This is a genomic window from Micromonospora sp. NPDC048986 (assembly GCF_040649335.1).
Classification (GTDB): domain Bacteria; phylum Actinomycetota; class Actinomycetes; order Mycobacteriales; family Micromonosporaceae; genus Micromonospora; species Micromonospora alfalfae.
Window position 1 is genome coordinate 1 of record NZ_JBEZFJ010000003.1, and the last position, 115,343, is coordinate 115,343.

102 protein-coding genes, 3 tRNA genes and 1 pseudogene (1 of these 106 running past the window's edge) are annotated in these 115,343 nt (G+C 71.6%); 44 read left to right on the top strand and 62 right to left on the bottom strand.

Annotation, left to right across the window (positions count from 1 at the left end; all coding sequences use genetic code 11):
- Positions 1–90: 90 nt before the first annotated feature.
- From AB0B94_RS07835 to ftsY, 10 genes are all read right to left on the bottom strand, one after another.
- Entirely contained in the window at positions 91–1,170 is a 1,080-nt protein-coding gene (locus AB0B94_RS07835; RefSeq protein ID WP_357269936.1) for an amidohydrolase family protein, read from the bottom strand.
- Positions 1,171–1,188: 18 nt separating this feature from the next.
- The gene (locus AB0B94_RS07840) at positions 1,189–1,782 is read right to left on the bottom strand and encodes a Uma2 family endonuclease (protein ID WP_357270997.1); all 594 of its coding nucleotides are present in this window, start codon (positions 1,780–1,782) and stop codon (positions 1,189–1,191) included.
- Between the two features lie 54 nt (positions 1,783–1,836).
- Positions 1,837–3,396, bottom strand: a complete 1,560-nt coding sequence (ffh, locus tag AB0B94_RS07845; RefSeq protein ID WP_357269939.1) for a signal recognition particle protein — start codon at positions 3,394–3,396, stop codon at positions 1,837–1,839.
- Positions 3,397–3,510: 114 nt separating this feature from the next.
- A complete protein-coding gene (locus AB0B94_RS07850; protein ID WP_238671566.1) occupies positions 3,511–4,167 on the bottom strand; it encodes a response regulator transcription factor in 657 nt (218 codons plus the stop codon).
- Positions 4,164–5,327, bottom strand: coding sequence for a sensor histidine kinase (locus AB0B94_RS07855; RefSeq protein ID WP_357269943.1), 1,164 nt, complete (start codon positions 5,325–5,327; stop codon positions 4,164–4,166). The genes AB0B94_RS07850 and AB0B94_RS07855 overlap by 4 nt, the downstream gene beginning before the upstream one ends.
- A gap of 193 nt (positions 5,328–5,520) precedes the next feature.
- Positions 5,521–7,851: a [protein-PII] uridylyltransferase gene (locus tag AB0B94_RS07860; RefSeq protein WP_357269945.1), complete on the bottom strand. Its 2,331-nt coding sequence runs from the start codon at positions 7,849–7,851 to the stop codon at positions 5,521–5,523.
- 16 nt (positions 7,852–7,867) lie between these two features.
- Positions 7,868–8,206, bottom strand: a complete 339-nt coding sequence (locus AB0B94_RS07865) for a P-II family nitrogen regulator (protein WP_172862163.1) — start codon at positions 8,204–8,206, stop codon at positions 7,868–7,870.
- Between the two features lie 25 nt (positions 8,207–8,231).
- On the bottom strand, positions 8,232–9,644 hold the full coding sequence (locus tag AB0B94_RS07870) for an ammonium transporter (protein ID WP_357269947.1): 1,413 nt from the start codon (positions 9,642–9,644) through the stop codon (positions 8,232–8,234).
- A 275-nt stretch (positions 9,645–9,919) separates the two neighbouring features.
- A complete protein-coding gene (locus AB0B94_RS07875) occupies positions 9,920–10,783 on the bottom strand; it encodes an aminoglycoside phosphotransferase family protein (protein ID WP_181518597.1) in 864 nt (287 codons plus the stop codon).
- A gap of 6 nt (positions 10,784–10,789) precedes the next feature.
- Complete coding sequence (ftsY, locus tag AB0B94_RS07880; RefSeq protein ID WP_112603473.1) at positions 10,790–11,971, bottom strand: signal recognition particle-docking protein FtsY; 1,182 nt, start codon at positions 11,969–11,971, stop codon at positions 10,790–10,792.
- Between the two features lie 116 nt (positions 11,972–12,087).
- Here ftsY and AB0B94_RS07885 point away from each other — a divergent pair, with 116 nt between their 5' ends.
- From AB0B94_RS07885 to AB0B94_RS07905, 5 genes are all read left to right on the top strand, one after another.
- Positions 12,088–13,815, top strand: coding sequence for an alkaline phosphatase D family protein (locus AB0B94_RS07885; protein WP_357269950.1), 1,728 nt, complete (start codon positions 12,088–12,090; stop codon positions 13,813–13,815).
- Between the two features lie 10 nt (positions 13,816–13,825).
- A complete protein-coding gene (locus tag AB0B94_RS07890) occupies positions 13,826–14,266 on the top strand; it encodes a MarR family transcriptional regulator (RefSeq protein ID WP_238671571.1) in 441 nt (146 codons plus the stop codon).
- Between the two features lie 176 nt (positions 14,267–14,442).
- The gene (locus AB0B94_RS07895) at positions 14,443–16,062 is read left to right on the top strand and encodes an MDR family MFS transporter (RefSeq protein WP_357269953.1); all 1,620 of its coding nucleotides are present in this window, start codon (positions 14,443–14,445) and stop codon (positions 16,060–16,062) included.
- Positions 16,063–16,071: 9 nt separating this feature from the next.
- Positions 16,072–16,566, top strand: coding sequence for a universal stress protein (locus tag AB0B94_RS07900; protein WP_167493090.1), 495 nt, complete (start codon positions 16,072–16,074; stop codon positions 16,564–16,566).
- Positions 16,567–16,610: 44 nt separating this feature from the next.
- Entirely contained in the window at positions 16,611–17,132 is a 522-nt protein-coding gene (locus tag AB0B94_RS07905; protein WP_357269957.1) for a DinB family protein, read from the top strand.
- A gap of 7 nt (positions 17,133–17,139) precedes the next feature.
- On the opposite strand, the gene AB0B94_RS07910 is transcribed toward AB0B94_RS07905, so the two are convergent.
- The 3 genes from AB0B94_RS07910 to AB0B94_RS07920 form a co-directional block, all read right to left on the bottom strand.
- A complete protein-coding gene (locus AB0B94_RS07910; RefSeq protein ID WP_357269960.1) occupies positions 17,140–17,760 on the bottom strand; it encodes an HAD-IA family hydrolase in 621 nt (206 codons plus the stop codon).
- On the bottom strand, positions 17,760–21,374 hold the full coding sequence (gene smc, locus AB0B94_RS07915; RefSeq protein ID WP_357269963.1) for a chromosome segregation protein SMC: 3,615 nt from the start codon (positions 21,372–21,374) through the stop codon (positions 17,760–17,762). Before smc ends, AB0B94_RS07910 begins: the two co-directional genes overlap by 1 nt.
- A gap of 348 nt (positions 21,375–21,722) precedes the next feature.
- Positions 21,723–21,917, bottom strand: a complete 195-nt coding sequence (locus AB0B94_RS07920; RefSeq protein ID WP_007456482.1) for a hypothetical protein — start codon at positions 21,915–21,917, stop codon at positions 21,723–21,725.
- Between the two features lie 372 nt (positions 21,918–22,289).
- Here AB0B94_RS07920 and AB0B94_RS07925 point away from each other — a divergent pair, with 372 nt between their 5' ends.
- Entirely contained in the window at positions 22,290–23,465 is a 1,176-nt protein-coding gene (locus AB0B94_RS07925) for a CAP domain-containing protein (RefSeq protein ID WP_357269966.1), read from the top strand.
- Positions 23,466–23,581: 116 nt separating this feature from the next.
- Positions 23,582–24,424 (top strand): endo alpha-1,4 polygalactosaminidase, encoded by an 843-nt coding sequence (locus AB0B94_RS07930; RefSeq protein ID WP_357269969.1) that lies wholly within the window; start codon positions 23,582–23,584, stop codon positions 24,422–24,424.
- A gap of 201 nt (positions 24,425–24,625) precedes the next feature.
- Here the strand turns inward: AB0B94_RS07930 and AB0B94_RS07935 are convergent, their stop codons facing one another.
- The 9 genes from AB0B94_RS07935 to rsmD all read right to left on the bottom strand — a co-directional run bounded on the left by AB0B94_RS07935 (position 24,626) and on the right by rsmD (position 32,664).
- The gene (locus AB0B94_RS07935; RefSeq protein WP_357269972.1) at positions 24,626–26,845 is read right to left on the bottom strand and encodes an MMPL family transporter; all 2,220 of its coding nucleotides are present in this window, start codon (positions 26,843–26,845) and stop codon (positions 24,626–24,628) included.
- 220 nt (positions 26,846–27,065) lie between these two features.
- Positions 27,066–27,923, bottom strand: coding sequence for a bifunctional DNA-formamidopyrimidine glycosylase/DNA-(apurinic or apyrimidinic site) lyase (gene mutM, locus AB0B94_RS07940; protein ID WP_357269975.1), 858 nt, complete (start codon positions 27,921–27,923; stop codon positions 27,066–27,068).
- Positions 27,916–28,839, bottom strand: coding sequence for a ribonuclease III (gene rnc, locus AB0B94_RS07945; RefSeq protein ID WP_357269978.1), 924 nt, complete (start codon positions 28,837–28,839; stop codon positions 27,916–27,918). Before rnc ends, mutM begins: the two co-directional genes overlap by 8 nt.
- A complete protein-coding gene (locus tag AB0B94_RS07950) occupies positions 28,836–29,819 on the bottom strand; it encodes a phosphate acyltransferase PlsX (RefSeq protein ID WP_357269981.1) in 984 nt (327 codons plus the stop codon). Before AB0B94_RS07950 ends, rnc begins: the two co-directional genes overlap by 4 nt.
- A 114-nt stretch (positions 29,820–29,933) precedes the next feature.
- A complete protein-coding gene (gene rpmF, locus AB0B94_RS07955; protein ID WP_030335284.1) occupies positions 29,934–30,107 on the bottom strand; it encodes a 50S ribosomal protein L32 in 174 nt (57 codons plus the stop codon).
- Between the two features lie 5 nt (positions 30,108–30,112).
- Positions 30,113–30,676, bottom strand: a complete 564-nt coding sequence (locus tag AB0B94_RS07960) for a YceD family protein (RefSeq protein ID WP_091393061.1) — start codon at positions 30,674–30,676, stop codon at positions 30,113–30,115.
- Between the two features lie 109 nt (positions 30,677–30,785).
- Complete coding sequence (locus AB0B94_RS07965; protein ID WP_196921503.1) at positions 30,786–31,283, bottom strand: hypothetical protein; 498 nt, start codon at positions 31,281–31,283, stop codon at positions 30,786–30,788.
- 338 nt (positions 31,284–31,621) lie between these two features.
- Positions 31,622–32,104, bottom strand: a complete 483-nt coding sequence (gene coaD, locus AB0B94_RS07970; RefSeq protein WP_091393067.1) for a pantetheine-phosphate adenylyltransferase — start codon at positions 32,102–32,104, stop codon at positions 31,622–31,624.
- Positions 32,101–32,664, bottom strand: coding sequence for a 16S rRNA (guanine(966)-N(2))-methyltransferase RsmD (gene rsmD, locus AB0B94_RS07975; protein ID WP_238671074.1), 564 nt, complete (start codon positions 32,662–32,664; stop codon positions 32,101–32,103). The genes coaD and rsmD overlap by 4 nt, the downstream gene beginning before the upstream one ends.
- Positions 32,665–33,050: 386 nt before the next feature.
- Here rsmD and AB0B94_RS07980 point away from each other — a divergent pair, with 386 nt between their 5' ends.
- Positions 33,051–34,193: an LPXTG cell wall anchor domain-containing protein gene (locus tag AB0B94_RS07980; protein WP_357269987.1), complete on the top strand. Its 1,143-nt coding sequence runs from the start codon at positions 33,051–33,053 to the stop codon at positions 34,191–34,193.
- 181 nt (positions 34,194–34,374) lie between these two features.
- Here AB0B94_RS07980 and recG read toward each other — a convergent pair whose 3' ends face one another.
- Complete coding sequence (gene recG, locus AB0B94_RS07985; RefSeq protein ID WP_357269991.1) at positions 34,375–36,573, bottom strand: ATP-dependent DNA helicase RecG; 2,199 nt, start codon at positions 36,571–36,573, stop codon at positions 34,375–34,377.
- Entirely contained in the window at positions 36,570–38,186 is a 1,617-nt protein-coding gene (locus AB0B94_RS07990) for a DAK2 domain-containing protein (RefSeq protein ID WP_357269994.1), read from the bottom strand. Before AB0B94_RS07990 ends, recG begins: the two co-directional genes overlap by 4 nt.
- Positions 38,187–38,473: 287 nt before the next feature.
- Here AB0B94_RS07990 and rpmB point away from each other — a divergent pair, with 287 nt between their 5' ends.
- Positions 38,474–38,665: a 50S ribosomal protein L28 gene (gene rpmB / locus AB0B94_RS07995; protein WP_011905179.1), complete on the top strand. Its 192-nt coding sequence runs from the start codon at positions 38,474–38,476 to the stop codon at positions 38,663–38,665.
- A gap of 180 nt (positions 38,666–38,845) precedes the next feature.
- Here rpmB and AB0B94_RS08000 read toward each other — a convergent pair whose 3' ends face one another.
- Positions 38,846–39,307, bottom strand: coding sequence for a GNAT family N-acetyltransferase (locus AB0B94_RS08000; RefSeq protein WP_357269997.1), 462 nt, complete (start codon positions 39,305–39,307; stop codon positions 38,846–38,848).
- A gap of 29 nt (positions 39,308–39,336) precedes the next feature.
- Entirely contained in the window at positions 39,337–40,269 is a 933-nt protein-coding gene (locus AB0B94_RS08005) for a thiamine-phosphate kinase (protein WP_357271000.1), read from the bottom strand.
- A 153-nt stretch (positions 40,270–40,422) separates the two neighbouring features.
- Here AB0B94_RS08005 and AB0B94_RS08010 point away from each other — a divergent pair, with 153 nt between their 5' ends.
- Both AB0B94_RS08010 and AB0B94_RS08015 read left to right on the top strand, forming a co-directional pair.
- Positions 40,423–40,656: an Lrp/AsnC ligand binding domain-containing protein gene (locus tag AB0B94_RS08010; protein ID WP_030335303.1), complete on the top strand. Its 234-nt coding sequence runs from the start codon at positions 40,423–40,425 to the stop codon at positions 40,654–40,656.
- Positions 40,657–41,349, top strand: a complete 693-nt coding sequence (locus AB0B94_RS08015; RefSeq protein WP_357270000.1) for a DUF3515 family protein — start codon at positions 40,657–40,659, stop codon at positions 41,347–41,349. It abuts the gene before it with no gap.
- 55 nt (positions 41,350–41,404) lie between these two features.
- Here the strand turns inward: AB0B94_RS08015 and AB0B94_RS08020 are convergent, their stop codons facing one another.
- Both AB0B94_RS08020 and AB0B94_RS08025 read right to left on the bottom strand, forming a co-directional pair.
- Positions 41,405–42,505, bottom strand: a complete 1,101-nt coding sequence (locus tag AB0B94_RS08020; protein WP_091393084.1) for a D-alanine--D-alanine ligase family protein — start codon at positions 42,503–42,505, stop codon at positions 41,405–41,407.
- Between the two features lie 195 nt (positions 42,506–42,700).
- A complete protein-coding gene (locus AB0B94_RS08025; RefSeq protein WP_030335309.1) occupies positions 42,701–42,919 on the bottom strand; it encodes a hypothetical protein in 219 nt (72 codons plus the stop codon).
- 278 nt (positions 42,920–43,197) lie between these two features.
- On the opposite strand from AB0B94_RS08025, the gene AB0B94_RS08030 reads away from it, so the two are divergent.
- Together AB0B94_RS08030 and AB0B94_RS08035 are read left to right on the top strand one after the other, a co-directional pair.
- Entirely contained in the window at positions 43,198–44,043 is an 846-nt protein-coding gene (locus AB0B94_RS08030; RefSeq protein WP_091393087.1) for a helix-turn-helix transcriptional regulator, read from the top strand.
- A gap of 5 nt (positions 44,044–44,048) precedes the next feature.
- A complete protein-coding gene (locus AB0B94_RS08035; RefSeq protein ID WP_112582016.1) occupies positions 44,049–44,249 on the top strand; it encodes a DUF397 domain-containing protein in 201 nt (66 codons plus the stop codon).
- A 123-nt stretch (positions 44,250–44,372) separates the two neighbouring features.
- On the opposite strand, the gene AB0B94_RS08040 is transcribed toward AB0B94_RS08035, so the two are convergent.
- The 5 genes from AB0B94_RS08040 to AB0B94_RS08060 all read right to left on the bottom strand — a co-directional run bounded on the left by AB0B94_RS08040 (position 44,373) and on the right by AB0B94_RS08060 (position 49,277).
- The gene (locus tag AB0B94_RS08040; protein WP_357270004.1) at positions 44,373–45,422 is read right to left on the bottom strand and encodes an ROK family protein; all 1,050 of its coding nucleotides are present in this window, start codon (positions 45,420–45,422) and stop codon (positions 44,373–44,375) included.
- A gap of 193 nt (positions 45,423–45,615) precedes the next feature.
- The gene (locus AB0B94_RS08045) at positions 45,616–46,401 is read right to left on the bottom strand and encodes a putative protein N(5)-glutamine methyltransferase (protein ID WP_357270007.1); all 786 of its coding nucleotides are present in this window, start codon (positions 46,399–46,401) and stop codon (positions 45,616–45,618) included.
- An 8-nt stretch (positions 46,402–46,409) separates the two neighbouring features.
- Positions 46,410–47,528 carry a cystathionine gamma-lyase gene (locus tag AB0B94_RS08050; protein WP_357270010.1) on the bottom strand — a complete coding sequence of 373 codons (1,119 nt, stop codon included), beginning with the start codon at positions 47,526–47,528 and terminating at the stop codon, positions 46,410–46,412.
- A 7-nt stretch (positions 47,529–47,535) separates the two neighbouring features.
- A complete protein-coding gene (locus tag AB0B94_RS08055; protein WP_210786417.1) occupies positions 47,536–48,543 on the bottom strand; it encodes an NAD(P)H-dependent glycerol-3-phosphate dehydrogenase in 1,008 nt (335 codons plus the stop codon).
- Positions 48,540–49,277, bottom strand: a complete 738-nt coding sequence (locus AB0B94_RS08060; protein WP_357270013.1) for a lysophospholipid acyltransferase family protein — start codon at positions 49,275–49,277, stop codon at positions 48,540–48,542. Before AB0B94_RS08060 ends, AB0B94_RS08055 begins: the two co-directional genes overlap by 4 nt.
- A 128-nt stretch (positions 49,278–49,405) precedes the next feature.
- Here AB0B94_RS08060 and cofC point away from each other — a divergent pair, with 128 nt between their 5' ends.
- The 5 genes and pseudogenes from cofC (at position 49,406) to AB0B94_RS08085 (ending at position 55,138) form a co-directional block, all read left to right on the top strand.
- Positions 49,406–50,053, top strand: coding sequence for a 2-phospho-L-lactate guanylyltransferase (cofC, locus tag AB0B94_RS08065; RefSeq protein WP_357270016.1), 648 nt, complete (start codon positions 49,406–49,408; stop codon positions 50,051–50,053).
- Between the two features lie 58 nt (positions 50,054–50,111).
- Positions 50,112–50,309, top strand: a complete 198-nt coding sequence (locus AB0B94_RS08070; protein WP_357270019.1) for a cold-shock protein — start codon at positions 50,112–50,114, stop codon at positions 50,307–50,309.
- 105 nt (positions 50,310–50,414) lie between these two features.
- Positions 50,415–52,727: pseudogene (locus AB0B94_RS08075) on the top strand (RNA degradosome polyphosphate kinase); the annotation flags it as partial.
- Positions 52,728–52,751: 24 nt separating this feature from the next.
- Entirely contained in the window at positions 52,752–54,272 is a 1,521-nt protein-coding gene (locus tag AB0B94_RS08080; protein ID WP_357270021.1) for a CYTH and CHAD domain-containing protein, read from the top strand.
- Positions 54,260–55,138: an NUDIX hydrolase gene (locus AB0B94_RS08085; RefSeq protein WP_357270024.1), complete on the top strand. Its 879-nt coding sequence runs from the start codon at positions 54,260–54,262 to the stop codon at positions 55,136–55,138. Before AB0B94_RS08080 ends, AB0B94_RS08085 begins: the two co-directional genes overlap by 13 nt.
- 28 nt (positions 55,139–55,166) lie before the next feature.
- On the opposite strand, the gene AB0B94_RS08090 is transcribed toward AB0B94_RS08085, so the two are convergent.
- From AB0B94_RS08090 to leuC, 4 genes are all read right to left on the bottom strand, one after another.
- Positions 55,167–57,131, bottom strand: a complete 1,965-nt coding sequence (locus AB0B94_RS08090) for an endonuclease/exonuclease/phosphatase family protein (protein ID WP_357270027.1) — start codon at positions 57,129–57,131, stop codon at positions 55,167–55,169.
- 163 nt (positions 57,132–57,294) lie between these two features.
- A complete protein-coding gene (locus tag AB0B94_RS08095; protein WP_357270030.1) occupies positions 57,295–57,978 on the bottom strand; it encodes an HU family DNA-binding protein in 684 nt (227 codons plus the stop codon).
- A gap of 172 nt (positions 57,979–58,150) precedes the next feature.
- The gene (gene leuD / locus AB0B94_RS08100) at positions 58,151–58,738 is read right to left on the bottom strand and encodes a 3-isopropylmalate dehydratase small subunit (protein WP_238671054.1); all 588 of its coding nucleotides are present in this window, start codon (positions 58,736–58,738) and stop codon (positions 58,151–58,153) included.
- A 14-nt stretch (positions 58,739–58,752) separates the two neighbouring features.
- The gene (leuC, locus tag AB0B94_RS08105; RefSeq protein ID WP_279516866.1) at positions 58,753–60,198 is read right to left on the bottom strand and encodes a 3-isopropylmalate dehydratase large subunit; all 1,446 of its coding nucleotides are present in this window, start codon (positions 60,196–60,198) and stop codon (positions 58,753–58,755) included.
- Positions 60,199–60,247: 49 nt separating this feature from the next.
- On the opposite strand from leuC, the gene AB0B94_RS08110 reads away from it, so the two are divergent.
- A complete protein-coding gene (locus tag AB0B94_RS08110; RefSeq protein WP_007456408.1) occupies positions 60,248–60,934 on the top strand; it encodes an IclR family transcriptional regulator in 687 nt (228 codons plus the stop codon).
- A 176-nt stretch (positions 60,935–61,110) separates the two neighbouring features.
- On the opposite strand, the gene AB0B94_RS08115 is transcribed toward AB0B94_RS08110, so the two are convergent.
- From AB0B94_RS08115 to AB0B94_RS08130, 4 genes are all read right to left on the bottom strand, one after another.
- A tRNA-Glu gene (locus AB0B94_RS08115) sits at positions 61,111–61,183 on the bottom strand.
- A gap of 172 nt (positions 61,184–61,355) precedes the next feature.
- A tRNA-Glu gene (locus AB0B94_RS08120) sits at positions 61,356–61,428 on the bottom strand.
- A 134-nt stretch (positions 61,429–61,562) separates the two neighbouring features.
- A tRNA-Gln gene (locus tag AB0B94_RS08125) sits at positions 61,563–61,634 on the bottom strand.
- A 108-nt stretch (positions 61,635–61,742) separates the two neighbouring features.
- Positions 61,743–62,546, bottom strand: a complete 804-nt coding sequence (locus AB0B94_RS08130) for a fumarylacetoacetate hydrolase family protein (RefSeq protein ID WP_357270035.1) — start codon at positions 62,544–62,546, stop codon at positions 61,743–61,745.
- A gap of 456 nt (positions 62,547–63,002) precedes the next feature.
- Between AB0B94_RS08130 and AB0B94_RS08135 the strand changes: the two genes are divergently transcribed.
- Together AB0B94_RS08135 and AB0B94_RS08140 are read left to right on the top strand one after the other, a co-directional pair.
- The gene (locus AB0B94_RS08135; RefSeq protein WP_357271003.1) at positions 63,003–64,217 is read left to right on the top strand and encodes a hypothetical protein; all 1,215 of its coding nucleotides are present in this window, start codon (positions 63,003–63,005) and stop codon (positions 64,215–64,217) included.
- A gap of 34 nt (positions 64,218–64,251) precedes the next feature.
- On the top strand, positions 64,252–65,118 hold the full coding sequence (locus tag AB0B94_RS08140) for a 3-methyladenine DNA glycosylase (protein WP_357270038.1): 867 nt from the start codon (positions 64,252–64,254) through the stop codon (positions 65,116–65,118).
- A 21-nt stretch (positions 65,119–65,139) separates the two neighbouring features.
- On the opposite strand, the gene arfB is transcribed toward AB0B94_RS08140, so the two are convergent.
- The 7 genes from arfB to AB0B94_RS08175 all read right to left on the bottom strand — a co-directional run bounded on the left by arfB (position 65,140) and on the right by AB0B94_RS08175 (position 70,718).
- The gene (gene arfB, locus AB0B94_RS08145) at positions 65,140–65,565 is read right to left on the bottom strand and encodes an alternative ribosome rescue aminoacyl-tRNA hydrolase ArfB (protein ID WP_210786405.1); all 426 of its coding nucleotides are present in this window, start codon (positions 65,563–65,565) and stop codon (positions 65,140–65,142) included.
- A gap of 34 nt (positions 65,566–65,599) precedes the next feature.
- Positions 65,600–65,896: a hypothetical protein gene (locus AB0B94_RS08150; protein WP_210786404.1), complete on the bottom strand. Its 297-nt coding sequence runs from the start codon at positions 65,894–65,896 to the stop codon at positions 65,600–65,602.
- Positions 65,897–65,994: 98 nt separating this feature from the next.
- Positions 65,995–66,849 (bottom strand): trypsin-like peptidase domain-containing protein, encoded by an 855-nt coding sequence (locus AB0B94_RS08155; protein WP_357270042.1) that lies wholly within the window; start codon positions 66,847–66,849, stop codon positions 65,995–65,997.
- A 38-nt stretch (positions 66,850–66,887) separates the two neighbouring features.
- The gene (locus AB0B94_RS08160; protein ID WP_357270045.1) at positions 66,888–67,847 is read right to left on the bottom strand and encodes a VWA domain-containing protein; all 960 of its coding nucleotides are present in this window, start codon (positions 67,845–67,847) and stop codon (positions 66,888–66,890) included.
- On the bottom strand, positions 67,844–68,857 hold the full coding sequence (locus AB0B94_RS08165) for a DUF58 domain-containing protein (protein ID WP_357270048.1): 1,014 nt from the start codon (positions 68,855–68,857) through the stop codon (positions 67,844–67,846). Before AB0B94_RS08165 ends, AB0B94_RS08160 begins: the two co-directional genes overlap by 4 nt.
- On the bottom strand, positions 68,854–69,903 hold the full coding sequence (locus AB0B94_RS08170) for a MoxR family ATPase (protein WP_238671041.1): 1,050 nt from the start codon (positions 69,901–69,903) through the stop codon (positions 68,854–68,856). Before AB0B94_RS08170 ends, AB0B94_RS08165 begins: the two co-directional genes overlap by 4 nt.
- Positions 69,904–70,211: 308 nt before the next feature.
- Positions 70,212–70,718, bottom strand: coding sequence for a hypothetical protein (locus tag AB0B94_RS08175; protein ID WP_357270052.1), 507 nt, complete (start codon positions 70,716–70,718; stop codon positions 70,212–70,214).
- A gap of 341 nt (positions 70,719–71,059) precedes the next feature.
- Here AB0B94_RS08175 and AB0B94_RS08180 point away from each other — a divergent pair, with 341 nt between their 5' ends.
- Positions 71,060–72,037, top strand: a complete 978-nt coding sequence (locus AB0B94_RS08180) for an endonuclease/exonuclease/phosphatase family protein (protein ID WP_357271006.1) — start codon at positions 71,060–71,062, stop codon at positions 72,035–72,037.
- A 121-nt stretch (positions 72,038–72,158) separates the two neighbouring features.
- Here AB0B94_RS08180 and cimA read toward each other — a convergent pair whose 3' ends face one another.
- Positions 72,159–73,742, bottom strand: a complete 1,584-nt coding sequence (gene cimA / locus AB0B94_RS08185) for a citramalate synthase (protein ID WP_357270056.1) — start codon at positions 73,740–73,742, stop codon at positions 72,159–72,161.
- A gap of 315 nt (positions 73,743–74,057) precedes the next feature.
- On the opposite strand from cimA, the gene AB0B94_RS08190 reads away from it, so the two are divergent.
- From AB0B94_RS08190 to AB0B94_RS08205, 4 genes are all read left to right on the top strand, one after another.
- Positions 74,058–74,252 carry a hypothetical protein gene (locus tag AB0B94_RS08190; protein ID WP_357270059.1) on the top strand — a complete coding sequence of 65 codons (195 nt, stop codon included), beginning with the start codon at positions 74,058–74,060 and terminating at the stop codon, positions 74,250–74,252.
- Between the two features lie 2 nt (positions 74,253–74,254).
- Positions 74,255–74,785 carry a carboxymuconolactone decarboxylase family protein gene (locus tag AB0B94_RS08195; RefSeq protein WP_357270062.1) on the top strand — a complete coding sequence of 177 codons (531 nt, stop codon included), beginning with the start codon at positions 74,255–74,257 and terminating at the stop codon, positions 74,783–74,785.
- A gap of 157 nt (positions 74,786–74,942) precedes the next feature.
- Entirely contained in the window at positions 74,943–75,401 is a 459-nt protein-coding gene (locus AB0B94_RS08200) for a PRC-barrel domain containing protein (RefSeq protein ID WP_357270065.1), read from the top strand.
- Positions 75,402–75,456: 55 nt separating this feature from the next.
- Positions 75,457–76,227, top strand: a complete 771-nt coding sequence (locus tag AB0B94_RS08205; RefSeq protein WP_357270068.1) for a tyrosine-protein phosphatase — start codon at positions 75,457–75,459, stop codon at positions 76,225–76,227.
- Between the two features lie 51 nt (positions 76,228–76,278).
- Here AB0B94_RS08205 and AB0B94_RS08210 read toward each other — a convergent pair whose 3' ends face one another.
- Together AB0B94_RS08210 and AB0B94_RS08215 are read right to left on the bottom strand one after the other, a co-directional pair.
- Positions 76,279–77,376, bottom strand: a complete 1,098-nt coding sequence (locus tag AB0B94_RS08210; protein ID WP_238671032.1) for a branched-chain amino acid aminotransferase — start codon at positions 77,374–77,376, stop codon at positions 76,279–76,281.
- A 154-nt stretch (positions 77,377–77,530) separates the two neighbouring features.
- Positions 77,531–78,562, bottom strand: coding sequence for a 3-isopropylmalate dehydrogenase (locus AB0B94_RS08215; RefSeq protein WP_357270071.1), 1,032 nt, complete (start codon positions 78,560–78,562; stop codon positions 77,531–77,533).
- 226 nt (positions 78,563–78,788) lie between these two features.
- On the opposite strand from AB0B94_RS08215, the gene AB0B94_RS08220 reads away from it, so the two are divergent.
- Positions 78,789–79,631, top strand: a complete 843-nt coding sequence (locus tag AB0B94_RS08220; RefSeq protein ID WP_357270074.1) for an FAD:protein FMN transferase — start codon at positions 78,789–78,791, stop codon at positions 79,629–79,631.
- Between the two features lie 309 nt (positions 79,632–79,940).
- The gene (locus tag AB0B94_RS08225) at positions 79,941–80,297 is read left to right on the top strand and encodes a hypothetical protein (RefSeq protein ID WP_357270078.1); all 357 of its coding nucleotides are present in this window, start codon (positions 79,941–79,943) and stop codon (positions 80,295–80,297) included.
- A 76-nt stretch (positions 80,298–80,373) separates the two neighbouring features.
- On the opposite strand, the gene serA is transcribed toward AB0B94_RS08225, so the two are convergent.
- The 5 genes from serA to AB0B94_RS08250 form a co-directional block, all read right to left on the bottom strand.
- Positions 80,374–81,972, bottom strand: a complete 1,599-nt coding sequence (gene serA / locus AB0B94_RS08230) for a phosphoglycerate dehydrogenase (protein WP_357270081.1) — start codon at positions 81,970–81,972, stop codon at positions 80,374–80,376.
- Between the two features lie 392 nt (positions 81,973–82,364).
- Complete coding sequence (ilvC, locus tag AB0B94_RS08235; RefSeq protein ID WP_355418356.1) at positions 82,365–83,378, bottom strand: ketol-acid reductoisomerase; 1,014 nt, start codon at positions 83,376–83,378, stop codon at positions 82,365–82,367.
- A 91-nt stretch (positions 83,379–83,469) separates the two neighbouring features.
- Complete coding sequence (ilvN, locus tag AB0B94_RS08240; protein ID WP_088946549.1) at positions 83,470–83,985, bottom strand: acetolactate synthase small subunit; 516 nt, start codon at positions 83,983–83,985, stop codon at positions 83,470–83,472.
- A gap of 81 nt (positions 83,986–84,066) precedes the next feature.
- Positions 84,067–85,947 (bottom strand): acetolactate synthase large subunit, encoded by a 1,881-nt coding sequence (locus AB0B94_RS08245; protein WP_357270085.1) that lies wholly within the window; start codon positions 85,945–85,947, stop codon positions 84,067–84,069.
- A 188-nt stretch (positions 85,948–86,135) separates the two neighbouring features.
- Positions 86,136–88,508, bottom strand: coding sequence for a bifunctional diguanylate cyclase/phosphodiesterase (locus tag AB0B94_RS08250; protein ID WP_357270088.1), 2,373 nt, complete (start codon positions 88,506–88,508; stop codon positions 86,136–86,138).
- A 111-nt stretch (positions 88,509–88,619) separates the two neighbouring features.
- Between AB0B94_RS08250 and ilvD the strand changes: the two genes are divergently transcribed.
- The 6 genes from ilvD (at position 88,620) to AB0B94_RS08280 (ending at position 96,603) form a co-directional block, all read left to right on the top strand.
- Positions 88,620–90,467, top strand: coding sequence for a dihydroxy-acid dehydratase (gene ilvD / locus AB0B94_RS08255; protein ID WP_357270091.1), 1,848 nt, complete (start codon positions 88,620–88,622; stop codon positions 90,465–90,467).
- 100 nt (positions 90,468–90,567) lie between these two features.
- Entirely contained in the window at positions 90,568–91,434 is an 867-nt protein-coding gene (locus tag AB0B94_RS08260) for a hypothetical protein (protein ID WP_357270094.1), read from the top strand.
- A 551-nt stretch (positions 91,435–91,985) separates the two neighbouring features.
- Complete coding sequence (locus AB0B94_RS08265; protein ID WP_357270097.1) at positions 91,986–93,302, top strand: S1 family peptidase; 1,317 nt, start codon at positions 91,986–91,988, stop codon at positions 93,300–93,302.
- Positions 93,303–93,751: 449 nt separating this feature from the next.
- The gene (locus AB0B94_RS08270; protein ID WP_357270099.1) at positions 93,752–95,083 is read left to right on the top strand and encodes an AAA family ATPase; all 1,332 of its coding nucleotides are present in this window, start codon (positions 93,752–93,754) and stop codon (positions 95,081–95,083) included.
- Complete coding sequence (locus AB0B94_RS08275; protein ID WP_357270102.1) at positions 95,064–95,669, top strand: RloB family protein; 606 nt, start codon at positions 95,064–95,066, stop codon at positions 95,667–95,669. The genes AB0B94_RS08270 and AB0B94_RS08275 overlap by 20 nt, the downstream gene beginning before the upstream one ends.
- Before the next feature lie 109 nt (positions 95,670–95,778).
- On the top strand, positions 95,779–96,603 hold the full coding sequence (locus AB0B94_RS08280; protein WP_357270105.1) for a hypothetical protein: 825 nt from the start codon (positions 95,779–95,781) through the stop codon (positions 96,601–96,603).
- Between the two features lie 204 nt (positions 96,604–96,807).
- Here the strand turns inward: AB0B94_RS08280 and AB0B94_RS08285 are convergent, their stop codons facing one another.
- From AB0B94_RS08285 to AB0B94_RS08295, 3 genes are all read right to left on the bottom strand, one after another.
- A complete protein-coding gene (locus AB0B94_RS08285) occupies positions 96,808–97,422 on the bottom strand; it encodes a hypothetical protein (protein WP_357270108.1) in 615 nt (204 codons plus the stop codon).
- A 222-nt stretch (positions 97,423–97,644) separates the two neighbouring features.
- Complete coding sequence (locus AB0B94_RS08290; protein WP_357270111.1) at positions 97,645–98,472, bottom strand: DUF3152 domain-containing protein; 828 nt, start codon at positions 98,470–98,472, stop codon at positions 97,645–97,647.
- Between the two features lie 154 nt (positions 98,473–98,626).
- Positions 98,627–99,805 carry an ROK family transcriptional regulator gene (locus AB0B94_RS08295; protein WP_357270114.1) on the bottom strand — a complete coding sequence of 393 codons (1,179 nt, stop codon included), beginning with the start codon at positions 99,803–99,805 and terminating at the stop codon, positions 98,627–98,629.
- A gap of 163 nt (positions 99,806–99,968) precedes the next feature.
- Between AB0B94_RS08295 and AB0B94_RS08300 the strand changes: the two genes are divergently transcribed.
- Genes AB0B94_RS08300 through AB0B94_RS08325 form a run of 6 tightly spaced genes read left to right on the top strand, consistent with a single transcriptional unit; the run spans position 99,969 to position 104,986 of the window.
- A complete protein-coding gene (locus tag AB0B94_RS08300) occupies positions 99,969–100,697 on the top strand; it encodes an amino acid ABC transporter ATP-binding protein (protein WP_210781094.1) in 729 nt (242 codons plus the stop codon).
- Between the two features lie 19 nt (positions 100,698–100,716).
- Complete coding sequence (locus tag AB0B94_RS08305) at positions 100,717–101,685, top strand: glutamate ABC transporter substrate-binding protein (protein WP_357270117.1); 969 nt, start codon at positions 100,717–100,719, stop codon at positions 101,683–101,685.
- 16 nt (positions 101,686–101,701) lie between these two features.
- Positions 101,702–102,346 (top strand): amino acid ABC transporter permease, encoded by a 645-nt coding sequence (locus tag AB0B94_RS08310; RefSeq protein WP_112582064.1) that lies wholly within the window; start codon positions 101,702–101,704, stop codon positions 102,344–102,346.
- Positions 102,343–103,230: an amino acid ABC transporter permease gene (locus tag AB0B94_RS08315; protein WP_357270120.1), complete on the top strand. Its 888-nt coding sequence runs from the start codon at positions 102,343–102,345 to the stop codon at positions 103,228–103,230. The genes AB0B94_RS08310 and AB0B94_RS08315 overlap by 4 nt, the downstream gene beginning before the upstream one ends.
- A complete protein-coding gene (locus AB0B94_RS08320; RefSeq protein ID WP_357270123.1) occupies positions 103,227–104,246 on the top strand; it encodes an asparaginase in 1,020 nt (339 codons plus the stop codon). Before AB0B94_RS08315 ends, AB0B94_RS08320 begins: the two co-directional genes overlap by 4 nt.
- Entirely contained in the window at positions 104,243–104,986 is a 744-nt protein-coding gene (locus AB0B94_RS08325) for a copper homeostasis protein CutC (protein WP_357270126.1), read from the top strand. Before AB0B94_RS08320 ends, AB0B94_RS08325 begins: the two co-directional genes overlap by 4 nt.
- 152 nt (positions 104,987–105,138) lie before the next feature.
- Here the strand turns inward: AB0B94_RS08325 and AB0B94_RS08330 are convergent, their stop codons facing one another.
- On the bottom strand, positions 105,139–107,589 hold the full coding sequence (locus AB0B94_RS08330) for a glycoside hydrolase family 2 protein (RefSeq protein WP_357270129.1): 2,451 nt from the start codon (positions 107,587–107,589) through the stop codon (positions 105,139–105,141).
- Positions 107,590–107,703: 114 nt separating this feature from the next.
- Here AB0B94_RS08330 and AB0B94_RS08335 point away from each other — a divergent pair, with 114 nt between their 5' ends.
- Positions 107,704–108,723 (top strand): LacI family DNA-binding transcriptional regulator, encoded by a 1,020-nt coding sequence (locus AB0B94_RS08335; protein WP_357270132.1) that lies wholly within the window; start codon positions 107,704–107,706, stop codon positions 108,721–108,723.
- Between the two features lie 6 nt (positions 108,724–108,729).
- Here AB0B94_RS08335 and AB0B94_RS08340 read toward each other — a convergent pair whose 3' ends face one another.
- Complete coding sequence (locus tag AB0B94_RS08340; protein WP_357270136.1) at positions 108,730–111,096, bottom strand: GGDEF domain-containing phosphodiesterase; 2,367 nt, start codon at positions 111,094–111,096, stop codon at positions 108,730–108,732.
- Positions 111,097–111,313: 217 nt separating this feature from the next.
- Here AB0B94_RS08340 and AB0B94_RS08345 point away from each other — a divergent pair, with 217 nt between their 5' ends.
- The gene (locus tag AB0B94_RS08345) at positions 111,314–111,706 is read left to right on the top strand and encodes a PH domain-containing protein (protein WP_357270139.1); all 393 of its coding nucleotides are present in this window, start codon (positions 111,314–111,316) and stop codon (positions 111,704–111,706) included.
- Here AB0B94_RS08345 and AB0B94_RS08350 read toward each other — a convergent pair.
- The gene (locus AB0B94_RS08350) at positions 111,700–112,626 is read right to left on the bottom strand and encodes a 2-hydroxyacid dehydrogenase (protein WP_357270142.1); all 927 of its coding nucleotides are present in this window, start codon (positions 112,624–112,626) and stop codon (positions 111,700–111,702) included. The genes AB0B94_RS08345 and AB0B94_RS08350 overlap by 7 nt on opposite strands.
- A gap of 184 nt (positions 112,627–112,810) precedes the next feature.
- On the opposite strand from AB0B94_RS08350, the gene AB0B94_RS08355 reads away from it, so the two are divergent.
- Positions 112,811–114,628, top strand: a complete 1,818-nt coding sequence (locus AB0B94_RS08355; RefSeq protein ID WP_357270145.1) for a SpoIIE family protein phosphatase — start codon at positions 112,811–112,813, stop codon at positions 114,626–114,628.
- Positions 114,629–114,720: 92 nt separating this feature from the next.
- Positions 114,721–115,343, top strand: partial view of a PQQ-dependent sugar dehydrogenase gene (locus AB0B94_RS08360; RefSeq protein WP_357270148.1) — the 5' portion only. It continues 550 nt past the right edge of the window; only the first 623 of its 1,173 coding nucleotides appear in the window; it begins with the start codon at positions 114,721–114,723; its stop codon lies off the right edge, out of view.

The window sequence follows — 115,343 nt, forward strand, 5'->3', positions numbered from 1 at the left end:
CGCGGCGCGGGGCGCGGCGCGGCGCGCGGGGCACGGGGCACGGGGCGCGGGGCGGCGCGGCGCACGGGGCGGGGCTGGGGCCTGGGGAGGTCAGCGGATGACGCGGCCGCGCAGGATCGTGCGGGACGGGGCACGGACGACGCGCAGGTCACTACGGGGGTCTTCGGGGTAGACGGTCAGGTCGGCGAGGCCGCCTTCGACCAGGCCGGCGAAGCCGAGCCACGCTCGGGCGCCCCAGGAGGCGGCGGCGAGTACGTCGATGGGTGCCATGCCGGCCCGTTCGTGCAGCAGGAGCATCTCCTCGGCGGCCAGCCCGTGGTCGATGCCGCCACCGGCGTCGGTGCCCACGTAGATGGGCACCCCAGCCTCGTACGCGGCGCGCACCACCTCGGGGAAGCCGTCGCGCAGCGCGAGCATGTGGTCGGCGTACCCGGGGAACTTGCCCCGCGCCTGCTCGGCGATGCCCCCGAAGGTGGCGATGTTGATCATCGTGGGGACCAGTGCGGTGCCCTGGCGGGCCATCTCGTCGATCAGGTCGAGGCTGAGCCCGGTGCCGTGTTCCACCGAGTCGACCCCGGCCCGCACCATGATCTCGACGGCCGACTCGGAGAAGGTGTGCACCGCGGCGCGTACCCCGGCGTCGTGCGCGGCCCGCACGGCGGCGGTGAGGGTGTCCGCGTCCCAGGCCGGCGCCAGGTCACCGACGCCCCTGTCGATCCAGTCGCCGACCAGCTTGACCCAGCCGTTGCCGGCCCGCGCCTGCGCGGCCACAGTGGCGGCCACCTCGGTCGCGTCGACCTCCACGCCGATGTCGCGCAGGTAGCGCTTCGGCGGGGCGACATGCTGGCCCGCGCGGGCGAGTCGCGGCAGGTCCGGCTCGTCGTCGAGTTCGGGGTACGGGTACGGCGAGCCGGCGTCCCGGATCGCCAGTACCCCGGCGTCCCGGTCGACGTGGGCCAGCGCGCGGGCCTGGTCGAGTGAGGTGATCGGGGCGCCACCTCGGGCGATGCCGATGTGGCAGTGCGCGTCGACCAGCCCCGGCAGTACGAAGCCGCCGTCGACCACGGTCTCCGCGCCGGGCACCGGGGTGAAGGTCACCCGGTCGCCGACCAGCCAGAGATCCCGCACCTCGTCGTCGGGGAGCAGCACGCCGCGCACATGAAGAGCCATGCGCACAGTCCTACCCGATCACTCCCCGTCGGGGGCGAGCAGGTGGTTCTTCCGGGTGGTCAGCGCCGGCAGGTCCATGGAGACCTTCCACGGCTGCTCGGTGACGAACAGGTCCTCGGTGTGGGCGACCTGCTCGTACTCGCGGTTGACGCCGAGCGCGTACTCGGTGAGTGTGGCGCGTTCCTGGACTGGGTCCACCACCCAGTAGGACCGGATCCCGGCGTGCGCGTAGACCTTCGCCTTGTCGTGCAGGTCGCGGAAGGTGGAGGTCGGGGAGACGACCTCCACGGCGAGCAGGGCGTCCTCGACCGGGACCGGCGACCGGCCGGCGTGCTGGCGGCGGACGACCACCACGTCGGGGCGAGGCTCGTTGCGCCGGTCGACCCGCATGGACAGGTCGATGCTGACCAGATGTTCCGGCGGGCAGTTGACGCGGAGCACGAGCAGCAGCTCGACGCACAACTCTTGGTGTACGGCAGTGGGCGACGGCACGATCAACATTCCGTTGATCAGTTCGTACGGAAGGCCCTTCGGCAGGTCACCGAGGTCGTCGACCGTCCACTCGTGCCGTTCGGAAAGAATCGGCGCTGCGGTCAGAACATCTCCTTGCAGGGAGGCGACCTGACCCTAAACGCCGAATCAGTCACCCACCGTCACCGACACGCGTCAGCGCGGGCCCTTGTCGCCGCCCTTGCCGAGCTTGTTGAAGTCGATCTTCGGGAGCTTGAAGCCGGGCGGAAGGCCCTGGCCGCCGGCGAGGTCGTTCGGGTCCATCCCCGGCGGGAGCTGCGGCATGCCACCCGGGAAGCCGGCGGGCATCCCGGCGCCCGCGCCGGTACGCGGACGACCGCCACCCTTGGTGCCCTTGCGCTTGTTCTTCGGCGACTTGGTCGCCTTGCGGCGGCCACCGCCGGGCAGGCCCATCATGCCGCCCATTTGCTTCATCATCTTCTGCGCGTCGGCGAAGCGGTTGAGTAGCTGGTTGACGTCCATCACGGTGACCCCGGAGCCGTTGGCGATGCGCGCCCGGCGGGAACCGTTGATGATCTTCGGGTTGGTCCGCTCACCCGGGGTCATCGACCGGATGATCGCGGTGACCCGGTCGAAGTGGCTGTCGTCCAGCTCGGCGAGCTGGTCCTTCATCTGCCCCATGCCGGGCATCATGGCCAGCACGTTGGCGATCGGGCCCATCCGCCGCACCGCGATGAGCTGGTCGAGGAAGTCGTCAAGGGTGAACTGCTCACCGCCCATCAGCTTGGCGGTCATCTTCTCCTTCTGATCGGAGTCGAAGGCCTGCTCGGCCTGCTCGATCAGAGTGAGGACGTCGCCCATGCCGAGGATCCGGCTGGCCATCCGGTCGGGGTGGAAGACATCGAAGTCCTCCAGCTTCTCACCGGTGGAGGCGAACAGGATCGGCTGCCCGGTGACCTCGCGGACCGACAGCGCGGCACCACCGCGGGCGTCGCCGTCGAGCTTGGAGAGCACCACACCGGTGATGCCGACGCCGTCGCGGAACGCCTCGGCGGTGCGGACGGCGTCCTGACCGACCATCGCGTCGATGACGAAGATGACCTCGTCCGGCGAGACGGCGTCGCGGATGTCGGCGGCCTGCTGCATCATCTCGGCGTCGATACCGAGCCGGCCGGCGGTGTCGACGATGACGATGTCGCGGGCGGCGCGCTTCGCGTGCTCGATCGACGCGCGGGCCACCTGCACCGGGTCACCGGTGCCGTTGCCGGGCTCCGGGGCGTACACCTCGACACCGGCCCGACCACCGAGCACCTGGAGCTGCCCGACGGCGTTGGGGCGCTGGAGGTCGGCGGCGACCAGCAGCGGCTGGTGCCCCTGGCCCTTGAGCCAGCGGGCCAGCTTGCCGGCGAGCGTCGTCTTACCGGAACCCTGGAGGCCGGCCAGCATGATCACCGTCGGCGGCTGCTTGGCGAACTGGAGCCGTCGGCCCTCGCCGCCGAGCACATTGATCAGCTCTTCGTTGACGATCTTGATGATCTGCTGGGCCGGGTTCAGCGCCTGGGAGACCTCGGAACTGCGAGCCCGCTCCTTGACGGCCGCGATGAAGCCCTTGACCACCGGCAGCGCAACGTCCGCCTCCAGCAGCGCGAGGCGGATCTCGCGCGCGGTGGCGTCGATGTCGGCGTCGGTGAGCCGCCCCTTGCCGCGGAGCTTGGTGAAGATCCCGGACAGGCGGTCACTCAAGGTGTCAAACACGCGAACATCCCGTTTGTCAGTGTTCCGGCGGGCACAACGCGGCCGGCACTGCGGAGTCCGGCCACCGCTAGGGTAACCGCCCGGCCGTAGGGCCGCTGTCGCCCGGCCCGGGCCTCACCCCGACACCAACCCCGACTGGTACGCGAACACGACGAGCTGGGCCCGATCCCGGGCTCCCAGCTTGCCCATCGCCCGGCTGACGTGGGTCCGCGCGGTCGCCGGGCTGACCACGAGCTGCGCGGCGATCTCCTCGTTGTTCAGGCCCTCACCGACCAGACCGACGACCTGACGCTCGCGATCGGTCAGCGCCTCCAGTCGGGGGTGCGGACGAAGCACCCGGGACGGCCGGGTGGCGAACTCCCGCACCACGCGGCGGGTCACCGACGGCGACAGCAGCGCCTCCCCCTCGGCGACGAGCCGGATCGCGCGCAACAGCTCAGCCGGTCTGGTGTCCTTGGTGAGGAACCCGCTCGCACCGTGCCGCAGCGCGTCGAAGACGTACTCGTCCAGCTCGAAGGTGGTGAGCACCACCACCCGCGTGCCGGTCAGATCGGGGTCGGCGACGATACGGCGGGTCGCCTCGATGCCGTCTATGCCGGGCATCCGGATGTCCATCAGCACCACGTCCGGCCGAACCCGGCGGGCCAACTCGACAGCCCGCAGCCCGTCGGACGCCTCTCCGGCCAGCGCCAGGTCGTCCTCGCTCTCCACCAGCGCGCGCAGCCCGAGCCGGACCAGGTCCTGGTCGTCGGCGATCAGCACCCGGATCACGTCGTCGGCTCCACTGGCAGCCCGGCGTACACCCGGAACCCGCCCCCGGCGCGCGGCCCGGTGCTCAACCGCCCGCCGAGCGCCGCGACCCGCTCGCGCATCCCGGCCAGACCGTGGCCGCCCTCGTCGTCGGCCGGAGCCGTCCCGGCGCGGTCCGCACCCACCCCCCGGTCGGTGACCTCGACGGTCACCTCGTCGACGCGGTAGTCCACCGTCACCTCCGCGCTGGCCACTCCCGCGTGCCGCAGCACGTTGGTCAACGCCTCCTGCACCACCCGGTACGCGGCCAGGTCGACAGCGGCCGGCACCTCCCGGGGGTGCCCGAGCACGCGCACCTCGACGGCGAGCCCCGCCCCGGCGAGCCGGTCGCGCAGCGCGGGGAGCCGGGCCAGGCCGGGTACCGGCTCGCGCTCGGCGCCCCGCCGCACCGCGCCCAGGGTGACCCGCAGCTCGTCCAACGCCTCGCGGCTGGTCCGGCTGATCGCGGTCAGGGCCACCTCTGCCTGCTCCGGCCGCTTCGGCAGCAGGTGCAGGGCGATCTCCGCCTGCATGCTGATCGCGGCCAACCCGTGCCCCACCACGTCGTGCACCTCCTGCGCGATGCGCAGCCGCTCCTCGTCGGCCTGCCGTCGCGCCTGCTCAACCCGGCTGCGGGCCGCTTCGGCACGGGTACGCGCGGTCGCCTCACGGCTCACCCGCACCACCACCGCCACCGCGAACGGTACGACCACCCAGGCCGACGCGGGCAGCACTCCCGTCCAACCCGGCGCGGGCCCCCGCCCGAAGAAGACGTGCGCCAACAACAGGACGAACGCGCCACCGGTGGCGAGCGCCGCCTGTCGCACCGGCAGCCACACGGCCACTGTGTAGACCGCGACCAGGAACGTGACCAGAATCGGCCCGTACGGGTAGCCGATCAGCAGGTACGTCGAGATGGCCACGGTGACCACGGCGAGGGTGGCGATCGGAGCTCGCCGCCGGACCAGCAGGGCGAGCGCGGCGACGACGATCAGCACCCGACTGGCGGCGTCCACCGGCCTCGACCCCGGCTGGTTGTCCCCGGCCAGACCCGTGGCGAGCAATCCGAACCCGAGCAGCACCAGGGCGAGCGCGGCATCCGCCGCCACCTCCGGCCACCGCCACTGTCCGTCTCGTCGCATGGCCGTCATTCTGCCCGCGCGGGTGCCGCTCGACGTGCGTCCACGAGCGGCACCGCCACTACGCCCCCAGACGTACCCCACCCCACCCTCACCCCCGCGATCGTGCACTTTGGGTTGCCACTGTGCGGCTTTTGCCCGGTATACGGGGACATCAAGTGCAAGATCGACGCGGGAGGGCGGGGGGGCGGGGTGGTTAGACGGCGGCGAGGACGGCGGCCTCTAGGCGGGCCCGGGTGGCGTCGTCCGGCCAACCGCCCACCAGATAGAAGGCGTCGACCACGTCGGCGCCGAGGGTGGAGATGCGGGCCGCGCGAACCAGCGCGCCGGCCTCGTCGAGCGCGCAGGCGACCCGGTAGAGCAGCCCGGCGGCGTCGGCGGCGCGCAGTTCCAGCAGTACGGCGTCGGTGGCCGCCTCGCGGTGCCAGACCACTCGTGGCGCCGCGCCTGCGCCACGGCTGGCGAGCGCACGGCCGCGCAGCCGTTGGGTGACCGACACGTCGCCGGCGACCGCCCGGCGCAGGTCGGCGCGGAGGGGGACCGGGTCCGGCGGAAGGCCGTAGCGGGGCTGCACCCGGCACTCGACCAGGGCCCGGCCGTCGACGGCGGAGGCGTCCGCGGAGATCACCTCCAGCCGGTGCAGCGCCAGGCAGCCGGCCACCGTGGCGAGCAGACCTCGCCGGTCCGCCGCCGCGACCGACACCCGGTCGCCGGTCAGGTGGACGACCGGCAGTGGCCCGGCCAGCAACTCCGGGTCCGGGGCGGGCGGCTCGGGAAGTACGCCGGTGTCCAGCGCGGTGCGAACCCGGGCGACCAGTTCGGCGACGAGTCGGCCCTTCCAGTCGGACCAGGCCGCCGGGCCGGTCGCCGCCGCGTCGGCGCGGACCAACGCGTGCAGCACGTCGAGGGTGCCGGTATCGCCGACCGCCTCGGCCACCGAGGCGATGGTGACCGGGTCGCTCAGGTCCCGGCGGGTGGCCACGTCGGGCAGCAGCAGGTGCAGCCGGACCAGCTTGCCGATCAGCTCGACCTCCGCCGTGGGCAGACCGATCCTGGTGGCCACCGCCTGGGCAACCGGCACACCGACGGTGCTGTGGTCACCAGGGAGGCCCTTGCCGATGTCGTGCAGGAGAGCGCCGAGGAGCAGCAGGTCGGGGCGCTCCACCTCGCGGGCGTGCCGGCTGGCCTCGTGCGCGGTCTGCACGAGGTGCCGGTCGAGGGTGAAGCGGTGCACAGGGTTGTGCTGGGGCAGGCTGCGCAGCCGGGTCCACTCGGGCAGCCAGCCGTCGACCAGCCCGTACCGGTCGCAGGTCTCCCAGGCCGGCACCAGGCCGGGACCGGCGCCCAGCAGGGTGATCAGCGCGGCCCGGGCCTCGGCCGGCCAGGGAGCCGGCAGGGGCGGGCAGTACGCCGCCAGCCACTCGCAGGTGGCCCGCGCGATGGGGATTCGGGTAGTGGCCGACGCCGCGGCCACCCGCAGCGAGAGGCTCGGGTCGGGGCGCGCCCCGATCGCCGTGCGGGCGAGCACCAACTCGCCGTCGTGTTCGACCACGTCGCGGGCGACCGGGCGGCGGGCCGGGCGGCCGGTGCCGCCGCGGGAGCGGCCGGAGCGCAGCCGGTCGGCGGCCCGGAAGGCGTCGTCCAGGGCGTGGCTGACCGTGCGGGCGTCACCGGCAACCCGACGCAGCAGCGCGTCGCCGTCTTCGACGACGGCTCCCGGCCGCCGCGCGGCGTCAGACGCGCCGGACTGGGGTTGTCGCAGGCCGAGCAGGTTGGCCACTCCGTCGCGCTCCTGGGCGACCAGCCGGTCGACCCGTCGGCCGACCTGCTGGTGCAGCGCGTCGCGGGTGTCCAACAAACGCAGGTGAGCGGCGCGTACGGCAGGGCGCAGCGCGTCGGTGATGCCGGCGGCGGAGATCGCCCGCAGCAGCCCCACGTCGCGCAGACCACCGGCGGCCTCCTTGAGGTCGCCCTCCAACAGGAACGCCAGTTCACCGTGGGCCTGCCAACGGGCTTCGGTGACCTCGCGCAGGCCGGGCAGGTGCCGGACGGCGGTACGCCGCCAGTGATCTGCGGCGGTGCGGATCAGCGCGTCGGCCAGCGCCTGGTCCCCCACGACCAACCGGGCGTCGAGCAGCCCGAGGGCGACCTTGACGTCGTCCTGGGCCACCGAGAGCGCCTCGGCGACGGTGCGTACGGAATGGTCGAGCCGCAGGCCCGCGTCCCAGATCGGGTACCAGACCGAGGCGGCCAACTCGTCGGTGCCGGGCACCCCGGCGTGCAGCAGCACCAGGTCGAGGTCGCTGTACGGAGCACACTGCCGCCGCCCCAGCCCCCCGACGGCCAGCAGTGCCACCCCGTCCCGCGCCGGCAGCAACCCACGCAGGAACGAGTCGTAGGCCGCGGCCCGTCCCCGCCGGGCCGCCTCCCCGATCCCCCCGGGAACACCGACGACCTCGTTGATCAAGAGGGTCGGGTCGCCGTCATCGGCGGATCCTGACGCGTTCTTCTTGATCAACGAGGTCATGTCGGTGACGGCCGCGTCAGAGTGCGTCGAGGCCGCGTTCGCCGGTACGTACCCGGACGACCTCTTCGACACCGGTGACCCAGACCTTGCCGTCACCGATCTTGCCCGTGCGGGCCGCTCCGACGATGGCGTCCACCACCTTGTCGACGTCGATCTCGTCGGTGAGCACCTCAACCCGGATCTTGGGCAGGAACTCGACCGTGTACTCGGCACCCCGGTAGACCTCGGTGTGCCCCTTCTGCCGCCCGTACCCCTGAACCTCGCTGACGGTCAGCCCGGCCACCCCGAGGGCGTGCAGGGCCTCCTTCACCGCGTCCAGTTGGTACGGCTTGATGACTGCGGTCACCAGCTTCATGTCCAACCCCTCCATCCCAGGAACGTTAACCGGCGACCTTTTCGCTGACCGGCTCGGCGGGCTCTGCCTCCGGCTTGGCACCACTCGTCGTGCCGCCACCGGAGGTGCCGATGCCGGCCATCGCGAACGCGCTGCCCGTGCCGCCGCCGGCCGGGGACAGGTCGTAGCTGCTCTCGGCGTGCTCGGCGATGTCGATACCCTCGACCTCCGCCTCGCCAGTGACGCGGAAGCCGATCGTCTTCTCGATGACGAAGGCGAGCACCCAGGCGATGCCGAACGACCAGGCGGTGACGATCAGGCCGGCGAGGGCCTGCCGCCCGAGCTGGGTCGCGCCGCCGCCGTAGAAGAGGCCGTCGGAGGCGCCCACCACGTCGGTGATCGCGGCGTTCACCGAATTGGTGGCGAAGAGGCCGAGCCAGAGCGACCCGATCCAACCACCGACGAAGTGCACGCCGACCACGTCGAGCGAGTCGTCGTAGCCGAGCTTGTACTTGAGGCTGACGGCCAGCGCGCACACCGCGCCGGCGACGATGCCGAGCAGCACTGACGCCCACGGTGCGATGAAGCCACAGGCCGGGGTGATGGCGACCAGGCCGGCGACGGCGCCGGACGAGGCACCGACCATCGTCGGCTTGCGGGTCTTGACCCACTCGACAGCGATCCAGCCGAGCACCGCCGCCGCCGTGGCGAGCTGGGTGTTGATGAAGGCGAGTCCGGCGACCGAGTCGACTGTCAGCTCCGAGCCGGCGTTGAACCCGAACCAGCCGAACCACAGCAGACCAGCACCGAGCGCGACGAGCGGGATGTTGTGCGGCTTCATGCCCTCACGCGGCCAACCGAGCCGCTTTCCGAGGACCAGGACCACGGCCAGGGCCGCCGCACCGGCGTTGATGTGCACAGCGGTGCCACCGGCGAAGTCCAGTGCGTGGATGTCACCGCCGATGATGCCGCCGCCCCACACCCAGTGGGCGACCGGGAAGTAGACCAGGGTGGCCCAGCCGAAGGCGAACAGCAGCCAGCCGGCGAACTTGGCCCGGTCGGCGATGGCACCGCTGATCAGCGCGACGGTGATCACCGCGAAGACCATCTGGAAGGCCATGAACACGTAGAGCGGGACGCCGATGCCGCTGGGGTTCTCCGCGGTGGCACCCCACAGGTCGGTTTCGGCGAGGAAGGTCTTGGTGCCGAGGTACGCGCCCGGGTCGCCCCAGAAGCCGTTCACGTCGGTCCCGAAGGCGACGCTGAATCCGTAGAACCACCACAGAATAGAGATGAGCCCGATGGCCGAGAAGCTCATCATCATCATGTTGAGTACGCCCTTGGCCCGGTTGAGGCCGCCGTAGAACAGCGCCAGTCCGGGGGTCATGAGCAGCACGAGCGCGGTCGAAACCAGCAGCCACGTGGTATTGGCGCCGTCGATCGTCGGTGCTTCAGGCACGCTGGCCTCCTAAAGGTGAAGTCCTCCTTCGCGGCTTTCCGGGGCAGCGTCGCCCGTAGGCCGGTTGCGCGGAAGCTTCGCGGCCGGCTGTTTCACTTTGGGTCCCGTGCGGGTTTCCGTTTCGTGACGGGTTGTTTCGGACGTGTCACGAACTCCGCACGGTCATCAGCATGGACGATTGTGGATCGACCGGACGGCGATCGTCGATGGCTGACCGGTCAACGGCATCGACCGGTGCGCTCGACCGGCCCGGCCGAGCATCGCCCGATCGGCGCTCAGCGGAGGGCGTTCTCCAGGGTGTGCCGCTCGTAGTCGAGCAGCCGCAGATCGCGCATCGGTCGACGCAGGTGGCCCTTGTGCACGATCCGGACGAACGCCGGCTCGCCGGCGGCGGCCATCCGCCGGATCCCCTCGACGTGGTCCACGATCCGTTTACGGATGGTCCGGATCAGCCGGTGCCGGTCCCGGGGGATCAGCCCGTACGCGTCGGCGAAGAGCCGGAGGCGGCGCGGCCGGTCCGGGTGCTTCCAGCCCAGCGTGATCGAGTCGCGGTCCGCGAAGATCGGCACCCAGGTCCAGGCCGCGTACGCCACGTCGTAGATCCGCGCTCCGGGCGAGGCGAGGTCGAAGTCGATCAGCCCGAGAGTGCCGTCCGGACGCCAGATCACGTTGTGCGGCGCGGCGTCGTGGTGACAGATCACCTCGGTGTCCGGTGGAGGGGGCCCGAACGAGCGCCAGACCGCTGCCTGCGGAGGAGTGAAGCCGTACTGGGCGTCGTGGAACATCCGCAGCATGGTGGCGACGGTGACCAGGGCCTCGTCGGTCACCCAGTGTGGGGCGAGCGGATATTCTCCGCACTCCCCCTCCAGGTACGACAGCACCTCACGGTTGCGCTCGTCCATCCCGAGCGCCCGGGGGGCTCCGGTGAACCCCACGTACTCAAGGTGGCGCAGCAGCGCGTGCACGGACGGGGTCCACGGTCCGGCGTTGCGCCGGACCGTGTCACCCACGCGGACAACGGTGCTCACGTTGCCGCCGTGCAGCGGGATCTCCTGCGAAGTCACGTACGGTCTCCCGAGGCGCTGCGAAGGATGGCCAGGGTCACGCCAGCCCGCGTACGCGCGATCGTCAGTGGTCACCCGAGACTACGCGTCCCGGCCGGTGGCCTCGGTCCCCAGCAACGCGTCGACGAACTGCGCCGGGTCGAACGGGGCCAGGTCGTCCTTGCCTTCGCCGAGGCCGACCAGCTTCACGGGGATGCCGAGCTTGCGCTGCACGGCGATCACGATGCCGCCCTTGGCGGTGCCGTCGAGCTTGGTCAGCACCACCCCTGTCACGTTCACCACCTCGGTGAAGACCCGGGCCTGCTCCAGGCCGTTCTGCCCGGTGGTGGCGTCCAGGATGAGCAGTGTCTCGTCGATCGGGCCCTGCTTCTCCACCACGCGCTTGACCTTGCCCAGCTCGTCCATCAGGCCGACCTTGTTCTGCAGGCGGCCGGCGGTGTCGATGAGCACGGTGTCCACGCCGGTGTCGATGCCGCGCTTGACGGCGTCGAACGCGACGCTGGCCGGGTCGGCGGCCTCGGGCCCCCGGACGGTCTCCGCTCCGACGCGCGAGCCCCAGGTCTCCAGTTGGTCGGCCGCGGCGGCTCGGAAGGTGTCCGCCGCGCCGAGCAGCACGCTGCGACCGTCGGCCACCAGCACCCGGGCGATCTTGCCGCAGGTGGTGGTCTTGCCGGCGCCGTTGACGCCGACGACCAGGACCACCGCCGGCACGCCGTCCTTGGGTGCGGTCCGCAACGAGCGGTCCAGGCTCGGGTCGAGCGCGTTGACAAGCTCGGCGGCGAGCAGCGCCCGCAGCTCGGAGGCCGAGCGGGTGCCGAGCACCCGGGTGCGCTCGCGGAGCCGGTCGACGATGTCGCGGGTGGCGTCGACGCCGACGTCGGCGGTGATCAGGCTGTCCTCGATCTCCTCCCAGACGTCCTCGTCGAGGTGGTCACGGGCGAGCAGGCCGAGCAGGCTCTTGCCGAACACGTTCTGTGAGCGGGACAGCCGGGAGCGGAGCCGGACCAGCCGCCCGGCGGTCGGCTCGGGGACCTCGACCTGCGGTTCGAGCACCGGCGGCGGCTCGACCAGGACACCGGTGGACAGGTCGGACTCCGGTGCCTCGACCGGCGGGCCGGCGAGATCCTCCTCAGCCCTGGTGTCGACCTCGGTGCGTGGCAGCGGGGGCTCAGGCCGCCGCCGCAATCGCGGCACGACCAGCCCGACTGTGCCGGCGATCAGCACACCGAGCAGGACCAGAGCGAGGACGAGATATTCGGCCATGCCGGAATCCTGTCAGATGCCGGCGGCGGCGTCCCAGCCACCGCACCCCGAGCCGTGCCCGGAGTCTCAGCCACCGCACCCGGTCGGCGCCGGGGACCGGCGGTAGGCTCGGCCGCATGCCCGCCGCACACCTCCTCATCGGCCCACTTCTGCGGCGAGTGGTGGACACCCGGGCGACGATCTGGGTGGAGACGGCGGCGCCCGCCGTGGTCACCGTCCGTACCGCCAGCGGCGCCACCGGCACCGCGCCCACCTTCTCGGCGTACGACCACCACTACGCCCTCGTGGTGGTGGAGGGCCTTGCCCCGGACAGCGAGACCACCTACGAGGTGCTGGTCGACGACGAGATCGTCTGGCCGGTGCCGAGCAGCGGGTTCCCGCCGAGCGTGATCCGCACCCGGGCCGCCGACGATCGGGACCAGCCGGTAAATCTGATCTTCGGCTCGTGTCGTGAGACCACCCAGCACGCCACCACCCGCAAGCTGCCACCGGACGCCCTGGACGCGTACGCCCGGAGGTTGATGGCCGACCCGGAGTCGAACCCGTTGCCGGACCTGCTGGTGCTGCTCGGAGACCAGGTCTACGCCGATGTCACCTCACCGACAGTGCGCCGGCTGCTGCGTCGACGGCGGCGGCGGCCGAAGGGCGCCCCGGCCGACCAGGTGGTGAGCTTCGACGAGTACACCAAGCTCTACCTGGAGTCCTGGCGCGATCCGGAGATCCGCTGGCTGCTCTCCACAGTCCCCAGCGTGATGATCTTCGACGACCACGAGATCATCGACGACTGGAACACCTCGGCGGCATGGCGAGCCGAGGTGCGCGAGCAGCCGTGGTGGCAGGAGCGGATCGGCAGTGGGCTCGCCTCCTACTGGGTCTACCAGCACCTGGGCAATCTCTCCCCCGACGAGATCGTCGCCGATCCGGTCTTCGCGAAGGTCGCCGCCGCCGAGGACGCCACCAGCGTGCTGCGCGAGTTCGGCCACCGGGTAGACCAGGAGTCCGACCTGGCGCACGACACCGAGCGTTGGCGCGCGGTGCAGTATCAGTGGAGCTACGCACTGGACCTGGGCCGGACCCGGCTGGTCATGCTGGACAACCGGTGCAGCCGGGTGCTCGAGTCCAACAGCCGGGCGATGCTGCCGCCCGGTGAGTGGGCCTGGTTCCTCGACCAGGCGCACGGGGTCTACGACCACCTGGTGGTGGGCGCCTCGCTGCCCTGGCTGCTGCCGCAGGGCATCCACCACATCGAGGCATGGAACGAGAAACTGGCGGACTCACGCCGACCGTGGGTGGCGCGCGGGGCGGAGAAGCTGCGCCGCGCCCTTGACCTGGAGCACTGGGCGGCGTTCCGCCGGTCCTTCGAGGCGCTCGCGGAGACGTTCGCCCGCATCGGCACCGGCACGCCGCGGCAGTCCGGCGCGCGGATCGGGGCCGGCCCAGCGTACGCCCCACCGGCGTCGATCAGCGTGCTCTCCGGTGACGTGCACCACTCGTACGTCGCGCAGGCCCGGTTCCCCGATCCGGCGGTTGTCACTCCGGTGCACCAGCTCACCTGTTCGCCGATCCACAACCAGGTGCCGGCGGGCATCCGTCCGTTGATGCGGCTGGGCTGGTCGCCCGGTCCGGCTGGGGCCACCCGGGCGCTGGCCCGTTCGGCGGGCGTACCTCGTCCGGGGGTGCGCTGGCGCAAGCTGGCCGGCCCGTACTTCGGTAACGCCGTCGCCACACTGACCCATCACGGACGCGGGGCCGACGTGGTCATCGAGGGCACCACCAAGGATGGGCACCTACGCCCGGTGATGCGGCGTCGACTCTCCGGCGACGGCGAGTCGGCCGCGCCGTAGTCTCTACGCCGTGGACGAGCACCTGCCGGAGCCGATCCGGGCGGTTGAGCACGAGTTGACCGCTCTGCTGCGCCGTGGCCGGGCGGTCTCCTGGGAGATCGCCCGGGAGGTGCACCCGAACCTGGAGCCGAACACCTACGGGTTGCTGCTCTGGTTGCGGCGTAGCGGGTCGATCCGGTTGACCGAGTTGGCGGCGCGGCTGGGCGTGGGCAAGGGGACGCTGAGTCGTCAGATCAACGCGCTGGAGGTCCTGGGTCTGGTGCACCGCGACCCCGATCCGAGTGACCGGCGCGCCGCGCAGATAGGCCTCACCGACGAGGGGCAGCGCCGGTTCGACGTGGCCCGCGCGGCCCGGCTGGGCGAGTTCCTGCGCGCTCTGGACGGCTGGCCGGAGCGCGACGTCGAGGAGTTCGCCCGGCTGCTCGGCCGGTTCAACGACTCCTGGCAGTAGCCGCCCACTCCGGGCGGCCCCTGGCAGTAGCCGCACAGCGCCGGGGAATAGGGCGCCGGCCCATCAAGTTGTTGCTTCAGGCAACCAAGACATACGGTTGCCTCAGGTAACTCCCAGGCGGCCCGTGCGTACCAGCCCCGCCGTTCCACCTCGACTCCGCTCGGAGGCAACAAACGATGAGCCAGGCGACAGCGCCTCCCCAGGCGACCGCCGTGACCATGACCCACCGGCAGATCCTGGAAGCACTCTCCGGCCTGCTGCTGGGCCTGTTCGTCGCGATCCTCTCCTCCACGGTCATCTCGAACGCGCTGCCGCGGATCATCACCGAACTGCACGGCGGCCAGTCCGCGTACACCTGGGTGGTGACCTCGGCCCTGCTCGCGACCACAGCGACCACCCCCATCTGGGGCAAGATGGCCGACCTGACCAGCAAGAAGACCCTGGTCCAGCTCGCCCTGGGGATCTACGTGCTGGGCTCGGTGCTGGCCGGTCTCGCCCAGGGCACCGGTGAACTGATCGCCTGCCGGGTGCTGCAGGGCATCGGCGCCGGCGGTCTCACCGCGCTGGCCCAGGTGATCATGGCCACGATGATCGCGCCCCGCGAACGAGGCCGCTACAGCGGCTACCTCGGCGCCGTCATGGCCGTCGGCACCATCGGCGGTCCGCTGATCGGCGGCGTGATCGTGGACACCTCCTGGCTCGGCTGGCGCTGGTGCTTCTACGTCGGCGTGCCGTTCGCCATCCTCGCGCTGATCGTGCTCCAGAAGACCCTGCACCTACCGGTGGTCAAGCGGAAGGCCGAGATCGACTGGTGGGGAGCCACCCTGATCACCGCGGCCGTATCGGTGCTGCTGATCTGGGTCTCGCTCGCCGGCGACCAGTTCGCCTGGGCCTCCTGGCAGACCGCCGTCATGGTCGTCGGCGCGTTGGTCCTCGGCGCGCTGGCGATCCGGGTCGAGACCCGGGCCGCCGAGCCGATGATCCCGCCGCGGCTGTTCCGCAACCGCACCATCACTCTCGCCGTCGTCGCGAGCATCGCTGTCGGCGTGGGCATGTTCGGCGCGTCGATCTTCCTGGGCCAGTACTTCCAGATCAGCCGCGGTCAGAGCCCCACCATGTCCGGCCTGATGACCCTGCCGATGATCCTCGGCCTTCTGGTCGCGTCCACCGTCATCGGGCGGGTCATCAGCAAGACCGGCCGCTGGAAGCGGTACCTGGTCATCGGCTCGGCGCTGCTCACCATCGGCTTCGCACTGATGGGCACCCTCCGCGCCGACACCAGCTTCACACTGCTCAGCGCCTACATGCTGCTGATCGGCGTCGGCCTGGGCATGACCATGCAGAACCTGGTCCTCGCCGTGCAGAACACCGTCGGCCCGCACGAACTCGGCGCGGCCAGCTCGGTGGTGGCGTTCTTCCGCAGCCTGGGTGGCGCGATCGGCGTCTCCGCCCTCGGAGCGGTGCTCGCCCACAAGGTCAAGGACTACACCGCCGACGGGCTGGCCCAACTCGGTATCCCCGCCTCCAGCTCCGGCAGCGGCGGTGCCCTGCCCGACGTGCACACCCTGCCCGGCCCGCTGCGGGCGGTGGTGGAGAGCGCCTACGGCCACGGCGCCGGTGACATCTTCCTGGCCGCCGCCCCGTTCGCGCTGATCGCGCTGATCGCGGTGGCCTTCATCAAGGAGGTGCCGCTGCGCCAGCACAACGGCAACCCGGTTTCCGACCAGGTCGAGCGGGAATCGACTCTCGCTGCCGGCGCTGGCGCACCCGTGATCCGTACCGGCGAGCAGAGGTGAGGTAGAACAATGGGCGTGGGAGCACCGGACCGCGAGGAGTACGGTCCCCGGACCCGACCGCTGCCCTTCGAGCGCGGCACGGACGGCCCTCGGGTGATCATGGTGGGTGTCGACGGCACCCGCACCTCCGAGCGGGCCGGCTCCTACGCCGCCGGCCTGGCCCGTCGGCAGAGCGCCGCGCTGGTGGTGGTCTTCGTCAGCTCACCGAGCGGGCTGACCGCCCTGGTGCCCGGCATGGACGCCGGCGCGGTCCAGCGCACCCACGACGAGTTGGCCGACGAACTGCGCCGGGAATGCCGGCGTGGGGCCGAGCAGTGGGGCATTCCGGTGACCCTGCTGGTGCGGCGCGGCGACGCGTACGGCGAGCTGTGCGCGGCGGCCGACGAGTTCCAGGCCGACATGGTGGTGGTCGGCGCCTCCGAGCAGGCCGGACACCGGCTGGTCGGCTCGGTCGCCACCCGGCTGGTCCGCGCCGGCCGCTGGCCGGTCGTCGTGGTGCCCTGATAACCCGTCGCGCCGTGTCCGAGGCGCCGGGCAGGATGCGCGGCATGACCTGGATCGCGCCGGAGATAACCCGGACCCCCGAACCGTACGTCGGCGACGAGCGCACCATGCTCGACGGCTGGCTCGACTACCACCGACAGACACTCCTGCTCAAGTGCGCCGGCCTGACCGGGGAGCAGTTGCGGACGCCGAGCGTGGAACCGTCCGGGCTGACCCTGCTCGGCCTGGTCCGGCACCTGGCCGAGGTGGAGGCCTGGTGGTTCCGGGAGAACTTCGCCGGCGAGCCAGTCGACTACCCGTACTTCATCCCGGAAAACCCGGACGCCGACCACGACGTCAGCGCCGCCGACGCCGAGACCGACTTCGCCATCTTCCACCGCGAGGTGGCGCTGGCCCGTGAGGCCGCCGCCGGTCACTCGCTCGACGAGACGTTCACCGAGGTGGGCCCGAAGAAGCGCACCTTCAACCTGCGCTGGGTGTACGTGCACATGATCGAGGAGTACGCCCGGCACAACGGCCACGCCGACCTGATCCGGGAACGCATCGACGGCGTCACCGGCGAGTGACAAGCGCTCAGTAGTCCAGGGCCGCTCGCAGGTAACGCAGGTCGGCGTGGCCGCCCCAGCGGTGTGCCGACAACCCTGCGGCCCTGGCACCCCGCACCGCCCAGTCCTCGTCGTCGACGCAGAGGACCCGGGCCGGCGGGGTGGCCAGGGCCACGCAGGCGGCCTTGAAGTATTCCGGGGCGGGCTTGTGCACGCCGATCACCGAGGAGTTGACCACCACGTCCAGCTCGCCGACCAGGCCGAGCGCGGCCAGGTCGGCGTCGAGCAGGTCGGTGGCGTTGGTGCCCAGCCCGACCCGGACGCCCGCCGCGCGGACCTCCCGGACGAACGCCAGCACCTCCTGGTCGACCTCGCCCCGATAGCCCTGCCACTGCTCCACCGCGGCGCGGGCCCGTTCCGGGCTGCCCACCGATTCGGTCAGGGCGTCCGCCACGCTGTTCATCCACTCGACGTGGTTGACCTGGCCGGTGAGCACCGGCTGGAGCCGCCCCCACTGCATGGCGATCTCACCGAGCACACCCTCGGAGAGGCCGTACTCCCGCTCGACAACGGCTGCCACCGCCGGGTCCCACCGGCGCAGTACGCCGTCGAAATCCAGCAGGAGCGCCGTCGCGCGTTCCCGAGCCACTACCCGTTCTCCTCGCCGCGGCCGTGCCGCTGGTCGTCCTCGTCGGCCCGGTTGAGCCGTTGGCTGATCACCTGGGTGACCCCGCTGCGCATTGTCACGCCGTAGAGCGCGTCGGCGATCTCCATCGTCCGCTTCTGGTGCGTGATGACGATCAGCTGACTCTTCTCGCGCAACTGTGCCAGCAACGTGATCAGCCGGCCCAGGTTGACGTCGTCCAGGGCCGCCTCCACCTCGTCCATGATGTAGAACGGGCTGGGCCGGGCGCGGAAGATCGCCACCAACATGGCCACCGCGGTCAGCGACCGCTCGCCACCGGAGAGCAGCGACAGCCGCTTGATCTTCTTGCCGGGTGGGCGGGCCTCCACCTCGACGCCGGTGGTGAGCAGGTCATCCGGTTCGGTGAGGATCAGCCGTCCCTCGCCACCGGGGAAGAGCACTGTGAACACCTGCTCGAACTCCCGGGCGGTGTCCTCGAAGGCGCTGGCGAAGACCTCCAGGATCCGCTCGTCAACGTCCTTGACCACCGTGAGCAGGTCCCGACGGGTGGCCTTGAGGTCCTCCAACTGCTCGGAGAGGAACTTGAAACGCTCCTCCAGCGCGGCGAACTCCTCCAACGCGAGTGGGTTGACCTTGCCGAGCAGGGCGAGTTCGCGTTCCGCCTTCGCGGCCCGCTTCTCCTGCACCGGCCGCTCGTAGCGCACCGGCTCGGGCACCGGCAGACCGTCACGTTCGGCCGCCGCGACGTCCACCTGGGTCGGCGGAACGGGCTGAGTCGGACCGTACTCGGCGACCAGCGTCTCCACGTCCAGCCCGAAGTCCTCGGCGGCCTTCGCCTCCAACTGCTCGATGCGCAGTCGCTGCTCCGCCCGGGCCACCTCGTCGCGGTGCACCTGGCTGGTCAGCCGCTCCAACTCCGCGCCGAGCCGCTTGGCGGCACCGCGTACCTCCTGAAGCTCTGCCTCCCGCGCGGCGCGCTCCAGGGCGACAGCGTCGCGGTGCTCCTCCGCGGTTGCGATCGAGGTGGTCAGCCGGGTCAGCGCCTCCCGGGCGCCACCGGCGACGGACCGGGCGATGCCCGCGCCTCGGGCGCGGGCGGCCCGCCGGGCCGCCGCGCGTTCCCGGGCGGCCCGCTCCGCGGTGGCCTGCCGCGCGAGCGAGTCGGCCCGGCCGGCGATCGAGGAGACCCGCTCCTCGGCGGTACGCACTGCGAGCCGGACCTCCATCTCGTTCTGCCGGGCCTGCGGCACCATGGCCGCCAGTTGATCCCGTTCGTCGGTGGAGGGCTCGGCGTCGACAGGGGTCTCCTCGGCCAGCCGGAGCCGCTCCTCCAGCTCGGCGAGCGCGGCGAGGTCCCGTTGTCGGGCGGCCTCGGCCCGGGAGCGGGAGTCGCCGAGGCGATCGGTCTCGGCCTTCGCGGAGCGGGCCGCCGCGCCCAGCTCGGCCAGCCGGCGGGCCGCGGCGTTGCGGTGGCTCTCCGCCTCGCGTTTCTCGGCGGCGGCGTGCTGCACGACCTCCTTGGCGGCCGCCACCTCGGCGCGCGCCTCCACCAACTGATCACGCAGCTCCAGGCCAGCGCGTTCGGCGGTGACCCGGTTGGCGCGGGCCTCCTCGACGGCGGCCTGCACCTCGATGTAGCTGGGGGCCTTGGCCGACCCGCCCGCCGCCGCGTACGCCCCGATGACGTCACCGTCCGGGGTGACCGCCCGCAGCTCGGGGTTGCTGGCGACCAGTTCGGCGGCGGCGGCGAGATCGTCGACGAGTGCCACGTCCCGCAGGGCCCGGTGCACCGCTGGACGCAGCTCGGCGCCGCACTCCACAAGGTCGGGCGCCCACCGGGCGTCGTCCGGCAGCTTCGGGCGCAGCGCGTCGGCGGAGCCGGTCATGCCGGGCCCCGCCGGGCTGCCGACCAGCAGGCCGGCCCGGCCGGCGTCGGAGATCTTCAACAGCCGCATCGCCTCGACGGCCTCGTCCACCCCGCTGACGGCGACGGCGTCGGCGAGGCCGCCGAGCGCAGCGGCCAGCGCGGCCTCGTGACCGGGTGCGACGGTGAGCAGCCCGGCGAGGCTGCCGAGCAGGCCCGGCACGTCTCCGGCGCGGGAGAGCAGCGCCCCGGCGCCGTCCTTGCGCCGCAGCCCCAGGGCGAGTGCCTCCTCGCGGGCCTTCCAGGTGGCGGCGTCCTTCTCCGCCGCCCGCTCGGCGTCGGACAGCGATCGGACGGTGGCCTGGGCCCGTTCCTGCACGGCGACCGCCTCGGCGTGCCGGGCGTCCAGGTCCGCGTTGTCCCGGTCGGCCTCGGTGGACTGGGCGGCGACCGCGTCCAGGTCGGCCTGCGCCTGCTCGGCGCGGCCCAACGCGTCGGCGTGCGCTGTCGCGAGGCGTTCGATCTCCTCGCCGGCGCTGGTGGTCCGGGCCCGGGCGGAGTTGACCTGGCCGGTGAGTCGGGCCATTCCCTCGCGCCGGTCGGCGATGGCCTTGGCCGCGGCGACCAGCTCGCGCTCGGCGGCGGCCAACTGCCGCTCCAACTCCTGGCGGTGCTCAACCGCCTCGGCCAGTCGGATCTGGTCGTCGGTGAGCGCGCCGCGCAGCTCCTCCTCCTGCTCGCGGACGCGTTCCGCCTCGGCCTCCAGCTGCTCCGGGTCGCGGCCGGGCCGCTCGTCGTCGCCGGTGGCGCTGAGGTGCCGCAGCCGCTCCCGGGCCAACTGCTCGATCGAGCGGAAGCGTTCCTGGAGGGCGGAGAGCTTGTACCAGGTGTCCTGGGCGGCGGCGAGCAGCGGAGCGTCCTCCGCGAGGGCGGCCTCCAACTCGCCGAGCCGGCCCTGCACCTCGGTGTGCTCACCCTCGATCTGCTCGCGCCGTTCACGCAGCGCGGTCTCGTCGGCGATCTCCCGGTCGAGGGTGGTCCGCAGGGTGGCCAGGTCGTCGGCGAGCAGCCGCAACCGGGCGTCGCGCAGGTTGGCCTGGATGGCGGCGGCGCGCCGGGCCACCTCGGCCTGCCGTCCCAACGGCTTGAGCTGACGACGCAGCTCGGCCGTGAGGTCGGTCAAGCGATTGAGATTCACCTGCATCGCGTCGAGCTTGCGCAGCGCCTTTTCCTTGCGCTTGCGGTGCTTGAGGACGCCGGCCGCCTCCTCGATGAACGCCCGGCGGTCCTCCGGCTTGGCGTGCAGCATGCCGTCGAGGCGGCCCTGCCCGACGATGATGTGCATCTCCCGGCCGATGCCGGAGTCGGAGAGCAGCTCCTGGATGTCGAGCAGCCGGCAGGAGTTGCCGTTGATCTCGTACTCGCTCTCGCCGGAGCGGAACATCCGGCGGGTGATGGAGACCTCGGTGTACTCGATCGGCAGCGCGCCGTCGGTGTTGTCGATGGTGAGGGTGACCTCGGCGCGACCCAGCGGCGCCCGGCCGGCGGTGCCGGCGAAGATGACGTCCTCCATCTTGCCGCCACGCAGCGCCTTGGCGCCCTGCTCGCCGAGGACCCAGGCGATGGCGTCGACGACGTTGGACTTGCCCGAGCCGTTCGGGCCCACCACACAGGTGATCCCGGGCTCCAGCTTCAACGTCGTCGCGGAGGCGAAGGACTTGAACCCCTTCACCGTCAGGCTCTTGAGATACACCTACTCGATCCTCGTCCGGTGGCCGCCGTACCGTCGCCGGCTGCGGGGACCTGGGTGAACTCGCAGACTAACCCGGCGGTGGGAGTGGCCCGGCACGCGACCCGCCCCGCGTCGCGTCGACAGTGGGCGCGCTGTTGTTCGGGAGACCGCGAGAAAGGCAAGCGCCTTTCATGATCGGCTTATCCGCCGACGCGCTTTTCGGTAACTGCGCAGCGCCCTTCCCGCACGATCAGCCACAAGATCATGAATGGTCGGCGTCGAAAAGGTCCCGGACAGTGTTGCGCGCCGGCACAGAGGTGTCGGCGCGCATTTTTGCGATGGTGCGATTCAGTTTTTACGACCTGAAGATCAGGTCAGCGCCGGCTCGGCCAGACGGAGCAGATCGTCCGCCTCCGCCGCAGCCGCCGCGAGCCGATCATTGTCGGCACGCAGACGCGTGATCTCGAACTCCAGTGCCTGAACCCTGGCACGCAGTCGGGTGACCTCGTCGAGCAGACGCCGGTCGGGCGCTGCACCTACGTGGCCGTAGAGGGCCTTCGCCATGCTGACTCCTTGATATGCGCTGCCGGAAAGGCCGGCCAACGCGCGCCCATTTGTACGCGGCTGTCATTCCAGGCTGTATCTGGGCATGACCGGGCGCGACTGGCGACACCTATATATTGAGCCGCAAACCCCTCCTTCGTCAAGTTCTCGCAGGCCGTAGATCATCTCCACGTCGACCTGTCCACTTGTCGGGGGGGCTGCCGCAAGGCACGGACACTCTCTGTCCGGACGCCTTTACTGTACGCCCGGATCTGCGGAAGTCCGCACCCTGGTGCCCGACTTCCCCTTAACTCTTTCTTAGCCACGTTGCCGCAGGTCGTAGGCGCGCCGTAGCGTCACCCCGGCCCGCAACCGACCCCTGGAGGCATAGGCGTGTACGGCTGGACCGATCCGATGGACCCGAACGGTGCCCCCCGGCGCGCCGGAGGGCCGACCGACGAGCCGGCCTGGCTGCACGACCGCCCGGAGCCCCGCTCGGCCTACCTCTTCGGCGACGAACCCGCTCAGCCGGGCGACGAGTGGCACCGGGAGCAGCCCACCGACGGCCGGCGGCCGGACCCGGCGATCCCCGCCGAGGTGGCCGACGCCCGCACCGCCGCCTGGGCGGCCTACCAGCCGGAGGGCGAGACCGACGGCTGGGACGACAGCCGCCCGGCTCAGGACAGTGGCCGGCGCGCCGAGGCGCCCGGCGGTTGGCACACCGACACCGACCCGGAGACCACCGACGGCTGGCGCGGCGCCGCCGAGAGCGGCCGGCCCGGCGAGGGACGACACCGCTCACCACGCCGCTGGCGCCGGCCGCTGATGATCGGGGGTGCCGCCGCGGCCGCCACCCTCGTGGTGAGCTTCGGCGTCGGCGCACTCACCCTGCCCGGCGGTGACGACGGGGCCGCCCAGCCGACGGCCGTCGACGACACCTACGCCACGTCGGCCGCGCCGAGCGGAGAACCGGCGCTGGACACCCTCGCCGCACCCTCCCCGTCGACCATCCCCAGCCCGGTGTCCCCCAGCCCATCGCCGACCAAGGTCGTCAAGCCCACGCCGGCGACGTCGCGGACCACCGCCGCGTCGCGCCGCAGCGTCGAGCGCAGCACCGCGCCGAGCAACACCGGCAACTCCACCGCCTCCAGCGGCTCCAACGGCTCCAGCGGCTCCAGCGGCTCCGGCAGCGCTCAGGCCCGCGAGGTGGTGGACCTGGTCAACGCCGAGCGCGCCAAGGCCGGCTGCAAGGCGCTGAGCATCGACGACAAACTGATGACGGCCGCCCAACGGCACAGCCAGGACCAGGCCGACCACCAGAACATGTCGCACACCGGCAGCGACGGCAGCAACGCCGGCACCCGGCTGGACCGGGTCGGCTACACCTGGCGCACGTACGGCGAGAACGTGGCCTGGAACCAGAAGACCCCGGCTGCGGTGATGGACGCCTGGATGAACAGCTCCGGCCACCGGGCCAACATCCTGAACTGCGCGTTCACCGAGATCGGCGTCGGCATCGCCAACAGCAACGGACCGTACTGGACGCAGGTCTTCGCGGCGCCGCGCTGACCGCGCGTCGTTCCCGCCCCCGCGCTCGTTGACCCGATGAGGTACGTCGGGCCGCAGCGTGGGGGCCGCGTACCGGTGCGGGCGGCGACCGGCCGTCCGGAACCCGGGAGCTGCCGATGCGGATCCGGCCGCGGCGACGCGTCGCCGTACGCCCACTGCGCCGCGTCCTGTCCGCCAGCGTCGCACTCGTGCTGGTGGTGCCGGCGTACGGCTGCCGGCCCGCGCTGACCCCGCCCGGCGCGCCCACCGCGTGGCCGGCGGCGCAGGCCCGGCACTGGCAGTGGCAGTGGCAGCTCAGCGGCCCGCTCGACCCGACGGTGGACGCCCACGTCTTCCTCCTCGACCCGGTGGCCACCACCGCCGCGCAGACCGCCGAACTGCGCTCCCGGGACCGCCGGTTGATCTGCCAGGTCAACGTGGGATCGGTCCGCTCCGACGACCCGGACGCCAGCCGGTTTCCGGAGGTCGTCCGGGGTGCGGCCGGGCATCGACCCGACAGCCGGTGGCTGGACGTCCGGAGTTGGGACGCGCTCCGGCCGGTTCTGGCCGACCGGTTCCGGCTCTGCCGGGGCAAGGGCTTCGGCGCGGTCGCGCTCTTCGACGCCGACGGGTACGCGGCGCGCACCGGGTTTGCGCTCGACTTCGACGACCAACTGCTGTTCAACCGCCGGCTGGCCGAGCTGGCCCGCTCGCTGAGCCTCTCCCCAGGGCTGGTCAACGACGTGGCACAGCTCGCCGCGCTGGCCCCGGACTTCGACTTCGCGGTCAACGAGGAGTGTGTCCGGCTGGCCCAGTGCGCCAAGCTGCTGCCGTTCAGCGACGCCGGCAAGCCGGTCTTCCACGTCGAGTACACCGGCTCGACCGACGACTTCTGTGTCACCACCGTCGGCTACGGCTTCGCGTCGATCCGCAAGGACCGCACCCTGGACGCCTCCCGCGAACCCTGCCCCCTCCCCTAACCCAGTCCCCCTCCCCACCCCGCCCTTACCCCGCCCCGCGATCTTGCACTTTCGGTCGCCGGTTTGCCGGTTTGGCCCGGGTTTGTCGCGACAGAAACTGCAAGATCGGCGAGGCTGGGCGGGGCGAGGGCGGGCAGGGCTGGGCGGGGTGAGGGCAGGGCTGGGCGGGGCGGGGCGGGGCCGGGTGAGGGCTGGGCGGGGTTACGGGACTGGGACCAGCTCCGGGGCGGGAGCGGGCGGGTCGGTGGGCGCGGGTGCCGGGCGGGGGCGCAGGAACCGCGGGGCCCACCAGTTGGCGTCGCCGAGCATCGTCATCAACGCCGGCAGCACCACTCCCCGGATGATTGTGGCGTCCAGGAGGATCGCCGCCGCCAGACCGATGCCGAGCTGCTTCATGTCGATCGTGCTCAGCGTGGCGAAGATCGAGAAGACCCCGACCATCACTATCGCCGCGCTGGTCACCACCCCGGCCGACGAGGTGATTCCGTACGACACGGCGTCGCGGTTAGGCAGGCCGGACCGGACGCCCTCGCGGATCCGACTGACCACGAAGACGTGGTAGTCCATCGAGAGGCCGAAGAGCACCACGAACAGGAACAGCGGCAGCCAGGACACGATCGCGCCCATCGACGTGAAGCCGAGCAGTCCCTGCGCCCACTCGCCCTGGAAGATCAGTACCAGCAGGCCGTACGCGGCGCCGGCGGAGAGCAGGTTCAGCGCGATCGAGCTTGCCGCGATCACCACCGACCGGAAGGTGAACGTCATGACCAGGAAGGTCAGCACCAGCACGAAGCCCATGACCAGCGGCAGCTTGTCCCGGACGTGCTGGGCGTAGTCCTCACTGTCGGCGACGCTCCCGCCCACCGCGTACTCGATGCCGGGGATGCCCCGCAGCTCGGCCGGGACCAGGTCCCCGCGCAGCTTCTCCAACGACTGCACCGACCGGTCGTCCCGACTGGCGTACGGGGTGGGGACGTCCAGCACCGAGACCCGCCGGTCGGCCGACACCTCGATCTTCGGGCCGTCCGCCTCGGCGGGGGCGAACAGCGGGTCGCCGGCCGCCCGGGAGGACAGGCCGGTGAGGGCGGCGCGTACCTGGTCGGCCTGGTCGGCGGGAGCCCGGACGGCCACCACATGATTGGTGCCGGCGCTCGGGAAGGCGGCGGTGAGCCTGTCGTACGCCTGCATCGCCGGAGTCGTGCGAGGCAGGTCCTCCATGCCGGGGAACTTCAGCTTCATGCCGAGCGCCGGCGCGGCGAGCGCGAGCAGCAGCCCGACCGAGATGACAAGCGTCGCCACCGGCGCGCGCAGCGCGGGCCGGAGCACCGCCGGCCACAGCCGGGGCGTGCGGGGCTCGCCGTGCCGGCCGGTACGCGGCGCGGTCAGTCGCCAGAGCAGCGGCACCCGGGGCCGGTCCACCCAACGGCCGAGCCGGGCCAGCAGGGCGGGAAGGACGGTCAGTGAACCGGTCACCGCGACGGCCACCACGAGGATCGAGCCGATGGCGAGGGACGAGAAGACCACGTCGCCGGCGAGCAGCAGCCCGGCCATCGAGATGATCACCGCGAAGCCGGAGACCACCACCGCGTGCCCGGAGGTTTCCGCGGCGATCTCCACCGCGTCCAGACCGGACCGGCCCTTGGCGCGTTCCTCCCGCTCCCGACGGATGTAGAACAGCGAGTAGTCCACGCCGACCGCCATGCCGATCAGCAGGATCACCGGTGCCGTGGTGTCGGTGGCCGGCACCAGGTGCGAGGCGAGAGTGGACAGGCCCATCGCGGCGGCCACCGACGAGAGTGCCAGCAGCACCGGCACGCTTGCCGCGATCAGCGCGCCGAACGCGATGATCAGGATCGCCAGGGTGACCGGCAGACTGAGCAGCTCGGCCCGCTTGAAGTCCTTACCCAGGGTGTCGTCGAGAGCCTGGCCGATCGACGGCCCGCCGACCTGCTCGACCCGCAGCCCGGGATACGCGTCCTGCACGGTGGCGGTGGCGTCGCGCAACGGCTGCACCCGATCCGAGGCCGTCTCCGGGTCACCCGACATGGTGATCGGCAGCAGCAGCGCCGAGCCGTCCCGGGCGGTGACCGGCTGGCCCACCCCGGCCACCCCGGCGACCGTACGCAGCCGGGCAGCCGCGTCGTCGGCCGCCGACTTCGCCGCCGCCTGGTCCAACGCGCCACCCCGGGAGGTGATGAGGATGTTGTCCACGGCCGGGTCGTCGAAGTCACCGGCGTCCACGATGAGGCTGGCCCGCCCCGCCTCGCCGATCGCCTGGTCACCGCTGGTGGCCTCGTTGAGTCCGGCGGCGTTGCCGCCCACGAAGCACACCGCAACGAACACGGCCCACAGTGCGATCGCCCGCCACGGATGCTCGGCGCTCCACCGCGCCAGCCGCACCGTCACCGGTCTTCTCCCCATCTCGGGTCCCCCTGTCACGTCAGCCCCCTGTCAACTGTGCTGACGTTAGGTGCGTGACGAGGTGGTCACATCGGGGATCGACCCGGGCCCACCCTGGAACCAGCGGACCGGGCACGAGGGTGCGTTCGCCGGGGGTCGGACTCCAATCCGGACGTACACCGGGGTCCATCCCGCAGCGACGGGCCGCGACCCGCCGGTATCGCCCCGAGCCGACTCCGGGTCATCCCCGAAGGGAACCCCGGGGTCGTGGCTGACAGTGCGGACAGCTGTACGAGGAGCGGTTCATGAACGCCTCGCGGCGGATCGGCGCGCCACACCGCCGGCACGGCTCGCCCTCGCGGCCGTAGGCGTTGAGCGCCCGGTCGAAGTAGCCACTCTCGCCGTTGACGTTCACGTAGAGGGCGTCGAAGCTGGTGCCGCCCTCGCTGATCGCCTCGGCCAGCACGTCACGGACGTGGCTGAGCAGGCGCTGCGCGGCCGGGCCGGTCAACGCGTCGGTGGGTCGGCCGCCATGCAGCTTGGCCCGCCAGAGCGCCTCGTCGGCGTAGATGTTGCCCACTCCGGAGATCAGGGTCTGGTCGAGCAGCGCCCGCTTCACCTCGGTGTGCCGGCGGCGCAGCGCCGCGACGAACGCCTCGTCGGAGAACTCCGGGTCCATCGGATCGCGGGCGATGTGCGCGATCTCGTCGGGCAACTCGGCGCCGCCCTCGCTCACCGAGAGGCCGCCGAACGTGCGCTGGTCGACGAAGCGCAGCTCCGGGCCGTCGTCGCTGAACCGGAACCGGACCCGAAGGTGGGTCTCGTCAGTCGTTCCGGGTGGCTGGAGCAGCAGCTGACCCGACATGCCAAGGTGCCCGACGATCGCGTCACCGCTGTCCAGCGGCAGCCACAGGTACTTGCCACGACGGCGGGCGTCCAGCACCGTCCGACCGGCGAGCACGTCGGCGAAGTGCACGTCGCCGGGCGCGTGCCGGCGGACCGCACGCGGATGACGAACCTCGACCGAGGAGATCCGACGGCCGACGACCCACTGGGCCACCCCCTGCCGGACCGTCTCCACCTCGGGCAGCTCAGGCACGCGGCCCGCCCGTCTCGTGACCGTCGGCGCCCCCGGCCGGCAGCGCCTGCGCCAGGTGGTCGGTCTGCTCGGCCTCAGCCGCCCGCTCGGCGCGCTCCAGCGGCCCGAACGCCTCGTCCCGATCGGCTGAGTCGTCCCGACCAATGGTCTGGTCCTGGCGATCGTCGCCGGCCCGACCATCCTGGCCGTCGTCGCCGTTCTGACCGTTCTGCTCGGCGAGCGTCCGCCAGGCGGCCTCGGCGGCCCGCTGCTCGGCCTCCTTCTTGCTGCGCCCCTCGGCGCCGCCGTACCGGATGCCAGCCACCACCACCCAGGCGGTGAACGTCTTGAGGTGATCCGGGCCGGTGCCCTCGATCCGGTACTCCGGGACACCGAGACCGAGCGCCGCCGTCAGCTCCTGGAGGCTGGTCTTCCAGTCCAGTGCGGCCCCGCGACCGGCCGACTCGGCCATCAGCGGGTCGAAGAGCCGGTGGATGACGATCCCCGTGGTGTCCAGGCCGTACTGGAGGTAGATCGCGCCGAGCAGCGCCTCCAGCGTGTCGGCGAGGATGCTCGCCTTGTCCCGGCCGCCGGTCGTCTCCTCACCCTTGCCGAGCAGCAGGTACGCGCCGAGCCCGTCCGGGCCCAGACCGCGGGCCACGTCGGCGAGCGCCCGCATGTTGACCACGCTGGCCCGCAGCTTGGCCAACTGCCCCTCGGGCAGATCCGGGTGGTTGTGGAACAGCGCCGTGGTGATCACCACGCCGAGCACCGAGTCGCCGAGGAACTCCAGCCGCTCGTTGGTCGGCAGCCCGCCGTTCTCGTACGCGTACGACCGGTGGGTCAACGCGCGCTGGAGCAGCTCGGGTTCCAGGCTAACTCCGAAGGCGGTTTCCAGGTGACCGACGGACGCCCGCCGCCGCTTGTCGTTGCTCATGTGCGTACCTCGGTGTCGGTGGAGCGGTCGGTGCGACCCGTCGCGGCGTCGCGGTCGAGCAACGCGGAGACGAGATCGGTGGCGCGCCGCCGCCACAGGTGGGCGGCGAGAGCTATGCCGGAGGCGACGTCGTCGGCGCGGGCGGACCCGTGACAGACGACCACCGTCCCCGCGACGCCCAGCAGGGCCGCCGCGCGGGGCGCGCCGCCCTGGGCAGGTGGGCCGCCGGCCATCGCGTACGCGCCCTCAATGGCCTTGAGCAGCACGTTACCGGTGAAGCCGTCGGTGACGACCACATCGGCGCGCGCGCCGAGGGCCACGTCGTACCCCTCGACCAGGCCGACGTAGCGCGCCCCGCCGGGCAGCGGTTCGACGGCGAGCAGGGGGTCGGTGGCGCGGCGGACCCGGTCGCCCTTGCCGGCCTCGGTGCCGACCGAGAGCAGCCCGACCCGGGGCGCGGCGATCGAGTGGGCCACCGCCGCGTACGCGGCGCCGAGCACCGCGTGGCGGGCGAGGGTGGCCGGGCGGGGTTCCAGGGAGCCGCCGACGTCGAGCAACACGACAGGCCCCGCCACGGCGGGCAGGGTGGCAGCCAGCGCGGGTTGACGGATCTCCGGCGAACGGCCGAGGCCGAGTACGGCAGCGGTGACTGTGGCACCGGTGGCGCCGGCGGAGACCAGGGCGTCGGCGGTCCCGTCCCGGACGGCGGTGACCGCGGCGCGGACGGTGCTCTCGGAGCGGGCGGCGCTGGGATGGTCGGCCATGCCGACGACATCGCGAACGGGCCGCACCGTGATCCGGGCGCGTTGCGCCGGATCGAGGGCAGCAATCAACTCGTCGGCGACCTCGGTCGGACCGACGAGAAGCAGATGCAGGTCAGGGTCGGCGCGCATGGCCCGCAGAGCGCCGTCAACCACGACGGCGGGAGCGTCGTCCCCGCCGAGGAGGTCAACGGCGATCCGCGCGACGCCCGGCTCCACCGGAACGCCGGCCGGACTGGGCCGGCCGGCGTCGGAGGGAGCCGGAGCGCCGGGCGAATGCCAGGATGCGCGCGCCGCCCGACCTGGGGTCGGGGGCGTCACTCGGCGTCCAGGTCAGACCTCGAGAACCTGGCGGCCGTTGTAGGTGCCGCAGACGGAGCAGGCGGCGTGCGGCAGCTTCGGGGACTTGCACTGCGGGCACGCAACGGTCGCGACCACCGTCGCCTTCCAGTTCGCCCGGCGGGACCGGGTGTTGCTGCGCGACATCTTGCGCTTCGGGACGGCCACGGTTCTTACTCCTCTGTAACGGTCAGTTGCGACAGGCCCGCCCAACGCGGGTCGATCTGCTGGTGACTGTGGTCGGCCGGCAGATCGTCCCAGTGCGCCCCGCATTCGGGGCACAGTCCTGGGCAGTCCTCCCGGCAGAGCGGGTTGGTCGGTAGCGTGAGCACCAACGCGTCCCGCAGCGCCGGCTCCAGGTCGATCAGATCGCCCTGCATCCGGCCCACCTCGTCCTCGTCGGTCGTGGCGTCCGTGGTGCTGTCCTCGTACGCGTACAGCTCCTGGATCGTCACGCCCATCGAGTCGTTGATCTCGCGCAGGCAACGGCCGCACTCGCCCCGGACGGGACCGGTGATGGTCCCGGAGACGAGCACGCCCTCGGACACCGACTGCAACCTCAGATCGAGGTCGAGGTCAGCACCCTCCGGCACGCCGATCAACTCCACACCGAGGTCCGCCGGTGCCGGCACGACCCGCCGGACCTCACGCAACGCGCCAGGGCGACGCGGGAGGTCCCTCGTGTCGAGGACCAACGGCGACCTGGGGTTGAGTGTCGATGGCGAGTGCTTGGGCATAGTTAGACTCCGGCCGGTGAGAGGCCGACAAAAAAGGTTACCTGGACGACCGCCGGACCGTCGAACCGGGGGCGACGCCCGCCTGAGAAGTCGGCTGGTGAGGTGCCGCTCAGAAGGGTAGCGGGCGTTCCGCCTCATCCCCAGCGAAGGTGCCGATCTCCCGCAGCGCGTGCATCTTGTCCCGGCCGCGCTCTATCGAGGCCAGCGCCCGGGTGAGGAACTGCTCGAAGTTCGCCAGCGCGGTGTCGACGTAGTCGTCGACCTCCTCACGCAGGCGCTGCGCCTCGGCGCGGGCCTCGCCGATGATCCGGGCGCCCTCGTGCTCGGCCGACACGGTGATCTCGTTCACCGAGACCAGGCGGGCGTGTTCTGCCTCACCCTCACTGATGATCCGGTCCGCCTCACGCTTGCCGGCGTCCATGATCTTGTCACGCTCCTCCAGGAGGGCGGCGGCGCGACGCAGGTCGGCGGGGAGATCGGCACGCATCTCATCGAGGGCAGCGATCATCTCACCCCGGTCGACCATGCAGTTGTTGCGCGACATCGGGACGGAGCGGGCCTGCTCCAGGATGGCGATCAGTTCGTCGATGCGATCGAGCGGGTCCACCGGCTACCTCACTCCTGTCGTTCGTCGGCCGACCTCCATGATGCGGGCTACGGCCGTTCCCCGCGCCACCAATCATGTCGTGCCTGCCCCATCGCCGCCCCACTCACCCCAACCCGGCGAGTCGCGACATAGTCACCCGCGCTCCCCCCGCGCTCCCCCCGCGCTCCCCCGCGCCTCTCCCCGCGCCGATCTTGCACTTTCGGTCGCGCCAAACCAGGCCGAAAGGGGCGATCCGGGAACCACAAGTGCAAGATCGCGGGGTGGGGGCGCGGGGTGGGGCGCGGGGTGGGGGCGCGGGGTGGGGGCGCGGGGTGGGGGGAGGCGGGAGGCGGGGTCTGTCAGGGGCGGGGGCCCAGGCGGGCCTGGAGGGCTTCGCGGACCGGGTCGGGGACGTGGGCGGAGATGTCGCCACCCCACTTGGCCACGTCCTTGACCAGGCTGGACGAGAGGAACGAGTAGAGCGGGTTGGTCGGCATGAAGAGCGTCTCGACGCCGGCCAGACCGATGTTCATCTGGGCCATCTGCAACTCGTAGTCGAAGTCGCTGACCGCCCGCAGGCCCTTGATCAGCACACTGGCCTGCTGTGCCCGGCAGAAGTCCACCAGCAGCCCTCGGAACGACTCGACCCGCACGTTGCCGTACGACGAGGTCACCTCGCGGAGCATCTCGATGCGCTCCTCGACGGTGAACAGGCCACTCTTCGACTGATTCACCAGCACACCGACGATCACCTCATCGAAGAGCCGACTGGCCCGCCCGATGATGTCGAGGTGTCCGTTGGTGACCGGGTCGAACGAACCGGGGCACACCGCACGTCTCATGATCGGCGACCGTACCAAAGGGTGGTCTCGCCGTAACGGCGACTGCGTTCGGCGGTGATCCCCTCCACCCAGTCGAACTCCCTGGTGCGCCGGGACCGCTCCACCACCACCAACGCGTCGGGTGCCAGCCAGCCGCCGTCGACCAGCGCCGCCAACAGCGCGGTGATCTCCTCGTCCGGCACCGCGTACGGCGGGTCGGCGAAGACCACGTCGTACGGCTCGCCGTCCGGGCCGGCGGCCAACACCGTCGCCACCTTGCCGGTGACCAGACGGGCCGCCGGACCAGCACGGAGGACCGCGACGTTCTCCCGGATCACCCGGGCCGCCCGCGGGTCGGACTCGACCAGCAACACGTGCCGGGCGCCTCTGGAGAGCGCCTCCAGGCCGACCGCGCCGGAGCCGGCGTACAGGTCGGCGAAGCGGGCGCCATCGAGATCGACAGCGGCCTGGACGGCACTGAACAGCGCCTCCCGAACCCGGTCCGAGGTCGGTCGGGTGCCGGCGCCGGGCGGCGCGGCGATCCGCCGGCCACCGAGCGTCCCGGCCACGATCCGGGTCACCGTTTCCTCCTGCTCATGCCCGCGACGCTACGCGATGCGGCGCGGACCCGGTCAGCACGACGCGGATCGCGGAGCCGGCCAGCGCGGCGCACCTGAGCAGCCATGTCGGCGTGACATCCACCGTGGAGCCGTGGCGGGTGAACCGTCCCCAGTGACCGGACCGACACCTTCGGTTCATCAAAGATCACGAATCGACTACATTGCCGGATGGCAATGATCTGAACTCCCCTCATTAACCACCCATCAGTACAGTCTCCCCCTGTCCCCGCTTTCGACGCGGGGACACCACCGCGTCGCGCGACGCCCCGGTGAGCAGGTGACTCCCCGGTCACGATGTCTCCCGGCCTCCCGCCACGCGATCCGTACCCCCCTCACCAGGAGCAGGCGTGAACCCTCCCAAGTCTCCGTTCCGGCGCGTCGCGGCCATCGCCGCAGGCGCGTTGATCGGCCTCGCCGGCGTCGTGACGTTCGCCGCACCCGCCAGCGCCCACCACAGCGAGATCCAGGTCAAGGCCGACTGTGACACCGCCACCGGCGAGTGGGTGGCCACCTGGACCGTCAAGAGCTACGCCCCGGGCAACGTCAAGAACTACAAGTTCAGCGAGGTCTCGGCGAAGACCTACGTCGGCGACACCGCCAGCGACGCCACCATCGACGGCATCGCCGTCACCGAGGGCGAGGTCTACCCGCACGCCGTCAGCGACGCGGTGGTCGCCACCCAGCGCCTGGACGCGAAGACCACCAAGGCCACCCTGTCGGTGCGGGCCATGTGGGACAACGAGTTCGAGGACGACAAGCTGCGCTCGCAGTCGATCGAGTTCAGCGAGTCCTGCGCCAAGGAGCAGCCCCCGGTTCCGGCCACCCCCAAGCCGACCGCCAACGTGGCCGCCGACTGTGACGGCGACGTCGTCGTCAAGCTCGGCAACGCTGAGGACGCCACCGCTGCGGCGAAGTTCACCATCGCCGGTGCCGGCGACTTCACCAAGAACGTCACCGTTGCGGCCGGCGAGAGCAAGTCGGTGAAGGTGCCCGCCAAGAACGCCACCGGCATCAAGGTGGTCGCCGACGGGCAGGACAAGCCGCTCTTCGAGGGCACGCCCGCCGCCGCCGAGAACTGCGTCGAGCCCGGCGAGCCGGCCGGCAGCTACAAGTCGACCTGCACCGAGCTGATCTTCGACATCGCCAACCCGGCCGACGGTAAGACGATCACCATCACCTTCACCCCGAACAAGGGCAAGGCCCAGACGCTGACCGTCGAGCCGGGCAAGAGCGGCACCGTCACCTTCCCGGCTGAGGAGGGTCTGACCGTGACCCCGGCCGCCGAGGGCCTCGACGACGCCAGCCCGATCGCCTGGGAGAAGCCGGCCGACTGCACCCCGGGTCAGGGTGGCGGCGACAAGGACGAGCCGGCCCTGCCGCTGACCGGTGCTGCCACCGGCGGCATCATCGCCGGCGCGGCGGTCCTGCTGGCCGCCGGTGTGGCGCTGTTCATGGTGGCGCGTCGTCGTCGGGTTCGCTTCACCGCCTGAGACAACACGCTCTGACACCTGAGGGCGCGTCGACCACCCGGTCGGCGCGCCCTCAGCCACGTACTGGCCTGCGTGATGGACTCGACGTCACGGAAACCGGGGTATCCGCGTCGGCGGGACGCCCCAGGTTCACGAAAGCCGAGTGGATCAACGGCGAGACGGCCGACGGCCGGGCGTTCGGTCAGCCCTTTTCCAGGTACTCCGCGCGGTCCTCGTCCACCAGTGCGGCCACCGAGGCGGCCAGTGCCGGGCTTCGGGCCAGCTCCGGGTCGTCCTCGATCAGGGTGATCGCCTCGGCGCGGGCGTCGCGGATCAGGTCGGCGTCGCGTCGCAGGGACAGCAACCGCAGGTGCGAGCGGCGCCCGGACTGGGTGGCACCCAGCACGTCGCCCTCGCGGCGTTGCTCCAGATCCAGTTCGGCGAGCTTGAAACCGTCGCCCGTGGACGCCACCGCGTCCAACCGTTCCCGCGCCGACGAACCCTCGGCCGCCTCGCTGACCAACAGGCAGAGCCCGGCGGCGGCACCCCGACCGACCCGACCCCGCAACTGGTGCAGCTGGGAGACGCCGAACCGGTCGGCGTCCAGCACGATCATCACTGTGGCGTTCGGTACGTCCACGCCAACCTCGACCACTGTCGTCGCCACCAGCACGTCCAGGTCACCGGCCGCGAAGGAACGCATCACCGCGTCCTTCTCGTCGGCCGGCAGGCGACCGTGCAGCACCCCGATCCGCAGGCCGTGCAGCGGGCCCTCGGCCAGCAGCGGGGCCACCTCGGTCACCGCCAGCGGTGGCCGACGGCCGTTGTCGTCCTCTGGTGGCGGCTCCTCGTCGCTGGTCGGCCCGTCACCGATTCGCGGGCACACCACGTACGCCTGGTGGCCGGCCGCCACCTCCTCGCGCAGCCGACGCCAGGCCCGATCCAGGTAGGCGGGCTTCTCGGCGGCCGGCACCACGTGCGAGGCGATCGGCGACCGCCCCCGGGGCAGCTGGGAGAGCGTGGAGACCTCCAGGTCGCCGTAGACGGTCATCGCCACGGTGCGCGGGATCGGGGTGGCCGTCATCACCAGCACGTGCGGTGGCTGATCGGCCTTGGCGCGCAGGGCGTCGCGCTGCTCCACGCCGAAGCGGTGCTGCTCGTCGACCACCACCAGGCCGAGATCGGCGAAGTCGACCCCCTCGTAGAGCAGGGCATGGGTGCCGAGCACGATGCCGGCGGCACCGCTGGCCACCTCACCGAGCGCCCGCCGGCGGGCCGCCGCGCCCAGCGAGCCGGTGACCAGCTCGACCCGGGTGGCGTGCTCCACGGAGCCCAGCTCACCGGCCCGCCCGAGCGGGCCGAGCAGGTCGAGCATGCCGCGGTGGTGCTGGGCGGCCAGCACCTCGGTGGGCGCCAGCAGCGCGGCCTGCCCGCCCGCGTCGACCACCTGGAGCATCGCCCGCAGCGCCACCACCGTCTTGCCCGAGCCCACCTCGCCCTGCAGCAAACGGTGCATGGGATGCGGAGCGGCCAGGTCCGCCGCAATCTCCACACCCACCTCACGTTGACCGGCAGTCAGCTCGTACGGGAGTCGGGCGTCGAAGGCCTCCAACAGCCCGCCCGGGCGCGCCGGCCGGGGCCGGGCCGGCCAGTCGGCCGCCCGGTGCTTGCGCTGCACCAGGGTCACCTGGACGGCGAATGCCTCGTCCCACTTGAGGCGCCGCCGCGCCTGGTGCAGCGCCTCCTTGCTGGACGGCCGGTGGATCTCGGTCAGCGCGACGCCCAGCCCGACCAGCTTGCGGCTGGCCCGCACGGCGCTCGGCAGTGGATCGTCCGGCGGGGTGAACGTGTCCAGTACGACGCGCACGCAGCGCGCGATCACCCAGGTCGGCACGGCCGCCGCCGCCGGGTAGACGGGGATCAGCGCCCCGGCGAACTCCTCGATGTCGTCGCTGACCGCCGCCTCGCCGTCGCCACCATCGCCGAGCAGGACGTACTCCGGGCCGTTGAGCTGCCGTTTGCCCCGGAACTCGGTGACCTTGCCGGCGAACAGACCCCACCGGCCCGGGCGCAGCTCGCGCTCGCGCCACGCCTGGTTGCCGAAGAAGGTCAACGTCAGCACCCCGCCGGAGCCGTCGCCGACTGTCACCTCCAGCAGGTTGCCCCGCCGCTGGCGCATCGGGCGCACCGCGGTGCGCTGCACCTGGGCCAACACCGTGACCTGCTCACCGACGTCCAGTGAGCGGATGTCGGTGTGTTCGCCACGTTCGTCGTAGCGACGCGGGAAGTGGTAGACCAGGTCACCTGCGGTGTGCAGGTCGAGGTGCGAGGCCAGCGCCTTGGCTGTCTTGTCCCCGACCAGCTTCTTCAGCGGAGTGTCCACAGTGGCTGGTTCGCTCATTCGATCCCTACCAGGAGCGGATAAAACGGCTGGCCGCCCGGGTACGCGTGCACCTCGACGAACGGCCAGCGTCGCGCGACGTGCGCGCGGACGGCGTCGGTGAGCCCGGCCGGAGCGTCCACCCCGGCCAGCAGGGTGACCATCTCGCCACCACCACCGAGCATCCGGTCGACCACTGCGACGCAGGTGTCGGTGAGGTCGGCGCCGATCAGGTGCACCTCCCCCTCCACCAGCGCCAGCACGTCACCGGGACGGCACTGGCCGGCCACTGTCAGCGCCTCCCGGCTGGCATGGCAGACCTCGGCGTAACGGCAGGCGCCAGCCGCCTCGGCCATCGCGATGACGTCGTCCTCGAAACGACGGTCACCGTCACGGACCGCGAGGGCTGCGAGGGCCTGCACCGGCGAGCGGGTCGGCACCACGCTCACCTTGATGCCGTACCGATGGGCCTCCCGGGCGGCGGCGCTCGCCACCGCCTCGGTGTTGGCGTCGTTGGGCAGCACCACCACCCGGGCCGCGCCGGTGCTGCGGACGGCGTCCAGCAACTCGCCGGTGGACGGGTTGCCCGGCACGACTGTGGCGCCCTCCGCGGCGAACAGGTCGGCGATGCCGCCGCCGGTGGCCACCACCACCGCGGCCCGGCCGGCGACCACCGGGCCGGCGGGCGACTCGGACTGGTCGGCGAAACGGGTGACCGAGATGCGGTACGGGCGGCCGGCGGCGACACCGGCCTCCACCGCCGCGCCCACGTCGTTGACGTGCACGTGCACGTTCCAGGTGCCTTCCGGCTCACGCCCGTCGCCGACGATGACAAGCGAATCGCCCAGGGCGTCGAGCGCCCGCCGCAACCCGGCGACCGCCTCGGCTCGGGCGTCGAGCAGGAACTGCACCTCGTACGCGTATTCCTCCGACCCGGTCTCGCGGGCGACGGTGGCCGCCGGGCGGGCGGCGGAGCGCGGCGTCGGCGCGGGCCGGGCCGTGGGCTCCCCGGTCAGCACCTCGACCAGGGCGTCGAGCAGCACGCAGAGCCCTCGGCCACCGGCGTCCACCACACCCGCGCGGGCCAGCGCCGGTAGCTGTTCCGGGGTGCGGGCGAGCGCCTCGGCCGCCGCCCGGGCCGCGACGCCGGCCACCATCGGCAGGTCGTCGCTGTCCGCGCCCTCGGCTGCGGCGGCGGCCGCCGCGACAACGGTGAGCACTGTGCCCTCGACCGGCCGGGAGACAGCGGTGTACGCGGCGGCGGTGCCGGAGCGCAGCGCGGCGGCCAACTCCCGGCCACGCACCGCCGGCACCCCGGCGACCTGGTCGGCGAAACCACGCAGGATCTGCGAGAGGATCACCCCGGAATTGCCCCGCGCGCCGAGCAGCGCGCCCTGGGCCATCAGCCGCAGCGCGTGCCCGTGCGCCGTCGGCCCGCTGTCGGGGAGAGTGTCCAGATCCATGGCGAGGGCCTGCTGCGCCGAGGTGAGGGTGAGCACCAGGTTGGTGCCGGTGTCGCCGTCGGGCACCGGATAGACGTTGAGCTGGTCGATCTCGCCCTGGTGGCGCTTCAGTGCGGCCAGCCCGCTCGCGCACCAGCGGCGGACCGCGGCGGCGTCGAGGGTGTCCAGCACGGGCAGAAGCCTACTGGCGCGCACCGACACCCGTCGGACTCGTCCGGCGTGTCCGCGCCGGCCCGGGCCGGCGCTGGCCGCAGCCGGGACGAGCGCCTCCGGTACCCTTGCCGCCGGGCCGGCCCACCGCAGGGCGGACGGGCCCACGACCAGGCGTGAGCCGGGGCACGGGCGAACGCTGGACCAGGCCGGTTGGCCGGGTCGGCGAGTCATCGGGTAACCTGACCAGGTTGCCCGGGCAGCACCTGCCGGCGACCTCATGAACGTATCAATCCCAGGAGTATCCCGTGGCTAGCGTGTGCGACGTCTGTGGCAAGGGACCGGGCTTCGGCCACAACGTGTCCCACTCGCACCGGCGGACCAACCGCCGCTGGAACCCGAACATCCAGTCGGTGCGTACCCCGGCCGGTGGCGGCAACACCAAGAAGTTGAAGGTCTGCACCTCGTGCATCAAGGCCGGCAAGGTCACCCGCGCCTGACGCGGTAGCACCCACCTTTTCGTTCGGCTCAGCCGGCGGGCCCCGAGGGTCCGCCGGCTCTGTCGTGTCCCCGGGGCAGACGCCCCAGGCCAGGCCCGCCAGAGCCTGATCCAGCCGGTCCGGTCGGGCCGACCGTGACCCGGCACAGCGGCCGGGCCCGCCGAGGGCCCGGCCCGCAGGTCAGAGGGTGCGGCCGAAGGAGACGCAGCCCTCCGCGTCCTTGTAGAAACCGAAGTTGGGGATCCGCTCGTACCCGGCGGAGCCGTACATGGCGATCGCCTCGGGCTGCTTGTCGCCGCATTCCAGGACCACCCGCTTGCGGCTGTGCTCACGGGCGGAGCGCTCGACGGCCGCCAGCACCGCGCGGGCCACGCCCCGCCCCCGTGCCTTCGGCGTCGTGTACATCCGCTTCAGCTCCGCGGTGTCCGCCCCGTGGCTGCGCCAGCCACCGCAGCCGACCGGCTCGCCGGCCAGGTAGGCCACCAGGAACGCGCCATTGGGCGGCTCGAACTCGGCGGCGTCCACGGGGGTGTCGTCGCCGGTGCCGCCGTAACGGGCACCGAGGTCGGCCAGTGCGGCACGGATCAGGTGCTGCGCCACCGGTGCGTCGAACCGCACCACCCGGATCTCGATCTCACTCACGGTATCCAGAGTACGGCCGCCCGCTGGCCTCACCGGAAGTGGTCCCAGCCGGTCGGGCCGTCGTAGGCGACGCCGTCGACCGTCACGCCGGCACCGTCGGTGACCAGACCGATCGGCCGCCAGCCCGATGGCAGCACCACCGCCGGGGGGAAGGTCGCGGCCAGCGCGTGATCGTCGCCACCGGCGAGGATCCAGGTGTACGGGTCGACGCCGAGCGCCTGCGCCGCGTCGGCCATCTGCCGGGGCACCTCGAACCCGTCGCGGCGGACGTCGATCGCCACCCCGCTGGCCGCCGAGACGTGCCCGAGGTCGGCGAGGAGCCCATCCGACACGTCGATCATGGAGGTGGCGCCCAGCTGGGCGGCTTGCGGGCCGGCCTGGTAGGGAACCTGCGGCCGCCGGTACGCCTCGACCAACAGCCGAGGCGTCCGGAAGCCCCGGGTCAGCACGGTCAGCCCGGCCGCCGCGTACCCGGTGCGCCCGGCCAGCGCGAGCACGTCCCCCGGTCGGGCGCCCGAGCGAAGCACGGGCGGACGGCCCGCCAGGTCGCCCAGCGCGGTGACCGCGACGGTCAGGGTGGGACTGGCCGACATGTCCCCGCCGACGACGCTCGCGCCGACCGTCGCCGCTTCCGCGGAGAGCCCGTCGGCCAACTCCTCCGCCCAGGCGGTGTCCAGGTCCGCCGGCATGCAGAGAGCGACCAGCAGGGCGGTCGGCGTGGCACCCATCGCCGCGATGTCCGCCAGGTTGGCGGCTGCCGCCCGGTGCCCGACGTCGCGGGCCGAGGACCAGTCCCGTCGGAAGTGCCGCCCGTCGACCAGCACGTCGGTGGAGGCCGCCACCCGGCCGTCCGGCGCGGCCACCACCGCCGCGTCGTCGCCGGGGCCGAGCAGGGTCGTCGGCCCGTACGACAGCCGGGCGGTGATCTTCCCGATCAGCCCGAACTCCCCGATCCCGGACATCGCGCCACCACCGTGGGCGTTCCGCCCGTGCTGCCCGGCTCGGCCGTGCTCGCTCACCGCTGCTCCTTGACCACCGATAGGGATCAGACCTGGTCCGTAAGGTAGTTTCACCCTTCGGGCCGCTCCCGGGCGGCGACGGACGGAGGTCGAGTCGTGGTACAGGCGTACATCCTCATCCAGACCGAGGTCGGCCGCGCACGTGACGTGGCGGGTCTCATCGCGGACATCTCCGGCGTGGTACGCGTCGACGCCGTCACCGGGCCGTACGACGTGGTCGTCCTCACCGAGGCGAACACCGTCGACGAGCTCGGCAAACTCATCGTCAGCAAGGTGCAGATGGTGCCCGGCATCACCCGCACCCTCACGTGTTCGGTGGTGCGGCTGTAAGTGGACGAGATGACGACCTCCTCCTCGGCGCTGGACGACGACGGGGCGCGCGACGCGGCCGACGGGCCGTCCGAGCCGGCTGACGGTAACCGCGAGTCGACCGATCCCGCCGCCGCCGCGCCGGCCGGCCGCGATCGGACCATGCGTGGCGCGGCCCTGCTGGCCACGTTGATCGCGCTGCCGATCACGCTGCTGGTGGCCGTGCTGGCCTTCAGCAAGCTCAGCCCGGACGCGCCGGCCGCCGCGCCGACGCCCTCCGCGACCACCGCCCGGGTGCAGTCCAGCACCCCGGTGGAGATGGCCGCCCCGGCGCTGGCCACCCGCCCGGCAACTGTCTGCCGGGCCCTGCTCTCCCAGCTCCCGGCCAGCATCCGCGACCTGGCCCAGCGGCCGGTCACCGCCGGCCCGGAGCAGAACGCCGCCTACGGCGACCCCGCGCTCACAGTGGCCTGCGGCGGCACCGAGCCGGACTTCCCCAGCACCGACGAGGTCTGGACGGTCAACCGGGTCTGCTGGCACCTGGCCGAGCAGGCCGACGCGGCGGTCCTCTCCACCGTCGACCGGGAGACGCTGATCACCGTGCGCGTCCCGCGCTCGTACGAGCAGCCGTTGCAGTGGTTGCCGACGATCTCCAGCACGATCGTGGCGAGCGTGCCCTCCGGCGGCGCGATTCCGTCCGGCTGCCAACGCTGAACCCGAACCGAATCCGCCCGCACCGAGTGACCGGCACGGGCGGGGTTCGGACGGTTCAGTGCAGGCCGACGCCGCGCCGCTGGGCGGTACGGATCAGCCGGTTGACCAGCTTCGGGTACTCCAGGCCGGAGGCCGCCCACATCCGCGGGAACATCGACGTCGGGGTGAAGCCGGGCATCGTGTTGATCTCGTTGAGGTAGACGTCCAGCTCGGGAGTGACGAAGAAGTCGGCCCGGGCCAGACCAGCGCAGTCCAGTGCGGTGAACGCGCGGACCGCGTACTCCTGCACCTGGCGGGTCACCTTCTCCGGCAGGTTCGCCGGGATGTCGTACTCGCAGGAGTCGTCGAGGTACTTCGCCTCGAAGTCGTAGAAGTCGTGGTCGGCGACGACCCGCACCTCGGCCAGCACTGACGCCTCGGGCGTGCCGCCGGCCTCGCCCTCCAGCACACCGCACTCGATCTCGCGGCCGACGATCGCGGCCTCGATGATGACCTTCGGGTCGAACTGCCGGGCGGCGGCGACCGCCGCGTCCAGCTCGGCCCAGTCGGTGACCTTGCTGACGCCGAACGACGACCCGGCCCGCGACGGCTTGACGAAGACCGGCAGGCCGAGGCGCTCCTTGTCCTGCTCGCTGAGCGTCATGCCGTTGCGCAGCACGGCGTACGTGCCGACCGGGATGCCCTCGACGGCACAGAGCTTCTTGGTGAACTCCTTGTCCATCGCGGCCGCGGAGGCGAACACGTTCGCCCCGACGTAGGGGATGCCGGCCATCTCCAGCATTCCCTGGATGGTGCCGTCCTCGCCGTAGGTGCCGTGCAGCACCGGGAAGACCACGTCCACGTCGGCCAGCGCCCGGGGGCCCTCGGTCGGGTCGAGCACCATCAGTCCGTTGCCGGTGGGGTCGGCGCGCAGCACGATGTCGTCACCCGAGTCGGCGGTGATCTCCGGCAGCTGACGGGCGTTGATCGCGAGCTGGGCGGGGTCTCCGTTGGTCAGCACCCACTGGCCGGCCCGGGTGATGCCCACCGGCACCACCTCGAACTCGTCCGGGTCGAGTGCGCCGAACACGCTGCCGGCGCTGACGCAGGAGATGCCGTGCTCCGGGCTGCGGCCGCCGAAGACGATCGCCACGCGGGTCTTGCCTGGGGTGGTCACTCCGGTCACCTCTTCGTACGCGACTGCGGCTGGTCGTGCTCGCCGGTGGCGCTCACCCGGTTGACCTTACTGTGCGTGGCCGCGGGGCGAGGCGATACCCGGCGAGCCACGGCACGACACGGCAAACAGTCAGGAGAGGATATACGGTGTGTAATCGGACGGTAGCGGCGCCGCAGAGCGCTGACCTGGGGCTGCTCAGTCCCGGGAGTGCCGGCGGCCGACCGCGATCACCTTCACCCGCTGCCGGCCGGCCCGCACCATGCCCAGCGCCATGAACGCGCCGGCGATGCGGTCGGCGGCCTCCCGGCTGCTGGCGCCGACGACCTGCCGGCGCCGCTCCGGCGCCACCCGCTCGTTGCGGTTGACGCCCTCGACGGGACGCACGTCGGTGAGCACCACGAGGAAGCGGGTCATCGCACTCCGCCCGAGGGTACGGCGGGGGGCTCCGGGCGGGTTCGCACGTCGTCTCCTTCCGGCAGGCCGGGATGGAGGGGCGGCACGCGACGATCGGGTACGGGGGAGAAACCCGATCGCCGCGCGCCCCATCCCCTCCGGTCGCTCACCACCACCGTCGCCACGACAACCGGCGGTGAGGACGCCATAACAGATTGACACGTGTATAGGCGTGAATGCAACTCCCATCGACGTTCTCTCATGCAGACGTTCCCGCAAATGTATGCGACCATCGATGCATGGCCCCGAAGACCGCCCGCGCCCGCCGGCTCGGCATCGCCCTGCGCCACCACCGGGAAGCCGCCGGGCTGACGCTGGAGACCGCGGCGGATGAGATCAACAGCACCCGCAGCACCCTCTCCCGCTACGAGAACGCCCAGACCCTGATCAGCCCGGCCACCGTGCGCGCCCTGCTCACGTCGTACGGGGTGAGTGCCGAGGAGGTGGCCGCGGCGGTGCAACTCGCCAAGGACGCCCGCAAGCCCGGCTGGTGGGTGTCGTACTCCTACCTGCTGGATCCGCGCACCATCGACTTCATCGCGCTGGAGGCCGAGGCGACAGCCATCGCCAACTTCGAGCCCTCGGTGGTGCCCGGCCTGTTGCAGACCGCGGACTACATCCGTGGTGTGATGCGCGGCGGGCCGCACACCCTCGGCGACGACCTGGTGGAGCAGCGGGTCAAGATCCGACTCGACCGACAACAGCGACTCACCGCCGACCAGCCGCCCATCCTCGACGCGATCATCGACGAGGGCGCGCTGCTACGGCCGGTTGGTGACCAGTCGGTGATGAACGGGCAACTACGGCACCTGGTCAAGATGGCCGAGTTGCCGAACATCAGCGTCCAGGTGATCCCGCTCTCCGCCGGCTACCACCGGGGCACCCGGGGTTCCCTGCACATCCTCGAGTTCGCCGACCCGGAGGACCCGATCATCGCGTCGGTGGAGACCGTTGCGGGGCAGATGATCCTCGACCGCGCCGGCGAGACGCGTACCTGCACCAAGATCATGGAGCATCTCCGAAGCGTGGCGCTCAGCCCGGCGGACAGCCGCGAGATGCTCCTGTCAGTCCTGAAGGGACGGTAGGACCGATGACCCCGATGATCACAGCGGCCTTGGCCGCGGCGCGGTGGCGCAAGAGCAGCCGCAGCGGCGACGAAGGCGCCTGCGTGGAGGTGGCCGCGATCCCGCGGCTCGTTGCCGTGCGCGACTCCAAGGACCCGGCCGGCCCGGCCCTGCTGTTCCCAACAGCGGCCTGGGCCGCCTTCGCCCAGGCGCCACCGCAGCGCTGACCAGAGGTGCCGAGCCGGTGCGGGCCGAGGCCCGCACCGGCTCAGGCAACCAGCGGGCGGGGCGCTCCGGAACAACGCCCGCGCCGCCAGCCGGCGGGGCTCCGGAACAACGCCCGCACCGGCTCAGGCAACCAGCGGGCGGGACTCTTTAGCGGCGCGTAGCGCCTCCAACGCGGCGATCGCGACGCCTCGGGCACCGGCCATGTCCCGATCCGGCACCAGGGCGAAGGTGGCCACCGAGGCCTGCTCCTCGCGGAGCACCGTGTGCTCACGGACCGTTGCCAGGAACCAGTCGCGGAACTCCGGTGCCGCCTCCACCACTCCGCCGCCGACGAAGTACGCGTGCGGGTCGGTGAAGTTCGCGGCGACTGTGAACAGCCGCCCCAGCGCCATCGCCTGCTGGGTGAAGAGGTCCCGCGCGAGGGCGTCCTCGCGCTCGCCGTACCCCCGGACCAGCTTGGCCGCCCGGGCCACCGGCTCGGCCGCGAGCGGGTGGTCGGGGTACCGGGTCAGCCAGTACGGCAGCAGGTTGCGTTCGATGCCGGTCAGCGAGGCGACGCTCTCGACATCTCCGGTGAAGCCGCAGGCGCAGGTGGGCTCCTGCTGACCCGGGCCGAGCAACCCGTTCAGCGGGATGTGCACGTGGCCCAACTCCCCCGCCATCCCGGCCGCGCCGGCGATCACCCGACCGCTCTCGACCACACCGCCACCCAGGCCGGTGCCGACGATCGCGGACACCGACGAGCGGTTCATCGCGTCGGCGCCGAAGTAGACGTGGTGGGCGTAGAGCGCTGCCGCGTTGCCGTCGTTGTGATAGACCACCGGCAGCCCGAGCCGTCGCTCCAGCGCCCCTCGCACGTCGAAGCCGCGCCAGGCCGGCTGGGAGAAGTTGGTGGAGCCCCGCGACGAGATGACGCCCTCGGCGCTGGCCGGGCCGGGAGTGTCCAGCCCGACCGCCTGGACCACGTCGCGCGGCACTCCGGTCTGCGCCAGGGCCTGGTCCAGCGCCTGGGCCAACGCCTCGATCGCCGCCTCCGGCCCGGCCCGCACCTCGCTGGGGATCTCCAACAGCCCGTCCACCAGGAAGCGGCCGTCCACCGTCAGCACTGTGGCGTTGTTGCTGGTGCCGCCGTTGTCCAGCCCGACGACCACCGGCACCCCTGCGCTGCCCACCGAAACCGCCTCCCGCCGTCATGAGTGTGAGCCGAGGCTAGTGCCAACCCCCCTCCCCCGCCACGCCCGAGCGGCCACACCCTCCCCGCGATCTTGCACTTACTGTCCCGACACAAGGGACATCCCGCCCATCCCGACAACCGAAACTGCAAGATCGCGCGGGTGGGTTGGGGTGGGGGGTGGGGTGGGTGGGTCAGGGGCGGCGGGCGAACACCGCTGTGGCGTCCAGATCTTCGTCGTGGCGCGCTGTCGGCACCAGGCCGGCCGCGCTGAACGCGTTGCAGAGCGGGTCGACCTGGGTGGTGCCGGCTTCGACCACCAGGTGACCGCCGGAGGTCAGCCACCCGGCGGCCTCGGCACCGACCCGACGCAACACGGAGAGCCCGTCCGGGCCACCGTCGAGCGCCACCGGGGCCTCGTGCAGCCGCGCCTCCGGTGGCATCAGCGCGACAGCGTCGGTCGGCACGTACGGGGCGTTGGCGACCACCAGGTCCAGCCGACCCCGCCACCGCCGGGGCAGCGGCGCGAAGAGGTCGCCCTCGTACACCTCGGCGGCCAACCCGACGACGTTGCGGCGCGCACAGGCCACAGCCGCCGGATCGATGTCGGCGGCAGCCAGCCAGCGGGGCGCGAGCCGGTGCGCCAGTGCGACAGTGGTGGCCCCGGAGCCGCAGCACAGGTCGACCACGGCCGGCGCCGCGCCGGTCAGTTCGGCAGCCACCTCGACCAGCAGGGCGGTCCGGGCCCGGGGCACGAAGACGCCCTCGTCGACGGCTATCCGCAGGCCGCAGAACTCCGCCCAGCCGAGCAGGTACTCCAACGGAACGCCCGCCACCCGACGGTCGGTCAGCTCGGCCAACGCCGCCGGGCTGCCCGCGGCGGCCAGCAGCAACTCGGCCTCGTCCTCGGCATAGACGCAACCGGCGGCCCGCAACCGCCCCACCAGTGCGGCCCGGTCGGTGGGGGAAGGGAGCGCCATGGAGGCCGTCAGACCGATCCCGCCGCATCCAACGCGGCGGCGATGTCGGCCACCAGGTCCGCGGTGTCCTCCGCGCCGCAGGAGAGCCGGACGAAGCCCGCAGCGGTGTCGTCGCCCCACTGCGCCCGCCGGTCGGCGGTGGTGTGCAGGCCACCGAAGGAGGTCGCCGCCGCCACCAGCCGGGCGGCCCCGACGAATCGGCCCACCCGGTCTGCGTCGCCCAGGTCGAACGAGAGCACCCCCGGTATCCGGTGCATCTGCGCAGAGGCGACCGGGTACGCCGGGTCGTCCGGCCGCCCCGGCCACCGCAGGCCGGTCACGTCCGAGCGGCCGGCGAGCAGATCGACGACGGCGGCGGCGTTCGCGCTCTGCCGCGCCAGCCGCAGGTCGAGAGTGGCCAGTGACCGGTGGGCCAGCCAGGCGTCGAACGCGCCGGGAACCGCCCCGGTGGTGGTACGCCAGGTCGTCACCGCGTCGATCAGCTCGGCGGACCGGCTGGCCAGATAACCCAGCAGCAGGTCGGAGTGGCCGGTGAGCGCCTTCGTCCCGGAGGCGACCACCAGGTCGGCACCGAGATCCAGTGGACGCTGACCGAGCGGGGTGGCAGTGGTGTTGTCCACGGCGAGCAGCGCGCCGGCGGCGTGCGCCCGCTCGGCCAGGGCCGCCACGTCGACCACGTCGAGGCCCGGGTTGGCGGGCGTCTCCACCAGCACCAGCCGGACGCCCTCGAACGACGGATACGGCCCGACCGTCGGCGCGAACAGCACCCGGACACCGATCGTCTCCAGCACACCGGTCGCGAACGCCCGGACCGGGAAGTATCCGTCGGTGGGGAGCACCACGGTGTCCCCCGGCCGCAGCAGGGTGAGCAGCAGGCCGGTGATGGCCGCCTGACCGGTCGAGAAGACCCGGCAGTCACCGCCCTCCAACTCGCCCACCGCCGCCTCCAGCAGCCGACGGGTCGGGTTGTCGGGGCGACCGTAGCCGTTCGGTGACGTGCCCTGCCCCTCAAACGGGTCGAGGTGGTACGGCGCGGCGAAGACCGGCCCCGGCAGGAACGGGTCCCCCGGTGCCGGCTCGGGCAGGCCAGCACGTACGCAGCGGGTGCCGTCTCCCCACTCGCTCATCGGGTCCTCACTCGTACGACTCGGGTTTGGCGGTACGGCTCATCAGGGTCTCCACCGCGAGGCGCGGGTCCATGCCCTCGTGGCAGATCCGTTCGACGTGCTCGGTGATCGGCATCTCCACGCCGTGCGCCCGGGCCAGGTCGCGGATCGCCAGGCAGCTCTTCACGCCCTCGGCGGTCTGCCGGGTGGCGGTCTGGGCCTGCTCCAACGTCTCGCCCCGGCCCAGATGCTCGCCGAAGGTGCGGTTGCGGGCCAGCGGGGACGAGCAGGACGCGACCAGGTCACCCATGCCGGCGAGGCCGGCGAAGGTGATCGGGTCCGCGCCGAGCGCCACGCCCAGTCTGGCCGTCTCGGCCAGCCCACGGGTCATCAGCATGGCCCGGGTGTTGTCGCCGAAACCCATCGCGGTGGCGATGCCGTACGACAGGGCGATCACGTTCTTGACCGCCCCGCCCAGCTCACAGCCGATCACGTCGTCGTTCGTGTAGGGGCGCAGGTACGGCGTCCGGATCGACGACTGGACGAGCGTGGCGCGGGCGCTGTTCGTCCCGGCGACCACCGTCGCGGCGGGCTGCTCGGCGGCGATCTCCGGGGCCAGGTTCGGGCCGGACACGACAACCACCCGGTCCGCGGCGACCCCTGCGGTCTCCACGATGACCTCGCTCATCCGCTTGGTGGTGCCCAGCTCGATGCCCTTCATCAGCGACACCAGTGTGGAATCCGGGTGCAGGTGCCCGGCCCATTCGGCGAGGTTGCCGCGCAGGGTCTGCGACGGCACGGCCAACACCACGACCTCGGCGCCGGTGATCGCCTCGGCGGCGTCGGCGGTGGCGGTGACACGGGCCGGGAGCAGCAGGTCGGGCAGGTACTCCGGATTACGGCGCTCGGTCCGGATGCTCTCGGCGACCGGCGCCCGCCGGGCCCACACCGTCACGTCCCGCCCCGCGTCCGCGAGGATCTTGGCGAACGCGGTGCCCCAGGAACCGGCACCGAGCACCGCGACGTGACCGCTCATGCCGCGTTGTCCCGCTGCTCGCGGCCGCCGGAGGACCGGGCCGGTCGCTCCCACAGTGGCGGCGGGGTACCGCCACGGATCTCGGCGAGCATGTCCCGCAGCCGCAACATGATGGTGTCCGTCATCTCCTCGAGGGTGGCCCTTGTCGGCTGGGCGTCCGCCCACCGGCTCAGGTCGATCGGCTCCCCGGCGGCAACGGTCACCGGGATCCGGGGGCGCAGGCTGACACGGGTCGTCCGCGGGTCGAAGATCCGTTCCGGCCCCCACATCACCACCGGCACGACCGGGGCGCCGGTGGCCAGGGCCAGCCGGGCCGCACCGGTCTTGGCCTTCATCGGCCAGAGTTCCGGCTGTCGCGTGGTGGTGCCCTCAGGGTAGATCACCACCGCGCCGCCCTCGTCGAGCGCGGCGACCAGCGCGTCCAGCGAGCGGACAGCGTCCACGCTGCCCCGCTCGACCGGTATCTGCCGACACCGGTGCAGGATCCAGCCGACCACCGGCACCCGGAACACGCTGGCCTTGCCCAGGTACTGCGGCCAGCGCCCGGAGTCGTAGATGAAGTGCGCGGACACCAACGGGTCGGCGTGGGAGATGTGGTTCGCTACGATGATCATGCCGCCGTCGCCATGGAGATGCTCCTGACCACGCCAGGTACGCCGGGTCCAGACGGTCATCACCGGCTTCACCAGCCCCACGGCGAACCGTTGCCAGAACCCCAGCCTCCGCCGTGCCACTGTGCCTCCTCTTCGCGCCCCGACCCCGTCGCGAAATCCCGCCCGCGACGCCCGCAGCGGAAATCATGCCTGCTCGCCCCCGGTACGGCCAGCGAGGGGCCCGCCGTCCGGCTGGCAGGATTGCGGACGTGACTCAGCCGAGGTGGGCCGTGGTGGTGCCGGTGAAGCGGCTGGCCGTGGCGAAGAGCCGGCTGCGGGGCGCGCTGCCCGGCGTACCGCACGAGGAGTTGGCGCTGGCCCTGGCGTGCGACACGCTCCGCGCGGTGCTGGCCTGCCCGGCGGTCGCCGAGGCCCTGGTGGTGACCGACGACGCCCGGGTGGCGACGGCGGCGCGGGCCGGTGGCGCGCGGGTGCTGCCGGACGAGCCGGACGCCGGCCTGAACGCCGCGTTCCGGCACGGGGCGGCCAGCGCCGCCGGCGGGTGGGTGGCCGGGATCACGGCGGACCTGCCGGCGCTGCGCCCGGCCGAGTTGGCCGGTGCGCTGCTCGCGGCGCAGAACAGTCGACCCGGGGTACGCCGGTTCCTGCCGGACGCGCCCGGCGGGGGCACGGTGCTGCTCACCGCCGGGCCCGGCGTGCCGCTGGATCCGCGTTTCGGGGTGGGTTCGGCGGTAGCGCACGCGGCGAGCGGTGCGCTGCCACTGGAGGGTGACTGGCCCAGCCTGCGCCGGGACGTGGACACCGCAGCGGACCTGGTCGCCGCCGCCCGGCTCGGGCTGGGGCCGCGCACTGCCGCGCTGGTGGCCGCCGGTCGCCCCGCCCGCGCCGCAGGCTGAGCCGCCCGGTGGGCTGAGCCCGCGCCGCCGGGTGAACCGCCGGGTGTACGGTGCCAGCATGCAGGGCACTGTGGCCAGCTACGACGCGGCGACGCGCAGCGGTGTCTTGCTGCTCGACGACGGCACCGAGGTGCGTTTCCCCGCGCGGGCCTTCGACGCCTCCGGGCTGCGGCTTCTCCGCCTCGGGCAGCGGGTTCGCATCGACACGGATCCCGACGGCGAGGTTGTCCGGGTGACATTGCCGACGATGATCTGACCCGGCGAGCCCAAGTTCATTTTGCGTTTACCGTAATCGGGTGATTATGAGCGGGTGAGCACCCCTCGCGAGCAACCGGCCCACCCGCCCGCCACCGACCTCCGCAACGGCTCCCGTACCCGCGGCACCGATGGGCGCTTCCGCCCGTCACGCGCTGAACGTGCCGGTGCCGCCCGCGCCGACACGCTCGCCGACGATCCCGGTGCCGCCTCCTCCGGGCTGGACGAGGTCATCGACCCCGCTCCGAAGGTCGCAGCGGACGAACCGGCCGCCGGTGACGTCCACCCGGTCCTGCCCGACGACCTGCCGACAGGCGCCGCAACGGAGGACGACGACGAGCCTCCGGCGGCCCCGCCGCTGCCCGAGGACCGGTTCCTCAACCGGGAGCTCTCCTGGCTCGACTTCAACGCCCGGGTGCTCACCCTGGCCGAGGACCAACGCACCCCGCTGCTGGAGCGGGCCAAGTTCCTGGCCATCTTCGCCAGCAACCTCGACGAGTTCTACATGGTGCGCATCGCCGGGCTGAAGCGGCGGCTCTCCGCCGGCCTGCCGGTGCGCGGCGGGGATCGGCTTCCCCTGCGTACGCAGTTGGAGCTGATCGCGGAGCGGACCGCCGCGCTGGGTGCCCGGCACGCCGCCTGCTTCGTCGACGACGTGCTGCCCAAGCTGGCCGACGAGGGTATCCGCATCCTGCGCTGGGGCGAGCTGGGCGACGGCGAGCGGGAGCGGCTGCGCACCTACTTCCGGGAGCACATCTTTCCGGTGCTGACCCCGCTCGCGGTGGACCCGGCGCACCCGTTCCCGTACATCTCGGGGCGGTCGCTGAACCTGGCGGTGGCGGTTCGTGACCCGGACGGCGGTTCGGAGCTGTTCGCCCGGGTGAAGGTGCCCAACAACGTCCCCCGCTTCGTCCGGGTGGACCGGGACCAGCCGGGCGTCCGGATGTTGCCGGTGGAGGACCTGATCTCGGTGCACCTGGGGCAGCTGTTCAGTGGCATGCAGGTGGTCGAGTGCCACCTGTTCCGGGTCACCCGCAACGCCGAGGTGGAGGTCGACGAGGACCGCGACGAGGACCTGCTCCAGGCCCTGGAACGGGAGCTGGCCCGACGGCGATTCGGTCCGCCGGTCCGCCTGGAGGTCGCCGCGTCCATCTCCGACCACATGTTGGAGCTGCTCGTCCGCGAGCTGGACATGGACGACCAGGACGTACTGCGGGTGCCGGGCCTGCTCGACCTGTCCGCGCTGTGGCAGGTCTACGGCGAGGCGGACCGGCCGGACCTGAAGGACCCGCCGTTCGTGCCGGCCACCCATCCCCGCCTCGCCGAGGGCGAGGTGCCGCGCAGCGTCTTCTCCACCCTGCGCGACGGGGACATCCTGGTGCACCACCCGTACCACTCGTTCGCGACCAGCGTGCAGCGCTTCATCGAGCAGGCCGCCGCCGACCCGAACGTGCTGGCCATCAAGCAGACCCTCTACCGGACCAGCGGCGACTCACCGATCGTCGACGCGCTCGTCGACGCGGCCGCCGCCGGCAAGCAGGTGGTGGTGCTGGTCGAGGTGAAGGCCCGCTTCGACGAGGTGGCCAACATCGGCTGGGCCCGCACGCTGGAACGCGCCGGCTGCCACGTGGTGTACGGCCTGGTCGGCTTGAAGACGCACTGCAAGACCGCGCTGGTGGTCCGGCAGGAGGGCAACCAGATCCGTCGCTACTGCCACATCGGCACCGGCAACTACCACCCGAAGACGGCCCGACTGTACGAGGACTTCGGCATGCTCACCGCCGACCCGGAGATCGGCGCCGACCTCACCGACCTGTTCAACGTGCTCACCGGGTACAGCCGGCAGACCGCGTACCGGCGGTTGCTGGTCGCCCCGCAGGGCATCCGCAGCGGCCTCATCGAGCGGATCGAGCGGGAGATCTCGCACGTCCGCCTGGGCATGCCCGGCCTGGTCCAGTTCAAGGTCAACTCCCTGGTCGACGAGGGGGTGACCGACGCGCTGTACCGCGCCTCCCAGGCCGGCGTCCACGTCGACCTGCTCATCCGGGGCATGTGCACGCTGCGCCCGGGGGTGCCGGGGCTGTCGGAGAACATCAGGGTCCGTTCGATCCTCGGCCGGTTCCTGGAACACTCCCGGGTCTTCCGGTTCGGCAACAACGGTGAAGCCGAGTTCTGGATGGGCTCGGCGGACCTCATGCACCGCAACCTGGACCGGCGGGTGGAGGCGCTGGTGCAGGTGAGCGACCCGATCGCCCGCGCCGAGTTGGACCATGTGCTCACCGCCGCGATGAGCCCCGAAGTGGACGCGTTCGAGCTGGCCGGCGACGGGACCTGGACCCGGCGTACCGGCGGTGACAACGCCCCCCGGGCCCATCTGCAGGAACTGCTGCTGCGCCGCGTCGGTGGCACGGCCAGCTGACCGCGCAGCGCATAGGCTGAGCTGATGGTCGAGGAGGAGCAGAAGTACGAGGTGGACGACGCCTACGTGCTGCCGGACCTGACCGGCACGGCCCCGGCCGGCGGTCGGGTCCGGGCACTGCCACCGGTGACGCTTGTCGCCCGCTACCTCGACACCGTCGACCTGCGGCTGGCCCGGGCCGGTGCCTCGCTGCGCCACCGCCGGGGCGACGAGCTGCCCTGGACTGTGAAACTGCCGACCGGGACGCCTGGCGTCCGGCACGAGATCTCCCGTGCCGGGCCGAAGGGGCAGCCGCCTCCGGAGCTGGTGGAGCTGGTCACCGTCCTGCACCGGGGTGCGCCGCTGGCCCCGGTGACGGTGGTGCGGACGGTGCGGCACGCGTACGAGGTGTGTGACCGGGGCGGCGCCGTCCTCGCCGAGGTGGTGGACGACCGGGTGACGGTGCTCGACGACTCCGGCAGCACCACCGACACGTTCCGCGAGGTGGAGGTGGAGCTGAAGGCCGGCGACCGGAAGCTGCTCGACCGGGTCGGCGGGGTGCTGCGCGAGGCTGGCGCCCGGGGCGGGTCGTTCACGCCCAAGCACGTACGGGCGCTGGGCGAGACGGCGCAGGCCGATCCGGACCTGGTCGCGCCGGCCGGGCTGACCGCCGAGCCGAGCGCCGGTGACGTGGTGACCGAGGCGCTACGCAAGGAGATCCGCCGGCTGGTGGCGCACGACCCGCTGGTCCGGCTGCGCGCCCCGGCCGCCGGTGGCGACACCGCGGTGCATCAGATGCGGGTGGCCTGCCGACGTCTGCGCAGTGATCTGCGCACCTTCAAACCGTTGCTGCGAAAGACCTGGTCCCGCCCGCTGCGTACCGAGCTGCGCTGGTTGGCCGACGTGCTCGGAGCGGCCCGCGACGCCGAGGTGCTGCGCGCACGGCTGCGCCGTACCGCCGACGCCGATCCGCTGAGCCCGCTCGACCGGGGCGCGGTGGACCGGCTCGACGAGGTGCTCGCCGAACGGCAGCGGCGGGCGCTCACCGCCATCGACGAGATGCTGCGCTCCGCGCGCTACCTGGCCCTGGTGGACTCCCTGGTGCTGGCCGCCCGCGCGCCCCGGTTCACCCGCCGGGCGGCAGCGCCCGCCGGGCAGGCGCTACCCGCGCTGGTGGCCCGCCCCTGGCGGCGGTTGACCGGGCCGCACGGCGTCGGCGGGCTCGACGCGCAGTCGCCGGACGACCGCTGGCACGCCGTCCGCAAGGAGGCCAAGCAGGCCCGGTACGCGGTCAACGCGGTGGCCTCGACGGTCGGCACTGGCGCACGACGGCTGTCCCGCGCACTCGCCGGCGTGCAGGACGTGCTCGGCGAGCACCAGGACGCGGCGGTGGCGGCGGACACCTGGTTGGAAATCGCCGCCGAGCGACCGGACGACCACCAGCTGGCCGTCACCGCCGGGCGGCTGGCCGAGCGGGAACGCCTGTCGGTACGCCGGATGCGGGGTCTCCTCCCGGCTGCCTGGCACCGGGCCACCCGTCGACGGCGTACCAGTTGGCTGCCGTGACGGGCATCCGGGCGGCCGGCGGGGTGGCCTGGCGGCCGACCGACGACGGCGTACACGTCTGCGTGGTGCACCGCCCCCGCTACGGCGACTGGACGCTGCCGAAGGGCAAGCTGGAGCCGGGCGAGCACGCGCTGGCCGCGGCGGTTCGTGAGGTGGCCGAGGAGGCCGACGTGCGGGGTGTGCCGCAGGTGCGGCTGCCGTCGGTGCGGTACCGCAGCGAGGGGCAACCCAAGCTGGTCGACTACTGGTCGATGCTCGCGGTGGCCAGCGGTGGTTTCCAACCGAACACCGAGGTGGACGACATCCGCTGGCTCGCGGTGGACGACGCGATCCGGTTGGTCAGCTACCCGCACGACGCCGAGGTGTTGGCGGCGTTCGCGGCGCTGGAGTCGGTCACGGCGACTGTCGCGCTGGTCCGGCACGCGCACGCCGGTAAGCGGGCCACCTGGTCCGGTCCGGACGTCGGGCGGCCCCTGGACGCCGAGGGGTGGGCCCAGGCGAGCATGCTGGCCGAGCTGATCGCCCTGATCCGACCGGCCCGACTGGTGTCGGCGTCACCGCGACGGTGCGTGCAGACACTCGACCCGGCCGCCGCGTTGCTCGACCTGCCGATCGAGGTCTGCGGCGACCTGGACGAGCCACAACCCGGCCAGCAGAGCGACGAGCAGATCCTGGCCACCGCCGCCCGACTGCTGGAGCTGGCCGGCGCCGGTGGGCAGTCGGCGGTGTGCAGCCAGGGCAAGGTCCTGCCGGGTGCCCTGGAGCGGCTGACCGGCCGCACCGATGAGGACTTCACCACCCCGAAGGGCGGCGGGTGGCTGCTCGCCTTCGCCGCCGACCGGCTGCTCGCCGCCGACCGGCTGTAGGGCCCGCGTTCACACGGACCCGGCCTGGTCAGCGGGGCGGCAGGGTCACTGTCACAGTGACCGGCAGGTGGTCGCTGGCGGTGCTGCGCGGCGCGACCGGATCGCCGGGGGTCAGGCCGGGCGAGACGAAGATGTGGTCGATCTGCTGGCGCGGGTCGTCCGCCGGGCTGGTCGCCAGTGGTCGGGCGGCGGCCAACGCGTCGACCAGGCCGGCCTTGGTGAACTGGGCGAACGCCTCGTCGCCCGGCTCGGTGTTCAGGTCACCCGCCACCACCAACGGCCGACCGGCGGCGTACCGGGTGGCGAAGTCGGCGACCGCGCGTGCCTGGACCACCGGGCCCTTGCCGGGCGGCGGTTGCAGGTGGGTGCTGACCACTGCGGTACTGACACCGTCGCCGAGATCCAGCGTGACAGCGAGGGCCTGCGCTCCGGTGGGCGCGCCGACGGCGGCCAGCGGCAGGGTCCGCGGATCGCGTACCGGCCAACGGCTGAGGACCGCGTCACCCCAGACCGGGTCGGCGGCCGGCCCGAAAACGTACGGCATGGCGAGCCGGTCGGCCAGCAGGTCCAGGGTGTCGTGCCCGCCGTTGAGCAGCCACGCCCGGTCCACCTCGCTGAGCAGCACCACGTCGGGCCGTTGCCGGTCGACGACCTGGGCGAGGCCGGTCAGGTCGAACCGGCCGTCCAGCCCGAACCCCATCCGGATGTTGTACGCCACCACCGTCAACCGTTGCGGTGGGCCGTCGCGGTTGCTGGCCACCGGCACCTCGTCGGCGAGCACCGGTGCCAGCACTGCCAGCGCGGTGACCGCGGCGGCGGCCCGGAGCGGCGGAAACGGCCCGGGAAGCCGGTGGACGGCGGGCCGGGCGGTGAACGCCACCGCGGCGATCAGCACGGCCACCACCACCGGCACGGCCGCGTTGGGGTAGCCGAGGTCGTAGGCCGAGTAGTAGCCGACAGCACCGAGCGCGAAGACGAGCATCCCGGTGGCGACCGCGTACCCCCGGTGGGAGGCGCTGGTGCCACCAGCGGTGTCGGCGCTCGCGGCGTCGTTCGCAGGCTGGCTCGTGTCGTCGGTCAGCGCGAGGCAGGCGCCGAGGCCGACAGCGGCGAGGAGGATCGCCGGCAGGAGCAGGTCGCCCCGGTCGAGGGCGAACAGCACCGCGCCGCCGAGCAGTGCCACCGGGCCGTACGCCCGGCCCCACCCAGTGGGCGGCCGGGTCAACGCGGCGCACAGGAACCCGGCGACCGCCACCGGCACCGGCGCCAGGCCGAACAGCGGCGAACGAGCCACCCCGTCCCCGGCGACCAGGTACGACATTCCGGTTCGGGCCAGCGCCGGGGAGAGCGCCACCATTCCGGCCAGCAGCAGCGCCGGCCCGGCCAGCAGCCAGGCTCGGCCACCACCAGGGCCGGCAGCGGCGTCAGCGGGGCCGACAGGGCCGGCAGCGGCGTCAGCGGGGGCGTGCCCTGCACCGCCGCGCTGGCCAGGTTGCGCCGTGCCGGCCAGGAACACCGCCACCGCGACGGCGCTGAGCAGCCAGGCCACCCAGTCACCCCGCCAGACCAGGTCGACGGTGTCCAGAACCGCGTGCACCGCCGCGTTGACGGCGAATCCCAACGCCAGCCCCGGGACCGGTCGGTCGGTGTCGGCGGCGACGCCGACCAGCCAGACCAGCCCGGCGAGCAACCCGGCGGTGGCCAACCAGAGCTGCGTACGCCCGCCGGGACCGGCGGTGAGCGCGAGCCGCGCGACGGCGAGCGCGACGGCGGCGACGACAGTGACCGGGCGGGCTCCGACTCGGCGGACCACTGCGGGTGCGCCCATCGCGAGCACGAACCAGCCGAGGGCGAACGCCCCCATCAGCTCGGCCGGGGTGGACGCCGCCTGACCGAAGATGGTGATGATGCCGGGCAGCCAGACCCGCAGCACGTCGATGAGGAGGAGCACGCCCAGCGCGAGCGTTCCGGTGGTGAGCTGGCGGTAGCGCACCGGCGCCCCATTTCCCGTCGACGGGCCGGCCCAGGGGTGGCCGGCACGGCGATTCTGCGCGAGCGAGCCAACCCGGTCAACGGTCCCGGTACGCCGAAGAGCCGTCCCGGCACGCCGAAAGGGCGCCCACCCACTGGTGGACGCCCTTGCGGTTTCGGGTCGGTCAGCGCTTGCTGGCCGCCTTCTTGGCCGGAGCCTTCTTCGCCGGCGCCTTCTTGGCCGCCGTGCTCTTGCTCGCCGCCGCGGTGGTCTTCTTCGCCGCGGTCGACCGGGTCGCGGCGGTGGTCTTCTTCGCCGCGGTGGTCTTCTTGCTGGCAGCCGTCTTGGTCGCCGTGGTGGTCTTGCTCGCCTTGGCCGGGGCGGTCTTCTTGCTGGCGGCCGTCTTGGTCGCCGTGGTGGTCTTGCTCGCCTTGGCCGGGGCGGTCTTCTTGCTGGCCGCCTTGGCAGTGGTCGCCTTGGTGCCCGCCGCCTTGGCGGTGGCCGCCTTGGTGCCGGTCGCCTTGGTGCCCGCCGCCTTGGCCGTGGCGGTGCTGGTGGCGGTCTTCTTCGTCGCCACCGTGGCCTTCGGCACCTTGCCGCTGGCCACCATCTCCTTGAACCCGGCGCCGGGGCGGAAGGTCGGGACTGACGTCTTCTTGACCTTCACCGCCTCGCCGGTACGCGGGTTGCGCGCTGTTCGCGCGCCACGCACACGCTTTTCGAACGCTCCGAATCCGGTGATCGCCACCTTCTCGCCCTTGGTGACCGCCGCCTGGACCTCGGTGAGGACCGCGTCGAGCGCGGCCGTCGCCATCTTCCGGTCCCCCAGGCGAACGGCGAGCGCCTCGATGAGCTCGGCCTTGTTCACGACTTCCTCCCGATTGTGCAACTGACTCGTCGCGAGCCATTCTGCGCGCACGGTATGCCCTGTGCTGCCGGGACACAAACATTCGGTAGAAAAAAGCCCTTGTGTCGTAACGGATTCACCCCCACCGGTTGGACCGATGGGGGTGAAATCCGCTGTGCGAGCGGCCTAACGGCTATGCCACGGAGGGCAGGAACGGCAGTCGGCGCGCCTCGTAGGAGTCGATGTCGGCGGCGTGGCGGAGGGTGAGTCCAATGTCGTCGAGGCCTTCCAGGAGCCGCCAACGGCTGAAGTCGTCCAGCGGGAATGACCAGCTCGCGTCCCCCGCCCGGAGCTGGCGGGCGGTCAGGTCGACTGTCACAGCAGTGGTGGGATCCGCCTCGACCAGGTCCCACAACTCTTCGACGGCTTTCAATTCCAACTCGACCGGCAACAGACCTTCCTTGAGGGCGTTGCCGCGGAAGATGTCACCGAAGCGCGGGGCCACCACGGCACGGAAGCCCCAGTCCCGTAGCGCCCAGACGGCGTGCTCCCGGGATGAGCCGGTGCCGAACTCCGGGCCGGCGATGAGGATCGACGCCCCGGAATAGTTTTCATCGTTGAGCACGAATGTCGGGTCTTCCCGCCAGGCGCTGAACAGCCCGTCGGCAAAGCCCGTCCGGGTCACCCGCTTGAGGTACACGGCGGGGATGATCTGATCGGTGTCCACGTTGGACCGGCGCAGCGGCACGGCCGTGCCGGTGTGGGTGGTGAACTTGTCCATCTCGTCGGTCCCTTCTACAGGTCGGCGGGGGCGGCCAGCCGGCCGACCACTGCGGTGGCGGCGGCCACCGGCGGGGAGACCAGGTGGGTACGTCCACCCCGGCCCTGACGGCCCTCGAAGTTGCGGTTCGAGGTGGAGGCGGAGCGCTCGCCCGGCTTCAGCGTGTCGGGGTTCATCCCCAGACACATGGAGCAGCCGGCGAACCGCCATTCGGCCCCGGCGTCGGCGAAGACCTTGTCCAGACCCTCGGCCTCGGCGGCCTCGCGTACGGCGGCGGAGCCGGGCACCACGAGCATCCGGACGCCGTCGGCGACCCGGTGCCCACGCAGCACGTCAGCGGCGGCCCGTAGGTCCTCCAGGCGGCCGTTGGTGCAGGACCCCACGAAGACGACGTCGATGGGCAGCTCCCGCAGCGGGGTGCCGGGGCGCAGGTCCATGTACTCCAGGGCCCGGCGGGCGGCGGTGCGCTCCGAGTCGGTGGTGAACTCCTCAGGGTCCGGCACCGGGGCGCTCAGCGGCGCACCCTGCCCGGGGTTGGTGCCCCAGGTGACGAAGGGGGTGATCTGGCTGGCGTCCAGGGTCACCTCGGCGTCGAAGCGCGCGCCCTCGTCGGTGGGCAGCGTCCGCCACCACGCCACCGCCGCGTCCCAGTCCGCGCCCTGCGGCGCGTTCGGTCGACCCTTGAGGTACGCGAAGGTGGTCTCGTCCGGCGCGATCATGCCGGCCTTGGCACCCCACTCGATGGACATGTTGGCGATGGTCATCCGCCCCTCCATGGAGAGGGCGCGGATCGCCTCGCCGCGGTACTCGACGATGTGCCCGCGACCTCCACCGGTGCCGACCTGCGTGATCAGCGCGAGCACCAGGTCCTTGGCGGTCACGCCGGGCGCGAGGCGACCGGTGACGTTCACCGCCATCGTCTTCGGCCGGCTCTGCGGCAGCGTCTGGGTGGCCAGGACGTGCTCCACCTCGCTGGTGCCGATGCCGAAGGCGAGCGCGCCGAAGGCGCCGTGGGTGGCGGTGTGCGAATCGCCACAGACGATCGTCAGGCCCGGCTGGGTGAGGCCGAGCTGCGGGCCGATCACGTGCACGATGCCCTGGTTGTCGTCGCCGAGCGGGTGCAGTCGCACCCCGAACTCGGCGCAGTTGCGGCGCAACGTCTCGATCTGCGTACGCGACGTGGGGTCCGCGATGGTGAGCAGGTCACCACGGCGGAGGCGGAACGCCGGGTCGGCGTACCCGGTAGGGGTGTTGTGGTCCTCGGTCGCGAGGGTCAGGTCGGTACGACGCACCCGGCGTCCGGCGAGCCGCAGCCCGTCGAAGGCCTGCGGGCTGGTCACCTCGTGCAGCAGGTGCAGGTCGATGAAGAGCAGGTCCGGCTCACCGGCGGCGGACCGTACGACGTGCGCGTCCCAGACCTTCTCGGCCAGGGTCCTCGGCTCAGGAGTGACTCCCACCATCTGGACATCCTAAATTCTGGGAGGTAAGTTTCGGCTTGTGGGACACAGTATGAGCGGTGTCGGCGTTCTCGACAAGGCGGTGGTCATCCTGGCCGCCTGCGTCGACGGCGCCAGCCTTGCCGAACTCGTCGAACGCACGAAGCTGCCCCGGGCCACGGCACATCGCCTGGCCCAGGCCCTGGAGATCCACCGAATGCTGGTGCGTGACACCCAGGGCAGATGGCGGCCCGGCCCCCGCCTGGGCGAGTTGGCCAACGCCGCACCGGACGTTCTGCTGACCGCCGCCGAGCCGCTGCTGGCCGCGCTGCGCGACGCCACAGGCGAGAGCGCGCAGCTGTATCTGCGCCGCGCCGACGAGCGGATCTGCGTGGCGGCGGCGGAACGCGCCAGCGGTCTACGGGACACCGTTCCGGTCGGCTCGGTGCTGCCGATGACGGCCGGCTCCGCGGCCCAGATCCTGCTCGCCTGGGAGCCGCCGGAGGCGGTGATGCCGCTGCTGCCGCGCAGCAAGTTCACCGGCCGCACCCTCGCCGAGGTACGCCGTCGCGGCTGGGCGCAGAGCGTCGCCGAGCGGGAGGCCGGTGTGGCGAGCGTCTCCGCCCCGATCCGCGACCGCACCGGCCGGGTCATCGCCTCGGTCAGCATCTCCGGCCCGATCGAGCGCCTGGGCCGCCGCCCCGGCGAACGCCACGCCATGGCAGTAGTAAGAGCCGGCCAACGCCTATCCGGCCTCTAACCCAACCCCCACCCCCACCCCACCCCTCCCGCGTTGATCATGAAGTTATTGCCACCCACCCCGGCGTGTCATGGCAATAACTTCATGATCAACGCCGGGGGAGGGGGGAGGGAGGGGGCGGGGGTGGGTGGATGTGGGAAAGGCTCGTCACGCTTTGCGTGACGAGCCTTTGGTTGTAGCCCCGACCGGATTCGAACCGGCGCTACCGCCTTGAGAGGGCGGCGTCCTGGGCCACTAGACGACGGGGCCAGAACTTTTCCGTTCACCACCCTCGCGGGCGGTGCGAATGTAGTCTAGCGGCACCGCACCCGGGCACGAGCGCGGGGTGCGCTGTCACCAGAGGGCCCGCCGGAGGCCGGAACGGGCAGGCCCCGGACACGAAACAGCCCGCCTCACGAGGTGAGACGGGCTGTGCACGCTGTAGCCCCGACCGGATTCGAACCGGCGCTACCGCCTTGAGAGGGCGGCGTCCTGGGCCGCTAGACGACGGGGCCAGAACAACTTTCGCTCCCCCACCTCAGCGGTGGAGGAGCTGCACTCTACCGAAGACCACCCTCCGCCCCCGAAGGGGCGGAGTCGAACTCCGTCAGAATCCAGCGTCTGGAAATTCTCGCGAATTCCAGCAGCGCTGGGGTACCAGGACTCGAACCTAGACTAACTGAACCAGAATCAGTCGGGCTGCCAATTACCCCATACCCCATTGGCCCCTTGCGGCGCCGGGAGTGAACTTTACCCTCCCGGTGCCGGCAGGCCAAATCCGATCCCCCCGAACCACCCGTGAGCTGCGGAAACAGGGGCATCAGACCGATCAGGCGACGGGTACCACCGGGTTGGTGAGCTCACCGATGCCGTCGATCCGCACGGTGACCGTATCCCCCTCGACAAGCGGGCTAACCCCGGCTGGGGTGCCGGTGAGAACGACGTCGCCGGGCAGCAGAGTCATCACGTGCGAGATGTACGACACCAGACCCGCCACGTCGAAGACCATGTCCTTCGTCCGGCCGAGCTGGCGTACCTCCATCTCCTCCGGGTTGCGACCCACCTCACACCGGATCTCCAGATCGGAGACGTCCAGCCCGGTGGTGATCCACGGGCCGATCGGGCAGAACGAGTCGAAGCCCTTGGCCCGGGTCCACTGCCCGTCCGAACGCTGGAGGTCCCGAGCGGTGACGTCGTTGGCGCAGGTGTAGCCGAAGATGGCGCGTTCGGCGGCGGCGCGGTCGGCGCGGCGCGCACCCGGCGCCCCGATCACGACGGCCAGCTCCGCCTCGTGCTCGACCTGCTTGGAGAAGATCGGCAGCCGGATGGCGTCCCGGGGGCCGATCACCGAGGTGGACGGCTTGAGGAAGAGCAGCGGCTCCTTGGGCACCTCGTTGCCCAGCTCGGCGGCGTGGTCGGCGTAGTTGCGGCCGACACAGACGACCTTGCTGGGCAGGATCGGGGAGAGCAGCCGAACGTCGGAGAGGGCCCAGCGGGCCCCACTGAAGGACAGATTGCCGAACGGGTGGCCCTCGATCTCGGCGATGGTCAGGCCCTGCGGCCCGGCCTCCGCTTCGCCTTCGACGGCACCGAACGACATTCCCTTGGCATGGGCGAAACGAGCGATACGCACCCGGCCAATCTAGCGCCGCCGGTGCCCCGACCGGCCAGGACCGGCGGTCGGGTGTGCTCAACCCGTCAGCCCGCGGCACCCTATCGGAGCTGGAGGTGACCGGGGCGGACTTCTCGACTTCGTACCCGCACGGAGGCGACTCGCCCCTAGCGTCGGCTCCGGAGGTTCGTTCGTATGCCTGCATCGACACGACACCACAGAGCCCTCGCAGTGTTCGTGCACTGCCTTGGCATCCTCGCCGCCGTGCCGGCCCTGCCGACGGCGGCCCCGGAGGCGGCGGCCGCGCCACGACCACCGGCCGCCACGCCACAACCAACGGCCGCGCCACGACCACCGGCCGCCACGCCACAACCAACGGCCGCGCCACGACCACCGGCCGCCACGTCACAACCAACGGCGGCCGCACCACCACCGGCTGCCCTCCCAGCACCAGCGGGAACCCGGCCGCCGGTGGCGATGGTCGCGCGGGTGACCGAGCCCACCCCGCCCTCTGCGCCACCGGCGATGGCACCACCGACCCGGGCACCAGCGTCGGTGCCCCCGCAACAGGTCACTGTGGCGGTCGCCACGGAGAGCAGCCCGGCACCGAGGTACCGGATCCAGGTGCGCAACGTGAGCAACTCGCCGCTGGAGACCACGGTGCGACAGGAACTGCCGCCCGGCTCGACGACCACCGCGATCAGTGGTGGTGGCCGGTCCACCCCGGCCGGCGGATCGGCCACCGAGGTGACCTGGCGGCTGCGGCTGCCCGCGCACAGCACCACCACGCTGGGCACCGCGCTCGCGGCGACCGCGCCGGGCCGGCCGCTGACCGCGCCGACCTGCGCGTTCACCAGTGACGGCAGCCGGCCGTACGACTGCGCCACTGCCACCTGGCGGGCGGCGGCGGCACCGGCGACCGAGGTGAGCGAAGCGCCGGCTTGGCGCCGCTACCCGGTGCTGCTGGCCGGACTGGCGGTCCTGCTGCTGATCAGCGCCGCGGTGGTGTGGGTGTGGCGACGTCGGCGCGGGCGTCGGGTGACGGCTGCCGCGCTCTCCACCGGCGGCGGCGCCGAGGGTGGCCGCGGGACGGTCTACCCGCGCCCGGCGGCCCCGAGTCCGGTGCGACGTCGGCGTACCCCGCCGGTCTGGATGTTGGTGGGCGCCGCCGTCGTGGTGCTGGCCGGCGTGGTCGGCACCGCCGGTTGGACGGCGACCCGGCAGGTCGCGGCGATCGACACGCAGAAGCAGCCCACCAGCGGCGCGTGGATGGGCACCGGGGTCACCGGGTCGCTGGGCGTGCCGCTGCGCGAGTCGGCGTTCGAGTTCACCGTGTACCGGATGATCTGCGGCGCGCCGGGCTCCGCGGGCAAGCCCGACGGCGGCGGTGCCGCGCCGGCCAACGGGCGACGCTGCGAGGCCACCGTCGGCGTGCGCAACGTCACCGGCGACCACCAGCCCTGGCACAGCGAACTGCAACGGGCGTACCTGCCGGGCGGTCGCTGGGTGAGCACCGACGAGTCGGCCACCCGGACGGCGAACCTCGGTCGGGACGTCTTCGCCGACCCGATGGCGTCGGGCACCCGGATGGTGCTCCCGCTGGTCTTCACGGTGGACGGGCGGGACCCGCCCCAGCAGTTGGAGCTGCGCAGTGGGGTGTTCTCCGCCGGGGTCCGGGTGCAGATGCCCTGACCGGTGTGCGGGCGGCGGTCGTACCCTGGGGTGCGTGACCGCCGCCCTCGCCCCCGCCGTGCTCGACGCGACGCAGTGGCAGGCCCGTCGCCGGGCCCACGAGGAGCGGGTGGACGTCTGGCTGACCCCGCACCTGGCCCGGCGACGACGCGGTGAGCGGCATCCGGTGGCCGACTTCCTGTTCACCTACTACTCGCACCGCCCGGCCCAGCTGCGGCGATGGCATCCGGGGCCGGGGGTCGAGCTGCGGCACGCCGATCCGGCCGAGTTCGGCCGCGACTATCGCGCCAGCGCCGCCGGGGTCACCCTCGACACCGAGGGGGTACGCGCCCGGCGCGGCGAGTCGATCGCCTGGATCCGCTCCCTGCTGCAGGCGACGCGGGGACGTCCGGCGCACTTCGGCTGCTTCGGGATGCACGAGTGGGCGATGGTCTACCGGCAGACCCGGGAGGAGTTGCGGCACAACGCCTGGCCGCTGCGGCTGAGCGCGCAACGCACCGCCGAGGTCGTCGAGGAGCGGGGCGTGCGGTGCAGCCACTTCGACGCGTTCCGGTTCTTCACCCCGCCGGCCCGCCCGTTGAACCTGCTCACCCCGACTCGGGAGACGCAGCACGCGCACGAGCAGCCGGGCTGCCTGCACGCCAACATGGATCTGTACAAGTGGGCGTACAAGTTGTCGCCGTTGGTCTCCTCGGAGCTGGTGGCCGACGCGTTCGACCTGGCCCGGGACATCCGCACGCTGGACATGCGGGCCAGCCCGTACGACCTGGCGGCTCTCGGCTACCCGCCGGTGCGGGTGGAGACCCCGGACGGCCGAGCGGAGTACGCGGCGGCCCAGCGCAGGTTCGCCGAGGGGGCCGCCGTGCTGCGCGACCGCCTGCTAACCGCCATCCCGGCCTAGCCCCACGCCCCACGGCGTCGATCAGTCGTCGTCGGCGCGGCGGTCCCGCTTGCGCTGGGACTGGCGTTTCTTCTCGGCCAGCCGGCGTTCCTTGGCGCCACGGGACGGACGGGTCGCTCGGCGGGTCGGCGGTGGGGGCGCGGCGGCCTCCCGCAGCAGTGCTGTCATCCGGGCCCGGGCCGCCTCCCGGTTGGCCAGCTGGGCCCGGTGCTCGCTGGCGGCGATCGTCAGCACCCCGTCGACGAGGCGGTTGGCCAGCCGGGCCAGCGCCCGCGGCCGCAGCCACTCGGGCACGGCCGGTGAGTTGGCCACGTCGTAGCTCAGCTCGACCCGGGAGTCCGCGGTGTTCACACCCTGCCCGCCCGGCCCCGACGAGCGGGAGAAGCGCTCCCGTAGCTCCCCGGCGGGGACGACCCACCGGTCGGTCACCCGCAGTCCGTCGTCCACGCCCCGAGGCTAACCCGCGACGACGCGCCGGGGGTCATCGGTGCGGAGGCTCACTCTGCGTCGGGGACTGGCTGGGCGCCGGCCCGGCGGTCTCCTCGTCGGAGCCGACGGCCGCGTACGCCACCGCGCCGAAGAGCAGCACCCCGATCACCGCTGCCTTCACGACGACGCCGCGGATCAGCGACCAGGCGCCCCGGCGGGCGCCTGGCACCGATTTCTTGACGGTCTGGTAATCGTTCCACCCGCGTCGTGCCCGGGCGTACGCCGACCCCACTGCACATCCGATGACCAGGCCCACCAGCAGGAGGACCGTGAGAAGAGGACGCTCCACCTCCGCCAGTATCCATACCGAGCATAATATTTCCATGGTCCGATGCCGTCCGGCCGGATATCTGACAGTGCGGGCCCCCGTCGGTGCGTTCGGGCAGTTCAGCCGCCCTTGCCGATGATCGTGTCGGCGGTCTGCTGCACCTGGTCGATCGGGATGGCGAACCCGATGCCGATCGAGCCGTTTCCGTCGATGGTGGCGATGGCGGTGTTCACTCCGACCACCTCGCCACGCGCGTTCACCAGTGGCCCACCGGAGTTGCCGGGGTTGATGGACGCGTCGGTCTGCACCGCGCTGTGCCGGTTGTTGCCGAGCCGCACCTGCCGGTCGAGCGCGCTGACGATGCCAGCGGTGACGGTTCCGGCCAGGCCGAGCGGCGAACCCACAGCGAGGACCGGCTCACCGACCCGGGTCGCGCCCGGTTTGGCCAGTGGCAGTGGGGTGAGACCGGCGGATGCCGGCACCTTCAGCACCGCCAGGTCGCTGCGCGGTTCCCGTCCGACCACCTCGGCGGCGAACCGGCGGCCGTCGGGCAGCTCCACTGTCACCGGCCCGCCACCGCCCTTGGCCAGGATGTGGTCATTGGTGATCAGGTGCTGCTGGTCGTCCACAGCGAAGCCGGAGCCGGTGGCGGACCCGCTGCTCGCACCACCGGCCAGCACCGACACCACCCCGGGTACGGTCCGTTCGGCAGCGGTGACCAGCTCGGCCGGCACCGGGGCGGCGGACGCCGCTGCCGGGCCACCGGCCCCGTCCCGGCTGGCCACCACGCCACCGGCGAGAGCACCGGAGACGGCTGACACCGCCACCACTGCCAACACGGCGAGCAGCCGCCCAGGCCGTCGCCCGCCCGGGTCGCGCTCGGGCGCGTCCCACCACCCGCGCCCGTCCGGGTCGAGTTCCGGTGAGATGAACCAGGGACCGCGCGGCTCGCCCAGTCCGGTCTGCACAGCCATGCGTACTCCTCACTGTCGACGTCGGTTGTGCGTGGCGGTCAGGGCAGCCGGGAGAACCAGCGCATCGAGCCGGCGGCGGCGCCCATCGCGAACACCAGTCCGAGGCCGATGAACCGGGCCGAGATGTCCTGCCGCTCGGTGCGGTAGCCGACCGAACTGCCGATGTCGTCGTAGACGGCCCGCAGCTCGTCGGTGGTGCTGGCCTCGTGGAACATGCCGCCGGTCTCCTCGGCGACCGCCTTGAGGGTCTGTCCGTCCACAGGCACCTGGATGGGTCGCCCACCTCTGTCGACGAACCCGGACGGGGTGCCGAACGAGATCGAGTGCACCGGCACCTCCGCCTTCACCGCTTCCGCGGCCGCCTCCATCGGGTCCATCCCGGAGGTGTTGGCGCCGTCGGAGAGCAGGATGACCCGGGCGGGTGGGGTCTCCTTCGCGGCTTCGCTGTCCAGGCTCTTGACCGCGCCGAGTGAGGTGTTGATGGCCTCGCCGATAGCGGTGCCCTGGACCCCGGTGATGCCCTCGGCGAGCCGGTCGATCCCCTCGTCGAGGGCGTCCCGGTCGGTGCCCGGGGGCACCAGCACGGCGGCGCTGCCGGCGAACGCGACGAGACCCACGTTGAACTCGTCGGGCAGGCCCTCGACGAAGCGGCGGGCGGCCTCCTTCGCCGCGGCCAACCGGTCCGGTTCGACGTCGGTGGCGAGCATCGACGTGGAGACGTCCACCGCCACCATCACGGTGGCCCGTTCCCGGGGCACCCGGACCTCGGCGCTCGGTCGGGCGAAGCCGACCACGAGCAGCGCCAGCATGGCCAGGAAGAGCCCGGCTGGTACGTGTCGACGCCAGGCGGGTCGCTGCGGCGCCACCCGGTCCAGCAGCCGCAGGTTGGTGAAGCGGACCGCGTAGCGGCTGCGTCGCCGCTGCAGCACCAGGTACGCGACGACCAGGGCGAGCACGCCGAGCAGCAGCCAGAGTCGCAGCGGCGACTCCCAGCTCACGCGGCACCTCCCCGGGGCCGGCCGGCCGGCGCGGCGGCCAGCCGACGCTGGGCGTGCACATGCCGGACGATGTCCGCGCTCCAGTCGCCGTCGGTGCGTAGCGGCAGATGGGTGGCTCCGCTGCGGCGCAGCGCCTGGTGGACCTGTTCACGCTGGGCGGTGGCGGCTTCGGCGTACCGCTCGCGCAGCCCGCGGTCCGATGTGCACACCTCGCGGTGCCGACCGGTCTCCGGGTCGACGAGCGTGATCAGGCCGACGTCCGGTAGTTCCAGCTCACGCGGGTCGGTCACCTCGATCGCCAGCACCTGGTGCCGGACGGCCAGCCGGCGCATGGTCCGCTCCCACGGGGCGGTCTGGCCGGGGTCGTCGGGCAGGCCGTCGAGGAAGTCGGAGACCACCACCACCAGCCCACGCCGGTTGGCGATGCGGTGCAGCGCGTCGAGGCCGTCGGCCAGATCGGGCGGTAGGGCCGCCGGCCCGCGCCCCGGCCGTTCGGTGGGCGCGGTGGCCCGGGGGGCGGCGAGCAGCGCGCGGAGCAGGGCGAGCAGATGGGTACGTCCGCTGCGGGCCGGGAAGCGGCGTACCCCGTCGGCGCGCAGCACCTGGGCGCCGAGGCGGTTGCCGACGCCAGCGGTCAGGAAACCGACCGCCGCGACGGCGGCCACCGCCAGTTCCCGTTTGTCCAGCTCAGCGGTGCCGAACTCCATGCTGGCGCTGCCGTCGACGAGCAGCCAGGTGGTGAGCTCCCGGTCGGCGTCGACCTGCCGGACGTGCGGCACGGCGGTCCGGGCGGTCACCGCCCAGTCCATCCGGCGGACCTCGTCCTCGCCCGGCCGGTATTCGCGACTGCCCGAGGGTTCACTGCCGGGACCGGGCAGCAGACCCCGGTACTGGCCGTGCAGCAGGCCGTTGAGCCGGCGCGTGACGGTCAGTTCCAGGCGGCGCAGGCGCTGGTCCGGGGCCAGCTCGGCCAGGCCGGGGTCGGCGGGGGCGACGGCGGCGCGTCTCATGCCGCCGCCAGATCCGGTGTCTGCTGCGGGTGTCCGGTGGCCAGCCGGGGCGGCGGCACCGCCTCGACGAGCCGTCGCACCACGCTCTCGGCCGACACCCCGTCGGCCACCGCGTCGAAGGAGAGCACCAGCCGGTGGGCGAGGACGTCCACGGCGAGCTCACGGATGTCCTCGGGCAGCACGTACTCCCGCCCGCGCAGCAGGGCCTGTGCCCGGGCGGCCGCGACCAGGCCCAGTGTGGCTCGTGGGCTGGCCCCGTACGCCAACAGCGGGGCGATCTCCGGCAGCCCGAACCGGCCCGGGTCGCGGGTGGCGAGGATGAGCCGCACCACGTACTCGGCCAACGCGTGGTGGACGAAGACCCGCTCGGCGTGGATCTGAAGGTCCCGCAGCCGTTGCGCGTCGAGCACCTGGCGCGGGGTCGGCCGGTCGGTGCTCATCCGGTAGAGGATGGCCAGCTCGTCGGCGTCGCTGGGGTAGTCGACGACCACCTTCATCAGGAACCTGTCACGCTGCGCCTCGGGGAGCTGGTAGACCCCCTCGGACTCGATCGGGTTCTGGGTGGCCAGCACCAGGAACGGCTCCGGCACCGGCCAGCTGCGCCCGCCGATCGAGACCTGCCGTTCGGCCATCGCCTCCAGCAGCGCCGACTGGACCTTGGCCGGGGCCCGGTTGATCTCGTCGGCCAGCACCAGGTTGGCCATGATCGGCCCCAGCTCGATGTCGAAGGTTTCCTTTGACGCCCGGTAGATGCGGGTGCCGACGATGTCGGAGGGCACCAGGTCCGGGGTGAACTGGATCCGGGAGAAGGTGCCGCCGACCACTGTCGCGAGGGTCTGCGCGGCCAGTGTCTTGGCCACGCCGGGTACCCCCTCCAGGAGGCAGTGTCCGTTGGCGACCAGTGCGGTGAGCAGGCGTTCGACGAGGCGATCCTGCCCGACGATCACGCGTTTGACCTCGAAGAGGGTCTGTTCCAGCTCGATGCCGGTCGGCTCCGGATCGACCGGGCTGGGCATGCTGGCCAGGGTGTCCGAGATGTCCGTCACGGTGCTTGCTTCCCGGGCACACGCCCGGCAAACGTGGGATTGTGCGGCCCGGACCGGCCCGGAGTGGCCGGAATGGGGATGAGCCGCGCGGAAGGGTGACGACCGTCGCGAGCCGGCCGAGGAGAGCCCAAAGTCCGCGCGTTCACGGAAGTCGGGGTATCCCGGATCCCCGGACACCCCGACTTCCTGAAACCCGAGTCGATCAATGCCCGGACCCGGCCGGCCGAGGTGCAGCCGGCGAGTCCCGCGCTGAGCGGACAGGGTCCGGCCCCCGTGCCGGAGGCGACGGGGGCCGGGTGTCGGTGCGGTCAGGGCGTGTGGGTGAGCAGTGTGAAGCCCAGGTCGGACGGGGTCCCGGCCGAGTTGCGGGTCTGCACGAAGACCGCGTTGGGCGTTTGCAGCCGCGGAGCGACCGAGACCTCGCCGCCCGGTGGGATGCAGCAGGAGTCGGAGCGGGAGATGGTGGCCAGGAAGGCACCGGCCGACACGGTGTAACCGAAGATCACCTCGTACTGGCCGACGCCGTACTTGACCACGGTGCCGCTGCCGCGCGCCTTGGTGCCGTTGGAGTTGACGACGGTGAAGACGTTGGTGGCCACCAGTGGGGTGGCCGCACTCGCCTTCAGCGCGGCTTTCGCGATGCGCGCCGACTCGGCGCTGACCGGCGGCTGGGAGTTCGTGCCGCGTGCCGGCTGGACCGCTTCCTGCGGCGCCTTCGCCGACGGCTGGGCGATAGCGATGCCCCCACCGGCGAGACTGAGCCCCAGGACAGCGAACGTGACCGCCGCCACCTTACGTCGGAAGGATGTGCTCATGACAGGTCCCCCTTGTGTGACCGTGCGAATTCGGCCGACCCGCGGGGCGGGACGGATGACTGCCCATAAATAGGCGTACGACGACAGTTGGGCGGGGGAAAGCTGCCTCGCTCACACCCGGCGAGATTGATTTATCATCAATCCAAATCCCCTCTGAGCTGCGGTTACTACTCAGAGTTGCGTCGTTTAAGCCAGATGGAACGTAGCACCGGAAAAAGCCGCCAGTCAATAGTTGATCTCGCTTTTCCGGGGTGTCAACCAACCGTCAGATAATTGTGAAATGTGAGCGCATCGCCATTCATGAAATGGGTTCGCCGGACCCGACTACGCTCATCTCCGTGATCGTCGATGCCCCACCCGCACAGCGGAACACTCGGCTCGGCACTGCGCTCTGCTGGCTTGCCGTCGCACCCACCGCCCTCTGGGCGGCCACCCGACTGCTCGGCCTGGACCGGGGGCCGTTGGTGCAGGCACTCGCCTTCACGCCGTACGCCGCGGGCGTCAGCGTGCTGGTCCTGGCCCTCGCGCTCGCCCTGCGGCGCTGGTGGCCGGCGGCGCTCGCGGCCCTGGCGACGGTGGCGTTGCTCGGCGCCGTCGCACCTCGGGCGCTGGCCAACCCGCAGCCGGCGGCGGGCGGGCCGACCATGCGGCTACTCACCGCCAATCTGCTCGCCGGGGGCGGCGACGCGCGGACACTGGTGGAGCTGGTCCGGCGACACCAGGTGGACGTGCTCACCGTGCAGGAGTTCACGCCGGACGCGCAGGCCGCCCTGGATCGCCTCGGTCTCGCCACGCTACTGCCGCACCGACAGCTCAACCCGGAGATCGGCACCCCCGGCTCCGGGCTCTACTCGCGGTGGCCGATCACCGACGGCGGCGTCCGACGCAACCTCGAGGGTTGGGGCTTCACCCAGGCGTACGCGACGGTGTCCGTCCCCGGCGGGCCCCCGGTCCGCGTCGAGTCGGCCCACCCCTCGGCGCCGTACGCGTTGGACCAGGTGGGTGCCTGGCGTGCCGACCTGACCGCCCAACCACCTGCCACCCCGGACGGTGGCCTGCGGATCCTCGCCGGAGACTTCAACGCGACCCTCGACCACAGTCCACTGCGGGCCCTGCTGCGCAGCGGTTACGTCGACGCCGCCGACGCCACCGGAGAGGGCCTGACCGGCACCTGGGGTCCCTACGACGGAGACCTCATCCCGCCCGTCACCATCGACCACGTCCTGGTCGACCATCGGATAGCGGTCCGCTCGGTGCAGGTGTTCACCCTGCCCGGCAGCGACCACCGCCCCGTCCAAGCCACCCTCACCCTCCCCTAACCCACCCCACCCCACCCCGCCTCGCCGATCTTGCACTTACTGTCCCGGCATCAGCGACAAACGCCGCATACCGTCGACACAAAGTGCAAGATCGCGAGAGTGAGGGGTGGGGTGGGGTGGGTCAGACGGGGGTGGGGGCCAGGCCGTAGGTGAGGGCGTCCACCAGGGCGTGCCAGCTGGCCTCGACCACGTTGGGGTGGACGCCGACAGTGGTCCAGTCCCGGCCGTTGTCGTCGGAGGTCTCCAGCAGGACCCGGGTGACCGCGCCGGTGCCGTGGCTGCCCTCCAGGATGCGCACCTTGTAGTCGGCCAACTCGAAGTCGCGCAGCTGCGGATAGTGCCGCGCCAGCCCCACCCGCAGCGCCTCGTCGAGGGCGTTGACCGGGCCGTTGCCCTCGGCGGTGGCGATCACCCGCTCACCACGAACCCGGATCTTGACGGTCGCCTCGGAGACCACGGCGCCGTCCTCGCGGTGCTCGACCAGCACCCGGTACGACTCCAGGGTGAACGGTCGGGCCGGGCTGCCCTCCGGCAGCTCGGAGCGGACCAGCAACTCGAAGGAGGCATCGGCAGCCTCGAAGGACCACCCATCCGCCTCCAACTCCTTGACCCGCTTGGTGACCCGGGTCAGGGCGTCCGGGCTGGCGGCCAGGTCCAGGCCGAGCTCACGACTCTTGAGCTCGACGCTGGCCCGACCGGCCATCTCCGTGACCAGGATCCGCATGTCGTTGCCCACCACCGACGGGTCCACGTGGTTGTAGAGCAACGGGTCGACCTTGATCGCGCTCGCGTGCAACCCCGCCTTGTGGGCGAAGGCAGCGGCCCCGGCGTACGCCTGATGGGTGTCGGGGGCGATGTTGGCGATCTCGGCGATGGCGTGCGAGACCCGCACCATCTGCGCCAGGCAGCCCTCCGGTAGGACGGGCATGCCGAGCTTGAGCTGGAGGTTGGCGACGACCGCGAAGATGTCGGCGTTGCCCGGGCGTTCGCCGTACCCGTTGGCGGTGCCCTGCACGTGGCGGACGCCCGCCTCCACGGCGGCGATCGTGTTGGCCACCGCGCAGGCGGTGTCGTTCTGGGCGTGCATACCGAGCAGCCCGGCGTCGATCCCCAGCCTGTTGGTCAGGTCGTTGATCACGGCGCTCACCTGGGACGGCAGCATGCCGCCGTTGGTGTCGCAGAGCACCATCCGCTCGGCGCCGGCGGCGAGCGCGGTCTGCACCACGGCAGCGCCGTACGCGGGGTCGTGCCGGTAGCCGTCGAAGAAGTGTTCGCCGTCGACGAAGACCCGTCGCCCCTCGCGGACGAGGTGGTTGACGGTGTCGTGGATCATCGCGAGGTTTTCCGCGCCGGTGGTACGCAGCGCGCGCTCGACGTGCCGGGTGTCGGCCTTGGCGACCAGTGCCACGGCCGGGGTCTGCGCGTCCAGCAGGGCGCGCACCTGGGGGTCGTCCGCGACCGCGACGCCGGCCTTGCGGGTGGCGCCGAACGCGACGAGTACGGCGTGCCGCAGGTCCAGCTCGGTGCGGGCGCGACGGAAGAACTCGGTGTCCTTGGGCACCGCGCCCGGCCAGCCGCCCTCGATGAAGCCGACGCCGAACTCGTCGAGCAGCCGGGCCACTGCCAGCTTGTCGACCACCGAGTAGGTGAGCCCCTCGCGCTGGGCGCCGTCGCGCAACGTGGTGTCGAAGACCTGGAACGTCATCAGGATCCTTTCTCGGAGCAACAAAAAGACCTCCCGCGGATGCGGGAGGTCTGCGCGCTCGGCAGAGGGGAGAGCCGGCGCGCTAGGTCGCAATAATCAGGGCGGTGCTGGTCACGATGGCCACTCTGCCACCTCTCCCCCGATTTTGGGAGGAACAATCCACATGGCGGGATGGTGACGGGAGGTTCGGTCGCCTCGATCCGCCGCTCGTGATCGGCTTCACAAGCCACCAGGCCAATCATCGGTGGAAACAGCCATGCGGAAGCATCTGAACGGATCCGATGATGGCCACCGTGCCGTCTGCAAGGAGGACCTGTGCTCACCGTCAGTGACCGCTCACGTGAGTACGGACTCGCCGCCTGCGTATCGCTGGGCGCCAACAACGCGTCCGAGACGATCGACCACACGTCCCACGAGGGCACGTGGTGTGTGGTCTTCGTCGGGCCGATGGACTTCACCTCCATCAGCCCGGCGGAGATCGCCGACGAGACCCCCGCCTCCGGAGTCTGACCATGGGCCTGGACGCGATCAGGGCAGCCCTGCCGGAGTACGCCAGGGACATCAAGCTCAACCTCGGCTCCACCGTCGGTTCCGCTGCGTTGACCCCGGCGCAGACCTGGGGCACCGCGCTGGCCTGCGCGGTGACCGCTCGCAACCCGCTGGTGGTGCGGGAGATCGCGGCAGAGGCGCTCGGGCACCTCGGGCCGGAGGGGGTCGAGGCGGCCAAGGGCGCTGCGGCGATCATGGCGATGAACAACATCTACTACCGGGCCAAGCACCTGATCGGCGACCAGCAGTACGCCTCGATGCCGGCCCGACTGCGGATGCGGATCATCGCGAGGCCGGGGGTGGACAAGGGCGACTTCGAGCTCTGGTGCTTCGCCGTGTCGGCCATCGCCGGCTGCGGGGTGTGCCTGGAGTTGCACGACAGGAAGCTGCGCGGCAGTGGCTTCACCCGGGAGCAGCTGCACGAGGCCCTGCGGATCTCCGCAGTGGTGCACGCCGCGGCGGTCACCCTGGACGCCGAGGCCGCACTGGCCTGAACACGTACGCCCCGACGGGCCGACGCCGCACCGCGCGGCCTCGCCCCTCGGCCGTAGCGCGGCCTGTCGCCGTTTCCGGCCCCCGACGGCCGGGTAGCTCCTGCGGGGACACACCCACCTACGCCGAGACGATCGGCGACAGTCAGGAGTGAACGGCATGGACAGGATCGATCCGCACGCCACCCACGCCGGGCCGGACCCGCTGCGCGGCGGCGACCAGGGCACGGTGCCCGGCGGCGCGCCGGCCGGCACGTTCGACCCCTGGCGCTACCGGGACCAGGCCGGCGTGGCCGACGTCGACCTGGTCGGCTATAAGGTCAAGGCCACCGACGGTGGAATCGGCAAGATCGACAGCGCCAGTCACGAGGTGGGCGGCAGCTACCTGGTGGTGGACACCGGGCCGTGGATCTTCGGCAAGAAGGTGATGTTGCCGGCCGGCACCGTCAACCAGGTCGACCACGACGAACGCATCGTCTCCGTCGACCGGACCCGCGACCAGATCAAGGCCGCCCCGGAGTACGACGAGACCAGCCACAGCGACCCGAGCTACCGCGATCAGCTGGGTGGCTACTACGACGAGACGTACGGCGCGCTCCCGCCCGGCACCGCACGGTGACCGTTCGACCCGACGGCCGGTGGGGCACTGCCCCACCGGCCGTTACCGTGTGAACGTGGACGCCACCGGGAACAACCCCCAGCTCTCGCTCCCCGCCACCTTCAACTTCCGCGATGTCGGTGGCTATCTAGGCCACGACGACCGGCCGGTACGCCGAGGTCGGCTCTACCGCTCCGACTCTTTGCACCGCCTCACCGAGCAGGACCGGGACGCGTTCGCCGCGATCGGGATCCGCACCGTCATCGACCTGCGCCGACCCACCGAGGTGGAGCGCGACGGCCGGGTGCCGGAGTACCAGGGGCTGACCTACCGGCACATCCACCCGGAGCACGCCGACTGGGCTGGTACGCCGCACGAGGAGGGCGCCGACCTGGCCCGGTACCTCGCGGACCGGTACGCCGACCTGGCCCAGACCGGCACCGCCGGGCTGGCCGAGGCGGTCGGCCTGATCGCCGACTCCGCCAATGCCCCGGTGGTGGTGCACTGCGTCGCCGGCAAGGACCGCACCGGCATCGTGTGCGCGCTGACTCTCGCCGTCCTCGGCGTCGACGACGCGGACATCACAGCGGACTACGCGTTGAGCAGTGCGGCGTCGGCGCGGTACAGCGCCTGGTTGGCTTCGGTCACCCCGGGCGGCGTGGACGTGCCGGCGCCGTTCCTGAGCTCACCCGCGGAGGCGATGCAGATCTTCCTGGACGAGCTGCGCGCGGGGCACGGTTCGGTCGAGGCGTACCTGCGCCATGCCGGGGTGACCGACGAGCAGCTCGCCGCGCTCCGCGACCACCTGCTCGACGAGCCCACCGACGCGCGGCCCACCGACGCGTAGGGCCGACTGCGCCGGCCCGTCCGGGTGGACGGGTCGGCGCAGCGACGACGATCAGAAGACCCGCTGCACCCAGCCGTGCGGGTCGGCCGCCTTGCCCCGCTGGATGTCGACCAACTGCTGACGCAGCGCCATGGTGACCTGACCGGGCTCGCCACCACCGATCAGGAACTCGCCGTCCGGGAAGCGGACCCCGCCGATCGGGGTGACCACCGCGGCGGTGCCGCAGGCGAACACCTCCTTCAGGCGTCCGCTGGCGGCGTCGGCCTGCCAGTCGGCGAAGCTGACCGGCCGCTCCTCGACCCGGTGCCCGGCAGCGCCGGCCAGCGTGAGGACGGCGTCGCGGGTGATGCCCGGCAGGATCGTGCCGGTCAACGGTGGGGTGACCACAGTGCCGTCGTCGTAGACGAAGAAGACGTTCATGCCGCCCAGCTCGTCGACGAACCGGCGCTCCACCGCGTCCAGGAAGACGACCTGGTCGCAGCCGGCCTCGATGGCCTCCGCCTGCGCCGCCAGCGACGCGGCGTAGTTGCCGCCGCACTTGGCCGCGCCGGTGCCGCCGGGCGCGGCCCGGGTGTAGTCCGGGGAGACCCAGACGGTGACCGGCTTGACGCCACCGGTGAAGTACGCCCCGACCGGTGAGGCGATCACCATGTAGAGGTACTCGTTGGCCGGGCGGACGCCGAGGAAGACCTCGCTGGCGAACATGAACGGCCGCAGGTAGAGGCTGCCGTCCTCGCCGGTGGGGATCCACTCCCGGTCGATCTCGATGAGCTTGTGCAGCGAGTCGACGAACACCTCCGGCGGCAGCACCGGCATCGCCATCCGCTGCGCGGAGGTGGCGAAGCGGGCCGCGTTGGCGTCCGGCCGGAACATCGTCACGCCACCGTCGGCGGTGCGGTACGCCTTGAGCCCCTCGAAGATCTCCTGCGCGTAGTGCAGCACCGCGCTGGCCGGGTCCATCGGGATCGGGGCACGGGCTTCCACCCGGGCGTCGTACCAGCCCTTGCCGTCGGCGTAGCGGACGGTGACCATGTGGTCGGTGAAGACCCGGCCGAACCCCGGGTTGGTCAGCAGTGCTGCCCGGTCGGCGGCGGATACCGGCGCGAGATTCGGACGGATCTCGAAGTCGAGCTTGTCACCACCGCTCATCGCGCTGACCTCCCTGCGGAACAACGGCATGCGGGACCGCACACCGACATGGCTGTGCCAGAAACTTACCCCGAACGGTCGTTAAGCGGGTAGCGCCGGTCGGGCTGCCCACGGCAGACCGGCCCCGGGGCCGGTCGCCACTCGGGCCGGGTGATCAGGCTACGGCCTGGGCGGCGAGCCGGTCGCCGACCTCTTCGGTACGCAGCGTTACGCCCGGAACCCGGCTGGCCAGCTCGGCGGCGACGGCCTCGTTGACCCGAGCGGCCGACTCGCTGTGCCCGAGCTGCTCCAGCAGCAACGCGGCGGAGAGCACCGCGGCGACCGGGTCGGCGACGCCCTGCCCGGCGATGTCCGGCGCGGAGCCGTGCACCGGCTCGAACATCGAGGGGTACGCCCCCTCGGGGTTGATGCAGCCGCTGGCGGCCAGCCCGATGCCGCCGGTGACGGCGGCGGCGATGTCGGTGAGGATGTCGCCGAAGAGGTTGTCGGTGACCACCACGTCGTAGCGCTGCGGCTGGGTGACCAGGAACATGGCCGCCGCGTCGACGTGCTGGTACTCGGTCTCGATGTCCGGGTGCTCGGCGGCGACCGCGTCGAACGTGCGCGCCCAGAGCGACCCGGCGTGGGTGAGCACGTTGGTCTTGTGCACGAGGGTGACCTTGCGTCGCTCCCGGCGGCCGGCGCGGGCGAACGCGTCGCGGATGACCCGCTCCACGCCGTGCCGGGTGTTCAGGCTCTCCTCGGTGGCGACCTCGGCCGGGGTGTCCCGGTGCAGGGAGCCACCGGCACCGGCGTAGAGCCCCTCGGTGCCCTCGCGCACCACCACGAGGTCGACCTCGCCCGGCTTCACGTTGCCCAGCGGGCCGGCGACCCCGGGCCAGAGCCGGGACGGGCGCAGGTTGACGTACTGGTCGAAGGCGAAACGGAGCTTGAGCAGCAGCCCTCGCTCCAGCACACCCGGCGGGACCGTCGGGTCACCGACAGCGCCGAGCAGGATCGCGTCGTGCCCGGCCAGCTCGGTCAGCACCGAGTCGGGAAGCACCTCTCCGGTACGGTGCCAGCGGGCGGCGCCGAGGTCGTACTCGGTGGCCTGCACGTCGGGCAGCACCGCGTCGAGGACCTTGCGGGCCTGCGCGACCACCTCGGGCCCGATGCCGTCTCCGGCCACCACAGCGATCCGCGCCACGACCGCACTCCTCTGCTCAACGGGTCCGTTCGGGCAACGGTACGTCGCCGTCCCGCCTCCCGGTACGCGACGTCCAGCATGTGGGATTTAGAATGCACAGCACCCTCTCAGCTGGGACTCATGAGGCGGTCATGTCCGCTGCCTAGGGTGGTGGTCGGCGGGTCACGGGGCCCTGCTGACCGCCGGGTCGTGACGACTCGGCACCGAGCGCGAGGGGGCAGATGCGATGCGCATCGACGAGCAGCCGCGGACCCGCTGGCCGGACCCGTCGGCGTTCCGCAACCGTCGGCCCGACCTTCGACTCGGCAGCCGTCGGCACCGGATCGACCCCACCGCCGCCACCGAGGGCCGGATCGCGGTGCAGCACACCGTACGTACCGCGACCGCCGAGTACACACTGCTGCTCAACGCCCCCGAGTGGCTCGGCCGCCGGGGCGTGGGCGAGGCGCTGCGGGACAGCGTCGCCGAGCTGCGCGCCATCGACATCACCTACGGCCCCAACCGACCGGAGAGCCTGGTCTCCCGGTTGCGTCGGGGGGAGATCAGCCCGGAGTCGTACCCGCCGCTCGCCGATCTGGTGGACCGCTGCGCCGCGATGCGCGCGGCCACCGACGGGTGGTTCGACGCCTGGGCGGTGCCCGGCGGCTTCGACCCGGGCGGCCTGCTCGGCGGTTGGGCCGTGGAACGCGCCGCGGAGCGACTGCGCGCCGCCGGCATCCACGACTATGCGGTACTCGCCGGCGCCGACCTCGTCGTCAGGGGCCGCGCGCCGCACGGCGGACCCTGGCGGGTCGCGGTACACCACCCGACAGCGTCCGAGCGCACGCCGCTGGTGCTGGAGATGACCGCCGGTGCGATCGGCACCTCCGGGGTGACCGGGCGGCAGGGGCACGTGGTGGACCCGCACACCGGCGAGCCGGCCGATCACCTCGTCGCCGCCACAGTGGTTGGCCCCGACCTGACGATCGCCGACGCCTACGCCACGGCGCTCTACGCCGCCGGCCCTACCGGCCTGGCGTGGTTCCGGGGCAACTCCGACTATCGCGCGCTCTTCGCGCACCGTCGCTGAGCCGGTCGGGCCCGCGATCGGCCCCCACGGTCTCGGCAACGACAGTGGGGGCCGGTCAGCGACGAGTGCGCGTGGCTCGCACAACCGAGGGGTGCGGACCGGTCGGGCCGGACGTCGACCGCGCCACCCGAAGACGGGCCGGCGCCTCGAACTCGGCCAGTGACCGCAGTGCGTACGCTAGCGAATCGACGCAACTCGACGCAAGAGTCTCCACACCGGACCGTCCTGGCCGGAGACCGCGGTGATCGGTGGTTGACCGGCGGCGAGGCAGTTTCGACATGCTGAACGGCGGATGGCACGCTATCCGCCGTGAGTTTCGATCTGAGCGTGTGGGCCCTGGAGGACGGGGCGACGCCCGAGGACGTGCGGACAGCGGTCAACGGTTGCCGGCAGGGGCGGCACGTGGACCGCTACCCCGATCCGCGGGTGGTCAGCTTCTACCGGGCGATCACCGCCTCCTATCCGGACCGTCACCCCGGCCCGAACAGCCCGTGGGCGGTGGCGCCGCTGCACGCGGCCCACGACCACGTCGAGCTGAACCTGCACCCGACCTGCGCGGACCAGGTGCTACTGGACATCGAGCGGCTGGCCGGCGAGCACGGGCTGATGCTCTTCGACCCGCAGGACGGCTCGGTCTACCCGCCGCCGGCGCGGCTGCAACGCTGACCTGACCGGCGGCATTGACGGGAAATGACGAGGGGCCCGGCGAAATCGCCAGGCCCCCCACGGCGTTTGTCGTCTACTACTCGTCGCGCAGGTCGGCGGCGCTGGCCGCCGTGGCGCCGATCGACTCGGCGGCCGAGGTGAGCAGGTCGGCGCCGAGCGCCTGGTCGACGGTGAGCGTCATCAGCGTCTCACCGCCCGCCTCCCGACGAGCCACCTGCATGGCGGCGATGTTGATGCCCGACTCGCCGAGCAGGGTGCCGACAGTGCCGACCACACCGGGCCGGTCGGCGTAGCGCAGGAAGAGCAGGATGCCCTCCGCGCCGATCTCCACGTCGAAGCCGTCCACCTCGGTCAGCTTCAGCACGTCACGAGCGCCGGAGTGGGTGACAGTGCCGGAGACACTGACCGTCCGGCCGTCCGGCAGCGCGCCGCGCACAGTGACCAGGGTCGGCTGCTCGGCCGTCTCGGCCAGCGTGGCCAGGGCGACCTCGACGCCACGCTCGGCGGCCAGGTGCGGGGCGTTGACGTAGGTGACCTGCTCCTCGACCACGGAGCTGAACAGGCCCTTGGTGGCGGCGAGCTTGAGCACCGACACGTCGTGGCTGACGATCTCACCGCGGACCTCGACAGTGACGGTGGCGGCGACCCCACCGGCGACCGCGGTGAACGCCCGACCCAGCTTCTCCGCCAGCGGCAGCAGCGGCCGAACGTCCTCGGCGACCACACCGCCGGCCTGCACGTTCACCGCGTCCGGGACGAACTCGCCCTGCAACGCCAGCTTGACGCTCTTGGCCACAGCCAGGCCGGCCTTGTCCTGCGCCTCGTGGGTGGAGGCGCCCAGGTGCGGGGTCGCCACCACGTTGTCGAAGGCGAACAGCGGCGACGAGGTGCACGGCTCCTTGCTGTACACGTCGACACCGGCGCCGGCTACCCGACCCTCAGCGATGGCGTCCGCGAGCGCCTGCTCGTCGACCAGCCCACCACGGGCGGCGTTGATGATGCGAACGCCGGGCTTGACGAGCGCCAGCTCCTTCTCACCGATCAGGCCCACCGTCTCCGGCGTCTTCGGCAGGTGGATGGAGATGAAGTCGCTCTCCCGCAGCAGCTCCTCCAGGCCGACCAGGCGGACGCCGAGCTGCGCCGCGCGGGCCGGCTGGATGTACGGGTCGTACGCGATCAGCCGGGTGCCGAACGCGGCGATGCGGGACGCGAAGAGCACCCCGATCCGCCCGAGGCCGACCACGCCGACAGTCTTGCCCTGCACCTCGACGCCGGTGTACTTCGACCGCTTCCACTCCCCCGCCTTGAGCGCGGAACTGGCGCTCGCGGTGTTACGGGCGACGGCGAGCAGCAACGCGACGGCCTGCTCGGCGGCGGAGACGATGTTGGAGGTGGGCGCGTTGACGACCATGACGCCCCGCGCGGTGGCGGCCGGCACCTCGACGTTGTCCAGCCCGACGCCCGCCCGGGCGACCACCTTGAGGCGCGGCGCGGCGGCGACAGCCTCGGCGTCGATCTGGGTCGCGCTGCGCACGATGACGGCGTCGGCCTCGGAGAGCGCCGAGAGCAGGGCCGGACGGTCGGTGCCGTCGACGTGACGGACGTCGAAGTCGTGGGCGAGCACCTCGATGGCGGCGGGGGCGAGTTCTTCGGCGATCAGTACGACAGGATTCATCGGTCCTCGTAGAGGTCGTGTTTGCGATCGGCCCGGGCGGCGGGGCGCCGCACTGCGCCCTGCGCTGATCCGTGCCGTGGCCGTCAGGTGCCGGCTGCTGCACCTACAGGCGATCGTAGGGGCCGCGCTGGTCGGCGTGTTCCGGTCTTCGGGGTGAGTGCCCTCACACGCCCGGTCGGGCGACGGACATCGGTCGTTCACCGCACCGACACCGTTGCTCCGGCCGCGCCGAGCACCCGGCGGCGTCGGTCACCCGGTCACTGCGGGAGGGTCGTGGCGCACGAGCACTGCCGCCCGACGTATCGACGGGCGGCAGCATGCCGGGCAGCCCCGGGGCGGCGCTGGGGAGAGCGCCGGCCCAGGGGCTGTCGGTGGATCGTGGTTCGGACGGGTCAGGCGGTCTCGGTGATCGGACGGTCGACCCAGCTCATCATGCCGCGCAGCTTCTTGCCGGTCTCCTCGATCGGGTGCGCCGCACCCTCGGCCTGCCACTTGGTGAAGTTGGGCCGGCCGGCCTCGTCCTCAGCGACCCACTCGCGGGCGAACTCGCCGGACTGGATCTCACCCAGGATCTTGCGCATCTCGTCCTTGACCCGGGAGTCGATGATGCGCGAGCCACGGGAGAGGTCGCCGTACTCGGCGGTGTCGGAGATGCTGTAGCGCATCTTCGCGATGCCGCCCTCGTACATCAGGTCGACGATCAGCTTCAGCTCGTGCAGGCACTCGAAGTAGGCGACCTCCGGGGCGTAGCCCGCCTCGGTGAGCACCTCGAACCCGGTCTGCACCAGCGCCGAGGCGCCGCCGCAGAGCACCGCCTGCTCGCCGAAGAGGTCGGTCTCGGTCTCCTCGGTGAAGGTGGTCTTGATCGCGCCGGCCCGGGTGCCGCCGATCCCCTTGGCGTACGCGAGAGCGAGCGCGAGCGCGTTGCCGCTGGCGTCCTGCTCGACGGCGACGAGACAGGGCACGCCCTTGCCGTCGCTGTACTGGCGGCGGACCAGGTGGCCGGGGCCCTTGGGCGCGACCATCGCCACGTCCACCTCGGCCGGCGGCTTGATCAGGCCGTACCGGATGTTGAAGCCGTGCCCGAAGAAGATCGCCTTGCCCGGGGCGAGGTGCGGGGCGATCGACTCCGCGTAGATCCCGCGCTGGGCGGTGTCCGGTGCGAGCACCATGATCACATCGGCCTCGGCGGCGGCCTGTGCGGGCGTGAGCACCCGCAGGCCCTGCTCCTCAGCCTTGGGACGGCTCTTCGAGCCCTCCGGCAGACCGATCACCACGTCGACGCCGGAGTCGCGCAGCGACAGCGCGTGGGCGTGGCCCTGGCTGCCGTAACCGATCACCGCGACCTTCTTGGCCTGGATCAGGCCGAGGTCGGCATCGTCGTCGTAGTACACCTCAACGCTCATGAGAACTTCCCTTTCGTACGACGGCCGGGGCGGCCCGTCGTGGTCTGTGCGGATGAATTCGCCGGCCGGCCGGGGGCCGACCGGCAGCGGGTCAGGCGGCCCGCAGCGCGGGACCGGCGGTGATCGAACGCGAACCGCGCCCGATGGCCACCAGCCCGGACTGGACCATTTCCTTGATGCCGAAGGCCTCAAGGTCGCGGAGCAGCGCGTCGAGCTTGTCCGGGGTGCCGGTGGCCTCGATGGTCAGCGTGTCCGGTGCGACGTCGACCACCCGGGCGCGGAACAGGTTGACGGTCTCCAGCACCTGTGACCGCGCGGACCGGTCGGCGCGAACCTTCACCAGGAGCAACTCCCGGGCGACCGAGACCTGGGGGTCCAGTTCAACGATCTTGAGCACGTTGACAAGCTTGTTCAGCTGCTTGGTGACCTGCTCCAGCGGGGACGACTCCGCGTTGACCACGATGGTGATCCGGGAGACGTCCGGGTTCTCGGTCTCGCCGACGGCGAGGCTGTCGATGTTGAACCCGCGCCGGGAGAACAGGCCGGAGACCCGGGCGAGCACGCCCGGCTTGTTCTCCACCAGCACGGACAGCGTGTGCATGGTCATGCCACTGCCTCGCTTCGCTCGGTCGTGTCACGACCATGGGTAAGGCTGAGCCTGCTGGTTCGTTCGCTGCGCTCACTCATGTCAGATGTCATCCTCGTCGAAGACCGGGCGGACGCCACGGGCGAACATGATCTCGTCGTTGCTGGTGCCGGCGGCGACCATCGGCCAGACCATCGCATCCTTGCCGACCACGAAGTCGATCACCACGGGCGCGTCGTTGATCTCCATGGCGGCGGCGATGGTCTTGTCCACGTCAGCCGCGCTCTCGCAGCGCAGCCCGATGCAGCCCAGGGCCTCAGCGAGCTTGACGAAGTCGGGGATGCGGTGCTTGTGGGTGCCGAGCTCGGTGTTGGAGTAACGCTCGTTGTAGAAGAGCGTCTGCCACTGCCGGACCATGCCGAGATTGCCGTTGTTGATGACGGCGATCTTGACCGGGATGCCCTCCAACGCGCAGGTGGCCAACTCCTGGTTGGTCATCTGGAAGCAGCCGTCCCCGTCCACCGCCCAGACCACGGTGTCCGGCTTGCCGACCTTGGCGCCCATCGCCGCGGGCACCGCGTAGCCCATGGTGCCGAGGCCGCCGGAATTCAACCAGGTGTACGGCTTCTCGTAGGAGATGAACTGCGACGCCCACATCTGGTGCTGGCCCACCCCGGCCACGAAGATCGCGTCCGGGCCGACGATCTCGCCCAGCCGCTTGATCACGTACTGCGGGGACAGGGTCCCGTCGACCGGCTCGTCGTAGCCCAGTGGGTAACGGGTGCGCAGGTCGTTCAGCTGCGTCCACCAGTCACCGAGGTCGGCGGTGCGCCCCGCCGAGCGCTCGGCGGTCACCGCGGCGATCAGCTCGTCGATGACGTGCTTGGCGTCGCCGACGATCGGGACGTCCACATGCCGGTTCTTGCCGATCTCGGCGGGGTCGATGTCCGCGTGCACCACTGCCGCGTCCGGGGCGAACGAATCCAGTTTGCCGGTGACCCGGTCGTCGAAGCGTGCGCCCAGCGCGACGATCAGATCCGCCTTCTGCAGGCCGTAGACAGCGGCGACAGTGCCGTGCATGCCGGGCATCCCCAGGTGCTGCTGATGCGAGTCGGGGAACGCCCCGAGCGCCATCAGCGTGGTGACGACCGGAATGCCGGTCAGCTCGGCCAGCCGGCGCAGCCCGTCGGTGGCACCGGCCTTGAGCACCCCGCCGCCGACGTAGAGCACCGGCCGTCGGGCCGCGGCCATCAGCCGCGCCGCCTCCCGGATCTGCTTGCCGTGCGGGTGCAGGGTGGGCCGGTAGCCGGGCAGGTCCAGGGTGGGCGGCCAGGAGAAGGTGGTCGGCGCCTGGAGCACGTCCTTGGGGATGTCGACCAGCACCGGGCCGGGTCGCCCGCTACTGGCCAGGTGGAACGCCTCGGCCAGCACCCGGGGGATCTCCTCGGCGTTCTGCACGAGGAAGTTGTGCTTGGTGATCGGCAGGGTGATGCCCTGGATGTCCGCTTCCTGGAAGCCGTCGGTGCCGATCAACGGGCTGGCCACCTGCCCGGTGATCGCCACCATCGCCACCGAGTCCATGTACGCGTCGGCGATCGGGGTGACCAGGTTCGTCGCGCCCGGGCCGGAGGTGGCGATGCAGACGCCGACCTTGCCGGTGGCCTGCGCGTAGCCGGTCGCCGCGTGCCCCGCGCCCTGCTCGTGCCGCACCAGGATGTGCCGGACCGTCGAGTCGTAGAGCGGGTCGTACGCCGGCAGGATCGCGCCGCCCGGAATGCCGAAGACGACGTCGACGTCGAGCGCCTCAAGGGACCGCACGAGCGAGCCGGCCCCGGAGATCGGGGTCGCGGCGGCGGGCCGTACCGCCGGAACGGCCGGGGTGGCCGTGCGGGTGGCGGCCTGGTCGACGTCGAGGGTCGGGTCGGCGGCCGCGCGGGCCCGGCGGGCGGTGTGGGCGAGGGTCTCGGGCGTGGGTCTCGTCATGGCGGTTCTGGCCTTCGGCTGGAGTGGCTGGTGGCTAGTCAAGCGATGCGACGCGGGCGGGGCCCGCCTCGCCAGGTTCCGATGGCAATAAAAACGGCCCTCGTGCAGATGCACGGGGCCAGCGCACTCTCGGTGAGGGAGAGTGCGCTCAGGTAAGTACTCGCAGCGACCGGTACGACGACATGCGGCTAAGCCTGACGCATCTCACGCGATGAGTCAACTGATCCCACATGTTGGTTAACGGGGGTCGGCGCGTCGGCCTGCGACGCGCCATCGCCAGGCGGGTTGAGCTGCTCGGACCCACCCGCGGCACGCCGTGGCGCGGGCACCGGAGCGGGACGCGCGCCCGGGGATGTGGCCGCCTCCAGCATCGCCTCCAGGTGCTCGGCCGGCACTCCCCAGCCGAAGAGCGCGCCCTGGCCGAAGCGGCAACCGGCCGCCACCACCGCGGCCAACTCGGTCGGCGTGGTCACCCCCTCGGCGATCACCTCCAACCCCAACTGGTGACCCAGGCGCATGACGATGTCGACCATCGGGGCGAACGCCGGGCCGTCCTGGCCGACCGGGCGGACCGGCTCGTGCTCGGCGACCAGACTGTGGTCGATCTTGAGGATGTCGATCGGCAACCGGCGTAGCTGCCCCAGCGACGAGTAGCCGGCCCCGAAGTCGTCCAGCGCGATCCGGACACCTGTCAACCGCAGCGCGGTGAGCCGCCGGATCAGCTCGTCCAGGTCGGTGGCGACGGCGTGCTCGGTGACCTCCAGCACCAGCCGCTGCGGCGGCACGTGGTGGGCGCGCAGCGCCTCGGCGACCTGGACCACGTACTCCGGGGCGTGCAGCTCGCGCGGGGAGACGTTCACCGACACCCAGACGTCGTGCCCGTCCGCCAGCCACCGGGAGAGCTGGTAACAGGCCTGGTGCAGCACCCAGGCGCCGAGCGGGGCGATCATGCCGCACTCCTCGGCGAGCGGGATGAACTCGTCCGGACGCACGTTGCCCAGCTCGGGATGGTGCCAGCGGAGCAGCGCCTCGGCGCCGACCGGCCGCACCGACGGCAGCGACGCCACCGGCTGGAACGCCAACCGCAGCTCGTCGCGGTCGATGGCCCCACGCAGCTCGTGCTCCACAGTCGTACGACGGCGCAGCAGTTGGTCGTACGCGGCGTCGTACCGCTCGATCCGGTTCTTGCCACGCTGCTTGGCGTAGCGCAACGCCAGGTCGGCGTGGCGCAGCAGCAACTCCACGTCGGGCTCGTCGGCCCAGTCGGCCACCCCGATGCTCACCGACAGGAAGACCGGCCCCTCCGGCTGGTCGTAGGGCCGGTTGAGCACCCCGAGGAGCCGTTCGGCGACCCGGTCCGCCTCGACCGGCCGGCCCTGCATGAGTACGGCGAACTCGTCGCCACCCAGCCGGGCGGCCACGTCGCCGGGGCGCAGGTTGCCGCGCAGCCGCCGGCCCACCTCGGCCAGCACGGCGTCGCCCACGTCGTGGCCCCGCATGTCGTTGACGTTCTTGAAACCGTCCAGGTCCAGACCGAGCAGCACACACGGGTTGTGGTCGGCGGCGTTGCGGTGCAGGGCCCGGAGCAGCCCGCGCCGGTTGGCCAACGACGTCAGCGGATCGGTGTGCGCCAGCTCCCGGAAGTGCGCCTCCCGCTCGGCCAGCCGGCTCGCGTACCCCCTGACGTCGCGCAGGGTGAGGTACTGCCGTGCCACCAGGGCGAAGCCCTCCACGCTGCCGGCCACGATGCCCGGCGCTGTGAACCGACCGTCCTGGGCGAGGTGGTACATGGCCGAGGCGGCCATCGCCAGCATCGGTGCGATCGCGTACTCGCCGTCGCTACCGACCAGGTCCAGGTCGATCTGCCCCGGCCGGTCGGCCCGGTACACAGCGAGCGCGATGGTCAGCAGACCGGCGGCGAGCACCGCCGCACCGGTCAACGCCATGGTCGGCCCGGCCTGACAGAGCCCGGCGCTGAGACCCAGCCCGCCGCAGGTCACAGCGCTGATGCCGGCGCCCAGCGCGGCGAGCCGTCGACGTGGCGCGGCGGCCCGGAAGACGACGATCACGACGAGCCCGGCACCGAGCGCCGCACTCACAGTGGCCACCAGGATCGCCGGGCAGGCCATCGGGGTGGCGGCACCGAGCAATCGGGTGGGCTCGGAGAAGAGCACCCAACCGACGAACCACAGCGCCGCCGCCATGACCAACCCGTCCAGGGCGAGCCGAGCGGTTCCGGCCGCTGTGGCGGCCACCCCCGGCAGCCGGAGCAGACCAGCGGCGAAGACCAGCCCGCTCACCGCCGTGCCGATCGCCACCACTGTCGCCCAACCGGTGCGCTGCCCCTGCTCGTGGGCCCAGTGGTCAGTCGCGCTGAGCGCGGCGACGACCCCGGCCAGAAGGCTGAGCACTGCCACACCGGCGGCCGCCGCGAGCAGCACGTGTGCCGGCCGACGCGGCACCGTCCGCCGCCGGGCGACGAGGGTCAGCAGCACGGTGGCCACCGCGGCGACGAGCCCGCTGAGCGCCGCGACAGCGACCATGCCCGGTGGAAGATGCACGCCTCCAAGAGTGCCGGATGGGCGCACGTCTTGGGGGGCTGAGTGTGCATCTGTTGGGACACGGCAGATACCCGGGTGGGCCCGCGCGCCGACGGTGTCATGCTGGTATGCATGCCTGAGCTGCGGTCGAGGACCTCCACACACGGTCGGACGATGGCCGGCGCCCGGGCCCTCTGGCGGGCCACCGGGATGACCGACGACGATTTCGGCAAGCCGATCGTCGCCATCGCCAACAGTTTCACCCAGTTCGTGCCTGGTCACGTACACCTCAAGGACATGGGTGGCCTGGTCGCCGACGCGGTCGCCGAGGCCGGTGGGGTGGGCCGGGAGTTCAACACCATCGCGGTCGACGACGGCATCGCGATGGGCCACGGCGGCATGCTCTACTCGCTGCCCAGCCGTGAGCTGATCGCCGACGCGGTCGAATACATGGTCAACGCGCACTGCGCGGACGCCCTGGTCTGCATCTCCAACTGCGACAAGATCACCCCCGGGATGCTGCTGGCCGCGTTGCGGCTCAACATCCCCACCGTCTTCGTCTCCGGCGGCCCGATGGAGGCCGGCAAGACGATGGCCATCGAGGGCGTCGTGCACAGCAAGATCGACCTGATCGACGCGATGATCGCCTCCTCGAACGAGGCGGTCACCGACGAGCAGCTCGGTGAGATCGAACGTTCCGCCTGCCCGACCTGCGGCTCCTGCTCCGGCATGTTCACCGCCAACTCGATGAACTGCCTCACCGAGGCGATCGGGCTCGCGCTGCCCGGCAACGGTTCGACGCTGGCCACCCACGCCGCCCGCCGGTCGCTCTTCGTCGAGGCAGGCAGGACCATCGTCGAGATCTCCAAGCGGTGGTACGACGGCGACGACGACTCGGTGCTGCCCCGTACCGTCGCCTCCAAGGCCGCCTTCGAGAACGCTGTCGCCCTGGACGTGGCGATGGGCGGCTCCACGAACACTGTGCTGCACCTGCTCGCCGCCGCCCGCGAGGCGGAGATGGACTTCGGCGTCACCGACATCGACGCGATCTCCCGGCGGGTGCCGTGCCTGGCAAAGGTCGCGCCGAACTCGCCGAACTACCACATGGAGGACGTGCACCGGGCCGGCGGCATCCCGGCGATCCTCGGAGAACTGGACCGGGCCGGGCAGCTCAACCGGAACGTGCACGCGGTGCACTCCCCCTCACTGGCACAGTGGCTGACCGACTGGGACGTCCGCGGTGGCTCCCCCACCCCGACGGCTGTCGAGCTGTTCCACGCCGCCCCGGGCGGGGTGCGCACAGTCGAGCCGTTCTCCACCACCAACCGGTGGTCGTCGCTGGACACCGACGCGGCCGGCGGCTGCATCCGGGACCGCGAGCACGCCTACTCCGCCGACGGTGGGCTGGCCATCCTGCACGGCAATCTGGCACCCGAGGGCAGTGTGGTGAAGACCGCCGGCGTGCCCGACGACTGCCTGACCTTCCGTGGCCCGGCAAAGGTCTACGAGTCGCAGGACGACGCGGTGACAGCGATCCTCGCCAAGCAGGTGGTCGCCGGGGACGTCGTGGTGATCCGGTACGAGGGGCCCAAGGGCGGCCCCGGCATGCAGGAGATGCTCTACCCCACCTCGTTCCTCAAGGGCCGCGGGCTGGGCCGCTCCTGTGCGCTGCTCACCGACGGCCGGTTCTCCGGCGGCACCTCCGGGCTCTCCATCGGGCACGTCTCCCCCGAGGCGGCCTCCGGCGGGCTGATCGCCCTGGTCCGCGACGGCGACGAGGTCGTCATCGACATCCCCGGCCGGTCGATCGAGCTGAACGTGCCCGCCGAGGAGCTGGAGGCTCGGCGGGTGGCCGAGGAGAAGCGCGACAAGCCGTACACCCCGACCGATCGGCAGCGGCCGGTGTCGGCGGCGCTGCGCGCGTACGCCTCGATGGCCACCTCGGCCAGCGACGGCGCCTACCGTCGCGTCCCGGAGTAACCGCTCATGACGGCCGGGCGAGCCGGTCGCGCTGGACACCGGGAACAGAATCGGCGGTTCCAGGTGCAACCGTGCCGGGGAATTCACCGTCTAGGTACACGTGGATAACGTTGACCAGCCGGCTCGCCGGTCACTCTGGGCGGACGCTGCCGCGATTGTCGCCGTCGTCGTCGCCTTGATCCTGGCCGCTCGTCAGCTACGCCCGCTGGTCGAGGCTGCGACCTTCCTCGCCCGTACCGGCGAAACAGTGGTCGCCCTGCCGACCGGGACCTGGTTGCGCGCCGTGGCGTGGGTGGCGGTCGGCATCGCCATCTTCGCGCGGTGGCGCACCGCCGTCGTGCTGGGCGCGTGGGCTGCGGTGCTGTACGAGGTTGCCGTGCTCACGACCAGCTTCACCGGTGGCCGACGCTCGGGGGCGACGCTTGACCTTGAATCGTGGCCCTTGCTGCTGGCGTTCACGGCAGCGGCGCTGTTGAGCGTGGCATCCCCGGTTGAGCGCGGCTTGGACCTCCTGACCCGCCGCGGACGTACGCTGCTGGTCGCCGCCGCCTCGACTGCCACGCTCACAGCCGCGGCGATCCCTCTCCTGGGTGAGCCCGGCGCCCCGTCCCAGGCAGGTTACGTCGTCCCGACGATCGAACCCGCGTTCGTCGTCTCCTCAAGGCTGAGCGCCGCCGTTGCCGCCCTGACATTCGTGGTCGTGCTGGCCCTGGCCCTGGCAGCGGTTTCGGATCTTGGGCCTGCCGTCCGCAAACGCGTTCTCACGTTGATGGGAGCGGGCGTCGCCGGGTACGCCACGATCCATCTGGGCCTGCCAAGGCCGTTCGGCGTATGGGATGGCCAGGTGCTGTCGGCACCTGCTGAAGCCGTGCTGCTCGTGTTGGCACCCGGGCTTGCCCTCGGCGCCGGCCTGTACCTGATCCGGGCGAACGAGCGAGCTGCGCGGCCCCGCGTCGACAAGGCCTGAGAGCCTCGCCGACAGCTTTCGTCGATGACCCCAGGTGACGGCCGCTGGCACACGTCGGCGATACGGCAGCTGGCTGCGCACACCAGCACCACTGGCCATCGGCAAATTACATTCATTGGCCTATATGGTATCTATGCCTGATTCAGACCTTACACGCCACCTTGGTCAGCGGAATTAACGATGGTTCTTGTGGCGGACGAAGAGGTCTGCGTACGATCTTGCCAACGGGGAGGACGTCGAATGAATCTGCAGCATCGAGCCAGCGCGCCCAAAAGAGTCGCTAGCCGCATCCCGACCACGGACACGCATTAGCAGTCCGTCCGGAATTCACATCTCACGTCAGCCACCAGGCCCTTGTGCCTCCCCTGCCTGACGCTGCCTCAGAAGACTCGAACCCTTCGCATTGAGACAAGCTCGATGACGTGCGCCTTCCCTGACAAGGGGAGGAACTTCTTCGCGCCATCGATGATTGAAGTGAGACAAGCACCCCTTGGGCATCTCTCAAATTCTTGTTGGCTCGCCGCCTAAAGTCAGAAGAAGGATGGTCCTGAATGGCATCGAAATATCCGCCGCGGCTTTTTGGATGGCGCAACGGTCGTCGAGGTCTCGTAGCCTCGCTTGTGCTGCTTCCTCTCGCCATGGCACCGTCCAACGTGGCCCTCGCCCAGGAGACGGCTAAACCAGCGGGCGAGGCGAAGCCGGATGCGCAATCCATCCAAAACATCGACCCCGCGATTCTGGCCACAATGCAAGAGCAGGCCAAACTGCAGCCAGCCGTTCAAGCCTTGTACGAAGAGTATGTGAAGGCACCGAATTCCGGGTTCGCGGGCGTCGCCTTCGAGGGCGCTGGGGTGACTCTGTACTTCAAGGGCTCCCTGACCACCTCCATGGCGAGCGCGGTTACCCGGGCGCGGGCCTATGGGCCGATCAAGGTCAGCCCTGCGGCGCATTCGAAGTCCGAGCTGGAGGCGAACGCTGCGAAAATCAGCGATACCATCAAGTCTCGGGGCAGCAGCGACATCCAAGCGGTCAGCATGGAGCATAACGGTAGTGGGCTGGTGATCGAGCGGATCCCGGCCACGCAATCCGCACAGATCGCAACCCGACGTGCAGCCAAGGGCAAGACCCCGATCGTTCCCGCAGCCAGCATCATTCGCGATGCTGGATTGAGCGTCCCCGTTCAGGTGACTACCGGCGAAAAGCCCATCGAGCTGATGGCCAGTCGTATCGATGACTTCAGCGCGTGGAATGGCGGTGGCAGATGGGAGTCGTGGCGTAATGGCGCGAGGCGGGGCACCTGCACCACGGGGTGGGGCGTCAAGAATGGGGCTGGCACGAAATTCGTGCTGACTGCCGCACACTGCGCGACAGCGCCGGACATCGCGCGTCAGGGCGCGGGCGCCACCCTTGAGACCATGGGTGCGGTGCACAGCGAGAACTACGGATACGACATCATTCTCATTGGCGCTCAGGGCTCGGGTCTGATCTTCGATGGCACGGCAACCACATCCAACACCAAGCCGGTCCGCAGCTGGGGTTACTGGGCCGCAAACGAGCTGGTTTGTCAGTCCGGCTCGACGAGCGGCACCATCTGCGGCCTCAAGCAGCTGAACAGCACCGACATCACGTTTAACTGCTGCGACTCCGACGGTGACCAGGGTTATACGGTCAAGGGGCTCATCAAGACGACGAGGAGTGCCGGTGGCACCGCTGTCCAAGGCGGTGACAGCGGCGGCCCGGTGTTCACCTTGGACGGCACGGGAGTTCGGGCCAAGGGAATCACCTCTGCCGGCTCGGGGTCTACCATGTATTTCCAGGATTGGGCAGATATCGCACGTGAGTACGGGGCATACCCCGTAACTCAATAATTCGAGAACTGATCGTTCGGCGCGGTAGGTTCGACACACCGCACCTACCGCGCCTGCGCATCCTGGCCCCCAGTCGGAGGAGTGACCCCCGCCGCGCAACGGCAGTCCCCGCTGACCCGTCGCCCACCCAGGGCTCCGCAGGTTCAGGTCCTCGATCTCCCGCTCGGCAACCGAGACACGCCTGAGCCGCCGTTGGTCTACAGCGAAGCTAGGCGCTCGCCTCCTCCCCTACCGCCCGGGCCACCTTCGTCCAAGCAACCGCCACCTTCCGCTGAGGCATCGATGGGTGTCCCGGGAGTCGCCAGGACGCCCACCCGCCTCGGACTGTGCTCCACAGCCGCGCCAATCAACCGGCAACATGGCCCGCTCGTGTCGGCTTGCACGGCTTTCTCGTGGTTTACTCGCAGGGACGCGCTCGTAACTGCCCACCAGGTAGGGCCTGACCACCAATGTTGCTGAGTTTCCGCTTCGCCAACCATCGCTCGTTCCGCGACGAGCAACAGCTCAACCTGACTCCTGTCTATAGCGACGCCAGCGAGAATGACGACTCGGTCCCCAACGCGCTGCAGGTCGTCGGCGTCTTCGGAGCGAACGCTTCCGGCAAGTCGAACTGCCTTGGCGCCGTGGCGTTCATGCGGCAGATGGTTGTGGAATCGGACCGGGCGGTCGAACCGGGCGTGGGCTTGTCCCGAGAGCCGTTCCGGCTGGATCCGGAGAGCAGCACTCAACCGTCGCGGTACGTGGTCGACCTTGTGCTCGCCGGAGTCAGGCACACCTACGGTTTCCACATCGACGACGACCGGGTGCGGGAGGAATGGCTCTACCACTATCCGTTGGGGCGTCGGCGGCGTGTGTTCGAACGCGACGGTGATGTCTTCGCGTGGGGCGAGGAGTCCGGGCGGCGTAGCGATCTGGAGCAGATTGCCGGGATCACCGCGCCGACAGCTCTCTTCCTCAGCACTGTCGCCCGCTTCGGTCACAGCCGCCCCGAGCCTGATCCAGCTGACCCACAACCGCTACACGACACCTACCGATGGTTCTACCTGACGGGCCAACGTACCGATCCGAGTCTCGGACTGTCTGCCCTCGTCCATGTGAGCAGATTCGACACCGAAGAGGTACGCCGGCTGGTCGTCAGTCTTCTACAGGCCGCCGACGTGGGAATCGTCGATGTGGTGGTCTCTTCAGCGCCGGACGACGAACACTCTGCATGGTCTGAACCGCCCGCCCGAGGGATGCGCGAGCGGCTGGCGAGGGCCACTGCGCGGGCGCTACATCCGCCACGCGTCCAGTTCGCTCACCAGGGCCCACACGGCACCGCGCTGCTCGGCCTGGAGGACCAGTCGACCGGGACCAGGCGACTACTGACACTAGGCCTGCACGCCGCCGCGATGCTGCGTTCTGGCACCACGATGCTGATCGACGAGATCGACGCCAGCCTGCACCCGATCCTGACCGCCAAACTCATCAGCCTGTTCCGAAGCCCTGAGGCGAACCCCCTGGGCAGTCAGCTCATCTTCACCAGCCACGACGCCGCACTGCTCGGCACGCTGGACGCGGAAGAGATCTTGCGCCGCGACGAGATCTGGTTCGTGGAGAAGGACGACGAGGGTGCCTCTTCCCTGTACCCGCTGACCGACTTCAAACCGCGTAAGGAGGGCGAGAACCGCCAACGGCGATACCTCAACGGCAACTACGGCGCGGTTCCGGACCTTTCGACGTATCTGTTCGAGCGGGCAATCGCGGCACGAGGACCGGTGGATGGCGAAGCGACAGACTGACGAGCAGCAACGCAAGGGCGGCGCCAAGGCCGGCACGACCCGGGTGACCGACCTTCGTCGCAGGGTCTCCGTCAGGGAGCAGCGGCGAACCATCCTCGCTGTCACCAACGGCAAATCGACCGAGCGGGACTATCTTGATGGGCTTCGGCGGGTGCCGTGGCTTGAGCAACGCCTCGTCGTGGCGGTGGAGACAGGCTCGCCGATCGACGCGGCGCGAGGCGCGGCTCGCCGACGGGATGACAGTGACTTCGACGAGGCGTACGTGATCTGCGACGTCGACCACTACCCACCAGAGCTTTCAGAGCGAGAGTCGCGACGACTCGGCCTGACCCTTCTCTGGTCGAACCCCTGCTTCGAGGTCTGGCTCATCCTGCACCTGGACTTGTGCAGCCGGTATCTGGAAGACGCCAAGAGGGCGGAGTCCCTGCTACGCAAGCACCTCCCTCACTGGGACAAGACCAGGCTTGACTTCAACGACTTCCGCAGCGGCATCGAGGCCGCCATCGGAAGAGCGCAGACGCTGCCCCCTCCGCCTGCGGCAAACCCGTCAACCGCGGTTTGGCGGCTGGCGCTGGCGCTTCGCTGACAGTGACAGCGCTCGAGACAAAGTCGGTGCCCACGAATCGACCATGTGGGCTAGCGTGTCGTCGGTCTACTGGGGATCGCCCCAGATTCGTACGGGGGAAGGCGTGTACGTGTCATCTTGGAAGAAGTCCACTCTGATAGCGGTCTCGGCGCTCGCTGCGTTCGCTGTCTCCGCCTGTGGCGTGACGTCCGGCGCGTCCGAGGCGCCGAAGCAGCCCAGCGTCCTGGAGCTGCTGGCCAGTGATCTCAAGGGGTCGCTGCTGAAGGCGGCCGAGACCACCGACAAGACCGACTCGGTGACTGTGACGATGACGGGCACGATGGGCGGCGAGAAGATCTCGATGCAGGGTGTCCTGGACCTGGGTGATCCGCTCAGGGCCGAGATGAAGATGACCAACAGGAAGGGCGTCACCACCCTTCGGATGATCGGTGCCGTGATCTTCACCGAGCTGCCGGCCGAAGCCCGCACCGCCACCGGCGGAAAGCGCTGGATGAAGATGGACCTGACCGGTCTGAGTGAGATGACAGGCACGGACTTCAGCAAGCAGTTCGAGGACGCCGACCCGGTCAAGCAGGTCAAGACGCTGCTCGCCCTGGAGGGCACGACGGTGGTGGGGCAGGAGACGGTGAACGGGGTGCCGACTGTCCACTACACAGTCACCACTCCAGTGGCCACCTATCTCGCGCAGATCGACGCCGCGCGCCGTGACGCCACCGAGCAGACGCTGACCAGCCAGGGCGTCAAGGAGTTGAAGATCGACCTGTGGGTCGACGAGCAGTACCGCCCGCGTCGGGCCGGCCTGGGGATGGGCACGATGGGCGACATGGTCATCGACTACACCGACTACGGCAAGGCGGTGGCCATTGAGCCGCCGCCGCCGACGGAGACCACCGACTTCGCCGAGATGCTGGAGGGCCTGACCGTCACCCGCTGATTAGGGCTGGTGGGACGGGCCCGAGCGTCCACCGTCCCGGTGACTCCTGGGCAGCAGGATCGTCTGCGTCATCGAGGATCTGCGCAGCGACCGTCCGGCCACGATGCCGGGCGGTCGCTGCGTTGGTGGGGGCACTCCCGGCATCTCGAGACGACCCGCCGAAGGTTTCCCCGCATGCACTGGCCGCCAACCGCAAGGCCCGGGTCATCGAGTATCCGGACTGTCGGTCGGCCATACCGCTGCCAGGCCGTGGTCGGTGGCGTAGAGCAGGTACGGCCGCAACTCACTGGCGTGTTCCAGGTCGCGGCGAAGCGCGTACAGCTGAGCTGACCTCGCCGCCAGGAACGGTTGGGCGGCGAGCAGGCCCCGCAGCTCCCCGAACCGCCAATCCGCACCCAGCAGCTTCCTTGCCCCTACCAGCAGCTGAAGTCCATCCACCGGAATGTTGCCCAGATAGACGTCGGCGGTTGGCGGCAGGTGTGGCTCCGGGTCGGCTGGCAGAGCGAAACCGGAGCGTAGCCACACCTCGAACCCGGGTGCGGCGACATCGAGGTCGACGTCGCCGAGACCGCCCAGGTCGGCCCAGAACACCGGGCCGCCGCCGTCGTCGCACCTGAGGAAGAGTCCCCGATCGCCTTCCTGGCCAATCATGAGGTGGCCCGTGAGCCACTCGCCGATTCCGTAGGTCGTGTTGCGCTCCAGCAGTGATGCCAGGCAGTACATGACCACTCCGTCGGCGACGACGTCGTCGGTCACCGACGCCAACCAGCGCTGGTAGGAGGCATCCGTCCGGGAAATGAGCTGCTCGACCATCTCCACCGCCGGCTCCCACCTGTCGTCTCCGGGCGCGGACCCGCCCGCACCGGTTGGCCCCAGCAGCGCGACTCCCCCGGAAGCCGACACGGTAGCCCGACCCGCACCGCGGGGTCCTCATCAAGACTCAGCCCGTCCACCGTACGAAGGCTGGTGAGGAGTAGTGGTCAAGCCCGCGACCGGCGTCACGAGGTGTCCGATCACGCTGAGCGGGCGGGGGTCACCAGGTCAGGACGGCGCCCACGGTCCGCTGACGAACTGCCCGTCGCCGACGAACGGGCTGACGTTTGACACGCACCCGCCCAGGCCCATCGTCTGGGTCATCATGACCGGGGCCGGCTTGCCGCGACCGCCGCACTTCATGTGGGCGAAGCCGAGGAAGTGACCGAACTCGTGATTGATCACGCCGGCGTGGTATTCGTCGATGCTGACCGGGTATCCCGGTGAGCCCTGGAGCCAACGCCGCAGGTTGATCATGATGGTCTTGCCGTACTTGCAGGAGTAGACGCCCTCGGTGTCGACGCCGCTCGCGCCGCAGAGCCTGTCCACCGTCCTCGGGGTCGCGAGCCGCACGTCGACGTCGACAGTGGAGGTGCCGACCCGCTGGAAGGACCACGACGCCCGGGTCAGGTTCACCGCCGCGTTGGTGACCGGGTGCTGTGCCGACGTGGCCCACCCGTTCGGTGCGGCCAACACCTGCTCGATGCTCGCGGCGAACCGGTCCGGCTTCCAGGCGGGGATGTCACCCCAGGTGATGCCCTTCTCCACCGAGACGCTGTAGCGCACCCGCTTCTTGCCCTTGCCGATCACGCGACCGGTGCCGCTGGCGGTGGTGAAGGTGCCGGCGGCCCTGGTGGGAATCTGCGCGTCGGTCGGAATTTTCGGAGTCGGGCTGGAGGTGGGCGTGTCGCCGGGGCTCGGCGCCGAGCTCTGGAAGCCCGGGTCGGGGGGTGGGGCGTCGGCCTGCCCGGAAGCGGGTGTGGACAGGCCACAGGCGGCGGTTGCCAGCACCACTGCCAACGAGATCGGCACGAGCAGCCGTCCGTTGATCCGCACGTCGAAACCTCCGGGAGCAATCACTGGTGAATGAGGAACACCGGAAGGCTAGGTGACTGCCTGTAAGGAAACTGTCAAGACGACCTGCGGCATAACCCGACATATCGCGCGCACCGCGCAGGGTGAATCACGCTGGGTATCAGAGCGGGCGGGGTCAGGCGGCCGCTACGACGTGGTCGATCACCAGGTGGGCGGCACCGGTGATGCCGACGTCCTGGCCGACGGCGACGCGTTCGATGAGCAGGGTCTGGGTGGCCAGCGGGAGGCACCGCTCGTAGAGGGTGGCCCGCATGCTGGCCAGCAGGGGCTCGCAGTCGGCGAGCCGACCACCGATGGCCACCACCTGCGGGTTGAAGAAGTTGACCACCACGGCCAGGATCTCGCCGACGGCGCGGCCGGCCTGCCGGGCGAGGGCGGTCGCCTGCCGGTCACCGTCGTCGATCAGGCGGATCACACCGGTCAGGTCGGAGACCGGCACGCCCTGCTCCCGGAGCGCGGTGACCAGTGCGGCGCCGCTGGCCACCGCCTCCAGGCAACCGGCGTTGCCGCAGGTGCACGGTGGCGCGGGATCGGCCACCACCCGGCAGTGGCTGATGTCCCCGGCCGATCCCTGTGCGCCCCGGTGCAACCGTCCACTGGCGATCACACCGGAGCCGATTCCGGTGCCGGCCTTGATGTAGACGGCGTGGTCCAACTCGGAATGCGCGGTGCGGTGCGCGCCGAGCGCCATCAGGTTGGCGTCGTTGTCCACGATGACCGGCACGTCGACCCGGCCGGCGCAGAACGCGGCAACGTCGAAGCCGTTCCAGCCGGGCATCCGCGATGGGCTGACGATCCGTCCGGTGGAGTGCTGCACCGGACCGGGAATCCCGATGCCGACGCCGCGGAGCGCACCTGCGGCCATCGCCCCGTCACCGGTCGCCGGAGCGCCGCCCACCAGCGTGGCGACCTCGGCGAGCAGCGCGCCGAGCACCGCCTCCGGGCCGTCCTCGATGCGGACCGGCAGGGTGCGGGCCTTGACCACCCGCCCGGAGAGATCCAGGGTGCCGACGCGGGCGTGATGCGCGCCGAGGTCGATGGCACCGACCACTGCGCCGCCGGTGGGCACGGCGAGTTGGCGGGGTCGCCTGCCGCCCCGGGACCGCCCGGCGCCGGCCTCCTCCAGCAGCCCCTGACTGATCAACGCCTCGACCCGCTGGGAGACCGTCGACGGGGAGAGCCCGGAGAGGCGGGACAGGTCGGCCCGACTGACGGCCGCACCGGTGGCCACCCAGCGCAGTAGCTCCCGGGGGCCGCCCCGGAGGGCATCGCGTGGCGCGTCGTCAATCGTCACGTCAGCTTCTTAGCACCCGGAGTTTGTTCAAGCAACCGGTTGACTTAGTTTGCTGGCTACCTTTAGATGACGCTGTTGGTTCGATATGAAGCTGACTTAGTTTTGTAATCGAAGGAAGTGAGGCCGTCTGGTGGCACCGGAGACGACGGGTGCGAACCGACCGATGGTGTCGGTACGCGGCCTGAACAAGTGGTTCGGTCCGCTGCACGTGCTCAAGGACATCGACCTCACGGTGGCCGCCGGCGAGGTGGTCGTCGTGGTCGGGCCCTCCGGCTCCGGCAAGTCGACACTGTGCCGCTGCCTCAACCGGCTGGAGACCGCCGGGCAGGGCAGCGTCGAGATCGACGGTGAGCCGCTGCCCGCCGAGGGCCGCGCGCTGGCCCGGCTACGCGCCGACGTCGGCATGGTCTTCCAGTCCTTCAACCTCTTCGGCCACAAGACGGTGCTGGACAACATCACCCTCGGCCCCACCCGGGTCCGTCGGATCCCCCGACCCGAGGCGCGGCAGCAGGCGATGGCCCTGTTGGAGCGCGTCGGGATCGCCGACAAGGCGGACCACCACCCGGCCCAACTCTCCGGCGGGCAGCAGCAGCGTGCCGCGATCGCCCGAGCCCTGGCGATGCAACCGAAGGTGCTGCTCTTCGACGAGCCGACCTCGGCCCTCGACCCGGAAATGGTCAACGAGGTGCTCGACGTGATGGTCTCCCTCGCCGCCGAGGGGATGACCATGATCGTGGTGACCCACGAGATGGGCTTCGCCCGTCGCGCCGCCGACCGGGTCGTCTTCATGGACGACGGTCGGATCGTCGAATCCGGCGCACCCGACGACTTCTTCGCGGCTCCGCGCACCGAGCGGGCCCGCGACTTCCTATCCAAGATCCTCCAGCACTAGCCCCCAACGGGAGGGTGTCATGTCAATCCTCAAGATGAGCTTCACCGGGCGGCGGTCGCTCGCCCTCACCGCCACCGCGGTGGCGGTGGCCCTCGCCGCCACCGGCTGTGGCGGCGACAGCGGCGGCGGCGCTCCGACGCTGCCCGGCAACCCCGGCCTGGGCGGCGACGGTGTGGTCGCCCAGTCGGTGTACGACGCCGCCCCGGTGGCCACCGACGCGGACATCCCGGCCGGTTCCACGATGGACGCGATCCGCAAGCGCGGCTACCTGAACATCGGCGGATCCCTGGACGCGCCGCTGCTCGCCCAGCAGAACCCGGTCAGCGGCACCATCGAGGGCTTCGACGCCGACATGGCGAAGTTGCTGGCGAAGTACATCATCGGCAAGCCCGAGGTGAAGACGACGACCATCGGCACCCAGACCCGGGAGGCCATGCTCCAGGCCAAGTCGGTGGACGCGGTCTTCCAGACGTACACGATCACCCCGCAGCGGGCCACCCAGGTCGCCTTCGCCGGGCCGTACCTCACCTCCGGCCTCGCCGTCGGGGTCCGCAAGGACGACACCTCGATCAAGAGCGTCAAGGACCTCGCCGGCAAGACCGTGATCGTCGGGGCGAACACCCCCGCCGTCACCGCGCTGCCCTCCGCCGCGCCCGGCTCGAAGCAGATCGCCTTCGGCACCGACCCGCAGGCGTTGCAGGCGCTGCTGCAGAAGCGCGGCGACGCGTACGTGCAGGACTTCACGCTGCTCGCCTCGGGCGCCAAGGCGAACCCGGGGATGAAGGTGGTGGGCGAGCCGTTCACCACCGAGGCCTACGGCATCGGCCTCAACAAGCAGGACGCGCAGTTCAAGGAGTTCGTCAACAACTGGCTGAAGAAGGTCCAGGCCGACGGCACGTGGGCGAAGGTCTGGGAAGGCACCCTCGGCTCGGTGGTGGAGGGTGGCGCGCCCACCCCGCCCGCCCTCGGCTCCGCCGACGGCTCCTGAGCACCCTCTCGTACCGATGGAAGCCCTCACCGCCCACCTGAGCGAGCTTGGCCACGGCCTGGTCACGACTGTCGAACTGACAGTCGTGACCACCGTCGGCGCGATGCTGCTGGGCATCGTCGTGGCCACCCTGCGCATCGCCCCCGTCCCGCTGCTGCGCGCCATCGGCACCGCGTACGTGGAGGTGTTCCAGAACCTGCCGCTGCTGGCGTTACTGGTTCTCTTCGTGTTCGCGCTGCCGACCATCGGCATCACGTTCCCGCTGTTCACCTCCGCCGCGATCGTCATCGCGGTGTACGAGGGGGCGTACCTGGCCGAGGCGATCCGCGCCGGGATCAACACGGTTGGTGTGGGCCAGGCTGAGGCAGCCCGAGCCATCGGCCTCACCTTCGGTCAGTCCCTGCGGCACGTGATCCTGCCGCAGGGACTCCGGGCGGTGATCCAGCCGATCGGCAACATCTGCATCGCGCTGCTGATGAACACCTCGCTGGCCGCCGCCGTCGGCGTGGTCGAGCTGACCCAGGCGGCCAACACCGTCAACCTGGTCGAGGCTCAACCGATCGCCGTGTTCACCGGCGCGGGCCTCGCTTACATGCTGCTGGCGCTGATCATCGGTCAGGTCACCGGCCTGCTCGAACGAAGGCTGGCGATCGTCCGATGAACAAGACGCAACAGATCCTCTTCGACGAGCCCGGTCCGCGCGCCCAACGGCGGATCCGGATCGCCACAGTGCTGGGCGCCGTTCTCCTGGCCGGGGCCCTGGTCGCGGCCGTCTACCAGTTCGCCAGCCACGGCGAGCTGGCCGCCGCCCGGTGGGAGCCGTTCACCACCTGGCCCATCTGGCGGTACCTGCTCAACGGTCTCTGGGCGACGGTGCGCGCCGCCGCCGCGACAGCGGTGCTCAGCGCCGCGCTCGGACTGCTGCTGGCGCTCGGCCGGCTGTCGACGCACCGACCGCTGCGCTGGCTGGCCGGCGCGTACGTGGAGATCTTCCGGACCGTACCCACCCTGCTGCTGATCTACGTGACGCTGTTCGCGCTGCCGCAGTACGGGCTGAACTTCCCGCTGTTCTGGAAGCTCGTGGTGCCGCTGGTGGTCTCCAACTCGGCGGCGTTCGCGGAGATCTTCCGATCCGGCATCCTGGCGCTGGACCGTGGGCAGACCGAGGCCGGCCTCGCGGTCGGGCTGCGCCGGGGGCAGGTGATGGCGCTGGTGGTCCTCCCGCAGGCGTTGCTCCAACTCGCCCCGTCCCTGGTCAGCCAGCTGGTCGGGCTGCTCAAGGACACCTCGCTGGGCTTCGTGGTCAGCTACACCGAGCTGCTCTACAGCGGGCAGGTGCTCTCCTCGTACACCCACCTGCTGATCCAGACATTCCTGGTGGTGGCGCTGATCTACCTGGTGGTCAACGCCTCGCTGTCGAAGTTCGCCCGCGTCCTCCAGGCCCGCAACGGCCGCTTCGGCGGACGGCGCGGACGGCGCGGACGGCGCGGACGGCGGACCACCGAACTGCCCCCACCACTTCTCGAAGGGAACACCCCCCGGTGACCATCTTGCGTTACGCCGAACTGGGCCGGGTCGTGCGCAACGGCTTCGTCGAGAGCCGGCACTACGGCAGCGTCGTGGTGCTCGCCCCGGACGGGACTGTCGCCCTCGCCGCCGGCGTACCCGACGAGCCGGTGCTGCCCCGCTCCACCCTCAAGCCGGTGCAGGCACTGGCCTGCCGGATCGCGGCGGGCGACGAGCTGACCGGGCCGGCGCTGGCCCTTGCCGCCGGCAGTCACACCGGCGACGACAGGCACGTCGAGGTGGTTCGGGCGATGCTGGCCGGGGCCGGTCTGACCGAGGACGCGCTCGGCTGCCCGGTGGACTGGCCGGAGGACGAACCGACCCGGGACCGGTTGATCCGCGCCGGCGGACAGCGCGACCGGATCCGGATGAACTGCTCCGGCAAGCACGCCGCGATGCTGGTCGCCTGCGTCGCCCGGTCCTGGAGCACAGACGACTACCTCGACCCGGACCACCCGCTCCAGCGGGAAACCGCGGCCGCCGTCGCCCGGCTGGCCGGCTCGCCGATCGCGCACCACGCTGTCGACGGCTGTGGGGCACCGCTGTTCGGCCTGTCGCTGACCGGCCTGGCCCGCACCTTCCAGGCGTTGGTCACCGCGCCCGCCGGCAGCGACGAGGCGCTGGTCGCGCAGGCGATGCGCCAACACCCTGAGTACGTCGGTGGTTGGCACGGGCACCCGAACACCGATCTCATGCGGGCACTGCCCGGCGTCCTCGCCAAGGGTGGGGCCGAAGGCGTGCTCGCGGTGGCCGCGCCGGACGGTCACGCGGTGGCGGTGAAGGCTATCGATGGTTCACCCCGCGCCACCACCGCCATCGCCCTCGCCGCCCTCGACGCCGTGGGCGTACCGGTGGGTGGGGCCGACGCGCTGCGCCAGGTGCCGGTGCTCGGCGGCGGCGTACCCGTCGGTGCCGTCACGGCCGTCATCGACTGGACCACAGCACCGTCTCGGACCGAAGCGGCATCGCCTCGCACGGAAAAGGAAGAATCATGAACACATTCGAGATCTGCATCGACAGCGTCGAGGGAGCGGTCGCCGCCGAGGAGGCCGGCGCCGACCGGGTGGAGTTGTGCTCAGCGCTCTTCGACGGCGGGCTGACCCCCAGCCTGGGCACCATCGAGACGACGATGCGCGCGGTCAGCCGGATCCGGGTACACGTGATCGTCCGTCCCCGGGCCGGCGACTTCATCTACTCGCCGTTCGAGATAGAAGCCATGGAGCGGGACGTTCAGGCAGCGGTGGCAGCCGGCGCGCACGGCATCGTGATCGGCGCGTTGACCGCCGAGGGTGACGTCGACGTGCCGACCACCCGCCGGCTGATCGCCGCCGCGGGCGACGCCAGCATCACCTTCCACAGGGCGTTCGACATGACCCGTGACCCGCACGCGGCGCTGGAGCAGCTGATCGAGCTGGGCGTGCACCGGGTGCTCACCTCGGGTCAGGAGGTCAGCGTGCTGGAGGGTGCTCCGCTCATCGCCGACCTGGTGCGCCGCGCCGCCGGCCGGATCGTCATCATGCCGGGCGGTGGCATCACCCCGCGCAACATCGCCCGGATCGTCGAGGCGACCGGCGCCGACGAGTACCACTTCGCGGCCCTGGTCAGCTCGGACAGCCCGGCCGTGCACCGCAACCCCGCGCCGCTGATGGGTGGCAGCCTGAACCGGCCCGAGTACGAGCGTTCGGGCACCTCGGGCACCCTGGTCGGCCAGGTGCTCGCCGCCGCCCGCGCCTGACCGCCTGATCGCGCCCCCGGGCGTGATGATCGTGCTCGAACACGGAAGTAGTGGCCTCCCCACCGTGGGAGGCCACTACTTCATGGATCAAGCACGATCATGGGCTGCAAGCCAGCGACCCTCCCTGCCGGGGCGACCGCCGGCCGGCGGCGCTAGCTCGCCGTCAGGTCGTTGACGCAACGCAGCACCGGGCGGGCGACGAGGGCCGCCGGGTCCAGCAACCCGGCCGCCTGCACTGTGAACGTCGTCGACTCACCCGGCAGCAGGGTGACCAGGGCTGTGTCCACCTCAGCCGAGGCATCGAGGCGGTCCGCGAACAGCGTCAGGTCGCGCAGCACAGTGCGGGCCGTGACCCGGACCCGCTGCCCACAGTCGACAGGCTCGACAGTCGCGTCCCAGGCCGCCGCCGGCCAGTCCACCTCCCGGTCCTCGGCGAAGAACCACAGGGCGCGCTCCGCGGTGCCACCGGCCTCCGCGACCAGCACCTCGCGCCGGGCATCCTCCGGCCGCGCCAGGTCCGCCGGCAGCGCCACCACCACCGAGGAGTACGCCGGAACGTCGAGGTCGACCGAGGTCTTCGCCCTCGGCTCCCCGGTGAGCGTGAACCGGGTGACAGCGGCTGTCGCGGTCCACGCCTCGGCGGTCTCGTTGACCGCGACCACGGCCAGCCCGCCGTCGCGGGGCTGCACGGTGAGCAGCCGGTCGGCGTACGCGCGGCGCAGCGCGTACCACAGGGGTTTGCGGCGGCCGTCGCCGTCGACCGCCGACCAGGAGGTCACCGGCCAGCAGTCGTTGAGCTGCCAGACGATGGTGCCCGCGCAGACGTCCCGGTGGGAGCGGAAGTGCTCGACGCCGAGCTGGATCGCCCGAGCCTGGTTGAGCTGCGTCAGGTAGTGCCAGTCGTCGAAGTCCGCCGGGGCGGGCAGGTGCGCGTCGAGGCCCCGCTGGAGCTTGGCGTCACCGCCGGCCGCCTTCTGGTGGTGCGCCATGCCCGGCGAGTCGTGGGCCAGAGGTTCGTCGCTCAACGCGCGGCGCAGCGTGGCGTACGCCGGTGGGGCCTGGTAGCCGAACTCGGCGACGAAGCGCGGGACGTACTCCCGGTATCTGGTGTAGTCGTCGGTGTTCCACACGTCCCAGATGTGGGTGGTGCCGTGCGCCGGGTCGTTGGGGTGGATCGCGTCCGTTCCCGACCAGGGGCTGCCCGGCCAGTACGGGCGGGTCGGGTCCAGCTCGCCGACGATCCGGGGCAGCACGTCGAGGTAGTAGCCACGCCCCCAGGTGCGCCCGGCGAGGGCCTGCTGCCAGTCCCAGTCGTGCCAGCCCCAGATGTTCTCGTTGTTGCCGGTCCAGAGCACCAGCGACGGGTACGGCGCGAGCCGGGTCACCTGCTCGGCGGCCTCGGCGGCCACCTCGGTGCCGAACGGCTCCTCCTCCGGGTACGCCGCGCAGGCGAAGAGGAAGTCCTGCTGGACGAGGAGACCGCGCTCGTCGGCGAGGTCGTAGAAGTCGGCCGACTCGTACCGGCCGCCGCCCCAGACCCGCAGCAGGTTGACGTTGGCGTCGATCGCCTGGTCGAACCGCTCGGCCAGCCGGGTCCGGGTGATCCGGGTGGGGAACGTGTCGTCCGGGATCCAGTTGACCCCGCGGACGAAGACCGGGACGTCGTTGACCGACAACGCGAACGGGGTGCCGTGCGCGTCGGGTGTGGTGTTCAGCCGTACCGAGCGGAAGCCGATGCGGTGCGACCAGTCGTCCAGCGTGTCGCCGTTCGGCGCGTGCAGTGTCACAGCGATCGGGTGACGGGTCTGCTCGCCGTACCCCCGGGGCCACCACAGCGCTGGCTCGCGGACGGTGAGGGTCAGCACGGCGGTGCGCTGCCCGGCCGGGACCACCACCTCGGCGCGGACGCCGGCCACGGCGGCGCGGACTGTCAGCGGGACGTCAGCGACCCGCTCGACCTCGACGTGCACCTCGACCAGGCCGTCGCGTCCGTGCATGGTGACAAGTGGACGGACGGTGGCCAGTCGGGCTGTCGACCAGCCGTGCAGGCTGATCTCCTGCCAGATGCCGGCGGTGACCAGTGTCGGCCCCCAGTCCCAGCCGAAGTTGCAGGCCATCTTGCGGATGAAGTGGAACGGCTCCGGGTAGGCGTTCGGCCGGTCGCCGAGCCGCTGCTGCTGTGCCTCGGCGTAGCGGTACGCGGAGTCGAAGGTGACGACCAGGTCGTTGTCCCCGTCGCGCAGCAGCGGTCGGACGTCGAAGCGGTAGCCGCGGTGCATGTTCGCGGTGCGGCCGACCTCGACACCGTTGACTGTGAGCGTGGCGACCGTGTCCAGGCCGGCGCAGACCAGGTCGACGCGCTCGTCGTCGCCCGCCCGGTGGAGGAATGTGGTCTGGTAGACCCAGTCGGTGCGCCCGATCCAGGCCAGCGCCCGCTCGTTGTCGTCGAGGTACGGGTCGGGAATCAGCCCGGCGTCGAGCAGATCGGTGTGCACGCAGCCCGGCACTGTCGCCGGCACGGACCGCCCGGCGACCTGCTCGGGCACCTGCGCTCCGGGGGCCGCCCGCACCGTCCAACCGTCGTAGAGTGCCTGTCGGCTCACGATTTCACCGCACCTTCCCGCATCGAGAGATGCTGAACTGAACCGGATAAGCTGAGCCACCGTACGGTCCGGAAATCCGGGCTGTCAACGGCCAGAGAGCGAAGGAGCACACCGGTGAAGCGGCCGACAATCGCCGACGTCGCCCAACGCGCCGGGGTGTCCAAGGGCGCCGTGTCGTACGCGCTGAACGGGCAGCCCGGCGTCTCCGAGGCCACCCGGCAGCGCATCCTGGCGATCGCCACCGAGATCGGGTTCAGCCGCAGCAGCGCCGCCCGCGCCCTCTCGGCCGCCGCTGCCGGCGCGATCGGCCTGGCCCTGTGCCGACCGGCGCGGACCCTCGGCGTCGAGCCGTTCTTCATGGCGCTGATCAGTGGCGTCGAGGCCGAACTCTCCGCCCGCTCGTACGCGCTGACCCTCCAGGTGGTGGCCGACCCGGACGCCGAGATCGCTGTCTACCGGCGCTGGTGGGGCGAACGACGGGTGGACGGGGTGCTCGTCTGCGACCTGCGCACCGACGACAGGCGCATCCCCGCACTCGAACAGCTGCAACTGCCGGCGGTGGTGATCGGCGGCCCCGGCGGCACCGGTGAGCTGGCGAGTCTCTGGTCCGACGACGCCGCCGCGCTGACCGAGACGGTGGAGTACCTGGTCGCGCTCGGGCACCGGCGGATCGCCCGGGTCGCCGGCCTGCCCGACCTGCGGCACACCGAGATCCGCACCGAGGCCTTCGCGGCGGTCCGCGAGCGGCTCGGCCTGGTCGACGCTGTCACCGTCTGGTCCGACTACACCGGTGAGGAGGGCGGTCGGGCCACCCGCCGGTTGCTCAGTTCGGCCAGCCGGCCCACCGCCGTCATCTACGACAACGACGTGATGGCCATCGCCGGGCTCTCCGTCGCCCAGGAGATGGGTCTGACAGTGCCCGGTGATCTGTCCATCGTGGCCTGGGACGACTCGCCGCTGTGCCGCCTGGTGCACCCGCCGCTGACCGCGCTGGGCCGGGACATCCCGGCGTACGGGGCGCACGCCGCCCGGCAACTACTCGCCGTCGTCGCCGGGCAACCGGCCGGCCGGGTGCAGGACGAGACGCCCCACCTCACGCCGCGCGGCAGCACCGCACCACCCCGGGACAGATGAACCGGTTCAGCGAGACGCTGAGGGAAACTCCTCGAAGTACGCCTCGACCCGTTCGGCAGTCGCCGGCCGGGCCAGCGCGAACCCCTGCCCGTACCGGCAACCACCCCGGCGCGCCCCCTCGACCTGGGTCGACGACTCCAACTCCTCGGCGACGATCTCGACGCCCAACCGCTCGCCCACGTTGACCACCACGTCGATCAGCGGCGGTTGCCCGTCCGGCCGCGCGCCCACCAACTCCGGACCCACCTTGAGCAGGTCGATCGGCAGGCGGCGAAGCTGCGCCAGCGAGGCGTGCTCGGCCCGGAAGTCGTCCAACGCGGTGCGTACACCCAACGACCGCAGCCCGGCCAGTCGGGCCACCACTGTCGACAGGTCACCGGCGACCCTCGGCTCACTCACCTCCACCACCAGCCGCTCCGGCGGCACCCCGTACGCGGCCAGCACGGCCGCGAGCCGCTGGACGAAGTCGGGAGTGGTCAGCTCCCGGGTGGTGACGTTGACAGCCATCCACAGCTCCCGAACACCCACCGACCAGTCGGACAACTGCCGGCAGGCCCGGTCCAGCACCCACCACTCCAACTCGCCCACCAGGTCCAGGTCCTCGGCGACCGGCAGCAACTCGGCCGGAAGCACAGTGCCGAGCACCGGGCTGCGCCACCGCAACAGCGCCTCCGCACCCACCGGCTGCCCATCGGCCAGGTCGACCACCGGCTGGTAGACGAGGTCCAACTCGCCACGCGCCACCGCACCGGGCAGCTCCCGTTCCAGGTCGAGCCGGCGCACCAGTTGTTCCTCAAGGAACGCGTCGTACCACTCCACCCGGTCCCGGCCCAGTTGCACGGCCCGACGTCGGGCCAGCTCGGCCTGCCGGAGCACGTCCGCCGGCCCGGCGCCACTCACCTCGGCCAACCCGATGCTCGTCTGCACCCGCAGCATCGCACCGGCCAGCCGGTAGGGCGGGCTGAGCGCGCTCAACAGTCGGGTGCCCAGCGCGTACGCCAGCACCGGGCCGGCGGCGGTGACCACAGCGAAGCCGGTACCCGTGCAGCCGGTGAGCAGATCGTCGGGGGCGATGACAGCGCGGGCCCGGTGCACCGCCTCGGCCAGCACGTCCTCCCGGGCCGTCGGGCCGAAGCCCTCGGTGCCGTGCAGGTCCACCAGCAGCAGCGCACCGGCCGGCGCCGGAACGTCGCCGATCGCGGCCAGGGCGTCCAGCAGGGCGGCCCGGTCGCCGGGGCTCGCCGACGCGGGTCGCCGGTTGAGCCCCGACCACGCGGAACCGTGGTCAGGCGACCAGGTCGACCCGGCGCCCGTCGCGGTCGCCGCGCCCTCCGGGACGCCGAGGGCCCCCTCGGGCCGCGGCTCCGGGGTGCCCGGCCAGCGTCCCGGTGCCGCCCGGCGGTGCTGCAGCGCCCGACCGGTCGGTCGCCGATGGGCGGCCCGACGACCGGACGTGGCCGCGTCATTCGCCCGCAGCAGCTCGCGCAGCACCAGGGGCGGCACCGCCGCCAGGGCCAACAGCACGCTCGTCCGATCCGGTGCGCGGCCGGCGCCCAGGTGCAGACCCGACGCCAGCAGCAGCACCGCCGCCGGGAGCACCGCCCTGGGCCAGGCCGCGGCGACCCGCTCCACCGGCTCCGTGTCGTCCGCCGCATCCGCCGCGCCGACCGCGACGAGCAACATCCCGAACACCAACGGGGGTACGGCCAGCAGCGCCGCCCGGCCGGCCGGCGCGGACGGCAACGTGGCCAGCAGCACCAGCCCGCCCACTGTGAGCAGGACGCCGCCTCGGCAGACCGACGCACCCGAGCGCCGTCGTGGCCCCGCGAACGCGTTCAACGAGGCCATGCCCAACCCGCCGAGCGTCAACGCGGCGACCAGCCGAACCGGGACCGGTAGGCCGTCGGTGGGCAGCAGCAACCAGCCGGCGAGGGCCAGACCGACGGCCGGGCCGGTCGACTCGACCAGCCACCGCAACCGGACCGAGGCCGCCGGCCGCGATCGGCCGGGCAGCCGGTTCAGACCGGCGGTCGAGAGGGCCGCCACGACCAGCGACCCGATCAGCACGGCGATGGTGTGCCCGATGCCGGCCAGGGGCAACACGACGGCGGTGAGACCCGCCGCCACCACCGCCGCGTCGAGCAGCACGCCCGCGGCACGCGGTGTGGGATCGGTGCCGCGTCGGTAGGCCAGCCGGGACAGTCGCAGCCCGGCGAGCGTGGCACCGGCACCGGCGGCCAGCGCTGCCACCACGGCTGGCGGGACCAGGTCGACGACACCGGCGAGGAGGAGCAGCGCCACCGCCACGGACGTGGCGGCCTCCGGTGCCGCCCGACGGGGGACGAGAACGCGGAACGGGTACGCGAGGAGCACGGCGGTCGCCTTCGTGAGGGGGCACGGGGGCGGTGCGGCGGTGCGGGACATCGGACGTTGCGAGTCCGCTACCCACGATTGGCAACGATGGACGGCCGAATTGGTTACTTGCCGGTCACTCAGGGGAGACAACGACCTGTGTCACTGTACGGCGTACCGCAGGCTGCCGGCACCGCCCGCCGCGAGCCGAAACAACACGAAGTGGGATCATCGGAGGGTGAGTAAGCCCGACACGGTCCGCTTCCGGTACAACCAAGCCATCCTGGTGGCCGCGATCATCGCCTTCGTCGGCGCCCTGCCGCTGGCAAACGCCCGGAACTACCTGCTGCCGGTGCTGCTCGTCCCGCTCGCCGTCGCGGTGTGGGCCTGGCGGGCCGGCACCGACGCCGACGCGCGGGAGCTACGCATCCGGGCGCTGGTCGGGCAGCGTCGGATCGGCTGGGACCAGGTCGTCGAGCTGACCACCGACCAGCGCGGGCGCGCAGTGGCCCGGCTCGACGACGGCCACCAGGTCACCCTGCCGGCGGTCCGTGGGGCGGATCTGCCCCGACTGGTCGCGGCGACCGGCCAGCAGCTGCCCGACGCTGCGGCGGAGACCCCCGGTCAGTAGCCGTCGACCACCGTGTTGATCAGAGGTTGCCCGGCGGCGAACCGACGGACCTGGTCGCCGACCAGCCGGTAGGCCCGTGGCAACAACCCGCGCACCGACCCGGCCACGTGTGGGGTGAGCAGCACGTTCGGCATGACCCACAGCGGCGAGTCCGCGGGCAGCGGCTCCGGGTCGGTGACGTCCAACGCCGCCATGATCCGACCGGTGCCCAGCTCGGCGACGAGCGCCTCGGTGTCCGCCACCGGGCCCCGGGCGGCGTTGACCAGCAGCGCCCCGTCCGGCATCGCGGCCAGGAACGCCTTGTCGATCAGGCCACGGGTCTGGTCGGTGAGCGGCACCAGCACCACCACCACGTCCGCGTCGGGCAGCAGCCGGGGCAGCTCCTCGACGGCGTGCACCCCCTGCTCCGGGCGGGCCGTCCTGGCGACCAGTGTGAAGCTCACGTCGAACGGGGCGAGCCGGTCGCGTACCGCGGTGCCGATCGAGCCGGCGCCGATGATGAGCACCCGCTTACCGGTCAGCTCGTCGGTCGGTGCGTTCCCCGCGTACGCCCAGCGCCGCTCGGCCTGCGCGCGGACGAACGCCGGAAACGCCCGCAGCTGGGTGAGGATCGCGGTGACCACCCACTCGGCGGTGGACGGGTCGTGCACACCCCGGGCATCGCAGAGCGTGACAGCCGGCGGTGTCCGGCCGGCCCAGGCGTCCGCCCCGGCGGAGAGCAACTGCACCACCGCCAAATCGGGCAGCTCCCGCAGCACCGCCGTCGCGTCCGAGCCGCCCAGGAACGGCGGCACCCAGAAGCGGACGTCGGCCGCCTCGGACGGCATCCGGTCGGTGTGCTCGAAGACCTCCACCGTCACGTCCGCGGGCAGCTCGCCCAGGAGGTTCACGCCGGCCGGGTGCGGAATCCATACCTTCACGTCCGCTGACGATAGTCCCCGCCGCCGCGGCCGGTGAGGGCACGGCGGGGAACCGGCGTACCGAGCGCTGGCGCGCAGGGCCGCGGCGGGCGAGACTCAGCACACCGAGGTTCGACCCGGGCCCTGGCGAGGTATAAGGAAGGGTCGGAGGGCCGTCCGCCTCCGCCCGGCAGACAGGTGCACGATGACCGACGGCTCCCCCGCCTCCCCCCGGCGTCCGATCGCGCCACCGATGGCGCTCGGCGACCCAGCGCGGTTGCGCGCGCTCGCCGACACCGGGCTGGACGCCGCCCCGGACGAAGCGTTCGACAGGTTCGCCCGGCTGGTCAGTGACCTGCTGGACGTGCCTGTCGCGCTGGTCTCGTTGGTCTCCGCCGACCGGCAGTTCTTCCCAGGCGCGGTCGGGTTGCCGGAGCCCTGGTCGCAGCGCCGGCAGACCCCGCTGAGCCACTCGTTCTGTCAGCACGTGGTGGACATCCAGGTGCCGATGGTGCTGCCGGACGCCCGGCTCTACCCCCGCGTCCGGGACAACCTGGCGATCGACGACCTCGGCGTGGTCGCGTACGCCGGGATGCCGCTGACCGACCTCTCCGGCCGGGTGCTCGGCTCGCTCTGCGCCATGGACAGCAAACCTCGCGCCTGGACTGCCGCGCAGCTGCGGACCCTCGCCGACCTGGCCGCCGCCTGCTCGTCGGAGCTGCGACTGCGGATCGCGCTCGACGGCGCGCAGGAGGCCCGGCGGCGGGTCGTGCAGGCGCACGAGCGGCTGGAACTGCTGGCCGGGGTCAGCGAGACCCTCGCTGGCACGCTGGACGTGGGCACCGCGCTGCGCCGGCTCGCCGCCACCATGGTGCCGCTGCTCGCCGACTGGTGCCTGCTCACCCTGATCGGGCCGACCGGCCTGCCCCGCGAGGTGGTCTCGGTGCACCGGGACCCGGCCCGCGCAGCGGACGTCGACCGCTTCGGCGAGCTGCTGCGCACCGGCCTGAGCCCCGAGTCGATCATCCGGGCGGTGCTCCGGACCGGTCAGCCCCGGCTCGGCAGCGTGGCGTCCCTGGCCGACGTGACGCGGGGCACCACCCACCCGGAGATGGCGCTCATCGCCAGCCGGCTGGGCATCGCCTCCCACCTGACGGTGCCGGTGCGCGGCGTCGGCGGCACGGTGCTGGGGGCGATCACCCTCGTCAACGGCGGCCAACGTCAGCAGTTCGACGACCGGGACCTGCTCACCGCCGTCGACATCGGCCGCCGGGCCGGTCAGGCCGTCGGCAACAGCTCGATGTACGGCGAGCAGCGGCACGTCGCCGAGGTCCTGCAACACAGCATGCTGCCCCGACTGCCGGTGGTGGCGGAGCTGGAGCTGGCGGCCCGCTACCAGCCGGCGGCCGACCGGGTCGAGGTGGGCGGCGACTGGTACGACGCCTTCGTGCAGCCCGACGGCGACGTGATCGCGGCGATCGGGGACGTGGCCGGGCACGACATCGAGGCGGCGGCGACCATGGGTCAACTGCGCAACCTGGTGCGGGGCAACGCCTTCGGTCGGCCGGACGCGGTCGGGTCCCTGATGAGCGACCTGGATGGCGCCATCCGTGGCCTGCGGCTGCCGATCGCCGCCACCGCGACGCTGGTGCGGATCTGCCCGCAGCGCGCCGGTGTGCACGAGGTGACCTGGTCCAACGCCGGGCACCCGCCGGCCCTGGTGGTCCGGGTCGGCGGGGCGGTGGAGGTCCTGGAGGCGACGCCGGAGCCGCTGCTCGGCCTGGCCCGCCCGTCGCCCCGGAGCAGCAGGTCGACAAGCCTGGCCACCGGCGACACCCTGCTGCTCTACACCGACGGACTTGTCGAACGGCGGGACCGCTCCATCGACGAGGGGTTGGCCGAGCTGGCGGGCCGGCTGGCCGGCACCGACACGCTGCCCCTCGACGAGCTGTGCGATCTGCTGCTCGCCTCGATCCGGCACCGTGAGGACGACACCGCTCTGCTGGCCGTACGGGCTCGCTGAGTGGTCCACGGCCGACCACTGGGCGGGTCCAACGGCACCCGGTGCGTCTCGACGGGCCCGGCCGGGTCGCGCGGCGGGCTACCCTGGGCCGGGTGAGCGCCCGTCCCCCGTACCCTCGCATCCGCCGCCTCCGGGTGGCCCTCGCGGCGTCCTGCACGGCGCTGCTGTTCACCGCCGGTTGCAGCTTCGGCGAGCCGGAGCCCGACCCGGCCGGCGAACCGCCCAACCTACCGACCCCGTCCGCGTCGGCGAGCCCCGGCGGCGCCGGCCAGCAGGCGGTGGCGACAGTGCTCGCCAAGGGTCTGCGGGTGCCGTGGGCGATCGCTTTCCTGCCGGACGGCGGTGCGTTGGTCACCGAACGGGACAACGGCCGGATCCTCCAGGTCGGCCCCGAGTCCGGGCCGGACGGGCTGCGTGTCCGCCCGGTGCAGACCGTCCCCGACGTGGCGGCGGCGGGCGAGGGTGGCCTGCTCGGCATCGCCGTCTCCCCCGACTACGCCCGAGACCGGACGGTGTTCGTCTACTACACCACCGAGCGGGACAACCGGGTCGCCCGGCTGCAACTCGGCGGGCAGCCCACCCCGATCCTCACCGGCATCCCCAAAGCCAATGTGCACAACGGCGGCGGGCTGGGCTTCGGCCCGGACAAGCAGCTCTACGTCAGCACCGGAGACGCCGGTCAGCGCCCCCTCTCCCAGGACGTGAAGAGCCTCGG

Coding starts and splice junctions, on each gene's coding strand:
- cimA (WP_357270056.1), bottom strand. CDS start 73,742: ATGACGTTCCAGGTCTTCGACACCACGTTGCGCGACGGCGCCCAGCGC.
- AB0B94_RS08265 (WP_357270097.1), top strand. CDS start 91,986: ATGGCATCGAAATATCCGCCGCGGCTTTTTGGATGGCGCAACGGTCGT.
- ilvN (WP_088946549.1), bottom strand. CDS start 83,985: ATGACCATGCACACGCTGTCCGTGCTGGTGGAGAACAAGCCGGGCGTG.
- AB0B94_RS08245 (WP_357270085.1), bottom strand. CDS start 85,947: ATGACGAGACCCACGCCCGAGACCCTCGCCCACACCGCCCGCCGGGCC.
- AB0B94_RS08050 (WP_357270010.1), bottom strand. CDS start 47,528: ATGAGCGAGTGGGGAGACGGCACCCGCTGCGTACGTGCTGGCCTGCCC.
- AB0B94_RS08155 (WP_357270042.1), bottom strand. CDS start 66,849: ATGGCTGTGCAGACCGGACTGGGCGAGCCGCGCGGTCCCTGGTTCATC.
- AB0B94_RS08305 (WP_357270117.1), top strand. CDS start 100,717: ATGTCAATCCTCAAGATGAGCTTCACCGGGCGGCGGTCGCTCGCCCTC.
- ilvD (WP_357270091.1), top strand. CDS start 88,620: ATGCCTGAGCTGCGGTCGAGGACCTCCACACACGGTCGGACGATGGCC.
- AB0B94_RS08165 (WP_357270048.1), bottom strand. CDS start 68,857: ATGAGACGCGCCGCCGTCGCCCCCGCCGACCCCGGCCTGGCCGAGCTG.
- AB0B94_RS07865 (WP_172862163.1), bottom strand. CDS start 8,206: ATGAAGCTGGTGACCGCAGTCATCAAGCCGTACCAACTGGACGCGGTG.
- AB0B94_RS08200 (WP_357270065.1), top strand. CDS start 74,943: ATGGACAGGATCGATCCGCACGCCACCCACGCCGGGCCGGACCCGCTG.
- AB0B94_RS08270 (WP_357270099.1), top strand. CDS start 93,752: ATGTTGCTGAGTTTCCGCTTCGCCAACCATCGCTCGTTCCGCGACGAG.
- AB0B94_RS07885 (WP_357269950.1), top strand. CDS start 12,088: ATGCCCGCCGCACACCTCCTCATCGGCCCACTTCTGCGGCGAGTGGTG.
- AB0B94_RS08135 (WP_357271003.1), top strand. CDS start 63,003: ATGGTCGCGCGGGTGACCGAGCCCACCCCGCCCTCTGCGCCACCGGCG.
- AB0B94_RS08220 (WP_357270074.1), top strand. CDS start 78,789: ATGCGCATCGACGAGCAGCCGCGGACCCGCTGGCCGGACCCGTCGGCG.
- AB0B94_RS08355 (WP_357270145.1), top strand. CDS start 112,811: ATGACCGACGGCTCCCCCGCCTCCCCCCGGCGTCCGATCGCGCCACCG.
- AB0B94_RS07900 (WP_167493090.1), top strand. CDS start 16,072: ATGGGCGTGGGAGCACCGGACCGCGAGGAGTACGGTCCCCGGACCCGA.
- AB0B94_RS07855 (WP_357269943.1), bottom strand. CDS start 5,327: ATGCGACGAGACGGACAGTGGCGGTGGCCGGAGGTGGCGGCGGATGCC.
- AB0B94_RS08030 (WP_091393087.1), top strand. CDS start 43,198: ATGGCCCCGAAGACCGCCCGCGCCCGCCGGCTCGGCATCGCCCTGCGC.
- AB0B94_RS08310 (WP_112582064.1), top strand. CDS start 101,702: ATGGAAGCCCTCACCGCCCACCTGAGCGAGCTTGGCCACGGCCTGGTC.
- ftsY (WP_112603473.1), bottom strand. CDS start 11,971: ATGGCCGAATATCTCGTCCTCGCTCTGGTCCTGCTCGGTGTGCTGATC.
- AB0B94_RS07930 (WP_357269969.1), top strand. CDS start 23,582: ATGCGGATCCGGCCGCGGCGACGCGTCGCCGTACGCCCACTGCGCCGC.
- serA (WP_357270081.1), bottom strand. CDS start 81,972: ATGAATCCTGTCGTACTGATCGCCGAAGAACTCGCCCCCGCCGCCATC.
- AB0B94_RS08005 (WP_357271000.1), bottom strand. CDS start 40,269: ATGTCCGGGATCGGGGAGTTCGGGCTGATCGGGAAGATCACCGCCCGG.
- AB0B94_RS08195 (WP_357270062.1), top strand. CDS start 74,255: ATGGGCCTGGACGCGATCAGGGCAGCCCTGCCGGAGTACGCCAGGGAC.
- AB0B94_RS07905 (WP_357269957.1), top strand. CDS start 16,611: ATGACCTGGATCGCGCCGGAGATAACCCGGACCCCCGAACCGTACGTC.
- AB0B94_RS08070 (WP_357270019.1), top strand. CDS start 50,112: ATGCAGGGCACTGTGGCCAGCTACGACGCGGCGACGCGCAGCGGTGTC.
- AB0B94_RS07860 (WP_357269945.1), bottom strand. CDS start 7,851: ATGACCTCGTTGATCAAGAAGAACGCGTCAGGATCCGCCGATGACGGC.
- ilvC (WP_355418356.1), bottom strand. CDS start 83,378: ATGAGCGTTGAGGTGTACTACGACGACGATGCCGACCTCGGCCTGATC.
- AB0B94_RS07935 (WP_357269972.1), bottom strand. CDS start 26,845: ATGGGGAGAAGACCGGTGACGGTGCGGCTGGCGCGGTGGAGCGCCGAG.
- coaD (WP_091393067.1), bottom strand. CDS start 32,104: ATGAGACGTGCGGTGTGCCCCGGTTCGTTCGACCCGGTCACCAACGGA.
- recG (WP_357269991.1), bottom strand. CDS start 36,573: ATGAGCGAACCAGCCACTGTGGACACTCCGCTGAAGAAGCTGGTCGGG.
- AB0B94_RS07835 (WP_357269936.1), bottom strand. CDS start 1,170: ATGGCTCTTCATGTGCGCGGCGTGCTGCTCCCCGACGACGAGGTGCGG.
- AB0B94_RS08175 (WP_357270052.1), bottom strand. CDS start 70,718: ATGAGCACATCCTTCCGACGTAAGGTGGCGGCGGTCACGTTCGCTGTC.
- AB0B94_RS07895 (WP_357269953.1), top strand. CDS start 14,443: ATGAGCCAGGCGACAGCGCCTCCCCAGGCGACCGCCGTGACCATGACC.
- AB0B94_RS08325 (WP_357270126.1), top strand. CDS start 104,243: ATGAACACATTCGAGATCTGCATCGACAGCGTCGAGGGAGCGGTCGCC.
- AB0B94_RS08315 (WP_357270120.1), top strand. CDS start 102,343: ATGAACAAGACGCAACAGATCCTCTTCGACGAGCCCGGTCCGCGCGCC.
- leuD (WP_238671054.1), bottom strand. CDS start 58,738: ATGGACAAGTTCACCACCCACACCGGCACGGCCGTGCCGCTGCGCCGG.
- AB0B94_RS07920 (WP_007456482.1), bottom strand. CDS start 21,917: ATGGCGAAGGCCCTCTACGGCCACGTAGGTGCAGCGCCCGACCGGCGT.
- AB0B94_RS07960 (WP_091393061.1), bottom strand. CDS start 30,676: ATGCCCAAGCACTCGCCATCGACACTCAACCCCAGGTCGCCGTTGGTC.
- AB0B94_RS08045 (WP_357270007.1), bottom strand. CDS start 46,401: ATGGCGCTCCCTTCCCCCACCGACCGGGCCGCACTGGTGGGGCGGTTG.
- AB0B94_RS08300 (WP_210781094.1), top strand. CDS start 99,969: ATGGTGTCGGTACGCGGCCTGAACAAGTGGTTCGGTCCGCTGCACGTG.
- rnc (WP_357269978.1), bottom strand. CDS start 28,839: ATGAGCAACGACAAGCGGCGGCGGGCGTCCGTCGGTCACCTGGAAACC.
- AB0B94_RS08035 (WP_112582016.1), top strand. CDS start 44,049: ATGACCCCGATGATCACAGCGGCCTTGGCCGCGGCGCGGTGGCGCAAG.
- AB0B94_RS08025 (WP_030335309.1), bottom strand. CDS start 42,919: ATGACCCGCTTCCTCGTGGTGCTCACCGACGTGCGTCCCGTCGAGGGC.
- AB0B94_RS08080 (WP_357270021.1), top strand. CDS start 52,752: ATGGTCGAGGAGGAGCAGAAGTACGAGGTGGACGACGCCTACGTGCTG.
- AB0B94_RS08275 (WP_357270102.1), top strand. CDS start 95,064: ATGGCGAAGCGACAGACTGACGAGCAGCAACGCAAGGGCGGCGCCAAG.
- AB0B94_RS08110 (WP_007456408.1), top strand. CDS start 60,248: ATGAGCGGTGTCGGCGTTCTCGACAAGGCGGTGGTCATCCTGGCCGCC.
- leuC (WP_279516866.1), bottom strand. CDS start 60,198: ATGGTGGGAGTCACTCCTGAGCCGAGGACCCTGGCCGAGAAGGTCTGG.
- AB0B94_RS08210 (WP_238671032.1), bottom strand. CDS start 77,376: ATGAGCGGTGGTGACAAGCTCGACTTCGAGATCCGTCCGAATCTCGCG.
- AB0B94_RS08055 (WP_210786417.1), bottom strand. CDS start 48,543: ATGAGCGGTCACGTCGCGGTGCTCGGTGCCGGTTCCTGGGGCACCGCG.